The following is a 111,381-nucleotide window of genomic DNA, read 5'->3' as shown; positions in this document are numbered from 1 at the left end:
GGTTCGCCGCCGTTATTGAATGGGCCTTGAGCACGCCTGGTGAGGCGGCTCGTAGCCTTGCCGCTGATCTCGCCGCCGCTTACCAGGGCAAATATTATTTTTTGCTCGACGATCTAGAACATTTGGACGCGGAGACGCTGGGATATCGAATCGACCTGGTGTTTCACAATGACGATATTCAAGGGCTTTCAGCAAAGGTGGTAATGGCCTTGCGAGCGCGGGCGATACGCTGAAAATGCGCCCGGGAAAATACGAATCAACTGGCTGCGAGTAGCAGGGTTTATAAGGCGTGAATGCCGTAATGATCTTTTGGCTGTGAATGCGAGCCGCAGTTATCAAGGAGGCCTCATGCCCATCAACAGCTTCACCGCGATTAATCGAGTCAGGGTCAGTATCGGCGAGCTGCGCAGAGCGTTTAGTCTGAGCGACTGCGAGAAGCGGCACGCCAAGCTGATCGGCTATTGCCAAGCGCTGCTCGATTGCGGCGTGATCAGCCACGCCCAGTGGCAGCAGCTGACCCAACTGGCCGACGCCGAGCTGAGCGCGTGGATGCCGGCACCGGACTTCGGCACCCGGTTGCCAGGGTGGACGACCGGGGACTACGGATAACGCCCCCCATGTTCAATCGCCCCCCAGCAAAGCCCGCCCTAGCGGGCTTTTTTTGCGACCGCTGGAAACCAGAACCCCTATCCCTGGTCTACCATCCGCTTCGCTTATGGTTAAGTCAGGCAAATGTCCCGGAGGACGGCATGTCGCTACCCATCACAGCCCGGCAGATGAACGCTTTGCGCGCACTGCAGCGTAAGAAGCCCGATCTGGGCGAATTGGCCGCCGCAATCGCGTTATTGTTCGATGCCTCAATGCTCGAAAACCCTGAAATGGCCCGAACAATCTTAGAAGTTACGTGCAGGCGGATCGTGTCAGGCGACTCGATGGCTCGGACAGCGTTGATCGATCATCTAGAACGGTTCGGAGAACTGGGATGTCTATCGCACCAGCACGTCAACCGGTTTTCGGAGCAAGTCAGGAGGCTGGGCTAACCATACGTCTGAGTATCAGGAAGACACGCTCCGAGCCATGCTTGAAGCCAATGCAGTGCGCGAGGCGCTGCCTGCCTGGGCCAGCCTGAAGGTCGTTCGGCGCTTTGCTGAATCGACGGGATCCGGGCGTTTCAGGTGGAGGTCTGAGGCTGTTCGATTTTACGTCTGGGTCTACAGCACAGCGCCGGCCTCAGCGAAAATGGTGCTAGTGCCGAATACTCCCTGGGTTATCGCAATCTGCCTCTGGATGATGCCAATGCTGGAGCAAGCGCTACCCACACGGAAGCAGATCTTCAATCGCACCGTGCAACGCTGCAAGTGAGCATGGCTTCCGCAAAAACAGGGCATCCGCTGGAAGCATCCCACGCGGCATTGATGCGTCGCCTGACATGATTATCACGGGTAAGCCAGCCCATCTTGACCAAATTAGCTGAGCCAGTGCCAAGCCATCCATACTGCCCGGCATCCGTACGTCGGTAACGACTAAGACTACTGGGATCCTTTCCAAAGCTTCCAAGCCTTCATCTGCGTTGGAGCACTCGATGACGTCATGGCCCAAAAGCGATATCGCCTCGGCAACCAAAGGTCTAACGATTTCATCGTCTTCGACGAGTAACACGCGGGAAAACATGGCCAGCCTCCAAGGATCTATAAGATGTGGCTAGGCTGTTGGATGGTTTGTTTCGCCAGTCTGATGAAAGGCAGGAAATTATCGCGGCGCAAAGAACGTGTGGCTGAATGACCGGGCAAAGACAAAGAGCGAGGATAGATAAAAGCTTATTCATGAAAGGCAGTATTCAGTTTGGATCGCGCATTGTAGGCGCGAGCCTCGCGCAGTCATCCCTGCATACCGCCCCCGTCCTGAGAAGGGCGACGCTTATCTCAAAAAACTCGCTTCTGACAGCGCTCATAGAACACGAAGATGAGATATCCGGTCACCGGTCTGGACAGCCAGCGATTGTCTGCACCTACCTTGAAAACCATCTGTGATCCGTCTTGAATCGAAGGACTGATTCAATCAGCTGAGCCGCCAAGGGGCGGAGGCTCGGGCATTAGCACAGGGAAGCAGTCATGCAGACAAGTACAGAAGGTATCTATTGCAACAGCTTGGTCGCGGTTTTCGAAGCGGCCTTCCGACTCGGTTACGACCCTTATGCTTTGGCAGCTCAAGCCAAGCTCGATGTGGCGAGATTTTTGGAGATGTCGCCGTTGATGCTACGGCAGGGCCCGGAACGAGTTATTGATGAGTCGCTGCTCGTAGCCAAAATCATTAATGAGCGATGGCCGATTCATGAGATCAGCGGCCCATGCATTCAAGATGCTCAACACGCCACGTGCCTGGAAGACGACAGTTGATGCGCCAGCCGCGTTAAGCAGTAGGCGTCGTAGCCGCCTCACGACATCAGTTCTGCAAGGAGTGTGCGCATGGCAGACAGAGAGCGCAGGTTTTCTATACACGACCTTCTGGTCGCGTTACTACGCGACCAGAATATTCACGACGGCTTCTGGGGGCTGACGGTGCAGTTTGAAGCCAAAGGGGCGACTGTGCCGATAGCCGGTAAGCCGGGAGAAAACCTGCCTGGTCTTGCCGTCGCAGTGTCGGGTGTAACGCTCGTTCCTGCGGTGGAGGGTGAAAACGGTGCCGTCGACGCCTCATTGGTAAACCCTCTGCGGCAAGTTTCTGGTAAGAAGCGGGCAGGGCCCAAGACTCTTCAGTAACCGGCTTCAGGGGCTGCCGAGTGCTGTGCGACAAGAGCCTGGTCAGAAGAACTACCTGACCAACGCGCCTAGGATCGTGGACGGTTGCGGAACGATCACCAGCCCGGTGCTTATGCCATAGGCTACTTCAGTGCCATAGCGGTGAGGTTGGAAAGCTGAACCAAGTGGCCGCGCTGATCGACCTAGGCCTAATTCGAACACCGCTGACCAGGCGCTCAGCCTAATCTCTGCCGCTCCCATGCGCGAGGCGTACCGGTTGATGGAGCAAGCAGAGCTTGACCGCTAAGGTCGTTGTGACACAAGGGTACTTCTGCATAGGAGACCTTTTGGCCTGAAACTCAGGCGCGATCATCAACGGCATACTCACCACACAAGGCGCTTGTGTGCAGCTCCCAACCAATAAGTTTGATAGGCAAGCCTGTCGCAACGCGGGGGTAGACGTAGGACGCCTATGCGTAGCAGGCAGGGCGATATTCTATCGACCTGCCCCTAGCGATGAGAGCGGGTCGGATCTGCGTTTGGAGCCATGCTCAATGCATTTGCAGCACGTGTTGCGTCGCAGGAGGTCAGAGCTTTGCTCGGCTCAGAATTCTCAGCGAGCGCCTTACCCCACCTGTAACGTGGGCCCCCATGACGTTTAAAGGATTGGCAACATGGCAGACCAACGCACGCATATCGTGAGTTCAGCACCTGGACAGGTTTCACTAGACCCCTCAGATCTCCGAGATACGGCCAACAGTGTCGCTATACAGCCGGACGGTAAGATACTTGTTGCGGGCTTTAGTAGTTACGTCCTAGGCCGTCTAGGAGGCCCTGAGGAGGAATACGAAACACGCGATAATTATTCAATGATCCGCCTTAATGCGGACGGAACGCTAGACACTAGCTTCGGTGACGATGGCGTGTTGATGGTTCAGGCAAGGGTAGATCAGGATCAAGGTATCTACATGACCGTACAACCTGACGGACACATTCTGTCAGCCGTCGCGGGGCCGCTTGGCGTACGTGTTCAGCGCTTCGACACGGAAGGCAAAGCTGACACCACTTTCGGTGGTACAGGTGTTGTTGATCTTAATGTTCTGCCCGCCTACAACGGAGCCCACCTTACGATAAACCCGGACGGCACCCTCTACGTCACCGGTATGTACGGTGACTATCTGGATGTGGTCAAACTTAACGCCGATGGCACCGTGGCTGGTGAGTTTGGCGATAATGGCAAATTCACCTTTACAGGCGCGGGTGAGTTCATCGGAACGTACAACACAACGACGGTGCAACCGGACGGCAGCTTCTTGTTTGCGGGGAACTACTCCGCAATGAGTGACTATAGCTACAGCATTGTAAGAGTGTCTGCTGACGGCAAACTGGACACCACCTTTGCTGAAAACGGTACCTTGGTATTGGCCGAATCATATGGGCTTGGGGGGCGATCTGCGGTCACAGTGCAGGCCGATGGCAAAATTATCGTTGCAGGTACCAGCAACACTTTAGACGCCGCCACCGTATTGCGTCTCAACGCTGATGGTAGTTTTGATACCAGCTTTGGCGACAACGGCATCGCACATCCAGCATTAGGTACTGATGAAGGCTACTCTGCTCGTGGTGTGGCCGTCCAAGAGGACGGAAAAATCGTAGTTGTAGGCCAAGGTGGTTACGCGATCACCCGGCTTAATGCTGACGGCTCGCTGGATACTACGTTCGGTAGCCAGGACGGCAATCGCCACATCGATGGGTGGATGGGAGCGGATAACTTGCAGGGTACCGATCAGGCCGAAATCATACGTGGTTTGGGCGGAGACGATGTATTGCAGGGTAACGGCGGAAGGGACGTCCTGAAAGGTGGCACTGGCGCTGACATCTTCCGCTACGACACGGTGAGTGACAGCTTCCGTACCAGCACTTCCACCAGCAGCGACCGCGTTATCGATTTTGATGCTGGCCAAGATCGTATTGATCTGATCGGCTTGGGACTTACTGGCTTGGGCAACGGCCTGGACGGAACGCTTTCACTTCAACTGAACGCTGAAGGCACGCGTACCTACCTGAAAAGCTTTGAAACCGATACTCAGGGGCAACGCTTTGAACTGGTGCTTGAGGGCAATTTCCTCGATCAATTGAACACCAGCAACCTGGTGTTTAAACCTGTGAACGTCAACGGCACCGCAGGAGCGGACGTGATCGAAGGCTCGGCGGTAGCCGAGATAATTCAAGGAATGGGCGGTAACGACCGTATCAATGGCGGCGGAGGAGATGACGTTATCCAAGGCGGCGCCGGTCGCGACATTCTGGACGGCGGTGACGGCGCAGATACCTTTCTCTACACGTCCATCGGCGATAGCTATCGTACGGCAACGGAGAGTTTTTCCGATGTAATCGAAAACTTCGACAAGAGGGTAGATCACATCGATGTATCAGGCCTAGGCTTTACCGGCTTTGGGGATGGTCGCGGCGATACGCTCAGTCTGAGCTACAACCAAGAGCTGGGCCGCACCTTTCTGAAGAACTACGAAACCAACGAGATGGGCCAGCGCTTTGAACTGACATTAGACGAGCACTGGCCCTTGATGGAGCTGCAGGATACGTTGATATTTGCAACGCAGAACCTCGCAGCTGCTCCTGCAGATGTGGAGTTGATAGGTGCTCCACCTTTGCCTACTCAGGACTGGGCGTTTTCCTAAATTGAGCAGGGAGTTCCGGTAGTTTTTACTGACTGCCGGGACTCGTTACCGATGAACGTACGCACAGGATCTGTGTTTACGACGGTGACGGTGGTTGCATCAGATGAGGCAAACAAGTCGCCATTGATTGCGGACGATAAATTAGAACCAAATGGCTCCAGCCACACGTTGAGATGGTCTAGATCGCTAAGACCCAGTTCAGCGATCTCGGCAAACGTACAGTTGATTGATGCGGCATAGGCTTCGAGGCTGCGTTTGGGCATCAGTAAAAAGAACAGCCCTCCTAGCGCCGCGTAGCGATACCCACAGGTTAATCCTCCGATGCGATCAGCGCTCTTGCCGCCATAGCGACCCAGACCAGAAACAATACTCTCAGAACCGCTGCTATGGACAACAGTCGAAGTTGACGTCGATCACCGCGTAACTCGGCACCTTGATGGTATTGGTATTGGCATTGTCACCGTAACGGCTGTCCACATAGCGCGCACCGGCTCCGGCGCTGAAGCGCTCGGCAAAGCCCTTATTAAGCCAAAGGTTGGCGGAGCGACGTGGCACGTTGAGAGGCTGATGGCTGGCAGGCCGCAGGCGGTGAAGCCCAATCCAACGCTGGGCTATTTATGGAGTAGGTTCTGGGTAACCGCGAAACGATCCTGGCTCTCAATACGCGGCTTCCCCAAGTATCAATGCACCTTCTGATGCGAAGCCTTTCCAGCTTTCGGGTCAATCGAATTGAGTATCAGTGTTGCCCGAAGCCATGATCGCTGTGCTTCTGCTCGAATTCTCTGAGATGCGCGTTTTACAGACGCAAACTCTGCCCAGACATCAGGGCCAGCCATGGTTGTCCTCAGTAGGAGTGCAGCTCGTTCGTCCAGCTTGTCTGCTTCGACAAATAGGTGATTACTTAGAGTGGCAGCCTCTTCCCACGTCATACCAGCGAGAAGTCGGAATTTGTCGTTCAGCATCGTGAGCTCCGTCTTGCGATCCTGGTGCCTTCCGAGGTCACCGATATCATGGTTTTCCATGAATGGATCAGTTTTAGTCTAAAGACGACAGCTCGCGCATGGCGACATCTCGGGGGAGGGGGATTTTGCACTGAATGGGAACGGTTTGAACCGCCTTGGCGATAGGCGGTTGTTAACCACTGCGAAGGGCTGCGTTGATCGACGGGCGGGCGTATCGAACGTGGTTGGCGCGTGATTGTGGGCTGTTTCAGGAGGTACGCAGGCGGCAGGGCTGGCTGACGTCTGCCAAAGCACGTAAATGGAGAAGGAGCAGCCAAACCCATGACAAGAAATTCCGTAATTTACACGGTGGGCCATTCGACTAGAACGTTAGAGGAGTTCGTGCAGCTGATCCGGAGCTTTGGGGTAGAGTCAGTCATAGACATCCGTACCGTTCCCCGATCTAAAAGAAACCCTCTGTACAACCTGGATGTGCTTCCAGATCTATTAGCCCAACAAGGTATCTCGCATCATCAGCTGTCTAAACTGGGCGGTCTGCGTAAAAAATCCAAGACGGTTTCAGAGGAGGCGAACTCTTTCTGGGAGAATCGCAGCTTCCATAACTATGCTGACTACGCGCTTTCGCCGGCCTTCGATGACGGTCTCGCTGAACTTATTGATTTAAGCCGAGCGCAACCATGCGCGATTATGTGCGCAGAGGCGGTTTGGTGGCGGTGTCACCGCAGGATCGTTGCGGATTACCTACTGATCCGGAATGTAGAAGTCGTTCATATAATGGGCGTCGGTAAATCGAGCGAGGCGACGCTTACTCCATCGGCTCAGCCACACGGGCTGAAGCTCTTTTATCCTGCATCAACGCCAGCCTCCTGAGACGGCCCGAGACCTTCGTTCCTATATGTACACAGGGACGCCACGACGTGTGGCCAGACCGGTTAGGCACCTCGTCGTTACTTGGCGAAGCGCGCTGGACATGTTTGGTTATTCACCCTCGTCGTGGTTCTTGGGCATTGGCGGAGCTACAGATGATTCAAGGCCTCCGCTTAAGGCATCCGATTCAATCGGAGACAATTCCTGAGCCTCCAGCTGCTGCCTGGCTTCGTTCCAGAAGTCGTCCGCCGATCCCTCGGGACTCCCGTTTTGCTCCCAAAGAGCGTAGGCACGCTCACGGATCGCGTCTTCGTCAACCATGATGCTTCTCCTGGTGGGCTCTGCATGTTCAGTGTAGTTCGATTGGAGCTGCTCGAGGCTTGGCTGCACGGCACCTACAGACGCTTGATGACCACAGTTCACTCGGATTTCAATGGGGTTGGGATGCACCGTTTACGATACTGGTGAACCGGGGCAAAACAGCTCGCTACCCGCGAGACAGACCCTGCCGCCGGAGGATATCTTTACCCCGGGCTCAGCGCCGCCACTTTGAGCGCCCATAATCACGCTTCGGGAACGGTACTGCCGGCGCTACGGAAGATCTCAAGTCCTCTGGGCGTGGAGGCGCGGATGGTGGTGTCTGACAGCATGATGGGTGAGGGGTCGTCCGCCGAAACTGAACATGTGCCCTATACATGGCGAAGGTCTGGACGCTCTCCTCAAGGCTGTTGACTTGGCGATGTACAGGGCCAAGGAGTTGGGGCGAAACGGGTGGTGATCACGACCTGATGAATCTGCACTTCCTTAAGAGTATTCAGTTAGGCCTGCGCTTCAATCATCCTTCTTGGTCGTCGAGCTTTTTGTGCCAATACGCCAAAAGCGGCGCCTTGTGTTTTTCGTCCATGATTCGACTCGACTGAACTGTGTATAGATACAGTATTTGACAGGTGGTCGTGATATCAAGGATGCGCCGACAGCTGCAGGTGCGGGTGCAATGTCGTCGGTGACAGCGAATACCGTGATGTGCCAGATACCCCCGAAGTCTGCGCTTTAGTGGCGTGTCGCTCATGTTCTATACCGGAAAAGTCTGGAGAAGCAGCCTGCGGCGAGTGAGGCTATGCGATAGTCGAGAAGGCAAAGCACGGTAGGGCCTGCATACCCTATCTAGAGCGGTTCAGAAGCCTGAGAAACATTTCGCAATATTCTTAAACTCTTCATGGGCTCCTGTTTACAGCGCATACAGCCTTTGCCGACGAACGGTGCTTAAGCCCTTAGACGCGACGGCGACACATGGACATCTATTGAGAGGTGTTTCATTTATGTTGCTGCGAAAACTTAACCTAGCCCCGCGCTCCGCGCTGTGCTTTGGATTCTTTTGCCTAATGATCATTGCGCTGGGGCTGATCGCTCTCAAGCAGACGTCAAGTTTGAAAGACTCTGAAAAATTCGTCGAAACTAACGTGGTGCCGAGCATATCGCTGTTGGGCGCTATCGACAGAGACTTCGTGAGCATTCGTGGCAGCAACGCGAGGCTGCGCAATCCTGTTGAGCCAGCAGAACGCAAGGCTCAAGCTCTCCGCGACGCACAAAACGCTAGAGCGAGCGTCCAGGCATCGATGGCGAAACTGGAGCCCCTGATGGTTACACCAATGGGTATCAAGCAGTTTGGTGAGCTGTCGCAGACCTACGCTAGCTATCAGCGAGTGCAGGATGAGTACCTGGCGCTAATAGCATCCGGCGATGTGGATCAAGCTGTAAAACTTTCTAACGAGGCCATGAAACAGTCCGCTGACGAGATGGAAAGCGACATAAAAAACCTGATTGAGGTAAATAATAACAAAGCTAAGAAGGCGGGCGAAGACGCATCCCTCACCTACGAGCAGGCCAAGTTGACCATCGGTGGTTTTATCGTGTTCAGCACGTTAGCTGCGATTGTTTGTGCGCTGATGTACACCCGCAGCATCACCCGCCCTGTCAGTCAGTCGCTAGCCATAGCTGAACGCATCGCTAAAAACGACCTTACTGAGGTGATTGAAGTGCAAGGGCACGACGAGGTCGCGAGACTCATGCAGGCCATGAAAGTCATGCAAGAAGGTCTGCGCAGCACCCTGTCCTTGATATCGGATTCATCCACCCAGCTCGCAGCCACCTCCGAAGAAATGCACGCTGTAACCGAAGATGCGAACAAGGGGATGCAGCAGCAGAATAACGAAGTAGAAATGGCTGCCACAGCGGTTACTGAGATGAGCGCTGCTGTAGAAGAGGTAGCTAGAAACGCCGCCGCAGCATCCGAAGCTGCGACCCGATCTAATTCAGCTGCAGTGGCGGGCCGCGCACGAGTAGATGAGACCGTGCGGGCGATCAACTTGATGGTCACGAAGGTGGAAGGCGCGTCACAGGAGGTTCAAGGACTTGCTGTGATGGCGAACGACATCAGCAAAGTCCTGGACGTGATCCGCGCCATCGCCGAGCAGACCAACCTACTCGCGTTGAACGCCGCCATCGAAGCTGCTCGTGCTGGCGAAGCGGGTCGTGGTTTCGCAGTCGTAGCGGACGAGGTCAGGGCTTTGGCTCATCGTACGCAGCAGTCGACAAGCGAGATTGAGCAGATGATCAGTTCAATCCAGAAAGGCACCGACGCGGCGGTCTCGGCAATGGTTCACACCAATGCCCAAGCTCAGACGACGCTCGATACCGCTCAAGGGGCAGGTACTGCGTTGGTGGAAATCACAGAGTCCATCGACAATATCACTGAGCGTAACGTGCTGATCGCGACTGCTTCGGAAGAGCAGGCTCAAGTCGCCAGGGAAGTCGACCGCAGCCTGGTGAGCATTCGTGATCTGTCAAACCAAGCCTCTGAAGGCGCAAGCCAGACGGCCATCGCAACGTCCGAGCTGACTCAGCTCGCTGTCGAACTGAATCGGTTGGTCAAGCGGTTCGCCATGTAACGCTGGAAGCTGCATCCAGTAGAGGAGCGCAGGCATCATGCTGCGCTCGCGTATCAGGTAATCGTGTGCACTCGTCACGGGCTGCATCCAACATTGAGAGTGAACGATGAAACAGGTAAATGGAGGAAGCTCTGTCCTGATTAAAGTTTTGGGAGCGATCATTGCCGGGCTCGCCCTTGCGTCGTTCAACAAGGCCATCTTGGTTCTCAATGGCGACCTTGTAGAACGTACCTATAGAGCTCGTGCTCTCGCAGATTTTCAGGAAAGGTTTGGCTCGGTGCCCACGGCAGTGGTATGCGTTTTGGTAGGAGCATCGCTTATGTTCTTTGCCGTCAAAGTCTGGAGAAGCAGCCGACGCTGACACTCTGGTTGTGTCAATTCTTTGAGTTAAGCTGGTACAGCAAAGCGTTGCCATTCCCCTCGGAGGAACTCCAAGTGATGCGTCTCGTATAGGCCGGCAAGGGCTGCAAGGGGATGGAGGTTGCTCCTTCGGGCCAATGGCCCCGGATAGCCTACAAGCCCGAGACCTACTCATTCAGGCGCCACGAGCACCGATAACGTCATGTTAATGAACTCTTCATTCTTACTGATCGTGTCCAGCGCGCCTCGCACATTGTCTCCAACCTCAGCTGAACCCCGGCGCTCAACCCAGAGCGTCAACTCCATAATCGCGGCTTCGAGAGCAAGCTGGTTTTCATTCATTTTGAAGAGTAGGGAGGGGAGTAGGTCTGTGTTGGACATTGTGATCCTCCTTGGAAGTGGACAGCCTAGCAGGTGAGCGCTATTCCCGTTCAAGCTGTCTCGCGTCGCAGGTTACGGCCTCCATGATAGAGATCAGCTCCTCAAGCAATTCTGCATAGTAGCGAGTGAGGTAGGCGGCAATTGGGTCATTGCGAAGCATACGTACGAGGTAGCCCTTCGCAACGACCAAAACGAGCATCGTCTCACCCAGAGTGTCCTCCACCTGTCTGTAATCATGCTGAAGGTTTTCCATTTCTCGCTCCATGCGCGCGATATCCACGGCACTGACCTCACCGGTCATTTTTTTCTTCTGCTCGACCAGCATTTCGGGCCGAGACGCAGCAAGAACCATTCGCGCATAATTTCTGGTGAAACAGTTGGCTGAAATCATCATTTCAACCGTTTCGATTTGCCGAATCGGTTTCATCTGCCGCAGCGAGTGAAACACATCTTGGGCCACCATTCGAACCTTAAGCATCTCCGCGACCTCCGGAGCGATACCTTTCAGCAGGTTTTCCCGTTCATGAACTTTGGCCGGGTTGATTCCGAGCACCGCAGCGATACGAGAGGCGTCAATACCTTTCTTCAGTGCGGAAATAATCATTTTATGTTCTTGGATAGGCGTCAGACGGTTAATTTGCCGATTGTAGGTGAAGCCCTCGTCGTCAGTAGAAATCAAGCACAGCGCCTCAATTGCTCCCAGCGCTTTGAGCGCCTCTAAGCGGAAGTGCCCGTCCAAAAGCATAAACGAAGATACGCCGCCTTCGATGATCGGTTTAGGGTGAACCACCAAGGGTTCAACAACCCCAAGCTCTTTTATTGAGCTCAAAATGCTGGCGTATTTTTTACTTCCAGGAATCAGTTGCTCGACCCTGCGCGAAGGAAGAATCCGCTCAAGGGGAACCGCAATCACACGCTGTTCAAATGCCTGCTTGACCTCTGTCATCACGGCGTCTCCCCAAAGATCCGGTCTGCCAATGGTTTGGGCATGTCCGATATTTCTTCGTTACGAAGCAGTGTTCTGAAGTAGTCATCGGCTAGAAGCTTGCGCATTGTCGTGACGATAATCAGCAGTCGTTGTTCGTTGATATCCGACTTTTTTATCATCACTTTCTGGCGTCGTACCTCCAGCTGATAAGCGTGCAAAAGCTTTTGAGGCGTGGGTTTTTCGGTGCGTGGCGCTTGCTGTCCGTAGCGTTTTCCGAACGTTTTCCTTCTATCAATAAGTCGACGCACCCTCATTAATTGCTCGCCTTTGAGCACGCCGCTTTCGTAGGCTTCCATCATGGCCTTTTGGAGATCAACGTCCTTTGAGCGTGCAATCTCCATCGCCAGTTTTATGGACAACCAGCCTTTCTCAACCGCTGCAATCAGCCGTTCTTCTCCTTGACGCAATAGCACAAGAATTCCGTATATATAGCCTGAGTCCAAGCACGTCTTGTCAGCTATCTGCTGGCAGGTATACCCACGATCCGACAGGATCTGGATTGCTGTCAGCAGTTCGCGATTCGTGTGTTTCCGGCGTGCGAGGTTTTCAACCAAGCCGATCAGGTATCGATCCGCTTCGCTGGCAGTCACCACGATGCAGGGGATTTTTTTCTCCCCCAGGGCTTGCAGTGCTTCGAAGCGGCCTTGGCCACAAACAATTTCGTATGACTCCGTACCGCCAGCTGTGGGAGCGACAGTGATGGGACGTTTAAGACCCAACGCCGATATGTTTTCAACAAGCCTGGCAAACACTTGCTTGTTACGAGCCCTTGGATTGAGCACCCGAATCTCTTCAATCGGAATGAGCTGAATGGTCGTTTCTTCGGCGACATGCATCAGCGCCCTTCGGTAGGATTGGATCGCTGTCATGCAACCCTCCTGCCATCACTGCGGCGCGATAGCTCGGACAGGATATCTAGATTTTCGAACCGGTAGATTTCGAGGCTGGCCTGGTTGTGTTCCGCAAGGCGAAGCCGAGGGCTTTCAATGTCGATAGATGGCAGCACGTAATAATCCAGTGCTGCTTCCTCTTGTTCCTTCATACGGACAGCTACGGTGATGTCGGGGCTCAAGCCGAAATCAAAGCGTATGTTCCACCGTTTGGCGCCCCTTGAAGAAATTTGGCATCGGCTAAGCACAAGGGAGATTGTGACTTCCTCGTTGACGAGCATCAGATCGGTCTGAGGGTCAACCCAAACCTTGCCACCGACCTCCGCTATTTCTGATGTGGTTCGCTCAAGAAGCAGGGGATGCATTTTCCGGAGCCGCCTGTTGGCTTCGATATATTGGTAGTCCCGGGCGGGGGTATAACCAATGAGTGAGTAGCAGCGCAGCAAGCTTCCAAACCGATGCTGGTAGGCACTGCTAGAGGGGCAGCCTTCGGCCTCGTCAATCACAAGCCCAGATAGATAGCCGCTGCGTTGGTAAATTGTCCTGAGCACTTGCAGCATTTCATCATCAGGCATGCGATAGGAGCGGGTTTCAATGATCGACTGAGCGGCCCTGAAATGGATTGCGCTGACGATTGGGCGGAAGGCGTCGTTTGCCCTGATCCATTCTTCAGGCGGGTTCTCTATCCGCGCCTGTTTTAGCTTGAAGGAGCTGTGATTCCATACGTTGTTGCCGACATATTTCTCATTGATCAGCACTTGGTGCACTGCGCCCCGCGACCATAATCTTCCCAAATCGGTCGGTATCCCCTGCGCATTTAGCCAACCGGCGATTTCACGCTCACTTCGGCCTTCCTCGACGAATAATCGGTAGATTTTTTGCACCATTTCTACCTCGCCCGAAGGGCCCGGAACCAGAATCACGCGGTCTGTCTGTATGCTTTTATGTTCGCCCATTTGTAGCTGGTTTTTTGGTGCTCCATGGCTATCTACTAACTGCCGACGAAGCCCAAACCCTGCTGCGCCACCTTGACGGTATCCCAATTCGATAAGTCGAGACTGTCCTGCGAAGACCTTCACTGACAGCTCACGGCTGTACTCACCGGCCATCATCCGCTTCACGCTTTTAACGATGTTCGAGACCGGGGATCCGTCATTGGTGAATTGCTCCGCACAGTATTGAACGGATACCCCGGCTTGCCGGCAGCGAACCTCGTAGCTGGCGCTGACATCAGGATCCTGGAAGCGCCCCCAACGGCTGACGTCGTACACCAAGACTGTCGAGTAATCGGCTATTCCTTTTTCTACGTCGGAGAAGAGTTGTTTGAGGGCATCACGACCTTCCAGGCGCAGGCCACTTTTACCGGCGTCGGTATAGACCTTCGTGATGTCTAAGGCATGGGTCGCTGCGTAAAGCCGGATCGTATCGAGCTGGTTTTCTGTCGAATACTGCTGATGCTCGGTGGACATCCGAACGTAGGCCGCCGCTAAGGCTGTGTTCGAACCATTGCTGTAGGTGCTCGCGCCAATGAAAGTCTGCATCGGCAAGTCCTCAACCTGATTGGGCAGCCGCTACGGTGGTGCTGGAAGCCTTGATCAGTCACTTCGTTTTTGAATGTAGCCCTAAAGAAGGTAGAAGACCGGGGAGGGAAAAATGTTCTCAAAAACGGGCAGTTCTTTTCTAGCTCAGCAACAGTACGCAGTAGGCATTGCTAGGGCCCTGCATACGGAGCTCGGAGGAACTCACCAAGCGACGAAGACATTGATGCGTTGGACAAATGCAAACGAGAAAACGGTGAAGAACTGGATGGCGGGAAGCAGCGGCCCCAGTGGCAAGCACTTGGTGGCGTTGGTGAAGCATTCAGACTTGGCGCTGGCAGCGTTTCTGGGCATGGCGGGTAGGCCGCAGGCGCTGACGGCTTCGGAGCTACCTGTACTTAGGCAGAAACTTCAGACGGTGATCGAGGGGATCGACTCTTACCTTTGTACTGCGGATACGGTGTTGGAGTAGACCAGAAGCGACCATTCCCGCTTACCCTGATATCAAGGTCGAAATCACCGTCGATTACGCCCTCTCCGACATAGTCGCACAGCGCTACGACGCCGGCGTGCGGCTAGGGGATCAGGTGGCCAAGGACATGATCGCAGTGCCAATCGGCCCCTCGTTGCGCATCGCGGTCGTAGGCTCTCCCGAGTATTTCAAGCAGAGACCAATTCCCGATGAACCAGGAGATCTGGCTGCTCACAATTGCATCAATTTGCGCCTGCCTACCCATGGGAGCCTGATGCAGTGGGATTTTGAGAAGGACGGACACGAACTCAAGGCGCGCGTCGAGGGGCAATGGACGTTCAACAGCAGCGTGCCGATCCTGCGTGCGGCTGTAGCAGGATGCGGTTTAGGGTTTCTGCCAGAAGATATGGTCGCCAAGGAGCTGGCTGACGGCAGCCTCGTGCGGGTTATGGAAGATTGGTGCCAACCTTTCGCGGGCTACCATCTTTACTATCCGAATCGACGTGAGCATTCATCCGCATTTGGCGTTGTGGTGGAGGCATTGGCCTATAAACAATGAGCTATGGGCCGACATTGCCTATTTATGACGTGTCCCTACAGCGCAAGCGGAGCGCGCCGGCCCACGATGGGCCAAAGGCTTGAGGATGAAAGCCCGTAGGGCCAAAACCTGGCGCAGTCAGGGTTTGGTTCACGCCAGCCGAACCCCGAAGGGGGCAAGCCCAAAGCAGAAGCAATGTAAACTGCCACGAACTACGAGGCAGGAAAGTCTCCGAAGGTCTCACGAAGCAGGCTTTGCATCTTGTCCGAGGCAGCGCCTTCGAGAAAGTGCTCCCGACTGCTGATATCAAAGCACGCAGGAGTGATGTTAATGACAGTTGCCCCATGGCTGGATCGTACCTCTGGAGAGAGAGTTTGAAGCAGCACCTGTGCTCTTAATAATCAGTGACGACGAGCGATCCGCAGCAATCCCCATGTCATGGCTATGCCTACTGCCACCCACGCCGCGATCATGCTGAAAACAGCTACTGCAAAACTCATACACGCTCCGTTTTCTAACTGGTTTCATCCCGCCGTAGATCCTCCGGCCTGCAGCCGAGCCGAACTCAAAGCTAGCTCGCGTTTCGTCCATCTGGATCGCCAGCATCTGACTCTAGTATGCTCAAGCCTGTATGTCTATACAGTTAATGGTAGAGCGCGGTGCATCATGTCTGCGCGAGATCACGGCGTGCGACACCGAGCTCCAGTCTCATACAACTCCAGTTTGCTTCAGGCCAATGACCGCTTCATACCAAGGCGCAACCATGAATATTTTGGGATGGGCTGGTGACGAAAGCGACATCAACGTGACCATGTTGCCTGCCGATATGTTGCCGCCCCGACCTGCTCATCACCCGAAAAGCCGCTCGAGCAAACCCGCAATTTGAGTGCCTGCGTGTCGCGCTTTCAATTCATCGAGCTTCGCTTGTCGCCGCTCCCCGGCCATCAAGCTCAGTCCGTGCAATGCATTCGTAAACTGCTGTGCTTCTAAGGCCTCATGCTGAACTGTCGACCAACCTGTGCTTGCACGCTTCGCCAAGGCTTCCGCTTCCACGCTCAGGTTCTGGGATTCGAGAAGCTTGTTCACGCTTAATAAGGTCTTCAGGCTGTCTAACTTCAGCTCAAGCTCAGCCAGCTGGTCTGACAACACCTCAGCCTGATCCAGAGAGACCGAACGCCCCTCAACATAAATCCTATCGTCCTGCACACAGTAAATCCCGAGTGGGCCGTCACCGCCGCCTGTGCAATCCAAAGCCAGTACGTTTCCTAGGCGGAGCGGCGCGGGTATCCATGTATGCCCGGTGCAGACTCGCCAAGCTCCAGGTACACCGTCGCGAAAGTGTTTTTTGATCCTGCTCCGTCCCCAGAGCGCAATTTCTTCAATCTGAGGGTTATCGAGGCTATCAACGAAGGTTTGCCAGGACATTCCGGGAGGAACGTCCGCGTGCACCACACCAATGACTCCTCGCGGCGACTCGATTTCGATCACGGTGGAGAGGCTTTCCAGCTTTCGAATGATCATTTCTTTCGATTCGTCGGCAATGGTGGGCCACCAGCCGGCGCCGTGAGCACTGTACCGAGCGTGAGGGTCTTGCCGGTATGCATCGATCAGCATCTGCTCGTGATTGCCCATGACCGTAAAGAACCACGGCTCGCCCAGCAGCTTGAGACCGTCAAGGACGCCCGGGCCTCGGTCGATCAGATCGCCTACGGCGATCACGCGATCCACTGTGCTATCGAAGCCAAGCGCCGTCAGCCCCTTGTGCAGGTCAATAGTCTTGAAGTGAATGTCACCGACGACGAAGTCACGCCCTTGCTCGTTCTGAGACAGTCTCAATACCTTGCGACTTGTTCGCACGTGACCTCCATCTGGGAAGCGATCCGTTGATGCCAAGGCGTTATTGTCTGACGGGCAACGGCTAAACGCCAACGATACTAGCCCTCAACGTAGCAGGTAACGGTGATCAGAAGCCCTGTAGAATCTGCGAGCTAAATACCGCCTCTGAGATGTTCTATGACCCCTGAATTAACTGAAGAAGAAATGCGCCGTGCCCTGTTCGGTGCAGCTCAGCCCGAAGAACAGTTTTCCGCTCCTCCAGCGCAGGAGCCCGTGCCAGAGGTTGTGTTCACGAAGCCGACTGTCGTTCCTGCAGCCAAGAAGAAAGCGGCGAAAGCGTTTACGCCAAGACTGAGGGTCACGCTCAAGGTCGGGAATGAATTTGAGGGAAAAGCGTATGAGTTGATCCATGAGGCCGACACGCTGAGCTCGTTGCTTGCTGAGCAGGAGGCTGTGAAGGCTGCCAGAAAGAAGTACAAGTACGTAGAGGTCGTGTCGGTGAAGTCGATGTAATTGCGTCGGCTAGCCTGGTAAGGGGCCCGTCAGCACTCGCTAGAGCGACATTGGCGCTCAATAACTTCTGCGCAGGTCATGGCGCAGGAGAGCCCGCAGTTTGGTCTCACTCAACTTATTGCTCCAAGCCTTGGCCTTTTATAGCCGCCCAACTTTGTGCGAAGTGCTCCGTTGCATCCCGGTAGCTTTTCCGGGCGTTCTTAATGGTTCCCGCCTTAGGGTAGGGGTTTAGTTGATCAGGATCTCCATGTGTCGACCAAAATCTGAGTAGCTTCCGCAATTGTCTTATTCGGATATTGAGCATCAGGGTGCGAGGAGGATGTGTAGATGGCAACTATCCAAGGGGCCCTATTAGCGGGCCAAATGACTGCTACGTCACTGGCTGCGCCATAATGACCTGAGCCAGTTTTATCAGCCACATCCCAGCCCGAAGGAATTGCTGCTCGTATACGTGCAGCTCCAGTTGTGTTGTGTTTCATCCAATCCTGGAACATCGCCCTTTCATCCGCGTGCAACGCGTCACCTAGAAGAAGGCGCTGAAGGCTCATGCCCATAGCCTGAGCAGTAGTCGTGTCACGCACGTCGTTGGGTAGGGCCGTATTGAGCTCAGGCTCTATACGATCCAGACGGAACGTGGCGTCGCCGATTTCCCTCGCGTAATCCGTGACTTTCTTGGGGCCGCCCACGAGGCCCAGCAGCAAATTAGCTGCAGTGTTGTCGCTGTATTGCAGGGCTGCGGTACAAAGTTGTGCTACGGACATGCCCGATTCGACGTGGGCCTTAGTGACCGGTGAATACTCAACCAGATCAGAATCTATGTAGGTTACGTTACGACTCAGCAAATCAGGATTAGCTTGGCATTTTTTGAGCACAGCCCCGACCACGACCACCTTGAAGGTGCTGCACATTGGGAAGCGCTCACTGCTGCGATATTCAATGATCTTGTTGGTGCCAGTATCCAAAGCCCAGAGTCCAAGCCGAGCGCCACTTGCTTGTTCGAGTTCGCGCAATTTGAGTGAGCCTGACTCGGCCAAAGCAGATCCGAAGCTGGACAAAATACAGGCACCACCAATGGCGCCAATCAGGAATTGGCGGCGATGTAGAAAGGGAATCATTACACGTCCTTGAGTCGCTAGAGTTTGAATTCACGATGATACTTCGGCAATTGGAACATGGTATTGGCGTTTAGCCCTTCCGCTTGGCCCAACCGTATCCCATCAAGACGAGCCCAGGAATCAATAACCCCGGCGCCGTATAGCTAAACGTACTGTTGCCGACTGCGCCTATCAGCCCAAACGTCAATCCGCAAATTACGAGTGGAAATCCGGCGACAAAGAACGGGTTTTTGAAAGCTCTGATCATGGATGAAACTCCTTACTGATTTCCCTCGGGCTTCCTGCGAGGCATTGCGATACGAGCGTGAGTGTCAGCTCACTTCGGTGAACTCTTCATCATACTGCGTTCTCATGCTCGACGTTGATTGCCAGCTGCTCAATCGCCTGGCTTCCCATCTGATACGGAACCCATTTGCTGTCAGGACGACCTCCAAGCTTTTGATAAAAGGCTTCTGCGTCTCGATTTCCAGCCAGAACATCCCACTTGATGCGACCAGCACCACTTTCTAAAGCCATGATAGCGACGCGCTGCAGTAGCGCATGACCCAATCCTCGGCCTCTGCAGGCTTCGGCAACGTAAAGCTCTTTGAGGATCATTGTGGGTTGCAGGTCGAAAGTGAAAGGGATCTTCAGCACTACGCCGTAGCCTGCGATGTGACCGGCCCACTCAGCCACAAAAATGTGGCATTGCGCCTCTGGCCCAAAAGCACGATCTAACAGAGTCTGCTCATCAACCCTGAAATCATCGATGTAGTCCTCAAACTCTGCCAACGCGCGCATCAAGATGATTACGTCTGGCACATCCTCAGGTTCAGCTGGACGCACCATGTCAGGTATTGTCAGCATGCGCAGGAGATCCCTGAAGCGACAGTGACGTGGGGTGCACCTTCACCTACCAGTGTAAGCCCTTCGTCTAGCCAACCTGTCACACCGCCTAGCATCTCCTTCACGGCATAATTCAGGCTAGCTATTCGAGCCGCCGCTTTGTGAACACCGTTGCAATGGGGCCCGGCGCAATACACAACAAAAAGAGTGTCACTGCCAAACTCCGTCATACGCTCAGCGGTGATCAGCTTCGTCGGGATATTGATGGCTCCCGGAACATGTGCCTGAGCAAAGGCGTCCGGGCTACGTACATCCACCAGGATATAGTCGACCTCACCAGTCTGTTGGGTATGAAAAACGTCAGAGCAATCCGTCTCAAAGCGCAGACGGCTATTGAAGTGTGCATAGGCCTCGGCTGGAGCTGCCGCAGGAATCTGGCTAATCAGGGTGGACATCGTGTTTGCCTCAGTGAAAGAGCGAGAGCCCACTTTAGCCAAGGGGCACAAGACGCTACAGTGGCGAAATCGACATCGACTGGTATTTTTTCGCCAATGCAAAATGTATCTAACCTGGTTGCGGTCTTGGCTTACGACGGGCTTTGCCTTTTTGAGTTTGGCATCGCGGTCGAGATTTTTGGCTTGCCACGGCCAGAGTTCGATTTCCCCTGGTATCGCCACGCTGTAGTTGCCGTTGATCAGGGGTCTATGCGGGCCTTTGAAGGATTTGAGGTCAAGGCCGATGCGGATTTGAGAGTGCTGCCAGACGCCGGAACGATTGTCATCCCTGGTTGGCGCAATCGGAGTGAGCCTCCACCTGAGGAGTTGTTAAAAGCGCTTCGCGATGCGCATGAGCGCGGGGCTCGGCTGATTTCCATCTGTTCAGGCGTGTTCGTACTCGCCGCCGCCGGGCTGCTCGATGGAAAACGAGCCACTACCCACTGGCGTTACACGGATGAACTAGCCAGTAGATTTCCCGCTGTTGAAGTTGATCCGGGGGTGCTCTATGTCGACGAGGGCCAGGTGATCACATCTGCCGGCAGCGCAGCGGGAATCGACGCGTGCTTACACCTGGTCGAGCGTGACTTTGGTGCCAACATAGCCAATAGCGTAGCGCGACGACTTGTGATGACGCCGCAACGCTCTGGAGGACAGGCGCAGTTTATTCCAGCTCCGGTCGCGCAAACGCCTCGCCATGATTTATCTGGAGTTTTGGAGTGGGCTCGCCAGCATCTGAGCGAACCATTGACGATCACCCAGTTGGCGGCGAAAGCGCTTATGAGTGACCGCACCTTTTTAAGACGGTTTACCGAGGCCACTGGCACCACGCCTAAACGCTGGTTACAGCACGAACGTATAGCTCAGGCGCGCTTGATGTTAGAAAGCTCGGGGTTGAACAGCGAGCAGATCGCCCTGCGTTGCGGCTTCGCGTCAGTGGAGAGTTTTCGGGTGGCGTTCCGGAACGTAGTGGGCCTTGCCCCTTCGTATTACCGGGAAGGATTCGGGCATCGACAGATCTGACATCTGGGCAGCTTAAGGATTCTGCTGTCGTACCGCTGTGACACTGGAGCGTTTGCCCCTGATTTTCGAATGCAAGCGGAGCGCGCCGGCCAATATGGGCCAAATGCGGACGTCATCATCACAAGTGCGGCGAAGGGCTACAAAATTCCCCAGACACGTGCGGACATCAACGACTTCCTGGAGCGGGCATCAGGAATCGTTGTGCCTCTTCTGGAGCGCGTTAAAAAAGCGCGCGATGTGTATCGGTTGAGCAGTCGGGGAGAATACGACATTGTCACTGCTGGCAACCTGAATGAGCTGACCAAGCTGCTCGTCGCGCTTGAGGCATTTGCGGACGACTGAGCCCGATCATTGCAATGAGCCCCTGCCGAGTAAGCGTCTGGCGAAGTCACCTACGACATTTAGAGCCATTAGATAAAGCACAATATGAATCGCCGGCAAGCAGTATTCGGGCAGAACCTGTGATTTTCGACGGGAGTTTCGAGCTATAGCGGCTATTGGGAGGCTTTCAGAAACCGCGACATCGATTGCGCCAAGGCATCGAACACCAATGTGATACGTTTTACTCGCCTGAGGTCTTTGTGCATTGCAATCCACACACCTAGGTTAAAATCGACAAGTTTCGGTAGCACTCGCACCAACCCATGCCGACTCGCCAACTGGCTAGAGCACATCCCAATTCCTAGTCCTGCCCTTAGCGCTGCAAATTGGGCCAGATGATCGTCAGTACGAATGACCGCGCGTTCCGCAGTGCACAAATAGCCCTGCTGCCCCAAGAATGCTAGCTCCGTCAGATTGCGATCCGGGCCAATCAGCGGATAGTTGTCTAATTCGCTTTCATGGCGAGGAGTGCCATTCAGCGCTACCAACTCTTCGGTTGCGTAAAGCCCTAACCGAAGATCCCCGACGTGGCGGGTCACCACCGCAGACTCGGTTGGGCGATGAATACGTACCGCTACATCGGCCTCTTGCACTGCCAGATCCTCATGGCGATTGCAGACGCTCAGTTCCAGCTTCAACTCCGGATGCGCGCTACGAATATCTCGCAACAGAAGAGGCAGCACTTCAACACCCATTAAATGACTACTTGTTAAGCGCACGGTGCCTCCTGGCACGCTGGCTTCGGCGGAAGCGGCACGGGTGAATGCCTCGGCGGCCAAAGCCATGGTCTCGGCATGGCCAACCAGCTCTCTCGCAGTGTCAGTGGGCATCAACCCCTTTGGCGAGCGAACAAACAGGCTCATCCCGACGCTTCGCTCCAGTTCGTCTATACGGCGTCGTGCTGTGGCTTGCGCCACACCCAGTGCTCTTGCAGCGGCGGAAAGGCTGCCAGTCCTCAGGACTGCCAGGAAAACGCGCTGAGTTTCCCAATGAAGCTGCGGTGTATTCATACATTTCCTATGAGCAGCTAGGTAAGTTTGATTAGTTTCAATCATACCCAGACTCGCGCATGCTTTCCCTGACTCAACTTTGCCCATCCAGCGCCCATCCGCGCACCACGAGATAAAGCTCATGACATTTTCGGGAACCTGCCGTTGCGGATACGTCACTTTTGAGAGCGATTGCCGACCTGTCATGACTACTGCTTGTCATTGCGTCGGATGTCAAAAGATGTCCGCTAGCGCATTTTCTCTGACAGCACTTTTTCCTGCAGCCGCCTTCGCAGTAACCCAAGGTGAAACTGTCCTCGGTGGTCTACATGGCCCGACTCGCCACTATTTCTGCGCACACTGCCTGACTTGGCTATTCACACGACCCGCCGGAGTCGACGAGTACGTAGGTGTGCGCAGTAACCTGTTGGAAAACCCGCAGCACTACCTACCGTTCATGGAAACCTGGACGAGAGAGAAATTACCTTGGGTGGCGACCGGGGCATCGGTCAGTTATGAAGCACTCCCGGATCCGCAGGATTATCCAGCGCTGATGTCTCAATTTCGAGCCGGGGATAAGTAAGCGCAGCTGCGTTGCCTTTTAGAAACCCTATAGATCCTGACCGCAAGCGGAGCGCGCCGGCCCATGACGGGCCAAAGGCTTGAGGATGGACGCCCGTAGGGCCAAAACCCGGCGCAGCTGGGGTTTGGTTCACGACAGCCGTACCCCGAAGGGGGCAAGCCCAAAGCGGATACCGTGAACCGCCATCAAACTAGAAGGTAGGGGTTAGCCGAAGGCATCACGAAGCAGTGTCTGCATCATCAACGAGGCAGGGCCCTGAAGAAAATGCTCCTGACTGCTGATATCGAACCGCACAGGATTGATATGAGCGACAGTGGCGCCATGGCCCAAAGCACTCAGCGGAAGCTCAGCAGCTGGGTAAACAATCCCGGACGTACCAATCGAAAGGAAGACATCGCATTCCTCTGCAGCTGCGAGACCCGCGCTCCATGCATCCTCGGGCAACATCTCACCGAACCAAACAACGCCTGGCCGAACATACCCGTTACATACGGTGCATCGCGGCGGCTCAATCCGACTTCCATCCTCAGGCAGGATGCCAGTCGTGAGGGGCAAGGTATACGCCAAGCCACAATCAATGCACCCAGGAGAATGCAGGCTGCCATGCAGATGGATCACATCTTGGCTGCCAGCTCGTTCGTGTAGGTCATCAACATTTTGGGTCATCACGGTCAGCTTGGGCACATGGTTGGCAAGCTCAGCGATAGCGAGATGGGCACCGTTTGGCTGAGCCTGGAAAATCTTTAGCCGGCGCCATTCATACCACCCCCAGCAGAGGCTCGGGTCATCACGATATGCTTCAGGAGTCGCGAGTTGTGCAGGATCGAAGCGCTCCCAAAGCCCCGTCAGCGTATCTCTGAACGTCGGAATGCCGCTTTCCGCTGATGCACCCGCACCAGTGAAGACAACGACGTGCTGAGCAATCCTCAATTGCTGAGCCAGGGTATTTGCGGTCATGAGCAGTCCTTGGGCCGGATTTCAGTTGATGTCCCGACATTATGGCGATGCATTATCAGCCGGTTGGTCAGCGGGACGGGTTCCTGCACAAAATGCTGTGGTTAGGTCACTGCGAGCTGAGCCAAGCTTCCGCTTTTTCAAGCCTGCCCACCTCAAGAAGCTTTGGCTTCGCCAATTCTAGGAGATGGAAAAGTCCTTGTTTATCCGTAGGGGAGGGAAACCAGTCACCTGCCGTCCTCACTTGGGTGGACTGAGGACTTCTCGCGAACCGAAAAGCTACTCCAAGTATGAGGGCGGCTGAGATCGCGTACGTACTTCTCTCTTCGTTTCATTCCATGAGTGCAGAAGGTCAGGAAACTGATCCGTTACTCCCCATCTGTGGCCGAATGGGGGAAGTTTGTACTTGGCTCGCAATTTATTCGCTAACAGATAGACCTCGTACCCAAAATACCCGACGACGTCTGCCTCATGAGCATAAACCTCGGTAGGGTCAAAGGACGCGTCATGAATCGCATGGAGGTGCTGATTTGCTAGTGCTTTCTCGGTTGCTATAGAAACTAGGGCGCTTGCGTGCTTCGAATCCAGGTACTTGAGCGCATCACGAGAGATAGCCAGATCAGGGTAAGCGCAACTCGGCCAACTTTGATAGTCGGTGTGCGGATCTAGAGAGGCCGCGTATTCGTGGTAGTCCCGAATATTCCTGCGTGACTGTAATGCGTAAAGGTCGAGCACTGCGATCAACTCAATGGCTGCAAACCTCGCATCAAGCCTCCGATCACGAATTTTGAAAAGCCAATCCTTCAACCATCCGATCAAGGCTGCGACGACACCACTCGCTAAGACTATTTTGGCAATGTCGCCCCATCCAAGGCCTGTACTGGCGGCTGCAGCCGCCGATCCCTGTATTGCATCCACTTGGCACCGTCCAAAGCACATTCGATATCGAGGCTCATTTGAGCTTCGTTGTGAGATCTTTTGCAAGCGGAGCGCGCAGGCGACAGCCGAAGGCGTGAGGTTGGAAGCCCGACGGGCCATGACCCCGGCGTCAGCCAGGGCATGGTTCACGACAGCCGTCCCCGTCAGGGGCGCGCCATGAATGCGTTGAGTCAGATTTCCTTCAAAAGCCTCTCAAGTGTCTGATGCTCCCAGACGGAGAGCAGGGCAACAGGATCAGTCCCATATCGATCACCTGCGTCAAACGACCAGCACCGTCCATCTGGGCTCACGCAGTTTTCGCAGTAGTCGAGCTCATCGCAGTCGTTGTAAATCGATAGCCGCCAACCGTCGACGTCCACCAGAAAATGGCCGGCATAGATCTCATCCCAAGACTGGCGGCCCACCCTTTTCATCGTATGGCGCTCGAAAATGACGTCTCGCAGTACCTGGCAGATGTCCCGTGCTGAGAGGTGCGCTGCAGCGTCAGCGGGCATTTGACCGTCTGAAAAGTATGCGCGGCTTTCTCCAGCGTCTTCCAGTCTCTGCTCAGCGTATATAGCCGAATCATCATCTAGCAGCGGATATCCTACTTCTGAGAGAGCCTCTACCTTTTCCTGAGGTATCGAGATACTCACTCTCCAAGCGGCCTCATCTGCGAGCATCGTGAGCGTGTAGCCACCGCCGTTCGGGACATGGTTAGCGATTTCATACTCGCGCCAGTCAGCCATTGCCCGACTATCAATGTCTTGCGGCTTGCGCTCGATTAGCCAGGCGACGGCATTGATGAGCTGGCCATGAGCAAACACTGCGATGTTTTGGGCAGGATGCGCTGCAACTCGAATCAGAAAGGACTGGGCCCTAGATATAAAGTCCAAGAACGACTCGGCCCCGGAACCATCCCTAAACACGGGGTCTGCCTTCGTCCAATATGCTCCGACCCAATCTCGCCTCTGGGCAACAGTCGTGCCGGCACAGCGTGCTGGTTCAAGATACGTGAACTCTTGAACCAGCCAGGTTTCATGCGGAGTGCCAGGAAAGGCTGCTGCTGTTGCTTGCGCGGTTGCCTGCGCTCGCAAGAACGGTGAGGTAATGATCAGATCCGGAGCAGAGGTAAACGACCTAGAAACCAAATGCGCTTGTTCGACTCCCTTTGGTGTAAGCGGAATGGTCACGTGATCCATGCTGGCCTCACCCGCGTTGGCGGCACTCTCTCCATGGCGGATCAACCTCACAAGTTTCATTGACCAGATCCCAGCACTGCCTGAACCATTCGCCTCTCCTGACTGCCGTAGAGCCCTCAGAGCCACCGTCGCTCCGTAACCAAGGATAGCGTCGGAAGGCTGAATGGCGCTGAAATCGCTAATCCTTCTGACCAAATGGTTTTTTGTTTGGCTACAAGAAAGGCCCATAAGGGCCTTTTTTGTTAGCGTAGTTGGTGGCTACTTCTCAAGATCCTTAAAGCGCCGCCTCCGGATTACGCCCAAACACACGGCTATATTCGGCCTTGGCCGTTTGCTCAGTAAATTCCCCTGACCACTTTGACACCACCACAGTCGCCACGCTATTACCGATGGTGTTGCAGGTGGCGATGGCCATGGACATGAACCGGTATACCCCGAACAGCAGTGCCAGGCCTTCCACTGGCAGCACGCCAATCGCTGTGACCGTGGCAGCGAACACCACAAAGCTGCCACCGGAAACCGCCGCTGCACCCTTTGAAGTCACCAACATGATTGCGATGGTGCCCAGTTGTTGCTCCCAACTCATCGGCACGCCGTAGGCATTGGCGATGAACAGCACGCAGAGCGACATGTAGATGGACGTGCCATCCAGGTTGAAGGCATAGCCGGTTGGCAAGACCAGGCCGACGCTCTGCTTTGAGCAACCGAATTTCTCCAGTTTCTGAAGCAGGCGCGGCAGGGCGCTTTCCGAAGACGCGGTGCCCAACACAATGAAGATCTCGTCCTTGATGTACTTGAGGAATCGCCACAGGCTGAAGCCTGATATGCGGCAGACGGCGCCGAGCACTACGAAGATGAAAAACGCGACGCAGACGTAGAACATCAGCACCAGGTTGGCCAGCGACATCAGCACCGCGCTGCCATTGCTGCCTACTGCATAGGCGACTGAGCCGAAGGCGCCGAGCGGGGCGAACTTCATGATCAGGTTGATGAATTCGAAGAAGCATTCGGAGACACGGCTCAAACCGTCCTCAATAACGCTGCGGCGCTCAGGCTTAAGGGCCAGCAAGGCAAAACCAAATAGCACCGAGATCACCAGCACTTGCAGCAATTGCCCACCGGCGAAGGCACCGACGAAGTTGTCTGGGAAAATCCCGTAGATAAAGTCCATCGTCGAGGCCGGGGCGTGGCCCTTGGCGACCGCTGCACTAGCCGCTGCCGCTGTCGCACTGCTCGGATGGGCGTCATGCATGCCCGAACCGATGTTCAGCAAATTGCCCCACAGCAGGCCGATGGCCAAGGCAATCGTTGAGACGATTTCGAAGTAGATCAGAGCACGCAATCCGACCTTGCCGACCCGCTTGATATCGCCTGCCGAAGCGATGCCATGGACGACGGTGAAGAACACCAAAGGTGCAACGGCGGTCTTGATCAGCTTAAGAAAGATATCGCCGAGAATCTTAAATTTGGCAGCCAGTTCCGGGGCCAGGAAGCCAAAGGCAATGCCCAGCACCATGGCAGCGATGACCTGGAAGGTCAGGTCTTTGTAGAACGGCTTTTTATTGATAGTGGTCATGTCTGCGATCTCGTTGTTTTTATTGGCGAGCAAAATGCAGAAAGGGGCCCGGCTTTGGACGAGCCCCGTGAAATTAGCGCTTAACGGAACCCTCACGAGACAGCGCGATATCCACCATTTGGGGAGCAAGACCCAAATAGTTAGACGGATCGGTGAGGCGCTTGAGTTCCTCGATATCCAGTTGCGCAGTGGCTTCGCCCTGAGCGAGTAAGGCGTCGAGCAGACTCGTGCCTTCATCGTTTGCCATGCGGCAAGCGGCATACACCACGTCATGCGCTACCTGACGACCAAGCGCCGGAGCCAAGCCCATCATCACCGCTTCAGCCACGATCAGGCCTTGGGTCATGTCGAGATTTTTGCGCATACGCTCAGTGCGGACTTCGAGGCCCGCGAGCATGAATTTCGCCTGACCGAGAGAGGCGGCGCTCAAGGCAAAGGCCTCAGGGATGGCGATCCATTCGGCCTGCCAGGGGCCAGTGGAGCGCTCGAAGTCCTGAATCATTGCATCAAGCATCAGGCCTGCATGCTGACGTACACCTTTGGCAGCGGCATACATCAATTCACAGGAAATCGGGTTACGTTTTTGCGGCATGGTGCTGCTCGCACCGCGACCTTTGACGAAGGGCTCGTACACTTCGCCCAGCTCGCTGGTCATCATCATCATGACGTCCAGGGCCACTTTGCCAAGAGAGCCGGTGACCAGTCCGAGGAAGTTCAGGGTTTCAGCGAGGCCGTCTCGGGCAACGTGCCAAGTGGCTTGCGGCACACCCAGACCCAGTTCAGCCATGAGGGCTTCCTGGACTTCCAAGCCCTTATCGCCCAGTGACGCCAGGGTGCCTGCCGCGCCAGCGAACTGACCGATTTCCACCCGTGGGCGCAGTTCTACCAAGCGTTCTGCGTGCCTGTCGAACATGCTCAGCCACACCGCACATTTGTAGCCAAAGGTGATCGGCAGTGCGTGTTGCAAGTGAGTGCGGCCTGCCATTGGTGTGTCGCGATAACGCTTGGCCAGATCGGCCAGCAAACCACGAACAGCCTGAATGTCTCGCTCGACCAAGGCCAGTGCCGCACGCACCTGTAGCACCACGGCGGTGTCCATGATGTCCTGGGTGGTGGCACCCCAGTGAACGTAGCGACCGGCTCCGCCACAGGTTTTTGAGAGCTGCTCAACCAACGGCAGGATCGGGTACCCGACGATCTCGGTTTCGTGCTGCATCAGTGCCAGATCGAGCGAATCATAGGTCGCTAGCTCGGCAATCTGTTCAGCGGCCTCACTCGGGATTACGCCGCAGCGTGCTTCGGCGCGGGCCAGCGCCACTTCCACTTCGATATAGCGTTCGATCAAGGCTTTGTCGGAGAACACACCGCGCATCTCGGCGGTGCCGAACATGTCGCGAAAGAGGGCGGAGTCGAAGACAGTGCTGGACATTGGGTTGATCCTGATATGTTTTTTATTGATAGGACATATTTAATATGTCCGTACATAATTCTTACGTCCTCACTGATACACTGTCAACTCTGTGAACGTTCGGGACTGATGAAAGGTATGAACCAGACGCGCTATGCGGTCGTTGCAAAAGACCTGATGGAAGGGATCTCCAGCGGAAAATTCCCGGTCGGAACGTTGCTACCAACAGAATTCGAACTGTGCGAGCTGTATGGCGTAAGTCGACATACGGTGCGCGCCGCTATCACCCAACTGCAGAATCAAGGACTGGTGTCACGGCGCAAACGGGTGGGCACTCGCGTCGAGTCCGCCACATCCAAGGGCGGTTATTCGCAGTCGCTGGCCTCGGTATCCGACCTTGTGCATCTTGCCGAAACCCAAGTGCGCAGCATCCAGAGCGTGCAGCATTTCGTAGCCGACATCGCGCTGGCCAAACGATTAGGGCTAGAACCCGGTGAGCACTATTTTTGTGTGTCGAGCATCCGGGTAGATCAAGAGAATCTGCGTGCTCCACTGTGCTGGACTGACGTGTATGCTCAGGACATTTATTCAGACGTGATCGAGCTTGCCGAGAAGCGCCCTGATGAGTTGATTGCCGCTTTGATTGAGCAACACTTTGGTCGGCACATCGATGTGGTCGATCAACAAGTCCGTGCGGTATTGCTGTCGCCCGAAATTTCGAAGAGCCTCAATGCAGAGGCTGGCTCACCGGGGTTGAATATTCTTCGGCAGTATCGTGATGAAGAGGGAGCTGTGATGGTGGTGTCGGAAACCACCCATCCTCAGGATAGATTCACCTTGGTTTCTCAAATGAGAAGGGAGAGAAATCCTTCCTAAAACATAGATTTTGCCCGCGAAACTCCTTCTACTGGCAGCAAGCCTATCGACGTCCCAGTGTTAGTAAACACTGGAAACCTGAGAAAAGGGGCTATTGCACATATTCGTACCATCTGCGAAAACCTCAAGGAAACTGATAGCGGAGGGCACCGTTTCGTTCGTGCCGATGCGACTTGAGGGATGTGGATAATGCAGCACCTGGATCATTTATCCTTGCACTTGTTCATTTTGGTCTGCGAGGAGGGCACCATCGCGCGGGCCAGCGAAAGGGCATTCATGGCACCGTCTGCCATCAGCAAAAGAATCTCTGACATCGAGGCGCGATTCGGCACACCCCTTCTCAAGCGTAGTAAGCGTGGAGTTGAACCAACACCAGCGGGCGTGGCGTTGCTTCGGCATGCTCGATCTATGACGCGGGCAGTGGAAAGGCTCGACAGCGAACTCAGCGAATACGCTGAAGGCGCTCGCGGTCATGTCCGGTTGATGGCCAACATTTCGTCAATCATGGAGTTCCTTCCAGAGGAACTGTCCGACTTCATGCTGGAGCATCCAAGAATCCAAGTCGACATTGAGGAGCGCTTCAGTCCAGATGTGGTGCGAGGGGTTACTGAGGGCAATGCCGACCTGGGCATCTGCCGACGCTCGATGGCTGTGGGAGATTTAGATTTTTTGCCTTATCGGCAAGATCATTTGGCCGTCGTCGTGGGCGGACATCATCCTTTGGCCAATCGCAGTAGTATCGCTTTCGCAGAGACGCTCGACTTCGATCATCTAGGACTCTCGGCTTTCGCCACGCTGAATACCTTTATGCGTAGTGAGGCGGGGCGGCATAACCGTGAATTGCGGTTTCGTTCCTACGTGTCGTCTTTCGACGCAGCATTTCGACTTGCGCAGTTCGGCTTGGGCCTCGCGATTTTTCCCCTGGAAGCAGTGGCGCGATACGCGTCCTTGTTCGAGTTGAAGATAATTCCTCTCACCGACGATTGGGCATTAGGAGAGTTTGTGATCTGTGTGCGTGATCGGGAGGGCTTATCATTGTCGGCGCGTAAACTTCTGGATCACCTGCTTTTGCGCACTCCGCCGCGTCAAACTGCATCGTGATTGAGTCCATCGTGCATCGCGATGGATCAACGCGTGAATTACGTCTTTTCGGTGCGCAGGTCGCTCTCTAATCTGAGCTCAAGCTTCAGCTGTGAGAGCCTTAACATGACAATAATAACAATCAATGAAGTCGGCCTGCGCGATGGCTTGCAAAGCCTTCAAGCTATCATGTCGACCTCAGCCAAATGCCACTGGATCGATGCCGCCTATGCCGCTGGCGTGCGCTTCATGGAGGTTGCCTCCTTCGTCCCCGCCAAACTGCTTCCACAGATGGCTGATGCCAAAGAAGTAGTGGCTCATGCCTTGAATTACCCTGATCTGGTTGTATCGGTGCTGGCACCTAACCTGCGTGGCTGTCGCGATGCGCTTGAGTCCGGAGCCCACCGCATAATTGCGCCAGTTTCCGTTAGCCATGCCCACAGCCTAGCCAATGTGCGTCGCACGCCGATGGAGATGGTTGAAGAGCTAGCCAGAATGTGCCAATTGCGCAACGAGTTGGGCTTGTACAAAGTCGAAATCATTGCAGGATTGTCGGTTGCCTTCGGTTGTACCCGGCAGGGTGATGTGCCATTGAGCGACCTATGCGATTTGACTGGCCATGTATTGGAGGCCGGTTGCGATCTGGTTTCGCTCGGCGACACTACCGGGTACGCCAATCCTGGCCAAGTCGCCACCACCTTGCAGGCTGTACGCGCCATCGCTGGCGACAAACTCAGGGCTGCGCATTTTCATGACACGCGAGGCTTGGCACTCGCCAATAGCCTCGTGGCAGTTCAGCAAGGCATTACCGAGCTCGATTCCTCGCTGGCCGGGTTGGGTGGCTGCCCGTTTGCACCGGGTGCGTCAGGGAACACCGTAACCGAAGACTTGGTGTTCATGCTGCAAAGTATGGGTTACGCCACTGGCATCGACCTCCCTGCATTGATCGCGTCAAGGGACATACTTCGTGATGCGTTGCCCGACGAAACCCTCTACGGCTGCATTGCCCGCGCTGGCTTGCCACTCAATTACACGCCAGTTGCCAATCGCACCTGAGCTCGTCCTAGCGAGGAAACAACAATGTCCAGACTTCCATTGGACGGTATTCGTGTCGTCGAAATTTCTCATATGGTCATGGGGCCGACTTGCGGGATGATCCTTGGTGATCTCGGTGCAGAGGTGATTAAGATCGAGCCAACACGCGGTGACGGCACACGCCGTTTGCTAGGCGCCGGAGCCGGATTTTTTCGCACCTTCAACCGCAACAAGCAATGCATCGCAATCGACGTCAATACCCCGCAAGGTCGTGACGCCGTTTTGGAGCTTATCGACACGGCTGACGTCTTTATCGAAAACTTCAAACCCGGTCGTATGCAGGAGCTAGGTTTTGATTACGCAGCGGTTTGTGCGCGTAACCCGCGCATCATTTATGCCTCTCATAAAGGCTTTCTCAGCGGCCCCTATGACAATCGGCTGGCGCTGGATGAAGTCGTGCAAATGATGGCGGGACTGGCTTACATGACAGGCCCGGTTGGGAGACCTTTGCGTGCGGGTAGTTCGGTAAACGACATAATGGGTGGCATGTTCGGAGCAATCGGCGTGCTTGCCGCCCTAAATGATCGCCATATCACTGGCGTCGGACGAGAAGTGCAAAGCGCTCTTTATGAAAATTGCGTACTGCTGGCTGCTCAGCATATGCAGCAGTACGCCGTCACAGGCCAGGCTGCGGCGCCCATGCCGAATCGCATCAGCGCCTGGGCGATCTATGACGTGTTCGAGTTTGCCAACGGTGAGCAGATGTTCGTGGCGGCTACCGGTGAAGGTCAATGGAACGCGTTATGTCAGCTGCTGGGTCAGACCGCCTTGCTCGATGATCAGAGCCTTGCCACCAATAACGACCGCGTCCTACAGCGACCACGGTTGCTGGCGCACTTAGCTGAGGTCTTTGCCACTATGGACGCTCAGGCACTAGCACTCGAGTTAGAGGCTCACAGCATTCCATTTGCCCCGATTCGTCGCCCAGAGGAGCTGTTTGAAGATCCTCACTTGCTGCAAAGCGGTGGCCTGGCGAACCTTGAGCTGGAAGACGGATCGATCACTGCGATGCCATTACTACCACTGTCCCTAGATGGCGAGCGCCTGCAGCCGCGCCGGTCGATCCCACGCATCGGTGAACACACACAAAAGGTGATGCGGGAACTAGGTTATAGCGACGCACACATCGCTGAATTGTGTGCAGCCGGTGTTCTCAAAACTGACGTTCAAGCCTGAGGGGCTGCCATGGCTATTTATCAAATAGACACATTCACGCCGCTCATTCATTCCGAAACATTTGTTGCAGAAGACGCGACTGTTATCGGCAATGTCACTCTTGAGCAAGGCGTCAGCGTCTGGCCTCAGGCCGTGCTGCGCGGCGACAACGAGCCTATTCGCATCGGTCAGCATAGCAATGTGCAAGAGGGCGCTGTGCTGCATGCCGATCCTGGGTTTGCCCTAACGGTAGGCGAGGGCGTGACCATTGGTCATCAAGCTATGTTGCACGGATGCACAGTCGGCGATGGCGCATTGATAGGGATCCAGGCGGTCGTTCTCAATGGTGCTGTGATCGGCAAGAACTGCCTTGTTGGCGCTGGGGCAATTGTGACCGAAGGCAAAGTGTTTCCGGACAACTCGCTCATTCTCGGTGCGCCGGCAAAGGTTGTGCGTGAACTCACGCCCGAGGCGATTGCTGGTATGCATAGTAACGCTCAGGATTACGTCACCAAGGGTCAGGTTTACAAAGATAAGTTGATTCGAATCGGTTAAACCCGTTGATCAGCGTCCTTGAAGGCGTTGCTTCTCTCCAATAATTACAACAATGGAGAATCACTCATGGTTGCCATGACTGGCGATATCGCACTTGCGCGCAACGACGAAATAATTAACGAACTGCTCCTCTATCGGCGTGTCGCTTGGCGCATCATGCCACTTGCCATCATCTGCTTTCTATTTTCATATTTTGACCGGATCAATATTAGCTTCGCCAAAACCCAAATGCAGCACGAGTTGGGTCTGAGCGACGCAGCCTACGGCCTAGCCGCAAGTATGTTTTTTTTGGGCTACGTGTTGTTCGAGGTGCCGAGCAGCCTGGGTCTCAAACGCTATGGCGCGCCTGCATGGATCTGCCGAATCATGGTGTCCTGGGGGCTGGCCACGGCGGCGTTGATGTTCGCATACACTCAGTACACGCTTTATTTCCTACGCTTTTTAATTGGGGTGATGGAGGCCGGTTTCGGCCCGGCGATCCTGTTTTATTTGGCGTGCTGGTTCCCAAAAAAACACCTGGCTAAGATGAACGGCCTGTGGTTTTTGGCGGTGCCTCTGGCAGGCGCGATGGGCGGGCCGGCGGCGGGAATCCTGCTTGGGACGATGGATGGCGTGCTCGGTCTTGCCGGTTGGCACTGGCTTTTTCTGATGTCGGGTTTGCCCTGCGTGGTGCTCGGCGTACTGGTGTTGTGGAAGCTCGACCGCGATATCGAGTCGGCCAAATGGTTGACCCGAGGTGAGAAAGACCTGTTAGCCGCCAACCTCGAAAGCGATAAAGCCAAACAAAAGCCCATACTGGGCTCCCTATGGCGCGTGTTGCTGACCCGAGAAGTGGCTATCTTGGCGTTTATTTACTTCGTGATCAAAACCGCTTCCTACGGTCTTAATTTTTGGATGCCCCACCTTATCAAGTCCTCAGGCGTTGAAAGCCTACTCTGGGTCGGCATGCTGTCGGCGCTGCCTTATATCTTGGCGTGTATTGGGATGATCTGGATCACCCGTCGTTCTGACCGTAGCGGCGAGCGCAAGATCTACCTTGTTTGGTGTTTGATGGCGGCTGCCATTGGCTATTTGCTGGCCTGTCTGTTCTCCGATTCGTCTTGGGCCATGATGGCCGCATTGATGTTGGCAACCGCTGGTACATTCATCGCCATCCCGATTTTCTGGACAATTCCGCAATCAACTTTTTCGGGACTTGCAATCGCTACAGGCACGGCAGCGATCAACTCAATTGGCCAACTGAGCGGGATGGTTGCTCCGGTGATGGTTGGTAAAATCAATGACGTAACAGGGAGCACCTATATGGGCATGCTCTCTATCGCACCGGTGATTCTAATTGCCTGCTTTGTAGTCATGCGCTGCGTGAAGAACCCCTCATCCTAACGTAATTGACGGTACGAAAATCGATGCGCAGGCGCTAGCACACGACCGTCTCAAGCTGAGCAATGCATACACGCCAATGCGACCTGAGCTGTGTCCCCATGTTTTGGCCGCTGTTACGTGGAGCATCTCGGCTGCAGGGGTTGGCCTGCTGAGCTGCTAAGTAAATCTTGGACGATTCTTAGCTTGAAGCCACCATCCAGCGTTTTGATGCTGTGGCCGGTCGTGGTGCTGAGGATGCTCAGTTGCGAGCAGACGGAAGGATAGGTTTACGAAACCTGAATGTAGCAAAGCCAAGACAACCAAGCGCTCGAGGTAAGAAGGTAAAGATAATCCAGGCTCCCCAACCTAGAGACCACGCCTTGGGCTTCCATCGGTCACAAAGCGATGAGGCTGCCACCTATCGTCCCTGCTGCCCGGGGTGGCCTAAGCTAACCATGACCCAAAACTCTGGTCACTTCCTAAGCCCGCAAGCGTGAACCATCGCCCACAACCAATGCCCCGCAGAGCAGTAATGCAGCTCCGCCGGTAAATGTTGCAGCAATGGAGACATGGTCTAGAAGAACCCCACCAAATGCCCCGCCTATCATGATGGCAAGCTGGATGGCAGCGACGAGCAGACCACCGCCACTTTCAGGATCGTCAGCGATGCCTTTGCTCAACCAGGTTGACCAGCCGACGGGAATAGCCGCATTTAGGCCACCCCAAAAAATCATCAGTAACGCGACACCGAACTTGTCGTGGCCCACGCCAAGTATAGCCACAGTCGCCGCTGCCAAAAGTAATGGTAAGCATCTAATCAGTGGGTACAGGCGCGTTGTCGCTAGAGCCGTAGCTGCATAGGTGCCTACAAATCCTGCGAGCCCAAGCCCGAGCAAAAATAGTGACAGCTGCGTAACTGTGACTTGAGTGTAGGTTTCCAGGAATGGTCGCAGATACGTAAATGTGCAAAAAGCGCCAGAGAAGATACACATGATTGCGATCATCGCGAACGCTACGTTAGATCTCTTCAGAAGGCTGAATATCTGTCCTGCTGAGGTGCGACCTTTAGGAGGGATCTTCGGCATGCTTACCCACTGCCAAATCAAATTGATCATTACCAGCGGCACCAACCCCCAGAAGACTCCGCGCCAACCTATCATTCCTCCCATGTAGCTGCCGATAGGTGCAGCAAACGCGGTGGCCATCGCATTGCCGGTGTAAATGAGCCCCAGGGCTTTGGGAACTTGATCCTCAGGCACCAGCTTCATCACCGTGGCAGTCGCCAGAGCCCAGAACCCTCCTACGGCCATACCGAGGAAAGCTCTGGCGATCATCAGGAAGGAAAAGCTGGGCGCTGCGGCGATCAGAATCAATGAAAGCAGCATCAGCCCAGTCATTCCGAGCAAGACGAACTTTCGGTCAAACCTACCAGCAATGACCGGTGTCAGTAGGCTGGTGATGACGGCGAACAGTCCTGATACAGAGATCGCCTGCCCTGCCATACCTTGGGTTGCTCCAAGGTCAGACGCAATCGGGGTGAGCAAGCTGACCGGCATAAATTCAGAGGCGATGAGCATCGCCACGCACATAGCCATTGAGCCAACAGCGCTCCATACACCTGTGTGAGGGGCGACGCTATTTACTTCGACACGTTGCATTTTGCTCTCGAATTCTGGAAGCGTTAGAGCCCCCGTGGATGGTCATCCCTAGAGGCTCTGAAAAGTTAAATGCGCAGAGGCGAATGCTTAGTTTGATCACTGCATGCGCGTGTTGAAATACGAAAAGGAACGGGGGGCGAGTCACATCGCGCAGACGGCGCCTACAACCTTATTTTTCCACCACAACACTAGAGGTGCCGATTGAAGAACGGGGCCAGCTCATTCATTGCCAAATCCGAACCATGACCGTCATAGAGATCCATGTGAGTCATACCCGGAAGTATGGTCAGCTTTTTTTCGCCTGGTGCCATTGAGTACAAAGCTTTGCTGTGCCACAGGGAACCGGCTTCGCTACCGGCGACAATCATCAGCGGTTGCGTCAGCAACGTGTCGGCTCGGTCAAAACCGGTAAACGAAACCATCGCGGTTAAGCTGGTGAACAGAAGTTTATTTGGCGCGTTTGGATGCTGACCTCGAGGCGTCAGGTAGTAGTCAGCTGCCTGCTGGAGATCATGGGGTGCCGTTTTGTCGCCCACCTGAGGCACGTAGGGGACATAAATCGGCGCTGCGCCCTTAGACTCGGCGGTACGCTGCTTAGCAACGTTTTCAAGCAGGCTTAGTTGATCCGCTACCGGTGTTTTTCCGTCCCAGCCCAAACGAGTAGCGGCGCCGACATCAACCGCGCTAACGGTGCCTAATGCCTTGATCCTGCGCTCGGTGCAGACCGCTTTTACCGCTGTCCCGCTGCCAGCGCAGACTCCTAGTGCCCCAATTCGGTCGGCATCTACAAAGGGCAGGGAAACCATGTAGTCAACCGCATGGTAAATGTCATCCACTCGATTCATCGGGTCATCAAGGAAGCGGGGCAGCCCACCGCTTGCGCCTTGATGAGATGCATCGAACGCCATAGTGACAAAACCTTGTTCAGCGAGCTTCTGTGCATAGAGGCCGGCGGTCTGCTCCTTCACTCCGCCGCCTGGATGAACACAAATGATCGCGGCGTATTTTTTCCCCTTATTAAAATGCTCGGGCAGATACAGATTCCCTGCCATGGGGATATCGTTCTTCATGAATTGAATAGACTGGCATTGGATCTTGCCTACCTGCGTCGTTGCCGATGCCGCAGCAAAGACTACTTTTGGAAGCAGCAAACCAGCGGTCAGTGCAGATCCGCCGATCAAAATTTTCCGCCGCGACTGGTCGATTAGCGGGTTCAAGCTAGCGTTCTCGCTCATGGCTCAATGTCCTGATGAATTGAGGGACTTTCCGGTCAAGCGGCATCTGTAATGAGAAAGGAGACCACGACCGAGATTAGGCTCATATCGTCGTCCCGTTTGGTTAACCGTGTTTGCCAAGTTCGCTGCAATGATTGCCTGTTCTGATGATTTAGCACTGGATAGCATTCGTCCCGGCATCGACTACCGGTTCATGTCTCTTATGTAGCGACCTTGCCCCGGTGAATCGTGCAAACACTGGCGCGAATCAGGCATTTTTGCTGAGTCTCAGGCTGCTAGCATTCAGGGCCGTGCGGCGCGTTTTTTGGATTGTTGTTAGGGTTTGAGAGCTGTTGTTCCGGCGATGGTGGGGTAGTTCTAGTATTCCTTTAGCAACGTTCTTTTTGGCGGTACCGAGTCGGTTTCGCTATGGAGAAAGATACTGCCCCTATTTATTGCTCACGACCTCTTGAAGCACGGTGCGCAAGAACCTCGAATACAACCATCCCAAGCACTCGTAAAATTGACCGTCGAACACGATGCGAGCGATGTCGATCTGTCCCCTCTCGGTCTTGCATAAATGCTTGGAAAAATCTCGGCAATACCACATCACGGCGAGCGGATTTTTGAAGGCACGCGAAGCAAATCGACGCCAACCCGATACAGGCTCCACTGCCTCGTCACTCGGCTAAGTTGGTGCTCATACCTAATCCAAACCCGAATCATTCCAGCGAGGAAACCAAACGATGACTGAGGTTGAAACCGTTTTTTCCACGATAGTTCGCTCACGCCGTTCTACCAGACAGTTCCTTGCCGAACCGGTTAGCGACGAGCTAATTGAAAAGGTACTCGCAGATGCTCAGAGTGCCCCCTCCAACTGCAACACTCAGCCATGGTTGGTACATATTGTTTCGGGTTCCGCTCGAGCAGAGCTGTCCCAAGCATTACTTCTGGCTGAAGAGAATGGTCAGCAGAATCCTGATTTCTCCTTCGACGTCGCTGATTTTCACGATGTTTATTCTGAGCGCCACCATGGCATGGCGAGTACGAGAAATGTTGCTGCGGGGATTTCGCGAGAGGATACCGAAGCTCGCAGGCAGGACATGTTGCGCAACCTGAGTTTCTATGGGGCCCCGCACGTCGCGTTTTTGTTCATGCCTACCTTCGGCGATAGCGTTCGTACTGCGGGTGATATAGGGATGTACGCGCAGACATTGCTGCTATCACTGACAGCCCATGGTCTGGCTGGAGTCCCGCAAACCATCCTTGGGTTTTATGCGCCAACGATTCGGCAGAAGCTCGGCATCCCGGAAGAGCTCAAATTATTGTTCGGGGTTTCTTTCGGCTATGGCGATCCATCCGCCCCAGCTCAACAGGTGGATGTAGGAAGAGCCCCGTTGAGCGATAGCGTCGTTTTTCATCGCTGAGGTGAGTAAGGTGCCGGCGCCCCTTGCGGCGCCGCACTCATCCTTTGGAATTTACTCGTGAGCTAACGACACTGATAGCTCTCTCCATTGAGCTAGGCCATCGTGACGTTTCTGAAGCTCGGCCTCAAAATATTCCACTGCATCACTTCCAGCCGTGAACCGGAGAGGAGGCTTCTGTTCGTTAGCCAAAAGAACAAGGGCCTGGGCCAGCTTTCGTGGATCGTTAGCCTGTTGTCCATGCACCTCTGTCGCAGCGCTACGCATACTACCTGCCGTGTCCGCATAGTCATCTATGACCTTCGACGCGAAACGCATGGATTTATCGCTCAAAAATTCAGTTCTGAAGTAGCCTGGCTCTACAACCGTGGCATGAAGTCCCAGCGGTGCGATCTCGACCGCAAGGCATTCGGTAATGCCCTCAACTGCGAACTTGGTTGCGCAATACGCTGAGGCTCCAGCATCTCCGTGAAATCCGGCCAGCGATGAAATATTGATAATGTGACCGCTACCTTGGCTGCGTAGCACAGGTAAAGCTGCGCGGGTGACGTTGAGGAGCCCGAACACGTTGGTGTCGAAGAGTTGACGTACCTCGGTATCGCTTAACTCCTCCAATGCCCCTAAAAGCCCGAATCCCGCGTTGTTGACGATCACATCGATACGCCCAAAATGGCTAACAGCGGACGCAATCGCGGTAGCCGCTTGGGTTTCGTCGTTCACGTCCAGGGTCAGAGGAAGCAAGCGCTCATTTTGGCCCAAGGCTTTTGTGACCGCTTCTGCCTGACGCCCGGTAGCGACAACCTGAGCGCCGGCGGCAAGTGCCGCTCGAGCGATCTCTGTTCCTAGGCCACGGGTGGCTCCGGTGATAAACCATACTTTGCTCATTAGGGATTGCCTCGCTGAAGGAAAAGCTGATGTTCTTACTTCTTCGCTGGATGACCCATCTCGACCAGATGAGCATCAACTGCTTGCAACAACTCTTCTCGGCTCAACTGCCAATAGATGCGTCCACGGCGAAGAAAAATCTGATGAATTAGCCGACCACCACGAGAGTTGATCCGATGTGAAAATTCACTGATCTGCTCCTGTTTAATCCGGCTATTGCCAGTCATTATCAGGATGATTTCTTTGCCATCTAGATCACTTTGGCTGATGAATGACCAGAGTGGCGGTGCTGGACGGAACATCCAGGTCGGTGAAATCAAATACACACGCTTGGCTGAGAGAAGGTCGACGGGCTCGATGGTGATGGGTGGTAAAACCTCGGACGTTGCATCCGAAATCGCCTTGCTTTGGCCTTGAAAATCCAACGCATAATCTGCGCTGATCTTGGCGATATGGGAGTTTGTTTTCCGCGCAACTTCGCGCGCTACTGCTTCCGAATGACCCGAACGGGAGTAGTAAATCACTACGGACTCATTTGATGCATCGACCGTTGGCTTGAATTCAGGGCTTCCCACGTAGGTACGGTCTTTCACGGCCATGGCCAAGAAAGCGCTTAGGCCAACAAAAACGCTCAATGCTACAAAGATGATGATGGCTTTTTTCCACTTCACTTTGAATGCAGTCAGTCGTTGGCCCATTTTCTAATTACTCTTCGTCGTGCGCCAGCGAGGAGGACAAGGCTCTGTGTGCGTCGGCTTGCGCGAGTAGAAGCTTCGCCTTGGTCTCGAACACTTCGACTGCATCGGCGCCTCCTGCAAAGCGAGCCGGAGGCGCGTCGCTATTGGCGAGCTGGACAATAGCCACGGCCAGTTTTGCAGGGTCACCGCCTTGTTTGCCGCTCATTCCGCTCCATGCCTTCACTGTCTCGCGCGTCTTCTCTGCGTAGTCTTCAATGACTGGTTCGGCGAAGGTAGTTGAGTTTGTTGAGAGCAGTTCGGTACGGAAGAAGCCTGGATTAACAATCATCGTTTTGATGCCGAATTGATCGACTTCCAATGCTAGAGACTCCATCCAGCCCTCAACGCCAAATTTACCGGCGGCGTAGGCGCTGCAGAACGTACCGCCAACAATGCCTGCTGTGGAGGACACTGTGATCACCAGACCGGAGCCTTGCTTGCGCAGAGTCGGAAGCACCGCCCGGGTCACGTTCATTGGGCCGAAGAGAAGGGTCTCTACCTGGCTGCGAACCTGTTCCGGAGTTAGCTCTTCGAAAAAACCTGCGTAGAAATCACCAGCGTTGTTGACCAGTACGTCGATCTTTCCAAATTTGCTGGTTGCCGCTGCAATTGCGGTTTCTGCATCTTCGGGTTTAGTGACGTCAAGCTTTACCGCTAGGAGGTCATCATGGGCACCCACGGCAGCTTCTACCTTTTTGGGGTCTCGCCCGGTAGCAACGACTGCGTGACCTGCGGCAAGTGCAACCTGAGCCAGATGAACGCCTAAACCTCGGCTCGCACCGGTGATTAGCCAAACCTGTTTGTCAGTCATGGGTATGCCCTCGTAGAGTAAATGATCGTTTCCGCGAAGCTGTGAATGCCTCTTCGGTAATGTCTCATTCTCCCAATACACAATTCTGATTGCTTGCTGGGTTCGGGTGAATGATTGCCTAAAATGACGAGTTAAGAATGTTCAGGGGGCTCCGGCAAGGTGGGCTTTGCCGAAAAAATATTAACCTTGGAATAGGCAAAGATCTGGCTGAAATCAGCACATTTTACCGTGCTTCCCAGCCCATAATTTTGAGAGAGTTCTCCATCCGCGCGTTAGGCATGCCTGTGGCGTCTGCGTGGGTCGCAAAATTATTTTGGGTGTGACATGGAAAATCCGGCGGTACGTTTTGCCTGCAATGGTTGTGGCGTTTGTTGCAAAGGACGATTGATTCCGTTGACCTTGGAGGAGTCCAAGCAATGGTTACATCGCGGCCATGACGTGGCAGTGATCCTTGAGGCATTCGATGACTCCTGCTGGCCTGATGAACCTCAAAAGCGCAGTCACAATATTCGACGATCTGCACAGGTCAAGAGCGGTAATGCAAGCGTCAACGTTGTCGCAATTTTTGCTGCGAATGCGCTTACGCAGTGTCCTAATCTGGACGATCAGGATCGGTGTGGTATCTATCATGACCGGCCTTTGGTATGCCGTATTTATCCTATGGAAATCTCACCCTTCATCGCACTGGATCCCCTGAACAAGGTCTGCCCACCCGAAACCTGGAGTGGAGGGGACATTATTGTTTCTGATGGTGGAGTTGCCCCAGAACTGGCCGCACAAATTGAGCAGTCCAAGAAAGCGGATTGGCTAGATGCACATGCGAAAGTAGCCATCTGCGAGGCCATGGACATGACAGTGGCCGCTTGGAAAGAGGATGCGCTTGCTGTGTATCTTCCAGATCGGAATGATCTTATCGAAGCCATTCACCGATACGACTCTGGCTTTCATCATCAAGACCCGGGGTCATGGAGCATTCGTGTGGAAAGCCCAACACTTCGAAAATCTTTAGCTGAAGCGGGAAAACAGTTCGATGACTCTGAGAGTCATAATTATATTTTCCATAAGCTTTAGGTGTTTCATTTCAGGCCATTTAGGCGTTTGAAACATACGTAACATGTTGTAAATATTGGGATGATCTTGGTGCTACATGCACCAAGGTCGTTGATTCAGGCAATTTCTTGCTTCTATCAGGCAACAAAAATAGCGTCCTCCGTCCTCATACTTGACTCATCATTTTGCTGACGGTGGACTGCCCATGACTTCGCTTTTCTCACCTTACCGCTTGAAGGATGTCACGTTGCGTAACCGCATCGTCGCGTCACCGATGTGTCAGTATCAAGCTGTCGACGGAACGCTGAACAGTTGGCATCAAACCCATTATGAAACCTTGGCGAAGGGTGGGGCTGGTTTAGTCGTGGTCGAGGCGACAGCCGTGTCGCCAGAAGGTCGTATTACTCCAGGCGATGCTGGCCTGTGGAGTGATTCACAAATCTCTGGCCTCGCCGCTGTAGCGTCGGCCATAAAGGAAGCTGGTGCAGTTCCTGGCATTCAGTTGGGTCACGCAGGCCGAAAGGCTGGGTGTACGCCGCCCTGGCTCGGGGGTCGTCCGCTTCTCAATGCGGATCCTCAAGCTTGGCAGCCCCTAGGGCCTAGTGCTTTGCCCTACATCCCGGCAGCGCCACACGTTCCGGCTGAGATGACTGTTGAGGACATTAGGCGCACACAAACTGATTTTATGTACGCTGCAGCCCGTGCTTTCAAAGCCGGATTCGACTGGCTTGAACTCCATTTTGCTCATGGCTTTCTAGGTCAAAGTTTTTTGTCTGCAAAGTCTAATACTCGTATTGACTCCTACGGTGGCTCGCTCGTCAATCGCGCCCGCTTCCTTGTTGAGACTGTCTCGGCAGTCAAGGAAGTATGGCCCGATAACTTACCGCTGACCGTGCGCTTTGGAGTGGTGGAGTTCGGTGAAAGTCAGGAAGAGTCCCTGGCGGAGTCAGTCCAGATTTTAGGATGGCTCAAGGAGGCGGGAGTGGACTTCGTAGACTGTTCTCTTTCGCTGGCGGCCTCAGGGGAACCCGTGCCTTGGGGAGCCAACTTGATGGTGCCTTATGCTGAGCGAATTCGTGCCGAGACCACTTTACCTGTAGGCACGAGTTGGATGATTACAGATGCTCACGACGCAGACAGGTTCATCCGAACAGGTCAGCTAGACCTAGTGTGTTTTGCTCGAACACTGCTAGCAAACCCACACTGGCCTTTCCAGGCTGCTCGCACCTTAGGCGTCTCCGATCCGGCCTCATTGCTGCCCACCCCATATGCTTACTGGCTACAGAATTGGGAAGGCTGATGCGCAGCATGATTGCGCCTTTGGCCTTCTCGTTTAAGGCCTATCGGCAACCGTCAGATATCCGTTACCTATTCCGTTGAACGACTTGCGTGGAGGCATGGTATGGGCGACTTTTTTCCACTGGAGTTTGTGCAATCGGTCGAAATCGTAGCCAGTCCGGTGCATGTACAGGAGCTCATAATCGTCCTCGCTCAATGCTTAGACCATCAGTTGGAAGGCGTTACTACTCGCTAAACGCCATCAAATTTCTTTTAGGATATTTTGCAGAAGGGTTTCTATATGAGCTTCATGGCATCGAAGAAGGTGTTACCGGCAGCGTTTCTGGCAGCGATAGCGTTCACGTCTCCAAATCTGTTAGCTGCCCAGCAAGGAAATGTGGAATCTCCGATCCCAGCACAGGCCGCTGATGTTGGAATTTCTAAATGGTCTCAGGGCGAGCTTGAGCGAATTATCAAAGCGGATGATCTTAAAATTTCACCTTTTCGCGAGGATGGTGTGACTTATGGCACGCCAACCTGGATCTGGTGCGTGGAGGTTGATGGCGATCTCTACGTCCGCGCTTACAACGGGAAAGCGTCGTCTTGGTACAAGGCTGCGGTTCGTGAAAAGGCGGGGCGTATCATCGCCGCTGGAATGACTCGGGAGGTGCGCTTCAGTGCCGTCGAGGGATCGATCAATGATCGGATTGATGAAGCCTACAGCGCCAAGTACAGCAGCAGCCCCTATCTCAAAGACATGATCAGGGAGCAAGCCAGAGGTGCGACAGTGAAGATTCTGCCAAAGGGTAAGTGATGCATCTGGAAGACATCTATGCCGTTCGCAAGATGTGAGCGGCGGACGATCTCGTCATTTCGAGCAATCCAGTCTTCGTAATATCCTGTTACGGATAGGTAACTAAAAAATATTCAATCGGATTAGGCAATAAAACCCCTCGATCAGGCAAGTCTCTCCAAATCCTGCAACGCATACTTTAACGTCACAATCGGCTCTGGTACGCATGATCCTCGGCTCGATGAGCTGACCCCTTTCGAAGCCCTGCTGACCCCTGCTTCTAATAGGCTCCAAGGGTTCGCCGGACTAGGATGGATGTCTGGGGAGCGTGTCAGGGCTATCGGGAGGCTGAACGAACACCTTGTAAACCGAATCCATGTTCCAATCGGGTAGAGCTGGGAAGCCAAATACTGCTGAGATCGCACTGGCGGTGATGTCCGACATCGTTAGCGTGAGCAACGGTATCGTTCGCGGCGCGCTTCAGCGTCAGTATGCTCTAGGAGATGATTATGAATGCGGCTTCTAAAAGCAGCCATAACTACAGTGACACGGGCCGGTTGGCAGAGCGCGTGAGCCAGATAGTCAAAACTAACTGCGATCATGTCACCGCTATACCAGGCCTGAGCTTTCACCGCCGCAACGCAGTTACGGTGCCGTTGCACTGCATTTACGGACTGGGTATTGGTTTGACCCTACAGGGCTGCAAGCAGGTAATGGTAGGTGAAGAAGTGCTCACTTACGCGCCTGGCCAATCAATGGTCACTAGCGTCGATCTACCTGTGATTTCGAACGTCACTCATGCAAGCGTGGCGCAGCCTTTTCTTGGCATGATGCTGGTGTTCAATAGCACAATGGTTATGCAGGTAGCTGAGCGGATGCAGCTATCACAACGCATGAAGGACGATAGCTTTCGCCCAGTCACCGTCCAAGCGTTGGACGTGAAGGTGCTGAATGCCCTAGAGCGCCTGGTGGAGTTGTTGGACGAGCCGTGCCTGATCCCCACAGTCGCACCCCTCATCATCGAAGAGCTTGTCGTACGGCTGCTTAGTGGGGCTCATGGCGCACAGTTGCTTCACGTGGTTAGCGCAGGGTCACCAAGTCAGCACATCGCAAAATCGGTTGCTTGGTTGAAACTGAATTTCCGTGAGACCTTGCGCATGGATGATCTTGCAGCAACCGCGCACATGAGTCCTTCTACATTTCGGCAACACTTTCGTAGCGTGACTGGTATGAGCCCGCTTCAGTATCAAAAGCAGCTTAGGCTCCAGGCTGCTAGGCAGATGATGCTTACCCAGAACGTCGATGCGAGCAGTGCAGGCGGCTTGGTCGGTTATGAAAGCTCATCCCAGTTTAGTCGGGAGTACAGTCGACTATTTGGAGAGCCACCGCAAAGAGATATCAAGCGTATGCGGATGCAATAACGCTAGGAGGATCGCGCGTGCGGGTTTCTATTGCGGACGATCAAGGAGTGCATTTCGAAAAACTCATATCGAGATATGTAAGGTTGTCCGTCTAACCGCCAATCCCCGCATTTTTGACAGCCGCCTCCTGCTTGGCCCAATGTTGCTAGGGTTCACTCAACTGAGCTGATATCTCTATGCACGCGTTTGAGGTGGCCTTCCACATAAAAAGCAGCCGCCTCTTCATCTCCTGACACGATTGCTTCGTAGATCAAGCGATGTTCAGCGACGTACAACTGAATCCGCTCAGCGTCGTAGATCCCGTCATCCCTTAACCGATTCCAGAGTGGTTGGGCCATCGTCCGATCAATTTCGTCGGCAATTTTAGCGATCAAGACATCTCCAGTCATGAGCGCGAGTTGGTGGTGGAACTTCCTGTCGCATTCACTCCAGAGAGCTTGCTGCCTGACGTCGCTGATGTCTTTTACGTCAGCCATCTGTGAGAGATATCGCTCTGCCAATTCATTCTTTTTGGCTTTCCTAGCAGCAAGTCGAGCGATTGCCGGCTCAAGCAACATTCTGACCTCAAGCGTGCTGATGGGGCTGTAGTCCGCTTCAGTCAGCGAGTCGTGTAGGGCAGGGTGCTCGCGGTCACGGTCGACTACGTAAGTTCCAGATCCGTGTCGGGTGATCACAATCCCTTCGTTTTGAAGTGCGCCTATCGCTTCACGGACTGCCGGCCTACTCACCTTGAATCTGTTGGCTAGATCGCGCTCAGACGGAAGCCTGGAGCCTGCTATGAAGGCACCTGTACTAATGCCCTGGCGAATTTGGTCGGCGACCTGCTCATAGATCTGTTTCGGGCGGAACTCAACCTGTATCGCGTTTTGGTCTCTTGTCATGACCACTTACCAAGAAATGGTTTTTCTTGAGTATATCCCCTCGCGCTAAGAAATGTGACCAATTTTGGTGCATTACAGCGACGAGTGGTCATTTTCTGGGCCTCTTTTTAAAGTTTATGACCAAGTGGTCGTTGCATGACCCAAAAGGCGGGCATATTATTGACCAGTAACTGGGTTGATTCACGACCAGTCCTGACGTTTTGGCACGGTTGTGGCTTGTTCATATCACAGGTGAGCCATCAGTGGTTCAGTCAATTGACCAGTTAAGCCCGCAGGGGCAGGCAGGAGAGTAGAGATGAATAACAAGAAGAAGCTGTACACCAATGTGCTCAATGCGATACGGCGTTTAGCCACCGAAATTGATACTGAAGCTCATGGAATGGGCTGGGCAGGCTACCCATGCCCTTACTTAAGGATAGAAGCGTATCCCGATTGCGATCAGCCTAAAGGCCGTCGCACTGGGGGGCGACCATGTCATTCCTAAGTGAATACGGGGGAGTGCTCCTCGACGGTTTGGCGATCACCCTAATCTTGTCGGTTTGTAGTTGGATCCTATCGTTTGCTGTTGGTTTGTTTCTAACGCTCGTGAGGATGACGAAGGTCAAAGTCATCGAATGGTGCGTGCTTGCTTTTGTCGAATACCAGAGAAATGTCCCGCCCCTGGTGCATATTTTTCTATGGTATTTCGGTGTGAGCAGCATTCTTCCTGAGAGTCTTCAGGAGGTCGTGAATGAGTACCACGGTGAGTTTGTCTTTGCGGCAATCGCTATTGGCCTCTATTACGGTGCCTACTTCGCGGAAGACATCCGAAGTGGCTTGCGAAGCATTCCGAAGGGGCAGCAAGAGGCCGCACGTGCTATTGGATTGAGCTACGCCGGCACAATGCGTCGAGTGATCCTGCCTCAAGCTTTGCGGGTCGCGATTCCGCCGCTACTAAGCAACACGGTAATGCTCGTGAAGACCACCAGCCTGGCCATGGTTATCGGTGTAATGGAGCTGACTTACGCCACGAAAGAGGTGGCTAGTGGCACATTCAGAATTTTCGAAACTTACGGCATCAGTACAGCAATGTATGTCGTGGTGGCGCTCACCTTGCTGTTCATCGGCGGCTGGATGGGGCAGCGAGTACGGATTAAGGGGCGCTAATCATGATCGACATTATTCATGAGTATTGGTTACTGTTTCTCATCGGCTCTTACCCTAACGGCCCTCTCGGCGGTATCGCGGCAACCGTACTGCTGTCAATCATCGGTATTGGACTCGCCTTTCCTCTGAGTGTGCTACTAGCCCTGGCTCAGTTGAGTCCATTTAAGTGCATTCGTTATCCAGCAACGGCGATCCGCTATCTGCTGCGCAGCATCCCACTGGTGATGCTGATCTTCGGCGCCTACTTCATTGTGCCGCTTATCGTGGGACGTCCTGTGGCGGGATTTACCACCATGGCTGTCACATTAGTGATTTTTCAATCTGTATATCTTGCTGAGATCGTCAGGGCTGGGATCGAGTCTCTGCCGAAGGGACAGACTGAGGCAGCTGCTGCGTTGGGTATGGGTTACTGGACACGGACTCGAAAGATCGTCCTCCCTCAAGCACTCATCAATATGCTCCCAAGCATGGTTGGCCAATTCGTGACAACTATCAAGGACACATCACTTGGCTACGTAATTGGTGTGAACGAGCTGACCTACGCGGCCAACCAGGTGAACAGTTCTGTCATCACTGAACCGTTCAGTGTTTTCCTGGTGCTATCGCTAGCCTACTTTGTCATCTGCTTTGCCCTGACTCAGGCGGCACGCTTGCTCGAAGCCCGCTTAGAGCGTCGCTATACGCGCACCGTCGCCCAGATTCCCCAAAACGCACAAAATGCACCAGTTACGGGACATTGATCACCATGACTATTAAAGGTAATAGCGCTGTGGCGCCGAAGTCCGACTCCATCATCTCGTTGCGTGATGTAAACAAATGGTATGGAGAGCATCACGTTCTAACCGACGTGAGTGCAGAGGTGAAAAAGGGCGAGGTGGTTGTCCTGTGTGGGCCCTCTGGATCTGGGAAGTCGACGTTGATTCGCACGATGAACCGCCTTGAGGAAATAGGCTCGGGGACGATTCATGTGAACGGCCAGGATGTTCAAGGTAAGCACGTCGATGTAAATAAGATGCGCAGCCATATTGGCTTTGTGTTTCAGCAGTTTAACTTATTCCCTCATCTGTCAGTGCTTGAAAACGTAACGTGCGGCCCTCTATGGGTCAGCAAATCTAAGCAGGCCGAGACTCGTGATTTGGCCATGAGCCTCCTCGAAAAGGTTGGTCTTAGCCACAAAGCGCAAGCCTATCCAAACCAACTCTCCGGTGGTCAACAGCAACGAGTTGCGATTGCTCGTGCCTTGGCAATGAATCCACCTGTGATGCTGTTTGATGAGCCGACTAGCGCACTAGATCCCGAGATGGTGGGGGAGGTGCTGTCTGTGATGAAGGCGCTTGCTGCCGAGGGCATGACTATGGTGTGCGTGACCCACGAGATGAATTTTGCTCGCGAAGTTTCGGACATCGTCTGGTTCATGGATCAGGGATGCCTACTCGAAGTAGCTCCACCTGAAGAGTTCTTCGCTTCTCCAAAGCATCCACGTGCCCAGCAATTTCTCTCCGACATCCGTCGCCACTGATTTTTACCAAGGAGTCAACAAATGAGTAATACATCAACCACCAATGTGGCTGAACCCAATGCTCCGATCATCGTTTGTGATCAGGCCCAGACTGCGGAGCTGCTGGATTTCAGCAAGCTTGTTGATGCAATCGCGGCTGCAGCTAAAGAGTTGGATGAGGGGACGATTCTAAGTCCTGAGCGTATGGTTGTTCCGCTGGGCGATGGCGGCGTTCTGCTCAGCATGCCCGCAACTGCTAATGACATTGGCATTCATAAGCTGGTTAACGTCCAGCCAGGCAACGTCCAGCGCAAACTACCGACCATCAACGGTACTGTGACTGTCTGCGATGCCGTGACTGGCAAGATAACCTGTCTGCTGGATGGCCCAGAAGTAACAGGCCGCCGTACTGCTGCGGTAACCCTCCTTGCGATTCGCACCTTCCAGAAAGAGTCTCCAAAACAGATCTTGCTGTTCGGTACCGGCGCTCAATCGCGCTATCACGTCCAGGCCATTAATGCTCTTTATCCTGATGCGAAGATTTACGTTCGCGGTTTGGATCTGCAGATGGCAACAGAGTTCTGTGAACGAAACAGTGAACTCCATGCCCATCTCGAGCCGCTGGGTAGCAGCGTGCCAGATGTCGATGTAGTGATCACTGTAACCACCAGTACCGAACCTGTTTATGACGAGTTGGCCAAGGCTGGCCGCCTCGTGATCGGTGTTGGTGCTTTCAAGCCGGAAATGGCTGAGATCGGGAAGGTGACCTTGGACAGCAGCACTATCTATGCCGATGAGCCTGCAGGGGCTCAACATGAGGCGGGTGATCTTCTGCGTGCAGGTGTGGATTGGAATCAGGTTCGCTCGCTCGCTGACGCTCTGAAAAACGGTATCGACGTTTCGAGGCCTGTTGTGTTCAAAAGCGTCGGTACAGCTGCATGGGATTTGGCTGCGTCGCGAGTGGCGCTGGCGGCCCTTTCAGGAAAGTGATTTTCAAACTCACGAAATCATTTTTCCAAAACACTGAAGATGTCCGGCTGGTAGCAAACCATTCTGCATTGTGACTTAAGGTTTGCCACGTATACCTGGTAAAGCCATGGTTGAGTGTCGTACATGGTAACTGGGGGAATGTTGTTGATATTCGCCACCCGCTGATATTCGGACACTGTACTTATGCCTGGGAGATCATCATTTGTGATATCCCGGGCATGATCTGTATTAGCCGGTTTGAGCGCTGATCACGATCTGTTGAAACCGGATTTGTGACTCGAGAAAAGAGCTCGAGCGCTAAAGCAGCTTGGCTCACCTAATCTGCGTCAGTAATGTCCCGATGAACACGCTTAAGGTGACCTTCGACGTAGAAAGCTGCTGCCTCTTCGTCACCTGTCACGATTGCCTCGTAGATTAATCGATGTTCCGCCGCGTACAGTTGAATTCGCTCTGGGTGGTAGATTCCATCGTCCCGAAGACGATTCCACAATGGCTGGGCCATAGTTTTGTTGACCTCTTCCGCAATCTTTGAGATCAGGATGTCACCAGTCATTTTTGCCAGTTGGCGGTGAAATAGCCGGTCACACTCGCTCCACATGGCTTGCTGGGCGGGGTCAGTAATGTCCTTAACATTTGTCATCTGATCGAGGTAACGCTCGGCAAGCTCATCTCGTTGGGCTCGTCGTGCGGCTAGTCGAGCAATCACAGGTTCAATGAGCATGCGGACTTCTAGCGTGCTGACTGGGCTGAAGTCAGCCTCCGCCATAGCATCCTCGGGGCTTAATACTGTATCTCGCGATGCAGGGACGATTGTCTCGGCAACGTAGGTTCCTGAGCCGTGCTTGGTGAGAACCATACCGTCGTTCTGTAATGAACCTATAGCTTCGCGCACTGCAGGTCTACTAACTCTGAGTATCTGAGCGAGATCTCGCTCGGAGGGGAGGCGAGAGCCGCGAGCATAAAGGCCGCCTTCAATGCCGGCCCTAATTTGGTCGGCAACCTGTTCGTAGATCTGCTTCGGGCGAAAATCTGCTTGCATCGACGTTATCTCGTAGCCTCGGCGGCCTTTAATTGTGCTCGACACCGCCCAGTGTTCAAGTCCGGCGCTTCTGGAGCGGGAAGTTAAAACAGGCGTTTGTCCGAAATATTACCACTTTCAATTCTTTTCGCTGATATCCGGTTTTTCTACGCACGCGCACTGCCGGCCAGTTTGTAACCAATCTCAGCCATTCTCTAGATGAGTGGTGCTTTTTTCTATCCAAATGGCATCAAATATCAGGTTGTACCTGTTGCAACCCCCTGAAAGTCGGCTTAGCATAACCACCATCTGGGCGATTTCATGACCAGTTGCACTTTTTACGTGTGGTCGTCCCAACAGCGACCGAGTAAATTTTTTGGTTCTACAGATTACCAGGTGCTTTTCCTGGTGCTTGGTGGGTATCCAAATGACTCAAAACAAGATCGGCCATCGACGTTCTCTGCTTCAACCCTGGATCTCTTCAGTCCAGCACGTCGAACGCTTAGGTTCCAGTGAAGCTGGTTCCATAGGCGTCCTCCATAGACAGTTTGTATCGCCCGTAATTTGCCTCCAACGCTTCTCCTTCAGGTACCAACCGCCGCAGCTCGTTCGATGCTCTGAGTATTGGAGGCTTCAATGCCAATCGTCCGCGTAGAAATGCTTCCTGGTCGTACGCAGCAGCAGAAAGCCCAATTCGCCGAAGAAGTCACTCGCCTTGCTGCGGATGTACTCGGCTGTCCTCAGGAATTGGTTGATGTGCTGTTCATCGAAGTGAGCGGCCAAGACTGGGCGCGCGCTGGGCAGCTCTATGAGCCTGCTGCCGAGAAGCTTTGCTAACGATCATTTCATTGTCGTAACTTCCACTTCAGCGTTCGCTAGAGCGCAGGTAATCAGATATGAGCACAACAACCGTTGGAGTCAAACTGAACTCCGATCACCGTGACCGCCTGAAAAATGCTGCTCAAATGATCGAGCGGACGCCTCACTGGGTCATTAAGCAGCTTGTCCTAGGTTTCACCGAGCGCTCTGAGCAGGGTGCAGGTATTGGGCACCTGGTTGATCTCGCGGATCAGGCCCTGAGCGAACAACAGATCCTCGAGGCGATTCCAGAAGTTGCAGAGCATGTCTTTCTGGAATTCGCAGAAAGCATTCTGCCCCAAACCGTCATGAGTGCAGCCATAACCTCAGCGTATCGTCGCCCTGAAAATGAAGCGGTTCCGATGATGTTGGAGCAAGCTCGGTTGAGTGAACCTCAGGCCGCAGCTGCGAAAAAAATGGCCTTAGGCGGGCTGAACTCTCTGCGCTTTTGCAGCAAATCAACGCTTCTCGGTGCGGTTGTTCACACCTCCTTGTAGGCCCTACTGGGGAACGGAATACTTACACCCTACTACCGCGAGAGCGTGTACTTGGCTTGGCCGAGAACAAGGATGATCTACTGGTTCAGATCGGGGCTGTATTAATTGTCGGCAGCCTGGTCGTACTTCCGATCTGGTCTGAAGGACTTATTTCAAACCTGCCCAAGCCTGTACGAAATCGAATAAAAATTGTTAAAGATTGGCTTAATGCCGAAGCCAAGTTCGACGCGATTTTGCATCACGGCGACTCGGATCAGTTGGCAGAAGTTAGTCGTCAAGCTTCTCGTCGTGAGGGGGCCATTATTGGGGTTAATGGCTTGAGCAGTGGTGAGACGGACATTCCGTTGGAGCGACTTTTGGTGGAGCACGCTTTGAGTGTCAACACGGCTGCTGCGGGTGGTAACGCTAATTTGATGACCCTTGGGTGAGCCCGGTCGGCAAAAAGCCCGCCTCTTTCAGGATTCTCTAGACGGCTAGGGCGCGGGGCCTCGCCGTGAATTTGTGTCCATCCCAGATGCTGACAAGGTAAGGCCGACCCATGGATTGGTCAGTAGTGACGCATGTACCGAGCGGATCAGAGTATTATTGGTCTTATATCCGGACAGATTTACCTAAAACCCTAGGAAATTGGTTGATTTTACAGCGTCCCTGAGCTTAGGATGAGTTTGAGTGGATTGATTTGCAACCAGTCATGATGACTCTGGTCGTAAACCGGTTGCAAGCTACGGACAATATGCGTTGCCAGAGTCATGTCCACGTTCGGTGTGTCCGCTGCTCAGATGGCAGCGACCGGCGTCGTATTCGGCGCCACGCAAGGGATTTGCCGAAGTTGCCTCAAATGGCGAGCGAGAAGTTCAGGCTGATCCCGAATGTACTCGACTCGCCCAGGGGATGTTTTCTAAACAACCAACACACGCAACCGGGTAACGACATGAAATTAACGAAGAAAAGTTTTGTAACTGCTGCAGCATCGTGCGCTTTCTTTGCAGCCTCACTCGTTCATGCTGATCAGCTGGCAGACATTAAGACCAAGGATACTTTGGTCTGTGGCGTGTTGGATATCTTCGAGCCATTCGGCTACACCGACATGGCAACCAGAAAAATTTCAGGCTATGACGTTGATGTCTGCAATGGAATTGGTAAGCGGCTAGGTGTGAAAGTCGAGATCAAGCCCGTCGCTGATTCCGCTCGAGTTCCAGAGCTGCAACAAGGTCATATGGATATCTTGGCCGCAGGCTTGGCGTACACTCCGCAACGTGCCGCCCAAATTGACTATTCAGACTCCTATTACACCAGCAACAACGTCCTTGCGGTGAAGGCCTCGCGCGGTTATTCGAAAGCTGAAGATCTTGGTGACAAACGTGTGAGTTTTGTAAAAGGCACAATCAGCGAACCGTTCATCCGTGAAAAGCTGCCTACAGCCAAACCTGTAGGTTATGACGATATTTCCACCGCCTTCACTGTTCTTGTCCAAGGTAAGGTAGAAGCCTTCAGTACCTCTGAGGAAGCGACTCAGAAGCTCATCAGCCGACTGGGCGCTGACGCTAGCAAATACGCTGTGTTGAGCCCGCCTATCGGTAACGAGTTCTGGAGTATCGGTGTTAAAAAGGGCGAGCCAGCCTTGCTTAATTCGGTCAACCAAGCGCTTCGAGATATGGAGAGCTCCGGTGAAATGCAGGCAATTTTTGATAAGTGGCTAGGCGAGGGTACGCTCTACAAAATGAAGCGCTCCTTCACTGTGCAGCCGGTCAACGCTAAAAACAGCTAAATGACGGCCTTCGGCGTCCTATTGGGCGCCGAAGATAACGTTGAGTGCCGAGGTTACTGATGACGAACGCGGATAAAATTCTCCCAGGCCGCAGCCTGGTTGGCGGCTCTGCGCAGGGCGAACTGCTTTTCGCTGATGTAGGACTCAGCTTCTGGGGAGGAGTGAATTCACTCACAGGTGACGTGATCGACCAGCATCATCCGCTAGCCGGGAAGAACTTAGCAGGTCGTGTCTTGGCGATTCCTTCTGGCCGGGGCTCTTGCACTGGAAGCAGTGTGATGATGGAGCTCATCAGTTCTGGCCATGCGCCTGCAGCGCTTATCCTAGCGGAAGTGGATGAGATCCTTACACTCGGAGTGTTGCTGGCGGAGATGATCTACGAGCGCTCAATACCTGTCATCAGCATCGGTAAGGAGGCGTTTGAATCCCTTCGTAGTAGCTCCTATGCACGTGTCAGCGACGAGTTTGTAAGGACACTGAGTAGCCTTCCCCAAGATGATTTTGCACCGAGCAAGCCCAACGGCACGCTCGACTTTTCTGCGTACCCAATCGTTCTCTCGGATGAAGATCGAAAAATGTTAGCAGGTGATCAAGGCAAAGCTGCCCAGGTTGCTATGCAAGTCGTTTTGAAAATGGCCGATTTACAAGGTGCCGGTGAGCTTATTAATGTCACCCAGGCACATATTGATGGATGCATTTACACCGGGCCAGCGAGCCTTAAATTCGCTGAGCAGTTTGTCGAGTGGGGTGCCAAGGTTGTTGTTCCTACGACGCTCAACTCAATTTCCGTTGATCAGCGCCGGTGGAAGACTCTTGGTGTAGATCCATCATTCGGCGAGCCTGCCAGCGCTGTGGGAAGTGCCTATATGGCAATGGGAGCACGGATGAGTTACACGTGCGCGCCCTACCTGCTGGAATCGGCGCCTAAGGCAGGTGAGCAAATCGTCTGGGCAGAGTCTAACGCGGTCGTGTATGCCAACAGTGTTCTTGCGGCCCGAACATTGAAGTACCCCGATTACCTAGATATCTGCATCGCGATCACTGGGCGAGCGCCCCTTTCCGGATGTCACCTAGACGAACACCGGAAGCCTCAGTTGAAAATCCAGGTGGCATTGCCTGATGTGCTAGACGATGCGTTTTATCCTCTGCTCGGATATCACGTCGGATTGCTGGCCGGGAAGCGTATTCCGCTTGTGTTCGGGCTAGAGGGCGCTGCTCCAACCCTAGACAACCTGAAGGCTTTCTCGGCAGCATTCGGAACCACATCAGGGGCCCCGTTATTTCACATCGCGGGTGTTACGCCAGAAGCACTGGATGTTGATAAATCCGGGTTTCTGGATTCCGGCTTAGAAGAGCTGACCATTTCCCCAGTTGATTTGCTTCAAAGTTGGAACAGTCTGAACAGTGCCAGTGAAGCGCGCGTCGATATCGTAACGCTGGGTAATCCACATTTTTCGCTGACGGAATTCAAGACACTGGCGGAGCTCTGCAAAGGTTTAGTCAAAGCTCCTGATACAGCAATGGTCATCACATGTGGGCGTGCTATTTACGAGCAGGCGATACAAAACGGCTATATAGCGGAGATCGAGCGGTTCGGCGCCCAAATCGTGAATGATACTTGCTGGTGCATGCTCGGCGAGCCAGTTATCCCCCCGGCTGCCAAAAACGTCATGACCAACTCGGCGAAATTTGCGCATTATGCCCCCGGTCTTGTCGGTCGCCCCGTCCACTTCGCTAGCCTAGCAGGTTGCGTTGAGGCAGCTTCCAAAGGACGTACTGAGGGAGCTTATCCTGCTTGGCTAAAATCTCTGGATGCATAATGGGCTGAAGCACCAAGCGTGGGTTCGGACAACCCACGCCGGATGCTCTAGTTTGAGTTTGTTATTTTGGGTTTATCGGTTGGCATCTTTCTTTAAACGGCGCTAACACCGCATGTCAGCTTATCCAGGGATAGAACTCTTCTCTAAGTCTCCATGCTTGGATAAATGGGTATGAGCGGATAATGAACGCTGTTTTTGATGAAAAGCTTGACGGTTAACCATTAAACAATTCGTTGATTTCCGTATCTGAACGGCTAAGCGACTTCATCGAAATACTTCCGGCGTCATTCTCGCCGACGTGCCAAAGCGCGAACCTCGGCAGGTTGAGCCAGGCCGGAGGCTGCGCCACGACGGGATACGCGGAGCGAGTTTCGTAGGTAGCTGCCCCCTCAATTATCGACACCAACGCAATACCATGCGCTTTGGCATATTTTATTGCGCCAGATTGAAACCCTGTCGTGGTGAACAGCATCCCTTTATGAGCGCCGACGGATCTCACCTTGTCGTGCAGCACCTGAACCAATTCTCGCTCGACTGCGTTCCGGTATTTTTTGCACTCAATCAGCACGATAAATTCGGCCCCTGCAAGGGCTTGAAATTTCGCCAGCACGTCGATCTGGTAGGTTGAGTCGTAGGCCTCGACCTTCACGTCGTGCTTGACCTCCAGAGATGTCAGTTCACCTCCCTGTTTAAGGATCCAGTCTTTGACCAAAAACTCGAATTCAGTGGGGGTAATTTCGAGGTTGGGATTCGCCATTGGTGGGAACATTCTTTTCCTTATCGTTCAGTCGAATTGGCGGTGCGCGATAGGTGCGCAGGACTCGGGGTAGCAGCACCTAAGACTGTCGAATCCTCAAAATGGAATCGGTGATAGCTTGAGCATTTGCGTCCAGCGCTTCCATGGCCGACATCGCATGAGCGCCGACGCTTCCCACGCCACTTTCTGAAAGCCACTTGGTTATTTCTTCTATTGCTGCACCCAGCGCGTACTGGTTGTGCAGGAGCAGTGTCAACGCGTCCGCCGTGGCGATCTTGTAGTCCGAGGTATCTGGCATGACAGTCTTCCTTGAGAATGAGGCAGAGAGCCTAGTTCACCTCACCGCTGGCTCAAACGGTGCGGGTGGTCGCATAGGTTTGCTCGATGTTTTGGCAGAGCACGACCTGGGCTGACGGGGTGGCGAGAAGGCTGCACTCACCGTCTGTGATTGCGCGCCGTGCTTGGTCTGTGGAACACGCGGTGGGTAATACTTATCTACCCGAGCTTCAGGTTTGCGTACGGAGCCAAGCTTCCACCTTTTGCAATCTACCAACATCGGAAAGCTTTGACCTTCCTGTATCTAGAGTCTCAAGCAGTCGCTGTCTCTCCGCACTAGAAGGAAACCAATCATCAATCTCGACGCTGCAGTGGTTGGACTCGCTCAATGCCCATCTCACGATCATGTCAGCTGCGGCTCTGTAGTGATCTGCCATGAACAGACGATAGCCATCCACAGGCCAGCCGCGCTCCGCCAGCTCATCGGTCACGTCGATGATGCCAAGGTCACCAAAGTAGGCTGTGGTGTCAGGATAATGGATACCTGCCAACGACACCTTAGCCACCCCCGATTCCCGATCAAAATAGGAAAGGAAATGCCATCCCCCTGTGCTGCTCCCAAGATAGGGGAAATTGATGGCAGCTTTCCCTGTTATGTAGTGCTGGTGAGAGACACGTTTGAGGTCAAAGTCGAAAAGCGGCTTAGTCATGTGAGTGCTCCTCAGTGCTTAGGGCTCTGCCGGTGTCGCTACGAGGAATCGACTTTGCGTCGAGTAATCGTGGCGATGCGAGTCTAGCAGCCTTCACATCCGAGAGCTCCATAGTCCGAGGACGCCTTAGGCACAGCATGTAGTGCTTGAAAGTTTTTTAAATACTACATATGGTAGAGGCTACTTGGAATCACAGCAGGGCGATCCATGTCAGGTTTCATTCAATGGGCTATTACGCTCATCAGTACCTACGCTGCTTGGCACATGCGGAAGCGAAATCTGGGGCTGGCGTTAGCAACCCTTTGCGTAGGTGGGCTCGTCAGCATGTCTTTCGGCGATTTCACAGTCGAAGGTCGACAGATAGGCGGTTTCATCGAGTTCTTGAAAGTTTCCGTTACCGGTGGATTGCCGACGGCGGTTACCACCTTGATCGCATGGGCTCTGATGCTTGGCTTCCTTGTAGGGGTCGTGCTCACCCTCGTGATCTATAGGAGGGAGGCGAAGGAGGCTGATACCAAGCGGGTTGTGGTCGTTGAACTGCGAGGCTTGGTTGATACTTCTGATGCCCCACTGATTTCCGCTATTCCTGCGAGGTTCATTGGGCGCAGAGAAGACTGCCGAGTAGAACTGCGCAGCGTGGTTTCGCCAAGCGAACTAAATGTTCCAGCTGCGCTCGCAGAATTGGCACACATACCTCGCAACCTCAGGCTTCGGCGCGGTGACACTTCGAGATCCGATGTACAGGTTTTCGCTGGCGGCGTGATGCAGGTTCCGCTCTTGTTTTACGCGGGGGTGCTGCTTGATGACGAAGGTCGCGTGACGCTTATGGATTGGGATCGTACAAAGGAACAATGGCGGGAGTTGACGGACATTGATTCTGGCAATCGCTTCGAGGTCGACGGACTGGATGACGCAAAGCGCAGTGCCCCGGTCGTAATGGCAGTTTCCGCTTCTTACACTGCAGAACTTGCTGATATTGCAGAAACGTTTCCGGGTATGCCCCTGATACATCTCTTTCGCCCTAACCCACGTGTTAACGCCTTGTGGTCAGAGAAAGAACAAGTCGCTCTTACTGATCAGTTCCTCGGCGTTCTGTCCGAGCTCCAGAATCGTGGGGTATCGTGTATACATCTAGTTCTCGCCGCCTCAGCCAGCTTGTCCATTCGATTCGGTAAAGCCTATGACGCTCGCAATATGCCAGCGCTGCAGTGTTACCAGTGGGAGAAAGGACAAACACCTGCTTACCCATGGAGTGTCCGGATGCCCTTGACGCTAGGCGCTTCTGCTACCTACGTTCCCACAGAAATTCAAACTGCTAACGCCTGAGGTGTCCATGCTGCCCATGTTTGAGCCGAAAACCCGCCTCTTGGCGAAAACCATTCAGGTGGCGAATGAGGAGACTCAGTGGGAGTCTTTTATTGTCAAGCTGCTGAAAAAACTTGAACTGCCAGAAGAGAAAAGAAGGGCCGCTGAGGCTCGCTACTACGAGCTCGCCCGACATGTGGCGCATAAGCTCAATATGCGTGAAGAAAACGTGCATGTCGTCGTACAGGGTTCGATGCGTACCCAAACCACCGTTGCGGGCTACGGGCCGGAAAAGTTCGACCTCGATATAGTGATTAAGGTACGCGGTGGGCCTTTATCAGTTATGCCACCCGACATGTTCTTCAATACCTTCGGGGAGGCACTCCGGGGGATCCCTGGGGCTGGTGAACCTGAGGCGAAGAACCGTTGTTGGCGACTGCGATACCCCGGGGAGTCGTTCTACTTCGACGTTACTCCTGCCGTTCCCGTTTCGTACGCCATTACGGGTGCGGACTTGCGGGTACGCGATCAGGAGAAAGGTTGGAGCCCTTCAAACCCTGAAGAGTTCGCTAGCTGGTTCTGTTCAATTGCTCAGCTCAGATTTGCTTTTGAACAGCGCCGGTGGTTGATCAAAGCCGAAGACGCTGCTGTTAAGGTAGATCCACTACCCAGTGAGCCTGTGCGGATCGATGACATTTTGCGTCGGCTGGTACAGTTAATGAAGCTGCACCGTGATAGCTATTTCCGAAAGCTACCCGATGAGCGCCGCATGGCAATGCCGATTTCTGTGATCTTAGTTACGCTTGCGACCAAGGCGTACCAGGATATGGCAACTCAAGAGCCCAATGCTTTTGTATCGGCAATTGACGTGGTTTTGGAAGTTGTCGAGCGCATGCCTGGCTATATCAAGCGTGACCGCCAATTCGAGGTTAACAACCCTGCTTTAGAAGGCCCTTATCCAGAAAACTTCGCTGATAAGTGGAATCATGACGGTGGGCTTCGTGCCCGAGAGTTCAACACTTGGCACCGTCAACTGAGCGATGATCTCTTCGCGCTCTTCGTGGCCGGTTACAGTAAGCGCTCGGAAGAAAAAATTCGTGCCGTTTTCGGGGAGGTCGGTGTGTCTGGGTGGAAGGAAATTCAGCCCCAGCCAACAGGTATTTTAGGTGGCCTCCTGGCAACTGCGCCAGGTAACTCGGCAACTCAGCCTCAACGGCCTCGCTCTACAGGGGAGCGCGACACGCTTGCTTGATCCGGGATTTGGAAGGACGCCGTATGAGCTTGCGGCACAGGCCATACAAGATTGGCTTGATGGGCCAGGCTCGACATTCGCGGTACCCTCTCGCCGCGCGCACAACAGGGGAAAGATGCATGTCTGGGATCTTGAGTTGGTACATCCCAGCCAAGGTTCCCATCGTGCCGAGATTTGTATCTCTATAGATTTTCCGGCTGTGCCCCCAGCCGTATATTTATCCAAGCGACTTTGCCTAGTATGGCCGCATGTGGAAGAGACAGGCTTGTTCTGCCACGGTGTGCAACCCTCGCCGGATGACTACGACAACCCTGTGGGTGCCGTGAAAGCAGTGCTGACAAAGCTAGAGGACTTCTGGCAAAACACTCAGGATCCAGCTTGGATTCAGGCAGAGTTCCAGAGAGAAAGCTTGTCGTACTGGGCGCGTTTTTGTCTGAGGCAAAGAGCTTTAAATGGAGGACTGGCGCCAATCTGTGCTCGAGTAAATTATTCGCAGGTAGATGATCCAGTGGAAGGTCGGGTCGCAGCATATTTTTCAGGGCAGAGAGAGAAACGAATTACGAGCCTGCTCGCCAACCTAGGTGATACAGACCCGCATTCCCTTGCCACCCGTCACGGCTGGTCGCACGGCACTTTGAAAAGGGGGGGCTCGTTATTTCTTCCTTTACCGGATTCGTTTCTTTGGACTCCCGACGCCTGGCCGACTTCAATCGATGAACTCAATGCGCTAGTAAGCCATTTGACCGGCGATACTCACAGGCTTAAAGCTTGGCTAATAGAAAAGAGCCAAAAAATTGAACAAATTCTGATGGTTGTTTTCGTTCAGTCCAATGTCTGTTATGGCTACCTACTTGAGGCTCCAACGATTCCGGGTATGAGCAGGCCGCGTATCACTCCGATTTACTTTGACCGTGTGGATGCTAATTGGGCCCTAGCGCGGGATCAAAACCTGGGGGCGGTGGATCGGCGCCGAAGCGTTAAGGCTTTGGTTCTAGGTTGTGGCTCGCTCGGCTCGATGGTCATTGAACACTTGGCGAGAGCAGGAGTGGGCAGCATTGACATCGTCGACAAGGAGAGTTTCGACGCTGCGAACTGCGCCAGACATGTGCTCGGTGCTGATAGTATCGATTTGGGCAAGGCGAATGAAATGGCTTCCCGTCTGCTGCGACTCGTCCCTTCAGTACAGGTGAATGCACATCGCGTTAAGGCAGAGCGCTGGGTTCCTTCACAGTGTAGGCCAGGACAGTACGAGGTTGTGGTTGATCTGACGGGTGAAGCTGCCGTGCGCAGCATGCTCGTTCGGTATCGCAATCTGTGTTTCGATGGCTCAGCAATTTTCCACGCTTGGATGGAACCGTTTTGCGCAGCAGCCCACTTAGTCCACCTGGCTCCGGCGGATGAATACCCCGTTGAAGAGCCAGCGGTTGGTGTGAACGTCGCCCAGTGGCCATCCGGCACCCTCATCCAGCTACCTGCTTGCGGAACAGGGTTTCATCCCTATGGATCATCTGATGTCGCTCAGGTCGCAGGATTTGTATCAGAGCGTACGCTCGCTGTAATAGACGGTGTGGCTAAAGACTCCCAAGTGTGGAGTTGGGTTAGATCTGAAGGGTTTTTCAGCACTCTCAGCGTTGCAGCAGTATGTGGCCCGTATGTCCCAAAGACGAAAAGCATATTTGACTCTGTTCAGTTGACTCGATCATTCCATGATATTTATGGGGGGTAGATATCCTTTGCGCTTCCAAATACCAGATGCAGCCTGGTGTCTGGAGTTTCCTAAGGAAGCGGTGCTTCAGCTACAGGCGTTTGCCCAGAAGGGTGGGCAGTCACGCGAGTTGGTTGGACAGCTATACACCCGTGACCTTCAGGCTCTTTCAGTGCAGGTAGACCACGTAACGCTAATTGCGCCACTCTGGGCCAGGTTCACTTCTGTCCGTCTAGATATGAAGGCTGTACGTCGTGAGCGAGATCGCTTATTTGTTCAGGGGCTTCACTGCATCGGCTTCTGGCATTCGCATCCCGAGCTTGAGCCACATATTTCGCCGACTGACGTTGCCATGGCTGAGGAACAGGCACGAGCTGGAAAATCAGATTACCAGGGGCTGGTATTCATGATCCTTGGCACCGCACCTGCACCAATGGGATTTGGAGTGTGGGTACATGATGGAGCAACGCTCTGGCGTGCTGAAAGCCTCATTCGGTAACCGTCATTGAGTTGAGCTATCTAGAAGTTGCAGAACCAGCGAGGCCACATTTTTTGCATCATCAATTCCTCGATGATAAGTCCCGTCCCATACGATCCCCAGCTTTTCTATACAAGGCTTTAGGCCAGAGGGCCGCTGACCAGAATCGTATTCCACCCAATTTTTTACATTGAAGTGGGGGATGCTTTCCAGGATGGCGCTGCACTGATTGATTGCCCCATCGCGTTGAATCTGGACGGCGTCGTAACTACCCCATGAGGCCCAAGCAACATCATCATAGGTACTAATGAAGTCCTCGAGTCGCTGCATTGCGTCATTAAAGCTGGGCGCCGAATCAATATCGCGTTGCGCGATGGTCGTCAGCTTCTTACAGAAAGGAGTGAGCACCGGGTGCAGGTGGGGACGTACAAAACTCTGAAAGCTTTTCGTCTTTTGCTTCCTATGAAGATCTATCACGACAAGGCCGATCTCAATAGTCTCCATTTCACTGGGCTTCACAACCAAGGCCCGCGAATGATTACCCGCCTGTATCTCATCACAGGTAGCCTCAAGGTCAACACACAAGAGGTACCTGAACGGCTCGAGGTCTTGGTAGATGCTCTGTATTTCTTGGTTATGCATTGGTCAGCACACCGTTAGATTGGGGTTGACTGCGACTTTACGGCTTTTTTCACCAATCGTGGCGATCTTGAAAGCCCATCCGACAACAGAGACTTAACTTCACCGCCTCCACGGAACAGTCATCCCTCTTCAGGGGGAATTCTCTCCAAGGCGGCTTTGAGCTCGTCGATGATCTGCCGATGCCCAGCCAAGTCTGGCATGGCATTCTCAAGTATGAAAGACTCTGATTTACCTAAGCGCTGTTGCAGGTTTGAAGACCAGATTTCCACCGACGCATTACAGTACAAGGCGAATTTAAACTCCTGTAGAGAGAGCTCCGACTGGATGTCACTTCTGCTATCACGCCGTTCATTTAGTAAGCCGCAACCCGCTAGAGGATCAATTAGTAAACGCTCGTTTCTGAAGTCCATCCAAAAAATAAACGCCACTCGACCGTTGGCCGACTCCAGACGAACACCTATCTTCCCATCATCCATTCCAGCGGATATAAGGCGCATGTTTCCAAGGGGAGCGTATGACTTTCCTTTGCGTGCGAGTACGTAAAACTCATCAGGAATTTCGTATTGCCGATTAGGGACGAGCTCACCCCGCATTAGCCCGTCCAACTGCTCTTGGTCAAACAGGGCACGAAATCCTTCGAGCTCATACAGGTGCTCCCGTTCATATGCCCACCGTGCTGGCACCCCAAGACGCTCCTCCATAGCGAGCTCAGCAAGATGTCTCATCAGTGGCTTGTCCATGTGAATCCGCTGGTGATCATCCGGGTCATCCGGATCTACGATATCGTCGCGTTCGGCATGGGCGATAGCATGGCGGCCTTGTGTTGCTAGGTAGTCGGAAATGTCGGTGCCAAGAGCCTGCAACTCATCACGACGGGCAATTGAGTCTCTGTCCGTTAATACCGGGAGGGCCTGCTGGATCCACGGCCCTCGTTCTCGGCCAACAGGCAAGGAGCGGGCAAACGCTTTGTAGAATCCGAGAAACGAGTAGAAGGGATTGCTGAGTGACAGCCCTTCACGATAGTAGGCCATTGCTTTGCGGGCTTCATCGCTTTGAGGGAAGTGGAGGTTCTCGTCAGAAAAAAACTCGGTAAAGGCATTGTTGCGGAGCATGCCTACTCGATGTGGATGGCTACCACCACCCCACATGACGATCTCTACTTTCGCACCCTCACGCCAGGCAATTGCAGTTGCCAGGCGCATCACCGCAGCTCGTCCTTCATTGGCAGTCATGCCTTGACCATTAGCTCGAAGCGCAATTGCAGGAAGGCTCCGATGCTCCCCTTCGGATATGGCCGGTTGCAGCAAAAACTCTAGCCCCTCAAAGGTTATCAGCTGAGCCCTATTCGGCCAGAAAACCTGGGTTTCCAGCCCGCCAACCACCCATTCGCCTCGCTGGGCCTGATATTGCTCTGCGCGTTCGAATGGATCATCGGTTGCAAGCATCGTGAAGCTCCTAGGGGTTGGCGGTTACAGGGTTCAACCTCAGTTTATAGTGCTTGCCGATGCAAGCGTGACCGGAAGCCTAGCTATGTAAGACCGGCACCTGCAGAACACTGGATCATGTCGGCCCATGGGAAGATGGAAGTCTCTTAGCCAAGACGCATCCAAGGGCGAGCGGCTTGGTTTACGGCGCAGGCTCGTAAGGCGTGCCCCATTCCGGTTTAACCGGCCACTTGGGGGGCCATCGGAGCGAACGTAAGCGCCAGATCGCCCGTCCAGGCTGACATCGCAACCATTACCTCGTTACCATCTACAAGAGCGATGTCACACGTGCTCGAGACTGTTTCGCTGTTGGCCGAAACTTCGCTAATCAACGTAAGCATGTAGGTGACCACCACCTCTCTCAGCTGATCAGTAGAAAGCGATTTGATTGATGCAGTTACCACATCCTGTAGCTTGGCCTGCAGCTCTTGCGCTTGCTCCAAGGAAAAACCGCCGGGGAAGCACATCACTCGGCCCACATCTAAGCGCCTCAGCGAATCAGCTCCGTGCTGCTGGTGGTAATAGGCGAACCGAGTAACCGATTGATCGTTCACCACAGTTGGATAGGTGAACATCCAGGAGGTCTCGGCTAGATCGGCCTGAAGGCGAGGACTTTCGGCATGGAGCTTGGAGAACGAGTCGCGGGTACGTAGGATCAAGTCCAAGACATCATCAGGACTCTTGAAACCATGGTCTCTGACGAAGGACTTGACTGGATCTAGCATCGCCAATGAGCCCGCACCAGTGATGACGCCAACTTTAGTCCTAACGATCTTTTCCTCGTTGTCACCGCAGGGGATTTTCACTCCGTCCTGGGTGATTTCGGTGACACGTTTGTCCGCAGCGATGATGACCTCATCACCTAGATGAGCAACCAAAATACAAGTCATGACTTCTCTCTCTGAACATGAGGCAGGCAGGCTGAAGGCGCGATTATGAAAGCGCATCGACTGAGGACATGGCATGGTTCACTGTAGCCGACCCATCAAGGCGCCCACTATTGAATATGGTTTTAGAGCGCCTTCAGCAGGCTCTCAAGTGTCTGATGCTCCCATGTACTAAGCAGAGCTATAGGGTCAGTCCCGTATCGATCTCCCGAGTCGAACGACCAACGCCGTCCATCGGTGCTGACGCATGCTTCGCAGTAATCGAGCTCATCACAGTCGTTGAAGATCGTCATGCTCCATCCCTCGACGTCGACCATGAACATCCCGGCATAGAGCTCATCCCAAGTCTGAGCACATCCTCTGATCATTGTGCGTCGCCCAAAGATCGCATCGCGCAGTACCTGGCAAACCTCTCTTGCTGTGAGCGCAGGCGTAGGTTCGTCAGGGCAATAGGTTAAAGTCATAAAAGAAACCAGTCGGCTTTGGTCGTTTTGCCAAAGGTACACCGGCATGCATGAACCAGGTACTCACAGGGAGGAGCAGATGAAGCTATTTTTGGACTGTGAGTTCACACAGCTGAACCGAGATACGAAGCTGATTTCCTTGGCACTCGTGTCCGAAGCCGGGCACGAATTCTACGTCGAGCTCACAGATACATATCTAGTGGGAGACTGCAGCGACTTCGTGATCCAGAACGTCCTGCCTCAGCTCAACCTACCTGAACATGGGCAACCCCTGGTCGAAGCTCAAACCTCACTGCTCGCTTTCCTAAGCAACCTTGAAGGCCCGCTCGAGATTTGCTCGGACGCTCCGGATTGGGACTGGGATCTCTTCTGCCAATTGGCCTACGTAAATCATCGTTGGCCTGCTAACGTTGCCAATAGTCCGACCAACCTCATCCTGCTATTCAGGCATCTCGAAGCGGATGATATCGGCGACGTGACGCTCCCGGAACTTCCCCATCACGCGCTGCTGGATGCTCGCGTCTTAGCCGACCTTTATCGTCGACTGACAGCCGGTTCCAATCGAGGCATTGAACATGGCTGATGATCTTCGTACGCGTGAGTCTGTCAGGCGCAAAGCCCTCTGGACACTTTCGCACCTGATGCCGGGCGACCCACAAGCTGCCGCGATTCTGGATGTCCTAGACGACATTGAAGATCAGGAACGCTTCGAGTTAAAACGGAGTCATCCAGGCCTCGATATCGATGCTGTCCGCAAAGCAGTTCTGATTGAGCGCCACAGTTCCGGTATCAGCATTGTGCGAGAGGCAGGTATTCCCCAGCCATGGCGTGAGCGCTTTCTGCAAGCGAGCATCGGATCGACGCGCCTGGCCGATGGCCCGTACGCGCATGACTGGGACAAATTTCTGACTCAATGGCAGGCTGAAATGCGGCACTTGGATGCTCACATGTTTGCAAGACGAGCGCGGCAGGGTTAAGCGTCGGGGGCACCTTCGATTGTCTACTTTGGATAGTGCTGACTATACTGCCAACACCAATATCTGAGGTGTTACATGTCCCGTCTCGCTGAATTCCGCGCTCTTGAGCAACAGCTTGCTGCCCAATTGGCAGAGCTTGAAACACGAAAAATGATGATGGCCTGAAGCGTGAGATAGAGTTCGAAAAGAAGCTCCGTGATCTGCTGGGCGAGTATGGCTACAGCCTGCGCAACATTGTCGCGATTCTCGACCCGCAGTCCTCTAGCCGCCGCGCTCCTGCAGCCGCTGAGACCAAGGGCACCCGCAAGGCTCGCGCCGTGAAGGTTTACAAGAATCCTCACTCGGGCGAAGTCGTCGAGACTAAGGGCGGCAACTACAAGGTTCTGAAGGAGTGGAAAGCTGAATACGGTTCCGACACCGTCGAGAGCTGGCTGGCTCAGTAAAATCGTTTGAGTACAAATCGAGGGCCCTGCGGGGCCCTTTTTATGGGAAACGGGAAGTGCTTCGTTCGTCCTTGATCAGCTTGGAAAAGGGCTTCAGGGTCGAAGGCATGGCCATGCTCTTCATCTACATTACCCAGCCCAACGTTAGCGCTGTCAGCACCATGTAACGGGAGGCTTTGGCGAGCGTTACGATGAGCAGAAAACTCCACAGCGGTTCACGCATTACACCGGCGATCATAGTGATAGGGTCACCCACAATTGGCAGCCAACTGAAGAAAAGCGTCACACGTCCGTATTGCTGATAGGTGTTCTGCGCTTTGTCGAGTTGACGTGTGCTGACTGGAAACCAGCGGCGATGTCGAAAGCGCTCGATTGAACGACCTAGGTACCAGTTAACGACCGAGCCCAAAACGTTACCCAGTGTGGCGATGAGCAAGAGCACTAACGCTGTGTAGTGCTCCGAAACAAGCATACTCACCAATACAGCTTCGGATTGTAGGGGGAGGAGGGTGGCGGCACCGAATGCCACAGCAAAAAGGCCTAAGTAACTGCTTAAATCAAACAACGTGTTGTCTCTCTAGGGCAGGCTTATACAGCGGTAATCAGATCCCATTGAGCCGTCGTTAGCGAGTCTCAAGAAACCCCTGAATTGTGGAAAAATTAGTGACTGTTCGTCATTCTAAGGCAAGCGGAGCGCACAAGCGTGAGGACGAGAGCCTGGAGGGCCGTGACGAGGGCTGGGGTCACGATAGGCGCTCTCGAAGAGCGTGCAGCAACCATATCTACGCGGAGAATCAGATGGGTATGACGGACGATGATGACACCGTCTATTGTGACGTTCAAATGCCTTTGGCGCAGGGCAGAGAGCTGCTGCAGTTGGTGAGCTCACTCAGGGAGTCGAAAGCCTACCCTACACTGGATAGAGTCTTTGAGCGCATGCAGGATGAGCTCAGCACCTCAATCGATATCATTGAGAACCCACCGACCTGGGGCCCATGGTGTCAGTAAACAGACCTCCAATGAACACCATTTTTTACATTTCTGAACGCATGCGAATGGGCTGTGGCTGCAAGCAGGTTGCCTGCTCACTACCGTTATTTTTGAACCAGGTCTTTATATAACTCCCGCGCTGCAAGGATCTGATCCCTGAGTTCCTCTGGGTCTATGCGCATGCCACCGCGAGGCGTTACCTGAAGCGTCTTGAGGCGGTTCGCAGCCTTAATGAATTCCCGTTCTTCCGCCTGAATCCATTCAGGGCGCCTGTCTTTCCAAAAAAGCCAACCCATCTGCCCGGCCCCATCTTTGTTCGTATGCTCAGCAGTATGTGGGAGCGGTAGCCAATGTCCAAGCAAGAAGGTGAGTCGGATCGCTCCGCAAGCGGAGCGCGCAGACCATGATGGTTGGAGAGCGGAAGGATGGTCGCCCGCAGGGCCGAGACCCGTCGTAGCGGGGCTCGGTTCACGACAGCCGCCCCCGAAGGGGCCGCCCGACTCCTCGCAACGCAAATGTTACCGAACAGCCCGTTGAGCAAATGACCGAGCCATTACGCCCTGAGCGCAAAGATCATACGTTTTGCGCAATGCAACTTCGTCGCCGGAAGATACCCTTGCATGGGGAAAGATCGTGGAAAAAAAACGCTTCCGCTCGCCATTGCTGAGTTCAGACCAAACCCTTGGCTGACCTTGTGCATCTGGCACCGCAAGACGATCAAGGAAATACTCTTCAAGGCTGTGCAGACGTTGCTGACCATCGACCAGAATCTCGCTGTTCTCCGCCAATGCCCTGCCAGTGCTCGCCGGCTCGCACCAATCGTTTGTAAGGTAGCTTCCCAAGTCTGCCCCTGACCACACAGCGCTAATAAAACGAGCCTGCTGGCCTACGTTCCACTCCAATCCGCGCGCCCAAGTCGGTACGGGGATACCCATGACAAATCGTCCAGCCCATGGAAACCTATCGTGAGCGGAGGAGGGGTCAACCAGATACTTTTCCCAGTGGCCTACCAGAACATCAATTGGGTAATGACTGACGGTTGTAGCCAGAACCCGCTGCGGCATCTGGATGCGTAATTCAGACGGTTCTTCGTCGGCATAGCTTTGAAAAATAGAAGTCATGGTACTCACTGGTGGCTACAAATAAGTGGAGGTGCTGGAGTCAACACGGGCGCATCGCCAAGCGTCGACAGTCTCGATGATCAACACATCTCGTTCGATGGAAATGTCGATCTGGTCGCTGTCGACCAGCGCATGTGCGTAGCCCTCTACATAGGCTGCTGCTTTATCAAATGCAGGAAGGGTTTCTGAAGACTTAATGACGCTGATCAGGCGTTTCCAGGCACCGTGCTGGCGGTTGCCCAGGATCGTCTTCGGAAACGAAATCGCGGCACTCAATCGCTGTGCGTATTCATCGGTTGGTGGGATCAAAGCAATTCGCTCATAGGGGTACATACCTATGACAAACGGTTGGTTTCGGAAAACCTTGAGCATGATGCGAAGATTTGTGGAGAAATAAATAACGTTGGTCTAAACCAGCATCGTTGTTGGTCGCGCGCGGGACGGCGCGGAGACGTGAGCTGGATGACTACCGGTAGTCGAAAGTAAGGAATCAGGGATGGGGAGGCCTACTTGACCCACCTGTACCACCTTCAGGCCTATTGTCGATGTCAGCTGCTCGACAGACCTTCAGGACAGGTGGGCGAAATAGGGTCTTCTGGCCTGGTGCGCATTGGCTATGCAAGCTGACCGCAGGAGTCCAGGTTACTCCAAAGAAACAATAGTTCAAGACCGCCCTATCGTAAAATTCCTACGCTCACAATCCTAAGTCTTGCTCGAGTTTCTTACCCTTCAAGCGATTAGAGACAACCTTCTTTTTAATCAGAAGCATCAGTAGCGAATCACTGAACTCGTGCCATTGGCAGTCAGCGCGCGGTGAGTCCATTAACGGCCAGTTCTCTTTGATAAGGCGTCGCGCTTTTTCGCTGAGGATATGAATCGGATTGCACGCGTATCCAGGAGGCAGTTTGATGCGGAGCACGTCACATCCGGTAACCTTGTAATGACGTCTACGGAAAAGCGCTGCGGAGCCTGACCGGGAAAGAACTTCATCGAATAAGGCCCCGGTTACCTCTTCTGTGAGGTGGATAGAGGCCAACGTCCATATCTCTATAACCTGGAATGCTGACCAGTCACTTTCTTCACCAGACCGAAGCACAGCCTCACTGATTGCTTTGGAAATAATGAATGGTTTGCGCTTTGATCCCATGCCAATCGCTCTCAAGTGTGGCGATGCTTCGACCAGTCCTATGGCCGTTCGACGAAACTTCTAAGGCATCTTCCATTTTTGAGGCGGGCAGACGTAACACTCCAACATCGAAGAACTGGAGTGGCCAACTATAGAATCTACATGCTCCAGTACGTGCGGGCAGAATCCGGTGGGCATTACTGCTTCAGAGGAGAAAGGCTGACGGATATCAAGATGATGCTGATGAGATGACGGGTCATCGCCGCTAGATATTTCCTCCGTGCAGTCATGGAGAACTGGTGTTTCATACCGCTCAATCCCCAGGCTATTCGACTCAAGCACTTCCTTGACTGCAGACCAGAACAAGTATTCGGAACGGCCAGAATAGACTTCATGTTCACACGAAAAATCAACCTCCAGCCGTTGATTGAGATCCAGTTCTTTGATCGGTTCCCACAAGGCCTCGATGGCAGGGAAGGTGGCGCCCGCCACTTCGTCACTCAAGACGATAGGAAGTACGTCTTTGTGGACGGAAACCAGCTTCACCCCGGACATTGCGCCTTGGATGTGTGCCTGCTCTAGAGTCTCAAATTTCATAGCGACTTATCTCCCAGGTAGTAGCGGAACTGAAGACCAAGGGGGTGAAGTGGTCAAGAAATAACAGAAGTTTCTACAAGTTTTGCGACGGATGAACAGTATCGTGAAAGTATACCCATGCCCTTCATTGCACTATTTGATAGCGATATAAACTTATGGAGAATGTTTGATACATACCTTTCGCTTGTCGTTGTGAGTCGTGCTGTTTAGCTTGTCGGTCGGTGAAAATGGAAAATTAATGTAAGTATGGAAGGGCTGCACGAGGACGTCTTGGATGAATAAGCACCGCCCCACAAAGTGGGGGTGGCAGCTACCAAGCCATTGATATAGATAGAAAAGCTAGGCGAGCTATTGGCGCGGAAATATGGGCTTGTAATTGTGAGTGCGTATTGTTATTTAGGCGTATTGTTGGTTTGGTGGAAGGATCGTTGAGAAGGTTTTCTACGCGTTGTTGATTTATTTATGATTGTGATTTGTTTGATTTTATTTTGTTATTATATGTATAAGTCAATAAATGCTTAATTATTTTTTGGTGTGGGAAGTTTATGTTTTTTTGCGCATGGGTACTTGCCTGAAGTGCTTGGTTGGTCTATTTTTTTATGCACTACAAGGATACAAAAGAACTCTCATCGAAACCCTCTAATTAAGAGGCGAAGGCCGCTTGTCCTAAAAAGGAGGCCCTTATGGCGCAGAGAACTGATGTCGAACAGCCCAATCGAATCGTACATTATTTTCGAGATGTCGATCTCACTAGCGGCTCACGGCCAAATTTCATACCAGAGAGTTTTGCTCTCAACTGTTGGGCTGAAGATTGCTGGCCTGGACGGTTCCTATTGAGGGTTGCTATTCGCTTCCATCACATCTGGGCCACCTTCGGCGTCAGGAATGGGAATGCGACGATTCAAGGACGCCATCCTGCTGTTTGTTTTTCAGGTTTTAGCATCGCTGATTTAATCGCTGTTCGAGATGGTATGGCTGCAGCCACTGGCGCAGTTACTCAATACGCGGTTACGTTCCCAGCATCTTCAGCGGAACGTGCTGGTGCAAGGCAGGTAGTGCAGGGCGGAAACCTCCGAGCGACCCTTCAAGCAAACCATCCTTCAGAGCCTGTGACCCAGGACGAGCTGTGGCAAAACGAGTACCGATATGTGGATGGTCAGCTTGATATCTTCGGTAATCAGACGGCGGAATTGGAATGGCGCTGGCCTTATACCCGGAATTATCGCCGCGCCATCGAGAAAATTGAGCGAGAAGGGCACCTTGGAGACAAGCTGCCGGGGCTAGATCTGACCCAAAAGAAGTGGTCACAAATCGGGGTGGTAGTAGCCACCGAGGCTGATGCCTTGAGGCTTCAGTACGACATCTTGTCCCTTATCGACCAGCGGCTCGTATCGGTAGATCACTTTGACCATCTCCTGGTATGTGAGCGATTGCCGGCGGAACTGGACGGGCTCACTGCGGCACAGCAGGAGGCTTCGATGAGAGCGGCGTGCTTTGACTTCAAATCCTGCATGACGGTTTCCGATGAAGCTGCTGCCGTCGCTGTGGCAGATTTCACGGAGCGCGTTTCTGCTCTGGAGGCTTCATCCTTGAAAAAGGAGACACAAGAACGTGGTGGCTGCTGGGTTTACTTCGAGGATAACTCCCACCCCTATGTGCGGGCGCTTTTGAAGGGTGGCCGGGTGGTTGTGAACAAGTCTGGTCGGTATCTGGGTACGTTGAACGAACTTGGCCGTGGGCGCGATCTGCGCGAGCGGCGACTGATCGTCAAAACGCTATGCAAGCAACTAGAGCAAGAGCACGGCGTGGCTTGCTCTTATTTCAGCGTGCGCGACTCCTGGCTCCCCGATGATCTTCCAAGCTATTGCGGTCATCCATGGAGTGGGTTTTACCGGGTCACGGACGAATCGGATGGGTTAGATGAGGAACTGGGATTAACTGACTAAGTTTATTCCTTGTAAGACCGCTACCTACCCAAAGTAAATCATCAGTATCTGGGTAGTGTCGCTTAAGCATCGGCAAATTTTTATTTATTTCTGCCCTCCTCCGAGTAGTAGTCAGGTACTTGGGTTGGTAAGCTCCTGAGATCATCGAGTCATACGTATGACTAGCCGCGCTTTCACATGTCACCTCACTTAAGCGCGCCAGGTTGTCTTATTAAATGTAAGTTTATGCCTGGATCAACCTTTGATTCGATGTTGTGTGCATAAGCCAAGAGGAGTTTATGTGTCTTTAGAGTCGCAGGGGAATTCTGCCCACGAAATAATTTGTCTCGATATATCTAAATTACTTTGCTGTTAAAGCTAGAAGGGTATGCTGCTATGTCGAACGTAAAATATGAAGTGAAGAAAGATGTTTACCTTGGTCGCAATAGTTTCAAGTGCGTATGGAAAATTAGTACGGGGGCGTGGGTGAGGTCTCAGGCATTCGATGTTTTTATGTGGTATGTGGTGTTGTTAGGAAGGAAATTCAATTCTCTGCGGTCATACTCGTATAAGGTGGCCAGTTTTCTGGATTACTTGTACGTGGGGCTGCAGTTATGTGATGTAGTGGATAGGCATAGCTACATTCTGTTGGCTCGGTATTATCATGCGTATCTGACCCAGGGTCTTAACTCATTGTCTCCTATGGTTCAAGCGATTGCGCGCCGAAGACCTTCTCCGATGCTCAGTGTAAAAACTTCTAAGGTGCATCATGCTGCTGTGCAACAATTGATTAAAGCCTGTAATGAATATGGTGCGGATTCGAGTGCGCTGCCCGGAAACAATGCGCCAGATGAAGAGGTAAGGCATCTTGGGGAATTGAGGCTTGTCGGTTTGCCTCGATCTGAGCAAGAGCTAAAAGTGCTGGATAAAGTGTATGGCAGGCAAGCTAATAAACCTAGCCAAAGTGAAAGGATGCGCATCTTTGCGCATCTGCCAAAGACACCTAGGAACGATGATCCCTATGAAATTGAAAAAGCATTCCCTCTTGATAGAATTGGCGAGTTAATAAATTCCGCGACGTCGCATCGTGATGCGGCGTTATGGGCCTTGATCGCGGCTACGTCATTAAGAGCATCTGAGGCATTGCAGGTGTTATGGTGTGACATAAACTTTAGAAAAAGGCAGATATACGCTGTAAACCCAACTGAGCGCCAAGATGCTGATCGCGCTTATCAGGGGATTAGCGTTAGCCAAAGGGATAAGTTGGCATGGAAGGGTAGAACCACAAAATATACCCTGCTTTTAGAGCCCTATGGGGATATGTTCTTTGAACAGCTGGAGCTATACCTAAAGTATGAATATCAGGGTGGCTCATTGCATGAGTTTGTATTCCAATCCCAAGATGGATACCCGCTCTGCTTCTGTGATTATGGGAGTGTAGTTGTCGAACCATTTGCACGCGCCGCAGAAAAGGTTTTAGGGGTTCGGTCGGATCCCTATCAACTTAAATTGCACAGTCTCAGGCATAGCTATTGCTTTTACATGAAGAACTTTGTGGAACATACGGATGGAATCGGGTTAACGGATTACGAGATTATGGCGCTGACCGGGCACGCCGACGTGGCGAGTGTTGCTCGTTATGCCATAGTAAGCTTGAAATTGCTAAATGAAAAGCTCGCCGTGGCGTTTCGAGATTTCAAATCGAATAAGAACAGAAGTTTGAACGAAATGCTTTTGGGGTTCCATGAGAGAAGGATTGTAGCACTCAAGCGAGAAATCGCTAAGGAACAAGAAACGGTCGCCTAGTGACTATGTCGGAGTATTTATGATAAATCTCACGGATACATTGATGTTTTTGACTCCTGCAGGGCAGGTACTCGAATGTTACAGTGAAGCGCTTGTTCGGTTAAAAAAAATCACGGATGGAAAAAAGGGTAGTAATTATTCGTTGTTCAAGTGCTTTCTAAGTTTTCGTCCATCTGAACATTTTGTAAATAGTTTCCTTATTAATTTAGTGCATGCGGTAATGGTGCGTGGCAGCGCGTCACCTAGCACGTCTGAAATGCGGATAATAGATTGTGTTGGCCACATTGGTGGGGTGGGAACCCAAGCGCGCAATGTTTTCTGGGTTTTTATGAAAATCTTTCTGGTACTGCTTTATGATATGGGATGTATACTTTTACCCTACAAGTTTACACGACCGTTGCTTCCATGGCTCGACGATCTCAATGGGGAGAGGGCAGTTTATACAGAAGTAATCTTGGCATTTCGTGCGTTAGATATCTCCAAGTCTACTGGCGCGAAAAGTAATTTGATATATGATCCCGTGGAAAGGAAAATCAGGACAGCTTTTCAAATGGGCGTCAAGCTATCGCTGTCCTCTACTTGGCACAAGCCTGAAGATGTCACCTTAGAAGATCTCCTGCAGTGGAGGAGCTTTAGTTTGTATGGAACAATTGATAGCTCTCCGCTTCCATTGCAGGCAATTGCAAAGATCTTAAAAGAACACTTCGGTGATCGGCTTCCTCTTAGCTTCGATGACATCGGGGATCTCGGTACCCCGTTGAAATCAGGGGATTCCATTTCTAGATTAGCCCGGAGAAAGGGCGTGGGGGTTCTAGAGTCAGTGATAAGCTGTGTTACGGATCCCATAGCTCTCGTTGAATATATATTGGACGAGTTGAAGCTTGCTGCTGTTAGTTTTTCCGGGCCCGGCCTCGAAAGATTGCACGTGGTAAAATGCTGGGCTGGGGCTGGGGTTAATATTGGTGAGGCTGTAAAATTATGGAGTAAACTGGAGGCAGAGTATTTAGACTCCGAGTCATATGAAAAAGACAAAGGGTGGAATACAGCTTTCGGTCGTATGAATTGTTATCTGTTTGTTTACTTGCCTGCGTGGTTTCAGCAGAACCCTGAAAGTGAGTATGTCTATCCAAGCACTCCCAATAAATTCGTCGGGCGAATCTACTACAAACCTAAACTTGATGTTGCAGGTGCTCGACCTCTTTCCTTTTCGGAATTTTCGGATGTCTTGGGTTTCGAGTTTTATTATTCCCTTGCCAATAACTTAAGACTATTCTTCATATATCTCATGGATTTTTGCTCTGATATTAAAGGTTGCGAAAATCTGACGCAACCGATCTGGTGGCTTCCCCCTGCGAAAAAGAGCGATAGAACCCCAAAGCATGCTTTCACTGCTGACCATGAAGACTGTTACATGAAATATCTTGATGCTATTGAAACTGCCGCGAGTTTTCTGGATGAACATGTCAGTGGTTTCGCCGTCAGGTATAGCTCTAAAGAATCGGGTTTAATTGATTTTAATGAAGTTGGCTACATTCCTATTGTCTATCTCAGTGATGGTCTTTACCCTATTTTGTCTATTAGTCGTAAAGCGCTAGTTTTGACAAAGATTAAAGGTAGATTTTACTACAATCCTGCTACGACGGTATTTCCTTATTGTTTGGTTAGAGCTGGTGTCAGGGGACAAAATCTACAGTGGTTATCAGCTTTGAGCTATGGAAATCATGTGGATCGCCAAATAGATCCTCAGGTCGGCTTGTCTTATTTATATATCAATACTGACAAGATTCGAAATTCGCCATTTACGGTTCATTGCAGATTTTCAGTAATAGAAAAGTTAGATTCCCAAGCGGAGTGGCGTCACGCGATTTTTCATAATACTTCAGCAGTTGGGTTTGATAAGGTCTTTCCTTATGATGGTCTGCGTCACTCGAAATGGGGGTCTATAAGTTGTCTATTTTGTAATGATGAGATGACCGGCGAGCCGATTAGGGATGAAGTGTACACTCAGGTAATTACGTATTCACAATTAGATTTTCAAAGTTGGGCTAGGAAATTTTTTGATCGCAGTGTGGAATGTGCCGTTTACATGGGGACTCCACGCGAAATGAAATCTCGAAAGTCAACCTACTACACTTGGGAACAGTGGCAGGTAGCGAGGGAAAAAAGCTCAATTGTCAAGGTTTCAAAAGGTATAGATCCTGATTTTGGAAACTTGGAATATTGCCCTATTAACCTTAGGTCTAAGGTTACTGCGCATGGTGGGCGGGTTACCCATATAACCCAGTTGTTGTCACGGCTTAGTCCTGAGGATGTCGCGAAAACTACAGGGCAAACGGTAAAGACTGTCCTGCATTACGATACGGGTGCTGACGATTTTAGGCGTCGTTTTGCCGGAGTCGTTAACAATAAAGAACCTCTCAAGAGGCCTGTAAATTCAAGGCCGCAAGTAGATCAGCAGTTTGATGCTCTCCTATCCAGTCGCGGTAGTGGAAATATTAGTGAGCTGATCAGTAGTCACGGGCTGTTGAACTTTTCTGATGACGCAACTCCCGATGTAAAAGAGCCTGGTGCATTTGAAATCATCGCACAAGAAAAATCTGCCAATTTGGTTCAGTGTTCTACTCATATCTGTGTCCGGGGGTTCGTATGTCCCGGTCATATTTTGTTGAAGTTCAAAGGGCGTAAGTTATGCCCCTGGTGTCCACTAGCGGTATTCTCACTTAATTCCATATTTGCAGTGGCGGCTAAGCGTCATCAGTTGGCTGAAGACTTTGAACGCATTCAGATTAAAATCGCTGCACAAAAAGTTAGTTTGTCCTCCCAAGAGTCAGTCTTGCTGGAGAGTGAACTTCAGGCGCTAAGCGAAGAACTCATAGCGTGGTATTTTTTAGAGAGAACTCTTGACTCTTTGATTTTTCAGCGGAGTGAGGGGGTGGGTTGTTTTACTCATGTAGTGGGTGACAGGGAAGTCGTTAAAACAGTCGTTACCCGCCATGTAACTGAAAGAGGATCATCAGAGGATTTTTTGCGTAGATTGGATGAGATTGTTGAATATCCGTCGACAATGTCTATCGACTTCAGGGATAAAGTGAATCGCGCCATTAGGCTAGTTTTAGCACAGAAGGGCAGAGTGTATGAGGCTTTGTTTGAATCGGTGTCGATCAATCCTGAGGTTCGACTTGCCGCTTTGATTCGTGACGATGTGTCACTGCTTGATCTCGACACAGATAAGCTAATTAGGCTGCTCAATATTTCGGACGAAGAGTGGTTTAAATCTATCTCCGAAGCAAAAGGGTTAAATGGTAGGGGGTACAATGAAGATACATAAAGGAGCCCGTGAAAAAAGGCAGTCGGACATTCTAAAGGTAGAGAGTCGTGCCAAACTCGTTAAGCTGGCACTGCAGGTGGTGAAGGAACAAAAGCGGATATTCAAGTACAAAAAGCACCTGCTGCAAGATATTGCTAGGTTCGTTGAAGAAGCTGAGGAATTGTCGTTGCGCGAAGCCTTGCTTGGTAGTGGTTTGGAGCTTGAAGAAAAAACTGTGCGTGTTGTTGTTAGCGGTTTTTACAAATCTAAAACGTATTCGGCCATTGTTGATGAATGGATTTTAGATAATCCTGATAGTATTATTAATAAGGGGCGGCAGAAGCATGGGTCGGATGCTAAGTTGAGATTAGAATGCTCTGAGTTGTCTAACGAATGTGCACGTTTATCATCTGAGTTAATTGAGGTGCAGGATCGCCTGCTAAGTTTTGAGCATTGTCAAGGGAAAGCTCCTTCGAACTATGCTAAATATGACCTGTACAACGCGTATTTTGCAATCGACGCCTTGATTGGTGAATTTGGCGTTTTTTTGAAAATTGATGCTGGTGGCGTAATTCTTGATAATGTGCTGCAGCGAAATCTAATACCGATGAGCGTAATTAAAGGCTACTTGGAGTGGAAAAAGCGGGAGATAAAGGAGTGACATCAGTAATTAACCAATCTACATCATCGTGACGCCGACGCCGACGCCGACGCCGACGCCGACGCCGACGCCTTCAACGCCAATGCGGTTCTTTGGTCTCATTCTTAACACTTCTCTCCTACTGCGTAGTGCCCTGTGGCATAGATCCGTTGATCTCGACCTCCCAGCAGACTCACGCAGAACCGGTTATGCGTACTGTCTGGCTGCTCGTAGGCGGTTTCCATGGGAGACCGGTTCCTCTTGAGAAACTCAGAAGCACCTCTTATTTTTGTTTGGAAAACAGAGGCTTGCCTTCGTTTGACTGGGGGGGCGATTCTGGTGGCCCCAGATAATGGTTCGAACCTGCCCTGGGACGCCATCTCATGCAGCCTCCCGCACTGGTTTGGCCAGAATCTCTCTGTGAGCTGTCCTGTTCGATAACCCTCGGCCACCCGCGGCGTCAGCTGGCTGCTGCCGACGCGCGGGTGTCGCTTGAATGGGTCAGGTTCTCGAAAGCTCTTCAGAGCGACGGTTCGCGGCGGACGTAGCGTCGGCAACCAGATTGCGCAGTTTCCTGTCTGCCTCGAATACTTCGATAGCAGCGGCGGTCGTTCCGTTTGGCGAGGTGACCGATTCGCGGAGTGCCGCGAAATCCGCCTTTGGCTGTTGTTGCAGGGTAGCCGCACCCAGCGCTGTCTGAGCTGCGAGTCTTCGAGCAAGGTCGGGCGCCAGACCGAGTTCAACCCCGGCCTGCGCCAGTGCTTCGCTGAACAGATGGTAATAAGCCGGTCCGCTGCCGCTGATCGCCGTAATCGCATCCAGCTGGCTTTGCGCGTCTACCCAGCAAGCCATCCCGACCGCCTCAAATAGCTGGCTGACCCGTCTGCGCTGGTCGTCGTTAAGTTCGTCTCCGGCATACATGCCCGTACAACCGGCGCCAACGAACACAGGTGTGTTAGGCATGGCTCGGACAACCGGGCATCGTTTTCGTACACCAGCGCTCAATGTGGCTTGCGTAACGCCGGCGGCCACGGAAATCAAAGTTGCCCGCTTGCACTGGCGGTCGCTCAGCGCCGCCAAGGCTTCAACGGCGTAGCCCGGCTTTACGGCCAGGACAATCAGATCGAAGGGCTCATCCGGCGCGTCACTCAGCCGCTCATAGCGACCTTCCTTGTGATCCGGGGGTATTCCCGGATCGACAATACATAAGTGTTCGATAAGCCCGGCGTTCATCCATGCACTCCCCAACGCGCCGCCCATGCGACCGTATCCCAAGAACAGAGCATTCATTGTCATTTCCCCAGTGGATTTGTCTTTGTTATTGATGTGACAGCGCCTGACTGCGAGGTGCAACCAAGTGCAACCGTATTGCAGAGTAGCTGAAAGGTTGAAGAAAAACTGCGTACTGTTCTGATTTTCTTGCACTATTTCGGGGAAAAGCGCTGATTCTATGAGCCAAAACGATGCGTTTTGCCAAGACACTGAAATAATTATTTGCTTAAACGATTAATCCGGTTGCACCTCTTGGTGGCTCTTAAATAAGATCGACCGGCAACGGTGCAACCCGGTTGCTCTGCGCAGTGCCACACAAATCCGAAGAAATAAAATTAATAACGGAGTTATCAATGACGCTATCCAGTGCAACGCCTCCTGCGTCTCAAGGACGCGGTCGAGCGCTTATCGCAAGCCTTACCGGCAGCTCGATCGAGTGGTTTGACTACTTTCTCTACGGCACCGCAGCCGCCCTGGTTTTCAACAAGCTGTTTTTTCCCAACTTCGATCCGGTGGTCGGGCTGCTCCTGGCCTACCTGTCCTTTTCCCTGACGTTTTTCGTGCGACCGATCGGTGGGGTAATTTTCGCGCACATCGGGGACCGCATAGGCCGCAAGAAAACGCTGGTAATCACCCTGTCATTGATGGGAGGGGCGACAGTGCTGATTGGCTGTCTCCCAACCTATGAGCACATTGGCGTATGGGCACCTGTGCTGCTGATTCTGCTGCGGGTAGTGCAAGGGCTGGGTATCGGAGGCGAGTGGGGCGGAGCATTGTTGTTGGCTTACGAATATGCCCCGGCAAAACGCAAAGGTCTGTTCGGCAGCGTGCCGCAGGTGGGCGTAACCGTCGGAATGCTCTTGGCAACGATGGCGGTCAGCCTGATGGCCATGTTGCCGGAGGAGCAATTCCTGAGCTGGGGCTGGCGTGTACCTTTCGTGCTCAGCGCAGGCCTCGTGTTTCTCGGGCTATGGATTCGTCACGGGCTGGATGAAACTCCCGATTTCAAAAAGGCAAAGGAAACAGGCAACGTGGCGAAAATGCCGTTAGTGGAGACGCTGCGCGATCATTGGCGGGAAGTGCTGATTGCGGCTGGACTGAAGGTCGTCGAGACCGCACCGTTCTATATATTCTCCACGTTCGTGGTCAGCTATGCAGTGACGACCCTGGGCTATAACAAGGTCAGCACCTTGAATGCGGTGATGATCGGCGCGGCCGTGGCTTCGCTGATGATCCCGATCATGGGCTGGCTTTCGGATAAAATAGGCCGCAGGACCGTGTACATTGGCGGCATTCTGCTGATCGCCGCTTTCATCGTTCCTTATTTCATGTTGCTCGACACGCGCACCACATGGGGGCTCATGCTCGCCACCGTAGTCGCTTTCGGCATTCTGTGGGCGCCGGTAACGGCGGTGCTCGGCACGATGAGTTCGGAGATATTTTCCACACGCGTGCGCTATACGGGCATCACATTGGGCTACCAGCTGGGCGCAGCACTCGCAGGCGGCACGGCGCCATTGATCGCAACGTTCCTGCTCAGCCGCTATAACGGGAGCTGGCAGCCGGTAGCCCTTTATCTGCTTTGCACCGTGCTGATCTCTTTGGTGGCCGTATTGGCCGTGCGGTCGCCTGGACATGACGACCCCGGCAAAACCTCGTCCAGCGCGGTCAAATCTTCCTGACCCTCTCAGCGGGACCTGCAGCCGGTCCCGCGTCAAGCCAGTTGTCGGTTCCGAAACTTTCTTCCACAACTTCCATTTCAGGCCTCGGTCACCATAGAAATCACTTTATGGGAGTCACCGCATGATGATCCGGGCCTGGTCACTGCTTCTGCTTATACCGGCCGCGCTGTTGGTGCTGTCCGGCTGCGCTACCCGTGAGCTGCGAACCGAAGAGCGCGCCCGGCTGGCGGGCAAGATATTCATCGTCACCGGCGCTTCCAGCGGTATCGGCCGGGGCGTCGCGCTGGAGTTGGGGCGTGGAGGAGCGACCGTGGTCGTGGTTGCGCGCCGCACCGGGGCGCTGGAAAGTCTGGCCCGGGAAATCCGGGCCTCGGGCGGGCAGGCGCTTGTGGTCACCGCTGACGTTACTCAGGTCGATCAGATGAAGAACCTGGCGCAGACCACGGTGGCGCGCTTCGGCAAGATCGACGGCTGGATCAACAGCGCGGGCGTTATCGCCATTGGACGTTTCGAGGACATTCCCCTTGAAGACCACTACCGCATGCTCGACGTCAACCTCAAGGGCGTCGTGACCAACAGCCACTTGGCGTTACGCCAATTCCGCTCCCAAGGCAGCGGCGTGCTGATCAACGTAGCTTCTGTGGACGGCGAGATTCCACACACTTATCACGCGACTTATTCGGCCTCCAAGGCCGGGGTCATCATGCTGGGCAAGGTGCTGAACGAGGAATTGCGTCTCGATGAGCAGGACGCGATTCATGTCGTGACCGTGCTTCCCTGGGCCGTCGATACGCCGCTCTGGGACCATGCGGGTAATTACACGGGGCACGTTGCTCAGTTGCCGACGATGGACGGTCCGGAAAAGGTGGTGAATGCCATTGTCCGGGCTACGCTGGAGCCGGAGGACGAAATCAAGGTTGGCTACAAGGCCGGGCTGGCGTACTGGTCGCACCGGCTGTTTCCAGGCGTGACGGCACGGTTGACCGCCCATGCCATCGATGAGGCGGAGGTCAAGATGAATCCTCCCGCCGCGCGCACTTCCGGCAACCTGCACCAGCCTGTCGAGCAGGGCCAGGGTGTTTCCGGAGGGATCCGCGAACGGATGGAACACCAGACACAACCGGCGCGCTGACCCTCAATCCCGTAAATCACAGGAGAGCCGTAATGACCGATGAATCGAAAATTCGTGAAAAAGCTTACGAACTCTGGGAGCAGGCCGGCAGTCCGGAGGATGGCCCCGCGGAAACCTACTGGCATCGCGCCCGCTCGTTGCTCGAAGCGCAGGAAGGGCCGACAGGTGCCGACACCGGCGGCGATTCCGGCCAGGATGACTTGCAGAGTGGGGCCGATCAGCCGGCCATGGAGCCGGCCTCGCAGGAAAAGCCGGCCGTCTGACGTCTGATGCAAGTGGCTCGGACAGACCGTCGCCGATGTCCGTTTGTCGGCCGTTTTCCGTTCGTCTCGGGTTAGCGTCCGATACCTGAATTTCCGGCGTCGAGTGGGTCATATGCGTTACTCACATTCGTGAGTAACGCGAGCAAACTACTTAGAGGAAGAGAATCATGGCTAGCACCGGAAACTCCAATCCTGGAAACTTTGCCAATGACCGCAAGAAAGCGTCCGAAGCAGGCAAGAAGGGCGGTCAGGCGTCAGGAGGCAATTTTGCGAACGACCGGGAAAAAGCTTCAGAAGCAGGCAAGAAAGGCGGGCAGAGCAGCCACGGCAAGCGTAGCTGAGTGTCCCCATAACCTGTAATGCAAGACGCCATCCTTCCGGCGCTCGCCGGTTGTCCAGGCCGTTCCCGACAGGACCGGCCTGGTTTGGCAAGCGCTCTACCCCTATCGCTTTCTCCTTTGAGTCTGGTCCGGCGCGCGGTCGAGGCGGCCGGTCAGCTGCGCTCGAAGCGCCTGTGAACTTTCCGCGACGGTTTCATTCCCATTGTTCATCGAACTCGATCAATACAGCGACGCGAGCAGCGTAGGGCTGGCGTGTCATGAACAGGGAACACGCAGATGAATGCCTCGACTGAAAAGCCCGACCGGACGCTGCGCCGCGCAGTGACCGGACCCATGTTGTTCCTGTTTATTCTTGGCGACGTGCTGGGCGCGGGCGTTTACGCGCTGGCGGGCACGATCGCCGATGAAGTCGGTGGAGCGATCTGGGTGCCGTTGCTGATTGCGCTGTTTTTCGCGTTGCTCACGGCAGGTTCCTATGCCGAACTGGTGACCAAGTATCCTCATGCGGGTGCCGCCGCGGTGTTCGCCGGTAAGGCCTACAAATCCCCGTTGATTTCCTTTCTGGTGGGTTTCTGCATGCTGGCGGCGGGCGTTACCAGCGCCGCGGGACTGTCACTGGCGTTCGCCGGCGATTACCTGGCGGCGTTCGTCGACGTATCGCCGCATCTCGCGGCCCTGGCGTTCCTGATCGTCATTGGCCTGCTCAATGCGCGGGGCATCAAGGAATCGTTGGGCGCCAATCTGGTCATGACCTGCATCGAACTGACCGGCCTGATTCTGGTAGTGGTCGCCGCTCTGTGGTTTTTCAGCTCGGGCGAGGCCAACCCTGCCCGGGCGCTGGAATTCAAGCCGGGAGTCAGTCCGACCGTGGCGGTACTGGGCGCGGCGCTGATAGCGTTCTACTCGTTCGTCGGTTTCGAAACTTCCGCGAACCTGGCCGAGGAAATTCGCGATGTGCGCAGAACCTACCCCCGCGCCCTGTTTGGCGCCTTGCTGGTAGCAGGGATCATTTACATGGCGGTCGGGGGAGCAGCTGCGATGGTGCTTCCGGTGGATCGGCTGATCGCTTCAAGCGCGCCGCTGCTGGAAGTGGTACGCGCGTCGGGGCTGGGTATACCGCCTCAATTGTTCGCCTTTATTGCGCTGATCGCGGTGGCCAACGGCGCGTTGTTGACCATGATCATGGCCAGCCGTCTGACTTACGGCATGGCGCATCACGGCCTGCTGCCCGGTGTGCTGGGCAACGTACTGCCCCAGCGTCGTACGCCATGGGTCGCGATTGTCGGTACCACGCTGGTAGCGATCGCCCTGACATTGACCGGCACGCTGGCGGTGTTGGCCGAGACCGTCGTGCTATTGCTGTTGTTCGTGTTCATCAGCACCAATCTTGCGGTCCTGGTGTTACGTCGTGACAAGGTCGAGGAGCAGCATTTCCGGGTGCCAACTTGGGTGCCGGTGCTGGCGATTCTGTCCTGCCTGGTATTGCTCAGTCAGCAGAGTCTCGAAACCTGGCTGCGGGCCGGTGCATTGATCGCGGTGGGAGTTGTGTTGTACGGCCTGACCCGAATGGGCAAGCCGGCTGCCGCGTTGAATCACTGAGAGATACTGGAAAGGGCGCAGGCTGCGGCTTGCGCAGGGGAAAAACTACGGGGGCGACGAGCGCCCCCGTGTCACGTCTGTCAGCCTTTGCTGTGGTCCGGGGACGTGGGCGCCTCGGCGACACCACGCGGTCCGCCGACACCCCAGATCGCAGCGCCGACGATTGGCAGTGCCAGGATCAGAATCGTCCAGGCCATCTTGGTGCCACCGCTTTTCGTCGAACGCCAGACACTGTTGATCAGCCACGCATCCAGTGCAAGGACAATGACCGCCGCAGCGATCCAGAACCAGTTTGACGCGTCCATCGTACACCTCCGTCTATGTCATACCGCTGGAATGCCGCCTACCGGATCGGTGACCGGCAACGGAATCGAGCTGCTGCCGGGCGTCAGGATGACTTTGCGGCAGTCTTCTTCCTTCTTGTCGAAGATCTTGTATCCGGCCACCGCGTCCTCCAGGGACATGCGGTGCGTGATGATCGCTTCTGGCTCCAGACGACCGGTCTCGATATGTTCGAGCAGTTCGGGCAGGAAACGTTGCACGTGGGTCTGGCCCATCTTGAAGGTTAGGCCCTTGTCGAATGCATCACCGAACATGAAGCCGTGAATGAAGCCGGCATACACGCCTGGCACGCTCACCACGCCGCCGCGACGTACGGCCGCGATGCACTGACGCAGCGCCTTGCCGCTGCTGCCTTCGAGTTTGAGGGTGGCAAGGATGGTTTCGGTGGTGCTGCCTTTCGCTTCGAAACCTACCGCGTCCACCACACCGTCCACGCCGCGCATGCCCGGCGTCTGACGGATGATGGTGTCGGCCGGATCGTCGTCTTCATCGAAGTTGATCGGAATCACGCCGTAGGTGCGCTGGGCATAGGCGAGCCGGTACGGATGGTGATCGACCATGAAGATCCGCTCCGCTCCCAGCATTCTTGCGCAGGCGGCACTGAGCAGACCGACCGGCCCGGCGCCGTAGATGGCGATGCTCGAACCCTTGCCGATACCGGCGTTGGTCACTGCCTGCCAAGCGGTGGGCAGAATGTCCGAAAGGAACAGGACCTTATCGTCAGACAGGGTGCCCGGCACCTTGAACGGACCGACATTGGCTTTCGGAACCCGCACATACTCGGCCTGGCCGCCCGGAACGCCGCCATACAGATGGCTGAAGCCGAACAGGGCGGCCCCTGGCGGAATCGACTTCTTGTTCATGATGGCGCCGCGGCCGGTGTTGGTGGTTTCGCAGGCGGCGAACAGATCGGACTGACAGAAAAAGCAGCTGCCGCAGGCGATCACGAACGGAATAACGACCCGGTCGCCCGGTTTGACGGCGGTCACCGCCGAGCCCGCTTCCTCGACGATGCCCATGAACTCATGGCCGAAGATGTCGCCGTGCTCGACAGTGGGAATCTTGCCCCGGTAGAGGTGGAGGTCCGAACCGCAGATGGCCGTTGCGGTGACTCGCAGGATAATGTCATCCGCTTCCTGAATCTCGGGGTCCGGCACGGTGTCGACTTTGACGTTATGCGCGCCGTGGTAGGTCAGTGCTCTCATGATCACTCCTCAGTCCTGCCAGATATTCTGGCGTGTCTACTTAGATGAACGACGACGAAGCCGTAGGTTCAGCGGTTTTGCGCACCCTTTGACTAACGGTCGGGTACTAAGCCCATTCTCATGGCAGGTCGCTGTTCGTCGGCTGCCGGGCGACGAATCGGAACGGCGATACACGCCCCCAGTCGATCCTTGTGGGTGCGGAGTCAGCGGCGCCTGTTTCTGAATTGAATCCACCTTGAGTGAGGTTTCCCATGAGCAAGAAATCGGGCAGAACGACGATAGACGACCTGTTTATTCACGAGCTTTCGGACATCTACAGTGCCGAGAAACAGCTGACCAAGGCGTTGCCGAGGATGGCGCGGGCGGCCACCAATCCCGCGCTGGCGGAGGCTTTCGAAGCTCACGCCGAAGAAACCCGCGGTCAGATCGAGCGGATTGACCAACTGGTCGAGGAATCCGAGCTAAAACTCAAGCGAATGAAATGCATCGCGATGGAGGGATTGATCGAGGAGTTCAAGGAGCTTCTGGATGAAATCGAGAAAGGGCCGGTGCTGGACGCCGGCCTGATTGCCGCATGCCAGAAGGTCGAGCACTACGAGATCGCGGGCTACGGAACGCTGGTCGCCATGGCAAAGCATTTGAGAATGGAGGACGCGGCGCAGTTGCTCGGCGAGACGCTGGCCGAGGAAAAGGCCGCCGATGAAAAGCTCACTGTCATCGCTGAGCAGGGCGGCAATCAGGCCGCGACAATGATTGACGAAGACGAGCAGTAAACCACTGGCAGGCGGCCAGCCGCGTTCGGACAGTCGCCTGCCTGCTTTCAGCTCCGAAAAGCCGTCATGTCCTGCAAGAGCATACCCATCAGACGATTCGCACCCACGCTCAATTGACGTCCCACGCGGCTGATCAAATGGGTCTGAGGACTGCTGAACACATCAGTCTGCAATGGCAAGGCCACCAGCTGTCCTGCCCTGATTTCTTCTTCGGCCACAAAAGTCGGCAGCAGCGTCACGCCGCCCTGCATGGCGAAATGCTTGAGCATCGCGAAGGTGCTGCAGGTCAGGGTCGGCCTGACGGTGACGCCCAGCTCGTGCTCGGCTTGCAGCAGGATCTGGCGAATACCATAGGAAACCGCCGGCAAGGCGAGCTGGTAGCTGTCCAGCGTCTCCAGCCGCACAGGGCTTTTCTCTTTCGCCAAGGGGTGTTCCGGTGCGGTGATGACGCAGACCGGCTGTCGCTGGCGCGCATGAGAGCGGATCTTGGGGTCGGGTGCCGGGTTGAACACCAGTCCGATATGCGCCTCGTCTTCCACCACCTGGCGGATGACCTCGTTGCTGCCGCAGACATTCACCGTCAGCTCGATTTTCGAATACAGCCTGGAAAAACGCGCCAGAGGTTGCGCAAGACTTTCCAGAAATCCCTCGCCCGACACCAACGTTACTGAACCGCTGTGCAGACCGCGTAGCGATTGAATCGAGTCGAGCAGGACTTCCTGTTGCGTCAGGCGCTGACGGTAATAAACCAGCACCTTGTCACCCGCTTCGGTCGGCTTGACGCCGCGCCGATGCCGCTCCAGCAACGGGGAGCCCAACTCCTGTTCGAGCTGCGCAATCTGGCGGCTGACCGCCGACGGCGCAACGTTCAGGAAATCGGCCGCGGCGCGCACGCTGCCCAGCCGCACGGCTTCGTAGAAATAAAGAATTCGACGATCCTGAACCACAGTCATAAGTTCTCTGTGTTGCGATTTAAGCAACGGAAATTCAATTTCGGGATTATTGCTGAGGGGGAAGAGCGCTGTCCATACTCGGTCCACAACCATTGGCAGGCGTGCCAGACCTCTGACCGGGATAAACGACATGAACGTGAAAGTAGGTGTGATCGGGCTGGGCAATATGGGAGGCGGCATGGCCGCGACCCTGGCAGGCAAAGGATTCGACGTCAGCGGCTTCGACCTGTCGCCGGCCGCGCTGGAACAGGCGCAAAGCAAAGGCGTCAAGCCGGTGGCCGATCGGGGCCAGTTGATCCAGAGCGTCGACATTCTGATCCTGTCGCTGCCCAAGGCCGAACATGTCGAGGCGGTCTGCCTGGATGAAGGCGGTATCAGCGACCTGGGGCGCAAGGGGCTGGTCGTGGTCGATACCACGACCTCGACGCCTGAAATGAGCCGTCATGTTGCCGCGCAATTGCTCAAGACCGGCGTTGCCTTTATCGACGCTCCTGTGTCCGGCGGCCCCAAGGGCGCGGCGACCGGCACCATGTCCATGGTCATCGGTGCCGAGGATGCGGACCTTGCCCGCGCCATGCCGGTACTCGAAGGCATGAGCGGCACCCGCGTGCACGTCGGGCGTTGCGGCGCTGGCAACGTTGCCAAGATCGCCAACAACATGCTTGCCGCCTGCCATTTGATCAGCACCGCCGAAGCGGTCGCGATGGCGGCCAGGGCCGGCGTCGACCCGGCCAAGCTGCTGGAAGGTTTGAACGCCGGTTCCGGTCGCAGCGGCGCCACTCAGGTGATGTTTCCCACCTGGGTTCTGAACAAAGCCTACGACTCGGGCTTCACCATGGGCCTGATGCGCAAGGACGTCGGCCTGGCCAGCGACCTGGCCGACAGCCTGGACATGGACCTGCCGCTGTCGCAGCTGGTGGCGAAGCTCTGGAAGGCCAGCGCCGAAACCCTGGCCGATAACGAAGATTTCTGCGCAATCGTGCAGCGTACCGATGCCAAACTTTACGGCGTGGAGAACAAGTGATGAGCACTGCAAGAATCGTTGAATTGATGCGTCCGTATTGGGGCGACCGCAGCTTGGTTGCCAGTTTTGTCGGCGGCGAATTCGTCGAAGGCCACGGCGCGCCCGTCGAAGTCCGCAACGCACATGACGACAGCGTGCTGTTCAGCTTTCCCGACGCCGACGAGGCGCTGGTCGATTTGGCCGACAAGGCTGCCAAAGCGGCTCAGCGCCAATGGTGGGCACTGACCGCTCAGGCCCGTGGCCGCGCCATGTATCAGGTCGGCGCGCTGGTTCGCGAAGAGCTGGAAAACCTGGCGCAGATCGAATCCCTGACCGCCAACAAGCCGATCCGCGACGCGCGGGTGGAAGTGCTCAAAGTCGCCGAGATGTTCGAGTACTACGCCGGCTGGGCCGACAAGCTGCATGGCGAAGTGATTCCGGTGCCGACGTCCCACCTCAACTACGTGACCTACGAACCGCTGGGCACCGTGTTGCAGATCACCCCCTGGAACGCGCCGATCTTCACCGCCGGCTGGCAGATCGCCCCGGCCATCGCCGCCGGGAACGCAGTGATCCTCAAACCTTCGGAGCTGACCCCGCTCAGCTCGTTGGTCCTTGGCGTGCTGGTGGAGCGTGCCGGCGCGCCGAAAGGGCTGGTCAACATTGTGGCCGGGTTCGGGCACAGCATTGGCCAGGCCTTCATCGCCAAAGCCGATATCCGCAAAGTGGTGTTCGTGGGCTCGCCGGCAACCGGCCGCCATATCGCGGTGGCTGCTGCTCAACGCTGCATTCCGGCAGTGCTGGAATTGGGTGGCAAGTCGGCCAACATTGTGTTCGAAGACGCCGATCTGGAAGTCGCCCTGCGTGGCGCTCAAGCGGCGATCTTTTCCGGCGCGGGGCAGAGCTGCGTATCGGGTTCGCGTCTGCTGGTACAGGAATCGGTGTTCGAGAAATTCACCAAGGCGCTGGCTGAAGCGGCGACGCAGTTCAAGGTCGGCGATCCGAGCGATCCGGAAACCCAGATCGGCCCGATCAACAATGCCAAGCAGTACAAGCATGTGAAAACCATGGTCGAAGGCGCGCTGAAAGAGGGCGCTCGTCTGGTGGGCGACAATGCAGATCCGGTTCCGGAGAAGCCCGGCTACTACGTCAATCCAACCGTCCTCGCCGGTCACAACGCTCTGTACTGCGCCCAGGAAGAAATCTTCGGCCCGGTGGTGGTGGCGATTCCGTTCAAGGACGAAGAGGACGCGATCCGTATTGCCAACGACAGCCGTTTCGGCCTGGCCGGCGCGGTCTGGACCCGTGACGTCGGGCGCGCCCATCGCGTTGCCGCGCAAGTGCGCGCTGGGACCTTCTGGGTCAACGGCTACAAGACCATTCACGTCAGCTCGCCGTTTGGCGGATATGGCGAGAGCGGCTATGGTCGTTCCTCGGGCCTGGACGCATTGCGCGAATACAGCGAAGTGAAGAGCGTCTGGGTGGAAACCGCTGCCAAGCCGGCAGCCAGCTTTGGCTACGGCGCGAGCCTGGAGTAAGCACATGACGATTTCCCGAACGCTGATCGAAGAAGCCACCGTCTGGCGCCGCACGATCCATGCCGCGCCTGAGCTGGGCTTCAAGGAGCAGCAGACCTCCGACAAAGTGGCGAGCCTGCTGGCGAGCTTCGGCATCGAGGTCCATCGCGGCCTCGGTGGCACCGGTGTCGTCGGCACCTTGCGCACAGGCGAGGGGCCGACCATCGGCATCCGTGCCGACATGGACGCCTTGCCCATCCAGGAACTGGGCGACAGCCCGCACAAGTCCGCGCATCAGGGCTGCATGCATGCCTGCGGGCATGACGGACACACAGCGATCCTGCTGGCGACCGCCCGGCATCTGGCCGAAACGCGGCGCTTTCGCGGCACCGTTCATTTCGTGTTCCAGCCTGCCGAGGAGAACCTGGGGGGCGCACAGCGGATGATCGAAGACGGCCTGTTCGAGCGTTTTCCGATGGAGGCGATCTACGGGCTGCACAACTGGCCGGGCGTTCCCGCCGGCAAAGTGGTGATCAATCCGGGGCCGATGATGGCCTCGCTGGATACCTTTGAAATCGTCCTGACCGGCAAGGGCAGCCATGCCGCCATGCCGGACCGGGGATTCGACCCGATCGTGGCCGGTGCCGAACTGGTGCTGGGTTTGCAGACCATCGTCTCCCGGCGCCTATCGCCACTGGACTCGGCGGTGGTCAGCGTGACCCAGTTCAATGCCGGGGAAGCCATCAACGTGCTGCCGGAAACCGCGGTCCTGCGCGGCACCGTGCGCTGTCTGCAGACCCCGGTGCGGGCCAAGGTCCAGCAGTTGCTGGGCGAGTTCGTCGAGCGCCTGCCGACAGCCTTCGGCGTGAGTGGCGAGCTGGTCTACAACGTGGGTTATCCGGTCACCGAAAACAACGTCGAGGCTGCGGCGACCGTTCGCCGCGCGGCCGAGGCGGCAGTGGGCGAGGCCAACGTGCAGTGGGGCTGCAACCCGTCCATGGCTTCCGAGGACTTCGCCTTCATGCTGCACGCCTGTCCGGGCGCTTACATCTGGATGGGCGTCGACGGCCAGAACCCTTCAGCGCCGCTGCATAACCCGTACTACGACTTCAACGACCAGGTCATCGAGCCGGGCGTCGCGGTGTGGACATCGTTGGTGGAGCAGTGTTTGCCGGTGAGTTGACGCCTCATCGCCACCAATCTGGCTCCCACATCAATCTGTAGGAGCCAGCTTGCTGGCGATAGCGATAGCGATAGCGATAGCGATGTGGCGCTGGCGATCAGCACTCCACCAGATTCACCGCCAGCCCGCCACGCGAGGTTTCCTTGTATTTGTCATGCATGTCCGCGCCGGTATCGCGCATGGTGCGGATGGCGTGGTCGAGGGAAATGAAGTGCTCGCCGTCGCCGCGCAGGGCCATTTGCGCTGCGTTGATGGCTTTCACTGCGGCAATCGCGTTGCGTTCGATGCACGGCACCTGAACCAGCCCGCCGACGGGGTCGCAGGTCAGGCCCAGGTTATGTTCCAGACCGATCTCCGCCGCGTTTTCCACCTGCTCCGGCGTCGCGCCGATAATCTCGGCCAGCCCCGCGGCCGCCATGGCGCAGGCCGAGCCGACTTCACCCTGACAGCCCACCTCGGCCCCGGATATCGACGCATTCTTCTTGCACAGAATGCCGACCGCCGCCGCGCTCAGGAAAAACCGCACCACGTCATCGTCGTTCGCGGCCGGGTTGAATTTCATGAAGTAATGCAGCACCGCCGGCACAATGCCTGCGGCACCGTTGGTAGGCGCGGTCACCATGCGTCCGCCGGCGGCATTTTCTTCGTTGACGGCAAGGGCGAACAGGTTGACCCATTCCATTGCGCTCAGGGTTGAGCCGATCACGTTGGGGTTGTCGAGGTTCTGCAAGTTCTGATGCAGGCGGAACGCGCGGCGGCGTACGTTCAGTCCACCGGGCAAGGTTCCGGTTTCGGTCAGGCCCTTGGCGACGCAAGCGCGCATGGCGTCCCAGATCACCAGAATCTTCTCGCGGATTTCTTCTTCGGTGCGCCAGGCCTTTTCATTGGCCATCATCAGCCCCGAGATGCTCAGGCCGTGGGTTTTGCACAGCCTGAGCAACTGGGCGCCGCTGGAGAAGTCGTAGGGCAGGACCGTCTCGTCATTGTCCAGAACGCCGCTGGCCGCCTGGGCTGCGTCGACCACGAAGCCGCCGCCGACCGAATAGTAGGTCTGTTCATACAGCTCGCCGGATTGGCCATAGGCGCACAGGGTCATGCCGTTGGGATGATAAGGCAGGCTTTCGTCCAGCAGACACATGTCGCGGTCCCAGACAAAATTCACTCCGTGCTCACCGGCCAGTGCCAGTTTGCCGTCCGCCCGCAGCGCGTCGATGCGCGGATTGACCTGCGCCGGGTCGATGCGATCCGGCCATTCGCCCATCAGGCCCATGACGGTCGCGCGGTCGCTGCCGTGGCCGATGCCGGTGGCGGAGAGAGAGCCGTACAATCGAACCTCGATCCGTTCTACGCTATGCAACCTGCCTTGATCGCGCAGGTCGGTCACGAACAGCACACCGGCCCGCATCGGTCCCACGGTGTGGGAGCTGGACGGGCCGATGCCGATTTTGAACATGTCGAAGACGCTGATGGCCATCACGGAGGTCCTTCAAGTGAGATGATGCACAGGGGTTCGGTAACGCCCTTTTTCTGGTCCTCATGTTTGGCTTGCGCCGATCAAACGACAAACGATTGTTCCTATGCAACGCTTTAGCGGAACTCCTCAATGAGTAGAATCTTCAACGCGCAGATGCATGCCTGGCTTCAGGTGTTCGCCTGCGCGGCCCGACATTTGTCCTTCACTCGCTGCGCCGAAGAGCTGCACGTCACACCTGGCGCCATCAGCCAGCAGATGCGTCAGCTTGAAGAGCGCCTGGGGTTCGCGCTGTTTCACCGGGTAGGACGCGGGCTGGAGCTGACCGCCGAAGGCCAGCGGCTGGCACTGGTGGCCAATGAAGTGCAGAGCCGGATCAGCGACGAGTTGCGGTTGCTGTATTCAGGGCGTATCGGCGGGGTGTTCAAGCTGCGCTGCATTCCATCCTTCCTCAGCAAATGGCTGATGCCCCGGCTGCCGCGTCTGCAACAGGCTTTCCCCGATATTCAGTTGCGGATCATCGCCGAGGACAGCAGCGGCTCGTTGCGCGACGACGATTTCGACCTGGCCATCGATCTCAACGATGGCAGCTATCCGGGCCTGATGACCACTTCGTTGCTGGAAGAGCAATTGTTTCCGGTCTGCTCCCCACGCCTGCTCGAAGGCCGGCCGCCGCTGGATACGCCCAGCCAGCTGGTGCATTTTCCGCTGCTGCACGACATCACCGCCTGGCGAGGCAGCTACGAATATGCCGAGTGGGAGTTCTACCTGACCGCCATCGGCGCCGACGGCATCGACGTGCGTCGCGGCCACACCTTCAACCGCAACCACTTGACTATCGAAGCGGCGCGCATGGGCATGGGCGTGGCGATCGCGCGCAAGGCGCTGATCACCGACGAACTGGAGCAGGGCTCGCTGATCGTGCCGTTCGGCTACCCGATCAAGGCCAAGAAGAAATATGTGCTGGCGTACCGCGAAGGTGCACTGAGCACGCCCTCGCGGCGTGCCGTGCATGATTGGCTGGTGATGATGGCGCAGGAAGGGGCTTGATCATGTAGGAGCCACCGGGGCGGCGTTCCGCCTTGCTGGCGATTCGCTGCAAAATCATTTATCGCCAGCAAGCTGGCTCCTACAGTTACAGATGCGGCGCCTGTCAGTGAAACGCCTCGGCAATCAGCACCGCGCCGATGAAGGTCCCCAGGTTCGCCAGGAACGACACCAGCACGATCCTCCAGCCCAGGCGGCGGAACGCGGCCAGGTCCTTGGCGATCGACAGACCGGCGAACGCCAGCATCGGCGTGATGACCGCAAGCATGTTGATCGAGTTGGTCATGCGGGTGATTTCAGCGGCCCACGGGCAGGCGGGCGAGGTGAGGAACATCGCCACCAGCGACACCATGCACACCGCCGGGATCTTGCGACGCATGGCAATGCACAGTGCTTCACCGATGAACGCGCAGAACACCATGATGCCCATCGCCGCGAACGCATCGGCGGACAGCGTCTTGTAGCCCACGTAATTGGCGATCAGCGCCAGGGCGCCGGCGGCCAGCCAGGCACTGAGCTTGCCGCCCCAGCCCAGCTCGGGCACTTCGAGGGAGACGTCTTTGTGGCTGATGCTTTCGGTGCTGATGGATGCCTTGGTGGTGCGGCCGATCAGCGGTTCCAGTACCCGGTATCCCCAAACCGCCAGCGGCAGCGAGATGAACAGTGTGAAGTAAGTGCCAATGGTGGTGGTGATCAGGTTCGACGCAGCGGCCAGGGTCATCACGTCCTTGGCGACTTCCGGCGTCTGCTGAGCGGCAATGGCGCCTGCGGCGGCGGCCATCATGCTGCCCGAGCCGATGCCCGAACCCATTGCCAGCGAGTTGGGATGAAAGATCCCCAGGCTGGTGATGAAGCCGGCCACAACTGCAATGAACAATGCGCCGAACAGGGTGCCGGTCAGGTACTCGGCCAGCACACCGCGACCTTCGGGGGAATCCATGCCATAGCGTTCGCCGATGATCGCCAGGCTCGGCTCACGGCCGACCGAGAAGGTCGCGCCGACCGCTTCGCGCTTGATGCCCAGCATCAGGGCGACCGGCAGACCGAGGATCACGGTGCCGACGAAGTGGCCGAACTCTTGGAACATCAGTGCCCAGCCGGAGGCGAACACCACCGGCAGCGAGCCGCCCACCACCAGGCCGAGTTTGGCGATGAAAACGAGCAGGGCGGGTTGCAGGATCGACGCCGAGCGCAACTGGGCGCGATGGTCGATTCCGATGCTGGAGGGGAGACGACTGCTGGCAATGCCGATCATGGCGCCCAGCAGCAAGGCCCAGACCATGGGCAACAGGACGACCTTGCCGGGACCCAGCGGAATGCTGATGCCGCCGATCATTTCAGCGACGATAAGGATGATCGCCGCCCAGATGTAGAGTTTCACGGTCGCCGAGACCGCCTGTTTATCCCCTGCCACGGTAGCGGGTGAGTAGTGCATGATGATCCCCTTGCCTGCTGAATGACCTGGTGGTCTTTTCTGTCGTTATCTTTGTTCAGGTGAACGCGGTGACGCGTTCATGGCAGCCTGGAAGTTTGTTGCGTGTGTTGTTCTTATGGCGTGGGGAATGTCCTGACCCAGGCTGCTTCGAGCCTTTGGGGCGACCGTTTGTGCCTGATTTCACGGGACGAACCCGTCGAAAATGGCCGGTCCGGGATTCTCGCACCGTCGCAGTATGCATAGCCCCAGGCTGCACACCAATACGCGGAATTTTGTTTAACGTTGCGTTTTTGTGAACGCTGGAGAGGGGTAAAGCGGCGGGATTTGTTGGATGTACTGGCGCTTCGCGGCTAAAGCCGCTCCTACAAAGCGTATGCAAACTGTAGGAGCGGCTTCAGCCGCGATCTGCCGCAAAGCGGCAGTAAAACCGGGCAACGCGGTATCTCAGATGTACTGCGCTATCGTTTGATCCCCAACGCCCTGAAGCACTCATCCAGCGAGCGCCGCTCCGTTTCGGCATACAGGGCCAGCTCGTTCAGGGTCGTACGCCCCAAGGCCTGTTCGAACACCTGGCGGCTGGAGCCGACTCCATACTGCGACTGCGCATCGTCGCCCAGGTTGGACTGGAAGATGCCTGCGGCGCTGACCGGCAGGAAGTCTTCGTAAACCAGCGGCTCGAAACGCACGTGGCCTTGTTCGATCAACTGTTCCAGACCCGCGCCGGGCTGTCCGCCAGCGGCCAGGCCCTGCTCGGTGGGGAAGTAGCGGAAGAATGCCAAGCCTTCTTCGCGCATCCGCGCGGAGTCGTCGGGGAACGCCGTGAAGGCCTGTTTGAGGAGTTCGGCATAACGGACCGCATTCGCCTCGCTGGGAAACTCGCCCAGTGCATCTCGGGCGGTGTCGAGCAACTGGTCATACAAAGCGCGCCCTTTGGGCGTAAGGGCGGCGCCGCGCTGTTCGATCTCGCCAAAGCGCGCCGAGTGGCTGCCCGAGCGTGCGCCGGAATCGCCCACGAAGCTGATGGGTTCCTGCAAGGCCTTGAAACTGGTCTGGCGCAGCAGAATCGGGTACTTGCGCCGCGGCGGGCCTTCCACGACCGCTTTGGGCGTGATGCCCTTGCCGGGCATTTCCGCCTGTACGCGGTCGATGTCCAGGGTGCGTGGCGTCAGGTGATTGATGTGCGGGCCGCGAAACGCCACGACGTCCGCGATCAGGCGGTGCTGGGCGCTGAGCTGCTGGTATTCGTCCAGAGAAACGGTCGCCGTGCTGTGCCAGCGAAAGGTTTCCAGCGCCTGCTCGACGAAGTCTGCTGCGTCGGTTGCGTCGAGGCCGCCGTCGGCTTCATGCTTCTCTATGAGTTCGATGGCTCGGGGTGTGAAAATGTTGCGTCTGCCCAGCACCTGCTGGGCGAAGGTCCGCAGAGCCGGGTCTTCGATCAGCTCCAGACGCAGCAGCGACGTGAACACCCGAAACGGGCTGACCTGTAACGCCTGTTCATGCACCGCGCGAAATGCGGTCGAATGCACCGGCACGCCGGCGGGCGTCAGATCGTAATAGCCCACCGGCTCCATGCCCATGACTGCGAACAGGCGGGCGAGGGTCGCCAGTTCCAGCGCCGTACCCACGCGGATCGCGCCGTGGCGTTCCATGTCCAGGCGCTGAATCTCGCCGGTGCGGGTCAGACTGTCCCGGGCCTGAGGATCGTGGGTCATGACGCTGTCATTCACCTCGGCGACCAGCTCCATCAGGGTGCCGTAGAGCGGGACCTCCTGCTTGTACATGTGCGACATCGCGCGGGAAAAGTTCGCGCGGATCTCGTCACGATTGGCGAATCGGGCTGCGTTCATCCGGATCGTTTCTCCAGTCATGTGAATCAGGTCGGGGTCAGTCGAGCGCACTCAGGCAACGCTCGAAAATGTCCAGGCCTTCCTCCAGTGTTTCGGGTTCGATGGTCAGGGGAATCAGCAGGCGCACGATATGCCTCGACTTGCCGCTGGGCATCAACAGCAATCCCGCGTCACGCGCCAGCCCCAGCAGCTGCGCCAGCGCTTGCGGGGCGGGCTTGCCCTGCGCGTCGGCGAACTCGATGCCGCGCATGCAGCCAACGCCGGTCAGCCGGCCTAGCCATGGCGAGAGTTTCTGCTCCTGCCATTTGCGGTGGCGCGACAGGATGGCCTGCTCCTGCATTTCGCCCCAGCGCGAGAGGTTTTCATCGGTCATCTGCGCCAGCGAGGCGAGCCCCGCCGCACAGGCGATCGGGTTTCCCGAATAAGTACCGCCCAACCCGCCCTTGGGCAAGGTGTCGAGCAGCGTCTTGCGTCCGACCACGGCCCCCAGCGGGATGCCGCCGGCGATGCTTTTGCCCAGCAGAATCAGGTCCGGCTCCACGCCCAGGCGACTGAAGGCAAAGCGCTGGCCGCTGCGACCGAATCCGGACTGAATCTCGTCGGCGATCAGCACGATGCCATGCTGGTCGCAGAAAGCGCGCAGGGCCTTGGCGAATTCAGGATCCATCGCCAGAAAGCCGCCTTCGCCCTGGATCGGCTCGAAGATGATGCAGGCGACATCGTTGACATCCAGTTCGACGCTGAACAACCGATCGAGAGCCTTGAGCGCTTCGGCGCAAGAGACACCTGTGTCGGGGCTTGGGTAGGGAACGTGATACACCGGGCCGGGCAAGACACCGACCTTCTGTTTATAGGGTGCGACCTTGCCGTTGAGGTTCAGCGTCGCCAGCGTCCGGCCATGGAAGCCGCCATCGAAGGCAATGACCGCCGTGCGCCCGGTGGCGCCGCGTACGATCTTCAGGGCATTTTCCGCCGCTTCCGCGCCGCTGTTGGTGAGCATGCCGCTGACCGGATAGCTGACCGGGATGAAATCCGTCAGCTGCTGCATGAAGTCGATGTAGGGCGCATGGGGCGTCGCGTTGAAGCAGTAATGGGTCAGTTTGCCGGCCTGCTCGCGGATGGCTTCGACGATTCGTGGATTACAGTGCCCCAGGTTGAGCACGCCGATGCCCCCCACAAAATCGATATAACGCTTGCCGTCGGTATCCCAGACTTCAGCGTTGCGACCGTGGGCCAAGGTAATGGGATGCACACAGGAGATGGATTCACTCACCGAGGCGTGGTTCATCGGCAAACCTCCGGTGGGCAGTGGCGGAGCGGAGGGGTTCGGGGCACGGCGGGCGAAGGCATGGGGCGTCCTGCTCGGTTGGGCGATGCCTTTATCTAAGCGAACAAGCTCCACCGGCCGCAAACGAAATAAAATCGCCGTGTCATTCCATTAATTCAGGATGTGCGTCAGCCTGGCGCTTGGACCCTGCGGGTGATCCATTCCACGAATGCCCGGACTTTCGGTACCTGTGCGGCATGTTCGGCATGGGCCAGGAAATGCGACCCATCGCTCTGCATCGGGTGGTCCCAGGGCACGATCAGTTTGCCCTCGGCCAGTTCATCGCTGACCAGATAGCGCGGGACCAGCGCGATACCGCAGCCGGCCTGCGCCGCGCGGATGCACATGTAGAAGGTGTCGAAACGCGGGCCGTGATACGCGTTCTGCGATTGCAGATCCTGCTCCTGAAACCATTCGTGCCAGGCTTCCGGTCGTGAGGTGCATTGCAGCAGGGTATGACCGGTCAAGGCTTCGGCACTGTCTGCCTGTTCCACCAGTAAATCCGGCGCGCACACCGGCACCACTTCCTCCTTGAACAGTTCGATGCAGGTCGCGCCGGGCCAGGTGCCCTGGCCGAAGAAGAACGCGACATCGGCCTTGGCGCGCACCAGGTCGAAGGGTTCCAGCTCGCTGCGGATGTCCAGATGAATGCCCGGATTGCGACTGCCGAAGCCCTTGAGATTGGGTACCAGCCAACGGTCGCCGAAGGTCGGTTGCGTGGCGATCTTGAGCACTTCGGTCTCGCCGCCGTAGGTCAGGATGTAACGGCTGGACATGTCCACCTGAGTCAGAATCTTGTTGACCTCGGCCATGTACAGCTCGCCGGCGGGCGTCAGGTGCAGACGGCGACGGATGCGCTGAAACAGCGGGTGGCAGAGCATTTCTTCCAGTTGGGCGACCTGCTTGCTCACCGCGCTCTGGGTCAGGTGCAGTTCCTGGGCTGCGCGGGTAAAGCTCAGATGCCGGGCCGCCGCTTCGAAACATTGCAGGGCGGTGGTCGAGGGCATCAAACGCTTGGACATCGGAAACGTACCTGTCGGGAGAAGAGGGGAGAGAGTTCATTCCATTAAGGAATCATATTTTTCTAAATGGTCGTTTGTGGCAAGACCCGGCGTGGATCAATACTGACCGACATCAATGATTTCAACCAGTGGCATACGCAGGAGAATCAACATGGTTGCCGAGTTGCTCGCAAGCCTGGGCGTGGCGCAAAGCGCATACGCCGAAGGGACTCACCCGGTTCATACGCCCATCGACGGTAGCCGCATCGCCTCCGTCGCTCTGCTGGACAAGGTGCAGGTAACGGCCACTGTCGACCGCGCCCATGCCGCTTTCCAGGCATGGCGCAGCGTACCGGCGCCGCGTCGTGGCGAACTGGTGCGGATCTTCGGCGAAGTCTTGCGTGAACATAAGGCGGCGCTGGGTGAACTGGTGTCTATCGAAGCCGGCAAGATCACCCAGGAAGGCCTGGGTGAAGTGCAGGAAATGATCGACATCTGCGATTTCGCCGTCGGTCTGTCGCGGCAGCTGTACGGCCTGACCATCGCGTCCGAGCGTCCGGGCCATCACATGCGTGAAACCTGGCATCCGCTGGGCGTAGTGGGCGTCGTCAGCGCCTTCAACTTTCCGGTGGCGGTCTGGGCGTGGAACACCACGCTGGCGCTGGTCTGCGGCAACCCGGTGATCTGGAAACCGTCGGAGAAGACTCCGCTCACCGCCCTCGCCAGCCAGGCGCTGTTCGAAAAAGCCCTGAAGATCTTCGGCGACGCGCCCCAGGGACTGGCCCAGTTGATCATCGGCGACCGCGACGCCGGCGAGGCGCTGGTGGACGATCCGCGCGTGGCGCTGGTCAGCGCGACTGGCAGCACGCGTATGGGTCGTGAGGTCGGGCCTCGGGTGGCGGCGCGCTTCGGTCGCAGCATTCTGGAGCTGGGCGGCAACAACGCGATGATTCTGGCCCCGAGCGCCGACCTGGATCTGGCGGTGCGTGGCATTCTGTTCAGCGCCGTAGGGACCGCTGGCCAGCGTTGCACCACCTTGCGTCGCCTGATCGTGCATCGCTCGATCAAGGACGAGGTGGTCGCGCGGGTCAAGGCGGCTTATGCCAAGGTACGGGTGGGCGACCCTCGCGAAGGCAACCTGATCGGCCCGTTGATCGACAAGCAGGCGTTCTCCGCCATGCAAGACGCTCTGGCCCGCGCCCGGGACGAAGGCGGCCAGGTGTTCGGCGGCGAGCGTCAACTGCAAAGCCAGTACCCGGACGCCTGGTACGTCACGCCGGCCATTGTCGAAATGCCCGCGCAGAGCGACGTGGTGCGTCATGAAACCTTTGCGCCGATTCTCTACGTGCTGACCTACGACGACTTCGACGAGGCGCTGCGTCTCAACAATGAAGTGCCGCAAGGGCTCTCGTCCTGCATCTTCACCCTGGATATCCGTGAAGCCGAGGCTTTCCAGAGCGCAGCGGGCAGCGACTGCGGCATTGCCAACGTCAACATCGGCACCAGCGGCGCGGAAATCGGCGGTGCGTTCGGCGGCGAGAAGGAAACGGGCGGTGGCCGTGAGTCGGGCTCCGATGCCTGGAAAGCCTACATGCGGCGCCAGACCAACACCGTCAATTATTCGCGCGAGCTGCCGTTGGCGCAGGGTATCGTGTTTGACTGATCACGCCTTGCGGTGCGGCTTCGGGCTGCACCGCACGGTGGATGGATATTTCTGACAGACGTGGTGCTGGAGTCATTGGATGGCGCAATTCGCTCAAGGTTGTCTCTGGGAACAGCTCACACCGCAGCGTCCGCTCAGCCCGCGGTTGATGGGTGAGCATACGGCGGACGTCTGCATCATCGGCGGCGGGTTCACGGGACTCAGCGCGGCGCTTCGCCTGCTCGAAGGGGGCAAGAACGTTTGCGTGGTGGAGGCTCATCAGGTCGGACACGGCGGTTCCGGGCGTAATGTCGGACTGGTCAACGCCGGCACCTGGGTCGCGCCCGACGATCTCGAGGCGGTGGTAGGGCGCTCCGAAGCGCATCGGCTCAATACGGCGCTGGGCGGCGCGCCCGCGCTGGTCTTCGCGACTATCGACAAATACGGTATCGAGTGCCAGGCGACACGCACCGGCACTCTGCACATGGCGCACAACGCCAAGGGGGCTGCGGATCTGCGCAGCCGCGCCGAGCAGTGGCAGCGGCGCGGAGCCAACCTCGACCTGCTGACCGGCAAGGCCTGCGAAGACGCGTGCGGCACTGACAAGGTCGCCGCAGCGCTGCTCGACCATCGCGCCGGCACGCTGAACCCGATGGCCTATGTGTCCGGCCTGGCGCTCAACGTGGTCAAGCACGGTGGCGCGCTGTTCGGCGATTCGCCGGTCACCGGTCTGCAACGCGCCGAAGACGGCTGGAGAGTCGTCACCGACCACGGCAGCGTGCGCGCGGCGAAAGTCATCATCGCCTCCAACGCCTACACCGAAGGCGAGTGGACCGACGTCAAGGATCACATCTTTGCCGGTTATTACTACCAGGTCGCGTCGACGCCTTTGAGCGGTGCGGCGCAGAAGGCGATATTGCCGGGCGGTCAGGGGTCGTGGGATACACGAACGGTGCTCAGCAGCATTCGCCGCGATGCTCATGGACGACTGCTGCTGGGCAGTCTCGGCAACGCCGGCAACTATCCGCTGTGGTTCGTGCGCCGATGGGCCGACCGCATTCAGCAGCACTACTTTCCGGAACTGGGCCAAGTGGAGTGGGAGACGACCTGGACCGGCCGGATCGGGTTCACGCCGGATCATCTGTTGCGTCTGTTCGAACCGGCGCCGGGGCTGCTCGCCGCGACCGGCTTCAACGGGCGGGGCGTGACCACCGGAACGCTGGTCGGCAAGTGCTTCGCCGACTACCTGCTTACCGACGACAGTGACGCGCTGCCGGTCAACTTCAGTTCCGCCGGCAAAGTGATTGGCGCCGGGCTGCGCACTCTGGCCTATGACACCGGCTTCACCTTGTACCACGCCGGCCAGTGCCTGCGTGTGGTGCTGTAAGGAGCCACGCCAGACAGGACCCCAAACGCTCTGTAAAACCTCCGACAAGAAAAGCCATACAACAAAAAACTCCTGTTCATTTCAGCTGCCGTTCGAAATCAATACAAGGAACTCCAAATGGCAAGTTTTTCACTCGCCCGGCCTTGCCGTGCTTCTCGCCTCACCGACTGCCCACTGTCCGTGGCGGACTCCACACCGGAATAACTCCGCCAGCGGTACAGGCTGCACCCATCCCAGGTCGCCCGTTCCGGCGCGTTTGCGCGCACCGGTCGCAGGCCCCGTTTTGTGCAACGCGGACGTTGAGGTATCGAACATGACATCGAAAAAGACTCATCAGCAGCGCTCCCTGAAACACGGCCTGACCTCGCGTCAGGTCTCGATGATTTCCATCGCCGGCATCATCGGTGCCGGTCTGTTCATCGGCTCTTCCAACGCCATCGCCACTGCGGGACCGGCGATTCTGATTTCCTACGGTATCACCGGCCTGCTGGTACTGCTGGTGATGCGGATGCTGGGGGAAATGGCGATCGCCAACCCCAATAGTGGATCGTTCTCGACCTACGCCGGTCAGGCCATCGGCCCTTGGGCGGGGTTCACCATCGGCTGGTTGTACTGGTGGTTCTGGGTGCTGATCATCCCTGTCGAAGCCATCGCCGGCGCCGACATTCTGCACGCCTGGATGCCCGGAGTGCCGTCCTGGCTGTTTGCCTTCCTGATCATGATCGTCCTGTCCGGCACCAACCTGGTAAGCGTGAGCAACTTCGGCGAGTTCGAATACTGGTTCGCCTTGGTCAAGGTGATTGCCATCGTGGCATTCATTCTGATCTGCGGCTCGGCGTTGCTGGGCTTCTGGCCGCTGGCGCCGGTCTCCGGCGTAGAGCGACTCTGGTCCAGCGGTGGCTTCATGCCCAATGGCTTCGGTGCGGTGCTGGGAGGCGTGCTGATCACCATTTTTTCGTTCTTCGGAGCGGAAATCGTCACCATCGCCGCCGATGAAACCGCCAACCCCAAGGAAAAAATCCGCAAGGCGACCAATCTGGTGGTGTACCGCATCGCGATTTTCTATGTGCTGTCGATCTTCTGCATCGTTTCGCTGGTCGCCTGGAACGACCCGCGTCTGCTGCAAGTGGGTTCGTTCCAGCGGGCGCTGGAAATTCTCGACGTGCCGGGGGCCAAGCTGATCGTGGACATGGTGGTATTGGTTGCCGTTACCAGCTGCATGAACTCGGGTTTGTACACCGCTTCGCGCATGCTGTACTCGCTGGGCGCCCGGGGCGAGGCGCCATCCGCCATCAAGCGAATCTCCGGCAGTGGCGTGCCGACTGTGGCGGTGGTGGTGTCCACGCTGGCCGGTTTCGCGGGCTGCTTCGTCAACTACGCCTTTCCCGGCAAAGTGTTCGGTTTCCTGTTGTCGACGACCGGTGCCATCGCGCTGTTGGTGTATCTGGTCATTGCGGTCTCGCAGTTGCGCATGCGTACGCATCTGCAAAAGAACGGCACCGAACTGGCGTTCAAGATGTGGCTGTTTCCGTGGCTGACCTGGCTGGTGATTGCAGTCATTGCCGTCGTGCTCGGCTATATGCTGGTCAGCGAACGCTACCGCTACGAAACGTTGATGACCGCGGGAGTGACGGGATTCATACTGTTGATCGCGCTGGTGCGACGCGGAAAGGCTGCTGGAGCCTATCCCGTTGCGCGTTACGAATAAGCTGTTCGCCATACGAAGGACAAGTCCGCATGCCGCCAAGGCGGACTTGTCCCGAGCCGAGATCTGTCTGAACCCGTGGCGAGGTCTGATCGCATAAATTCACACCCAAGGTTTTCAATACACGAGCTTTGTGTATGATCGAGCGCTTTGGAACTGTCTGTCGGCTACCGCTTTCCAAGTTTCCTGAGTATGCCCGTCGCTTGGATGCGCCTCCCATAGACCTTCCCGAGAGCCTTACCGGATGTCGGCAACGTTTACCCCCGATTCCGCGCCTGTATTATTGCAAGCGCTGCGCACCAGCACCGGCCAGTCACATGTCCGGCTTGAAAAGCGCATGCCGTTTTTCACTCCGAGTCTGGATGCAGCGCTCTATCGTCGCTTGCTTGAAGCCTACTACGGCTTCTATCGACCGCTGGAAACGGCGCTCGTCGCCAGCGGACTGATGCCCGCCAGTCTGATGCCTGAGGAACGGATGAAAACGCCCGCGCTGGTCGCGGACCTCGAAGCGCTGGGCCTGAGCGACGTCGACATCCTTCAGCTTCCTCACTGCGAACAGTTGCCTGTGATCGATTCGCCGGGCGCCTGTCTCGGAGTAATGTACGTGCTTGAAGGCGCCACCCTCGGCGGGCAGTTGCTGCGTCGGGAAGTGCACGCGCGTATCGGCCTGGACGAGCACAGCGGCGCACGATTTCTCGACGTCTACGGCGCGACCACCGGCAAGCGCTGGAAAGCCTTTCTCAACCATTTGCAAGTCGCGCCGCGCGACCCGCGTGCCATCGAGGCCGCGGCATTGGCGGCCCAGTCCACATTCACCAGGTTCGAGCACTGGCTCGACGCTCGCAAGGTGCTGTCATGAGCCAACTCGACCAGGAGTCATTCGAAGTCCTGCTTGCCAATTGCGCGGATGAGCCTATCCAGTATCCGGGCGCCATTCAGCCCCATGGTTTGCTGTTCACGCTCTCCGAGCCGGACTGGCGGATATGGCAGGTGAGCGCCAACGTCGAGGCGTTGCTTGGCGTCGCTCCCGAGACCGTCGTGGGACAGCCGCTTGAGGATGTGTTGGGCGAGGAGTGGACGTCGCGGATTCGCGAACTCGCGACCGCGCAATTGGCCGGCGATGTCCAGCAATTGCTGATGAGCGTCAACGGAGTGGAGTTCGAAGCCCTGTTGCACCGCAGTCAGGACGTGCTGGTCCTGGAACTCGAGGTTCAGGATCCGCACGCGCAGGCTCGCGATCGCGAGCGTTCTTCCAACATGGGACGGATGCTGCGCCAGTTGCATGCGGCACGGAGTCTTCCGGAGTTGTACGAAATCAGCGTGCGCGAGATTCAGCGCATGACGGGCTATGACCGGGTGCTGATCTACCGCTTCGAAGAGGAAGGTCACGGTCAGGTGATCGCCGAGGCCTCGTCGCCTTCGATGGAACTGTTCAACGGCCTGTTCTTTCCGGCGTCCGATATCCCGGAACAGGCACGCGAGCTGTACCGGCGCAACTGGTTGCGGATCATCCCCGACGCCGCCTACGAACCTGTCCCGCTGGTGCCCCGACTGCGTCCGGATAACGGGCAGCCTCTGGACCTGAGCTTTTCAACCTTGCGCAGCGTCTCCCCGATTCACTGCCAATACATGAAAAACATGGGCGTGCTGTCGTCCATGAGCGTATCGCTGCTGCAGGACGGCAAACTCTGGGGCCTGATCAGTTGCGGCCACCGCACGCCGCTGTACGTTTCCCATGAACTGCGCAGTAGCTGCCAGGCGCTTGGGCAGGTCCTGTCGCTGCAGATCAGTGCGCTGGAAGCTCTTGAGGTTGCCCGTCAGCGTGATGCCAAAACCCAGGCGCTCACCGAACTCAACGAGGCCATGTCAGCCGCTACCGACAACGTGTTCGATGGCCTCGCGGCGCAGCCGCAACTGTTGATGGAGCTGACCGACGCGCAGGGCGTGGCGATCATCGAAGGCCAGACGCTGCAACGCTTCGGACGCTGCCCGGAACCCGAAGAGATCCGGGCATTGCATCGGTGGCTGAACGGGCGTGGCGAGCAGGTGTTCTCCAGTCATCATCTGTCGAGCGTCTATCCGCCGGCCCAGGCTTTTCAGCCGGTCGCCAGCGGCGTGCTCGCCATGAGCCTGCCCAAACCGGTGGACAACGGAGTGTTGTGGTTCCGCCCCGAGGTCAAGGAGACCATTCAATGGAGCGGTAATCCGGACAAACCCCTCAACTTCGAAGAGTCCGAAGCGGGCCTGCGGCTGAGACCCAGGACTTCGTTCGAAATCTGGAAAGTGGAAATGGCTGGAATTGCCGCGAAATGGACTCACGGCGATCTCTTCGCGGCCAACGACCTGCGTCGCTCCGCGCTGGAAGACGATCTGGCGCGTCAGGTGCGCCGCGAGCAACAAGCGGTCCGCGCCAGGGATGAGCTGGTTGCGGTGGTTTCCCACGACCTGCGCAACCCAATGACCGTGATCTCCATGCTGTGCGGCATGATGCAGAAGACGTTCAGCTCCGACGGCCCGCACACATCACGGCGCATCTCCTCTGCCATCGACACCATGCAACAGGCCGCCAGCCGCATGAACGTGCTGCTCGAGGACCTGCTGGACACCTCCAAGATCGAGGCCGGCCGCTACGTCATCAACCCGCAACCGCTGGAAGTGAGCCAGATCTTCGAAGAAGCCTATTCGTTGCTGGCGCCATTGGCGCTGGACAAGTCCATCGACCTTTCCTTCAACGCCGAACCGGACCTCAAAGTCCAGGCCGATCCCGAGCGCCTGTTCCAGGTGCTGTCCAACCTGATCGGCAACGCCATCAAGTTCACGCCCAAGCAGGGCCGCATCGGCGTCGCCGCGATGGCTAGCGGCAGTGAGATCCTGTTCACCGTGCGTGACTCCGGCGAGGGCATAGCGCCCGAGCAACTGCCCCATATCTTCGAGCGCTACTGGACTGTGAAAGAAGGCAACCCCACCGGCACAGGCCTTGGGCTGTACATCTCCCAAGGCATCATCAAGGCCCACGGCGGCGTACTGGCGGCCGAAAGCACGATCGGGCAGGGGAGCGAATTCCGCTTCACTGTGCCTATGGTGTGCTGACAGCCGGATGACGTTCTGGATCAGATCAGGGAAAGATTCCACTTCTTCTCCGTGAACTGTGCAGAGGGGGGCAGTACGCTGCGCAGGAATGCCAGGTACTGCTCCAGCAGTTCGTCGTTTGGGAGTCGGGCTTCGAAGCCGAGGGTCGGGTCGGTTGTATGAGTCACGACGAAGCGGCGTTTACGGTCGACGGTGACGGAGTTGTACTCGTCCCAAGGCATACTCCATTCACGCTTTTTCGGAGACTTGGTGACCAGTAATCTTGACGCTGCAACAATTGCAATACCTCCGGACCCCACTAGTGCAAGGATGGAGCCGCTGATCAAAACGACTGCAAGTATGCAGCAGCTGCTGAACGCTGCAAAACTTTTTAGAGTTGTGCCTGTATATTTGGGAATGCTAAGGCAATAAGCGAGTCGGGCATGTGTTTTGTATACCCGATATCGGTAAATTACTTTTGTTTCTCTTGCGGCAACGGCAGACCCTGAAATCGTTCCCAAGAGCACTGCTATAACTATAACGAATTCGAGTTCCTCATCAATGCCAAGAAGATATATGACTATTGTCAAAAAATAAAGAGCGACGCCTGCGGCGAACCAGCGATAAAATAGCGCGTGCCGAGGCGACCCTGCAATGGCTTCGGCAGACCATTGCATGACAAGTTCTGGCTTCCTTGATCTTGAGTGGTAATCAGAAAACAATTGTTTGTAGTGATCCGGTAGATTGATATTTTCAACATCCGGGTAGTTAGTTTTTTTCATTGAGGAAGTTCCAGCTTCTCTGCATTTTTTCTTGTCAGAGATTTGACCTCCAGCTCGAGGGGTAATAGGCCCTCTGCCGCAGTTTCGCCTTGGCGATTCAGTTTGACCTGATACAGGTAACCCACATCCTGAGGGCTTGGAAAAACGATATGTTTTGGATACCAGATCTGCAATTCGATGAAGTCGGCTTCGTCAGACAGCGGCACCCAGGTTCGCCATACGATGTCTTCCCCTTGAGGAGGTACGGGTGGAAAGCGCAGACAGCTTTGGGGACTTTGATTGGTAACTGAACCGAAAGACGCTGCGCTTTCAAAATAGCCTGCGTTCACGAACGATTCCATGATGGACTGTTCACTTTTCCGCACCTCCATCATGTGCCATGAACGTTCGCTACTGATGACGAAGAAATCTATCGACTGACCGCGCAAATAGCCAGGGAATTGAATCTGTATCCAGGCACCGTTTTGTTTTTCAAACGGGTGGTAGCCGATTCGCCCTGCCCACTCCATGTTAGTAGTGGTTGTTTGTTTTACCAAGATTTTAGGGCTAAGCATTATTTCTGTAAGACGATTTCGTTCCTCGGCTATTCCCGCTGGGGTTTCAGAGTAAAGGCTGTGGTCGGAATGAGACCAGCAACACTTTCGCAACCATAGACCTATGCTGTCTTGTTTTAGTGCGTTTAATAGCATGGTCGCAAAAATATAAACTAATCCTACAGCTAGCAAAAAAATGTTCATAATCCAGCTCATGACAAATGCGGCCAAAATTTTAGGGGCTATAACTGCTCCGATCTGCAATAAGGCGCCGCTCCCCATTCCTGCGACTGCAGACAATTTTATTTTTAATAAAAATCTTTCTTCTGGGGTTTTGGCGTTTTTAAGATCTTCGTTAATATCAAACAGCTCCAGAGTCGCTCCCGCCAAGCCCAACGCACCCATCGCCAGCAGCCCGACTTTGAAGCTTCGCACCGCATCCGTCCAAACCTTTTTCCCCTGAGCGGCCCAGTGGGATGCCGAGCGCTCCAGAACGCTAACCACTTTAGAACCCACTCGTTCCGGCCCCGCCGCCTTGATCACCGCCCAAGGCGCTGCCACATAAATCCCCATCAACAAACTGCCCGTATATGCCAGTCCGTAGCTGACCTTGATCATGTCCTGAGCCCCGAAGTCGCCGTCGCGGGTCAGGTCGGCCATGAGAAAGGCGGTGCTGATGAAGTTGATCATGACCACGCCCCAGGTGATGCCTGTGGCGGCGCCGGTGAGCAGGCGTCCGGCCCAGGCTTCGGCGCGGGGTTGCCAGTGCTCCAGGGACAGGTTGGCGTCCAGGAAGGCGCGCATTTCGTTGTGGATCAGGCGGCTGTAGTGCTTGTCCTGAAAATCCAGCAGCTCGGGGATGCGCAGGTGGTGCTGACGTAGATCAGCCTGAAGTGTCTGCAGGTGGCGC

General features: G+C 55.3%; 105 protein-coding genes and 5 pseudogenes (1 of these 110 only partly in view). 63 read left to right on the top strand and 47 right to left on the bottom strand.

Annotated features, from left to right (window positions below):
• The 3 genes from TRP66_RS18740 to TRP66_RS18730 all read left to right on the top strand — a co-directional run.
• A protein-coding gene (locus TRP66_RS18740) for a hypothetical protein (protein ID WP_333405553.1) crosses the window boundary here: on the top strand, positions 1–233 show its 3' portion. Its footprint begins 190 nt before the window's first position; the window shows 233 of its 423 coding nt (coding positions 191–423); its start codon lies off the left edge, out of view; the stop codon is at positions 231–233.
• Between the two features lie 115 nt (positions 234–348).
• A complete protein-coding gene (locus tag TRP66_RS18735) occupies positions 349–609 on the top strand; it encodes a hypothetical protein (protein WP_333405551.1) in 261 nt (86 codons plus the stop codon).
• A gap of 140 nt (positions 610–749) precedes the next feature.
• Positions 750–1,040, top strand: coding sequence for a hypothetical protein (locus TRP66_RS18730; protein ID WP_333405549.1), 291 nt, complete (start codon positions 750–752; stop codon positions 1,038–1,040).
• 271 nt (positions 1,041–1,311) lie between these two features.
• On the opposite strand, the gene TRP66_RS18725 is transcribed toward TRP66_RS18730, so the two are convergent.
• Positions 1,312–1,671 (bottom strand): response regulator, encoded by a 360-nt coding sequence (locus TRP66_RS18725; protein WP_333405547.1) that lies wholly within the window; start codon positions 1,669–1,671, stop codon positions 1,312–1,314.
• Between the two features lie 440 nt (positions 1,672–2,111).
• Between TRP66_RS18725 and TRP66_RS18720 the strand changes: the two genes are divergently transcribed.
• From TRP66_RS18720 to TRP66_RS18710, 3 genes are all read left to right on the top strand, one after another.
• Positions 2,112–2,396, top strand: a complete 285-nt coding sequence (locus TRP66_RS18720; RefSeq protein WP_333405545.1) for a hypothetical protein — start codon at positions 2,112–2,114, stop codon at positions 2,394–2,396.
• Between the two features lie 69 nt (positions 2,397–2,465).
• Positions 2,466–2,759 carry a hypothetical protein gene (locus TRP66_RS18715; protein ID WP_333405543.1) on the top strand — a complete coding sequence of 98 codons (294 nt, stop codon included), beginning with the start codon at positions 2,466–2,468 and terminating at the stop codon, positions 2,757–2,759.
• Between the two features lie 653 nt (positions 2,760–3,412).
• Complete coding sequence (locus tag TRP66_RS18710) at positions 3,413–5,437, top strand: M10 family metallopeptidase C-terminal domain-containing protein (RefSeq protein ID WP_333405541.1); 2,025 nt, start codon at positions 3,413–3,415, stop codon at positions 5,435–5,437.
• 384 nt (positions 5,438–5,821) lie between these two features.
• Here the strand turns inward: TRP66_RS18710 and TRP66_RS18700 are convergent, their stop codons facing one another.
• Positions 5,822–5,992, bottom strand: a complete 171-nt coding sequence (locus TRP66_RS18700) for a TonB-dependent receptor domain-containing protein (RefSeq protein ID WP_333405539.1) — start codon at positions 5,990–5,992, stop codon at positions 5,822–5,824.
• 125 nt (positions 5,993–6,117) lie between these two features.
• Positions 6,118–6,399 (bottom strand): hypothetical protein, encoded by a 282-nt coding sequence (locus TRP66_RS18695; protein WP_333405537.1) that lies wholly within the window; start codon positions 6,397–6,399, stop codon positions 6,118–6,120.
• A 321-nt stretch (positions 6,400–6,720) separates the two neighbouring features.
• Between TRP66_RS18695 and TRP66_RS18690 the strand changes: the two genes are divergently transcribed.
• Positions 6,721–7,269 (top strand): DUF488 domain-containing protein, encoded by a 549-nt coding sequence (locus TRP66_RS18690; protein ID WP_333405534.1) that lies wholly within the window; start codon positions 6,721–6,723, stop codon positions 7,267–7,269.
• 108 nt (positions 7,270–7,377) lie between these two features.
• Here TRP66_RS18690 and TRP66_RS18685 read toward each other — a convergent pair whose 3' ends face one another.
• A complete protein-coding gene (locus TRP66_RS18685) occupies positions 7,378–7,587 on the bottom strand; it encodes a DUF2934 domain-containing protein (RefSeq protein ID WP_333405532.1) in 210 nt (69 codons plus the stop codon).
• A 998-nt stretch (positions 7,588–8,585) separates the two neighbouring features.
• Between TRP66_RS18685 and TRP66_RS23685 the strand changes: the two are divergent.
• The 3 genes and pseudogenes from TRP66_RS23685 to TRP66_RS18675 all read left to right on the top strand — a co-directional run.
• Positions 8,586–9,356 (top strand): annotated as a pseudogene (locus tag TRP66_RS23685) (MCP four helix bundle domain-containing protein); the annotation flags it as partial.
• Positions 9,333–10,214, top strand: a complete 882-nt coding sequence (locus tag TRP66_RS23680) for a methyl-accepting chemotaxis protein (protein ID WP_442965231.1) — start codon at positions 9,333–9,335, stop codon at positions 10,212–10,214. The pseudogene TRP66_RS23685 and the gene TRP66_RS23680, both read left to right, overlap by 24 nt.
• Positions 10,215–10,320: 106 nt before the next feature.
• A complete protein-coding gene (locus TRP66_RS18675; protein ID WP_333405527.1) occupies positions 10,321–10,575 on the top strand; it encodes a hypothetical protein in 255 nt (84 codons plus the stop codon).
• A gap of 170 nt (positions 10,576–10,745) precedes the next feature.
• On the opposite strand, the gene TRP66_RS18670 is transcribed toward TRP66_RS18675, so the two are convergent.
• The 4 genes from TRP66_RS18670 to TRP66_RS18655 are packed head-to-tail and all read right to left on the bottom strand — an operon-like array spanning position 10,746 to position 14,374.
• Positions 10,746–10,955: a hypothetical protein gene (locus TRP66_RS18670; RefSeq protein ID WP_333405525.1), complete on the bottom strand. Its 210-nt coding sequence runs from the start codon at positions 10,953–10,955 to the stop codon at positions 10,746–10,748.
• 40 nt (positions 10,956–10,995) lie between these two features.
• Positions 10,996–11,901: a plasmid partitioning protein RepB C-terminal domain-containing protein gene (locus TRP66_RS18665; RefSeq protein ID WP_333405523.1), complete on the bottom strand. Its 906-nt coding sequence runs from the start codon at positions 11,899–11,901 to the stop codon at positions 10,996–10,998.
• Complete coding sequence (locus tag TRP66_RS18660; protein ID WP_333405521.1) at positions 11,901–12,812, bottom strand: ParB/RepB/Spo0J family partition protein; 912 nt, start codon at positions 12,810–12,812, stop codon at positions 11,901–11,903. The genes TRP66_RS18665 and TRP66_RS18660 overlap by 1 nt, the downstream gene beginning before the upstream one ends.
• Positions 12,809–14,374, bottom strand: a complete 1,566-nt coding sequence (locus TRP66_RS18655; protein WP_333405519.1) for a recombinase family protein — start codon at positions 14,372–14,374, stop codon at positions 12,809–12,811. The genes TRP66_RS18660 and TRP66_RS18655 overlap by 4 nt, the downstream gene beginning before the upstream one ends.
• Before the next feature lie 112 nt (positions 14,375–14,486).
• Here TRP66_RS18655 and TRP66_RS18650 point away from each other — a divergent pair, with 112 nt between their 5' ends.
• Positions 14,487–14,843, top strand: a complete 357-nt coding sequence (locus TRP66_RS18650) for a hypothetical protein (protein WP_333405517.1) — start codon at positions 14,487–14,489, stop codon at positions 14,841–14,843.
• Positions 14,844–14,859: 16 nt separating this feature from the next.
• Positions 14,860–15,402, top strand: a pseudogene (locus TRP66_RS18645) (LysR substrate-binding domain-containing protein); the annotation flags it as partial.
• Positions 15,403–16,230: 828 nt separating this feature from the next.
• On the opposite strand, the gene TRP66_RS18640 reads toward TRP66_RS18645, so the two are convergent.
• Entirely contained in the window at positions 16,231–17,238 is a 1,008-nt protein-coding gene (locus tag TRP66_RS18640) for a metallophosphoesterase (RefSeq protein ID WP_333405515.1), read from the bottom strand.
• A gap of 156 nt (positions 17,239–17,394) precedes the next feature.
• On the opposite strand from TRP66_RS18640, the gene TRP66_RS18635 reads away from it, so the two are divergent.
• Positions 17,395–17,730 carry a hypothetical protein gene (locus TRP66_RS18635; protein ID WP_333405513.1) on the top strand — a complete coding sequence of 112 codons (336 nt, stop codon included), beginning with the start codon at positions 17,395–17,397 and terminating at the stop codon, positions 17,728–17,730.
• Positions 17,731–17,966: 236 nt separating this feature from the next.
• On the opposite strand, the gene bla is transcribed toward TRP66_RS18635, so the two are convergent.
• The 3 genes from bla to TRP66_RS18620 form a co-directional block, all read right to left on the bottom strand.
• On the bottom strand, positions 17,967–18,845 hold the full coding sequence (bla, locus tag TRP66_RS18630; protein ID WP_333405511.1) for a class A beta-lactamase: 879 nt from the start codon (positions 18,843–18,845) through the stop codon (positions 17,967–17,969).
• A gap of 336 nt (positions 18,846–19,181) precedes the next feature.
• A complete protein-coding gene (locus tag TRP66_RS18625) occupies positions 19,182–19,691 on the bottom strand; it encodes a GNAT family N-acetyltransferase (protein WP_333405509.1) in 510 nt (169 codons plus the stop codon).
• Positions 19,685–20,125, bottom strand: a complete 441-nt coding sequence (locus TRP66_RS18620) for a rhodanese-like domain-containing protein (protein ID WP_333405507.1) — start codon at positions 20,123–20,125, stop codon at positions 19,685–19,687. The genes TRP66_RS18625 and TRP66_RS18620 overlap by 7 nt, the downstream gene beginning before the upstream one ends.
• A 96-nt stretch (positions 20,126–20,221) precedes the next feature.
• On the opposite strand from TRP66_RS18620, the gene ftrA reads away from it, so the two are divergent.
• Entirely contained in the window at positions 20,222–21,187 is a 966-nt protein-coding gene (ftrA, locus tag TRP66_RS18615) for a transcriptional regulator FtrA (RefSeq protein ID WP_333405821.1), read from the top strand.
• A gap of 69 nt (positions 21,188–21,256) precedes the next feature.
• On the top strand, positions 21,257–21,529 hold the full coding sequence (locus TRP66_RS18610; protein ID WP_333405505.1) for a hypothetical protein: 273 nt from the start codon (positions 21,257–21,259) through the stop codon (positions 21,527–21,529).
• Positions 21,530–21,681: 152 nt separating this feature from the next.
• Here the strand turns inward: TRP66_RS18610 and TRP66_RS18605 are convergent, their stop codons facing one another.
• The gene (locus TRP66_RS18605; protein ID WP_333405503.1) at positions 21,682–22,578 is read right to left on the bottom strand and encodes a LysR family transcriptional regulator; all 897 of its coding nucleotides are present in this window, start codon (positions 22,576–22,578) and stop codon (positions 21,682–21,684) included.
• A gap of 121 nt (positions 22,579–22,699) precedes the next feature.
• On the opposite strand from TRP66_RS18605, the gene TRP66_RS18600 reads away from it, so the two are divergent.
• Positions 22,700–23,140 carry a GFA family protein gene (locus TRP66_RS18600; protein WP_333405501.1) on the top strand — a complete coding sequence of 147 codons (441 nt, stop codon included), beginning with the start codon at positions 22,700–22,702 and terminating at the stop codon, positions 23,138–23,140.
• A 204-nt stretch (positions 23,141–23,344) separates the two neighbouring features.
• Here the strand turns inward: TRP66_RS18600 and TRP66_RS18595 are convergent, their stop codons facing one another.
• From TRP66_RS18595 to TRP66_RS18580, 5 genes and pseudogenes are all read right to left on the bottom strand, one after another.
• Complete coding sequence (locus TRP66_RS18595; protein WP_333405499.1) at positions 23,345–24,097, bottom strand: SIR2 family NAD-dependent protein deacylase; 753 nt, start codon at positions 24,095–24,097, stop codon at positions 23,345–23,347.
• A gap of 1,106 nt (positions 24,098–25,203) precedes the next feature.
• Positions 25,204–25,527, bottom strand: a complete 324-nt coding sequence (locus TRP66_RS23675) for a DUF7693 family protein (protein ID WP_442965230.1) — start codon at positions 25,525–25,527, stop codon at positions 25,204–25,206.
• A gap of 138 nt (positions 25,528–25,665) precedes the next feature.
• Positions 25,666–26,274, bottom strand: a pseudogene (locus tag TRP66_RS18590) (histidine phosphatase family protein); the annotation flags it as partial.
• Between the two features lie 214 nt (positions 26,275–26,488).
• Positions 26,489–27,790, bottom strand: coding sequence for a C4-dicarboxylate transporter DctA (dctA, locus tag TRP66_RS18585; protein ID WP_333405497.1), 1,302 nt, complete (start codon positions 27,788–27,790; stop codon positions 26,489–26,491).
• A gap of 73 nt (positions 27,791–27,863) precedes the next feature.
• Positions 27,864–29,219: a class-II fumarase/aspartase family protein gene (locus tag TRP66_RS18580; RefSeq protein WP_333405494.1), complete on the bottom strand. Its 1,356-nt coding sequence runs from the start codon at positions 29,217–29,219 to the stop codon at positions 27,864–27,866.
• A gap of 117 nt (positions 29,220–29,336) precedes the next feature.
• Between TRP66_RS18580 and TRP66_RS18575 the strand changes: the two genes are divergently transcribed.
• The 6 genes from TRP66_RS18575 (at position 29,337) to TRP66_RS18550 (ending at position 35,342) form a co-directional block, all read left to right on the top strand.
• Positions 29,337–30,074, top strand: coding sequence for a GntR family transcriptional regulator (locus TRP66_RS18575; protein WP_333405492.1), 738 nt, complete (start codon positions 29,337–29,339; stop codon positions 30,072–30,074).
• 189 nt (positions 30,075–30,263) lie between these two features.
• Positions 30,264–31,175, top strand: coding sequence for a LysR family transcriptional regulator (locus tag TRP66_RS18570; RefSeq protein ID WP_333405490.1), 912 nt, complete (start codon positions 30,264–30,266; stop codon positions 31,173–31,175).
• Between the two features lie 105 nt (positions 31,176–31,280).
• Positions 31,281–32,210 carry a hydroxymethylglutaryl-CoA lyase gene (locus tag TRP66_RS18565; RefSeq protein ID WP_333405819.1) on the top strand — a complete coding sequence of 310 codons (930 nt, stop codon included), beginning with the start codon at positions 31,281–31,283 and terminating at the stop codon, positions 32,208–32,210.
• 24 nt (positions 32,211–32,234) lie between these two features.
• Entirely contained in the window at positions 32,235–33,425 is a 1,191-nt protein-coding gene (locus TRP66_RS18560) for a CaiB/BaiF CoA transferase family protein (RefSeq protein ID WP_333405488.1), read from the top strand.
• 9 nt (positions 33,426–33,434) lie between these two features.
• Positions 33,435–33,959 carry a gamma carbonic anhydrase family protein gene (locus tag TRP66_RS18555; RefSeq protein ID WP_333405486.1) on the top strand — a complete coding sequence of 175 codons (525 nt, stop codon included), beginning with the start codon at positions 33,435–33,437 and terminating at the stop codon, positions 33,957–33,959.
• Positions 33,960–34,025: 66 nt separating this feature from the next.
• A complete protein-coding gene (locus TRP66_RS18550) occupies positions 34,026–35,342 on the top strand; it encodes an MFS transporter (RefSeq protein WP_333405484.1) in 1,317 nt (438 codons plus the stop codon).
• A 458-nt stretch (positions 35,343–35,800) separates the two neighbouring features.
• On the opposite strand, the gene TRP66_RS18545 is transcribed toward TRP66_RS18550, so the two are convergent.
• Positions 35,801–36,979, bottom strand: a complete 1,179-nt coding sequence (locus TRP66_RS18545) for an MFS transporter (protein WP_442965225.1) — start codon at positions 36,977–36,979, stop codon at positions 35,801–35,803.
• Positions 36,980–37,167: 188 nt separating this feature from the next.
• Positions 37,168–38,214: an alpha/beta hydrolase gene (locus TRP66_RS18540; RefSeq protein ID WP_333405482.1), complete on the bottom strand. Its 1,047-nt coding sequence runs from the start codon at positions 38,212–38,214 to the stop codon at positions 37,168–37,170.
• A 725-nt stretch (positions 38,215–38,939) separates the two neighbouring features.
• On the opposite strand from TRP66_RS18540, the gene TRP66_RS18535 reads away from it, so the two are divergent.
• Positions 38,940–39,620, top strand: a complete 681-nt coding sequence (locus tag TRP66_RS18535; RefSeq protein WP_333405480.1) for a nitroreductase — start codon at positions 38,940–38,942, stop codon at positions 39,618–39,620.
• 51 nt (positions 39,621–39,671) lie between these two features.
• Here TRP66_RS18535 and TRP66_RS18530 read toward each other — a convergent pair whose 3' ends face one another.
• Genes TRP66_RS18530 through TRP66_RS18520 form a run of 3 tightly spaced genes read right to left on the bottom strand, consistent with a single transcriptional unit; the run spans position 39,672 to position 42,050 of the window.
• On the bottom strand, positions 39,672–40,502 hold the full coding sequence (locus tag TRP66_RS18530) for an oxidoreductase (protein WP_333405478.1): 831 nt from the start codon (positions 40,500–40,502) through the stop codon (positions 39,672–39,674).
• A gap of 35 nt (positions 40,503–40,537) precedes the next feature.
• On the bottom strand, positions 40,538–41,200 hold the full coding sequence (locus TRP66_RS18525) for a flavodoxin family protein (RefSeq protein WP_333405476.1): 663 nt from the start codon (positions 41,198–41,200) through the stop codon (positions 40,538–40,540).
• 7 nt (positions 41,201–41,207) lie between these two features.
• Entirely contained in the window at positions 41,208–42,050 is an 843-nt protein-coding gene (locus TRP66_RS18520; protein ID WP_333405473.1) for an SDR family oxidoreductase, read from the bottom strand.
• 324 nt (positions 42,051–42,374) lie between these two features.
• Between TRP66_RS18520 and TRP66_RS18515 the strand changes: the two genes are divergently transcribed.
• From TRP66_RS18515 to TRP66_RS18500, 4 genes are all read left to right on the top strand, one after another.
• On the top strand, positions 42,375–43,121 hold the full coding sequence (locus TRP66_RS18515) for a YkgJ family cysteine cluster protein (RefSeq protein ID WP_333405472.1): 747 nt from the start codon (positions 42,375–42,377) through the stop codon (positions 43,119–43,121).
• A 184-nt stretch (positions 43,122–43,305) separates the two neighbouring features.
• Complete coding sequence (locus tag TRP66_RS18510) at positions 43,306–44,400, top strand: NADH:flavin oxidoreductase/NADH oxidase (protein WP_333405470.1); 1,095 nt, start codon at positions 43,306–43,308, stop codon at positions 44,398–44,400.
• 279 nt (positions 44,401–44,679) lie between these two features.
• The gene (locus TRP66_RS18505) at positions 44,680–45,192 is read left to right on the top strand and encodes a DUF2255 family protein (RefSeq protein WP_333405468.1); all 513 of its coding nucleotides are present in this window, start codon (positions 44,680–44,682) and stop codon (positions 45,190–45,192) included.
• A gap of 488 nt (positions 45,193–45,680) precedes the next feature.
• Positions 45,681–46,592: an AraC family transcriptional regulator gene (locus TRP66_RS18500; protein ID WP_333405466.1), complete on the top strand. Its 912-nt coding sequence runs from the start codon at positions 45,681–45,683 to the stop codon at positions 46,590–46,592.
• 152 nt (positions 46,593–46,744) lie between these two features.
• Here TRP66_RS18500 and TRP66_RS18495 read toward each other — a convergent pair whose 3' ends face one another.
• Complete coding sequence (locus tag TRP66_RS18495; RefSeq protein WP_333405464.1) at positions 46,745–47,473, bottom strand: FadR/GntR family transcriptional regulator; 729 nt, start codon at positions 47,471–47,473, stop codon at positions 46,745–46,747.
• A 471-nt stretch (positions 47,474–47,944) separates the two neighbouring features.
• Here TRP66_RS18495 and TRP66_RS18490 point away from each other — a divergent pair, with 471 nt between their 5' ends.
• From TRP66_RS18490 to lhpI (TRP66_RS18475), 4 genes are read left to right on the top strand one after another with little or no spacing between them, the layout of a single operon-like run.
• The gene (locus TRP66_RS18490) at positions 47,945–48,619 is read left to right on the top strand and encodes an amino acid ABC transporter permease (RefSeq protein ID WP_333405462.1); all 675 of its coding nucleotides are present in this window, start codon (positions 47,945–47,947) and stop codon (positions 48,617–48,619) included.
• Between the two features lie 2 nt (positions 48,620–48,621).
• Positions 48,622–49,359, top strand: coding sequence for an amino acid ABC transporter permease (locus TRP66_RS18485; protein WP_333405460.1), 738 nt, complete (start codon positions 48,622–48,624; stop codon positions 49,357–49,359).
• A 50-nt stretch (positions 49,360–49,409) separates the two neighbouring features.
• A complete protein-coding gene (locus TRP66_RS18480; protein WP_442965229.1) occupies positions 49,410–50,138 on the top strand; it encodes an amino acid ABC transporter ATP-binding protein in 729 nt (242 codons plus the stop codon).
• A 21-nt stretch (positions 50,139–50,159) separates the two neighbouring features.
• Positions 50,160–51,107, top strand: a complete 948-nt coding sequence (lhpI, locus tag TRP66_RS18475) for a bifunctional Delta(1)-pyrroline-2-carboxylate/Delta(1)-piperideine-2-carboxylate reductase (protein WP_333405456.1) — start codon at positions 50,160–50,162, stop codon at positions 51,105–51,107.
• A gap of 316 nt (positions 51,108–51,423) precedes the next feature.
• Here lhpI (TRP66_RS18475) and TRP66_RS18470 read toward each other — a convergent pair whose 3' ends face one another.
• Positions 51,424–52,146, bottom strand: coding sequence for a FadR/GntR family transcriptional regulator (locus tag TRP66_RS18470; RefSeq protein ID WP_333405454.1), 723 nt, complete (start codon positions 52,144–52,146; stop codon positions 51,424–51,426).
• A 615-nt stretch (positions 52,147–52,761) separates the two neighbouring features.
• On the opposite strand from TRP66_RS18470, the gene TRP66_RS18465 reads away from it, so the two are divergent.
• From TRP66_RS18465 to lhpI (TRP66_RS18445), 5 genes are all read left to right on the top strand, one after another.
• Entirely contained in the window at positions 52,762–52,962 is a 201-nt protein-coding gene (locus tag TRP66_RS18465) for a tautomerase family protein (protein ID WP_333405452.1), read from the top strand.
• 59 nt (positions 52,963–53,021) lie between these two features.
• On the top strand, positions 53,022–53,480 hold the full coding sequence (locus tag TRP66_RS18460; protein ID WP_333405450.1) for a hypothetical protein: 459 nt from the start codon (positions 53,022–53,024) through the stop codon (positions 53,478–53,480).
• Positions 53,481–53,536: 56 nt separating this feature from the next.
• Complete coding sequence (locus TRP66_RS18455; RefSeq protein ID WP_333405449.1) at positions 53,537–53,908, top strand: hypothetical protein; 372 nt, start codon at positions 53,537–53,539, stop codon at positions 53,906–53,908.
• A 503-nt stretch (positions 53,909–54,411) separates the two neighbouring features.
• Positions 54,412–55,248 (top strand): transporter substrate-binding domain-containing protein, encoded by an 837-nt coding sequence (locus tag TRP66_RS18450; protein WP_333405447.1) that lies wholly within the window; start codon positions 54,412–54,414, stop codon positions 55,246–55,248.
• Between the two features lie 59 nt (positions 55,249–55,307).
• Complete coding sequence (gene lhpI, locus TRP66_RS18445; protein WP_333405445.1) at positions 55,308–57,068, top strand: cis-3-hydroxy-L-proline dehydratase; 1,761 nt, start codon at positions 55,308–55,310, stop codon at positions 57,066–57,068.
• A gap of 214 nt (positions 57,069–57,282) precedes the next feature.
• On the opposite strand, the gene TRP66_RS18440 is transcribed toward lhpI (TRP66_RS18445), so the two are convergent.
• The 3 genes from TRP66_RS18440 to TRP66_RS18430 all read right to left on the bottom strand — a co-directional run bounded on the left by TRP66_RS18440 (position 57,283) and on the right by TRP66_RS18430 (position 58,811).
• On the bottom strand, positions 57,283–57,837 hold the full coding sequence (locus TRP66_RS18440) for a restriction endonuclease (protein WP_333405442.1): 555 nt from the start codon (positions 57,835–57,837) through the stop codon (positions 57,283–57,285).
• 67 nt (positions 57,838–57,904) lie between these two features.
• Positions 57,905–58,123, bottom strand: coding sequence for a hypothetical protein (locus tag TRP66_RS18435; RefSeq protein ID WP_333405441.1), 219 nt, complete (start codon positions 58,121–58,123; stop codon positions 57,905–57,907).
• Positions 58,124–58,331: 208 nt separating this feature from the next.
• Positions 58,332–58,811, bottom strand: coding sequence for a hypothetical protein (locus TRP66_RS18430; RefSeq protein WP_333405439.1), 480 nt, complete (start codon positions 58,809–58,811; stop codon positions 58,332–58,334).
• Positions 58,812–59,018: 207 nt separating this feature from the next.
• On the opposite strand from TRP66_RS18430, the gene TRP66_RS18425 reads away from it, so the two are divergent.
• The 4 genes from TRP66_RS18425 to TRP66_RS23670 all read left to right on the top strand — a co-directional run bounded on the left by TRP66_RS18425 (position 59,019) and on the right by TRP66_RS23670 (position 63,572).
• Positions 59,019–60,137, top strand: coding sequence for an SAVED domain-containing protein (locus TRP66_RS18425; protein ID WP_333405436.1), 1,119 nt, complete (start codon positions 59,019–59,021; stop codon positions 60,135–60,137).
• A gap of 7 nt (positions 60,138–60,144) precedes the next feature.
• Positions 60,145–61,368 (top strand): nucleotidyltransferase domain-containing protein, encoded by a 1,224-nt coding sequence (locus tag TRP66_RS18420; RefSeq protein WP_333405434.1) that lies wholly within the window; start codon positions 60,145–60,147, stop codon positions 61,366–61,368.
• A gap of 115 nt (positions 61,369–61,483) precedes the next feature.
• Complete coding sequence (locus tag TRP66_RS18415; RefSeq protein ID WP_333405432.1) at positions 61,484–63,094, top strand: ThiF family adenylyltransferase; 1,611 nt, start codon at positions 61,484–61,486, stop codon at positions 63,092–63,094.
• A complete protein-coding gene (locus tag TRP66_RS23670; protein ID WP_442965224.1) occupies positions 63,075–63,572 on the top strand; it encodes a Mov34/MPN/PAD-1 family protein in 498 nt (165 codons plus the stop codon). The genes TRP66_RS18415 and TRP66_RS23670 overlap by 20 nt, the downstream gene beginning before the upstream one ends.
• Positions 63,573–63,575: 3 nt before the next feature.
• Here TRP66_RS23670 and TRP66_RS18410 read toward each other — a convergent pair whose 3' ends face one another.
• The 4 genes from TRP66_RS18410 to TRP66_RS23665 form a co-directional block, all read right to left on the bottom strand.
• Entirely contained in the window at positions 63,576–64,193 is a 618-nt protein-coding gene (locus TRP66_RS18410; protein WP_333405430.1) for a 3'-5' exonuclease, read from the bottom strand.
• Between the two features lie 119 nt (positions 64,194–64,312).
• Positions 64,313–65,638 (bottom strand): methylamine utilization protein MauJ, encoded by a 1,326-nt coding sequence (gene mauJ, locus TRP66_RS18405; protein ID WP_333405428.1) that lies wholly within the window; start codon positions 65,636–65,638, stop codon positions 64,313–64,315.
• A 218-nt stretch (positions 65,639–65,856) separates the two neighbouring features.
• Complete coding sequence (locus TRP66_RS18400) at positions 65,857–66,567, bottom strand: hypothetical protein (protein ID WP_333405426.1); 711 nt, start codon at positions 66,565–66,567, stop codon at positions 65,857–65,859.
• A 122-nt stretch (positions 66,568–66,689) separates the two neighbouring features.
• Positions 66,690–67,028 (bottom strand): DUF7693 family protein, encoded by a 339-nt coding sequence (locus TRP66_RS23665; RefSeq protein ID WP_442965223.1) that lies wholly within the window; start codon positions 67,026–67,028, stop codon positions 66,690–66,692.
• A gap of 79 nt (positions 67,029–67,107) precedes the next feature.
• On the opposite strand from TRP66_RS23665, the gene TRP66_RS18395 reads away from it, so the two are divergent.
• The 3 genes and pseudogenes from TRP66_RS18395 to TRP66_RS18385 all read left to right on the top strand — a co-directional run bounded on the left by TRP66_RS18395 (position 67,108) and on the right by TRP66_RS18385 (position 68,448).
• The gene (locus TRP66_RS18395) at positions 67,108–67,611 is read left to right on the top strand and encodes a hypothetical protein (protein ID WP_333405424.1); all 504 of its coding nucleotides are present in this window, start codon (positions 67,108–67,110) and stop codon (positions 67,609–67,611) included.
• Entirely contained in the window at positions 67,604–68,005 is a 402-nt protein-coding gene (locus tag TRP66_RS18390; RefSeq protein WP_333405422.1) for a hypothetical protein, read from the top strand. The genes TRP66_RS18395 and TRP66_RS18390 overlap by 8 nt, the downstream gene beginning before the upstream one ends.
• Positions 68,006–68,080: 75 nt before the next feature.
• Positions 68,081–68,448: pseudogene (locus TRP66_RS18385) on the top strand (histone-like nucleoid-structuring protein, MvaT/MvaU family).
• 124 nt (positions 68,449–68,572) lie between these two features.
• Here the strand turns inward: TRP66_RS18385 and TRP66_RS18380 are convergent.
• Entirely contained in the window at positions 68,573–69,013 is a 441-nt protein-coding gene (locus TRP66_RS18380; protein WP_333405420.1) for a YqaA family protein, read from the bottom strand.
• A gap of 233 nt (positions 69,014–69,246) precedes the next feature.
• Between TRP66_RS18380 and TRP66_RS18375 the strand changes: the two genes are divergently transcribed.
• Positions 69,247–69,456 carry a hypothetical protein gene (locus TRP66_RS18375; protein WP_333405418.1) on the top strand — a complete coding sequence of 70 codons (210 nt, stop codon included), beginning with the start codon at positions 69,247–69,249 and terminating at the stop codon, positions 69,454–69,456.
• Positions 69,457–69,956: 500 nt separating this feature from the next.
• Here TRP66_RS18375 and TRP66_RS18370 read toward each other — a convergent pair whose 3' ends face one another.
• The 3 genes from TRP66_RS18370 to TRP66_RS18360 form a co-directional block, all read right to left on the bottom strand.
• The gene (locus tag TRP66_RS18370; protein ID WP_333405416.1) at positions 69,957–70,559 is read right to left on the bottom strand and encodes a hypothetical protein; all 603 of its coding nucleotides are present in this window, start codon (positions 70,557–70,559) and stop codon (positions 69,957–69,959) included.
• Positions 70,560–70,574: 15 nt separating this feature from the next.
• Positions 70,575–70,931, bottom strand: a complete 357-nt coding sequence (locus tag TRP66_RS18365; protein ID WP_333405414.1) for a hypothetical protein — start codon at positions 70,929–70,931, stop codon at positions 70,575–70,577.
• Positions 70,932–71,766: 835 nt separating this feature from the next.
• Positions 71,767–72,282 carry a hypothetical protein gene (locus TRP66_RS18360; RefSeq protein WP_333405412.1) on the bottom strand — a complete coding sequence of 172 codons (516 nt, stop codon included), beginning with the start codon at positions 72,280–72,282 and terminating at the stop codon, positions 71,767–71,769.
• Positions 72,283–72,965: 683 nt separating this feature from the next.
• On the opposite strand from TRP66_RS18360, the gene TRP66_RS18355 reads away from it, so the two are divergent.
• From TRP66_RS18355 to TRP66_RS18340, 4 genes are all read left to right on the top strand, one after another.
• A complete protein-coding gene (locus tag TRP66_RS18355; protein ID WP_333405410.1) occupies positions 72,966–74,228 on the top strand; it encodes a DUF4427 domain-containing protein in 1,263 nt (420 codons plus the stop codon).
• Between the two features lie 375 nt (positions 74,229–74,603).
• Positions 74,604–76,013, top strand: coding sequence for a tyrosine-type recombinase/integrase (locus TRP66_RS18350; RefSeq protein ID WP_333405408.1), 1,410 nt, complete (start codon positions 74,604–74,606; stop codon positions 76,011–76,013).
• Between the two features lie 19 nt (positions 76,014–76,032).
• On the top strand, positions 76,033–79,341 hold the full coding sequence (locus TRP66_RS18345) for a hypothetical protein (protein WP_333405406.1): 3,309 nt from the start codon (positions 76,033–76,035) through the stop codon (positions 79,339–79,341).
• The gene (locus tag TRP66_RS18340) at positions 79,328–79,981 is read left to right on the top strand and encodes a hypothetical protein (protein WP_333405404.1); all 654 of its coding nucleotides are present in this window, start codon (positions 79,328–79,330) and stop codon (positions 79,979–79,981) included. Before TRP66_RS18345 ends, TRP66_RS18340 begins: the two co-directional genes overlap by 14 nt.
• Before the next feature lie 480 nt (positions 79,982–80,461).
• On the opposite strand, the gene proC is transcribed toward TRP66_RS18340, so the two are convergent.
• Complete coding sequence (proC, locus tag TRP66_RS18335) at positions 80,462–81,250, bottom strand: pyrroline-5-carboxylate reductase (protein ID WP_333405402.1); 789 nt, start codon at positions 81,248–81,250, stop codon at positions 80,462–80,464.
• A 335-nt stretch (positions 81,251–81,585) separates the two neighbouring features.
• Here proC and TRP66_RS18330 point away from each other — a divergent pair, with 335 nt between their 5' ends.
• The 5 genes from TRP66_RS18330 to TRP66_RS18310 all read left to right on the top strand — a co-directional run bounded on the left by TRP66_RS18330 (position 81,586) and on the right by TRP66_RS18310 (position 86,249).
• Entirely contained in the window at positions 81,586–82,914 is a 1,329-nt protein-coding gene (locus TRP66_RS18330) for an MFS transporter (RefSeq protein ID WP_333405400.1), read from the top strand.
• 121 nt (positions 82,915–83,035) lie between these two features.
• Positions 83,036–84,046 carry an SDR family NAD(P)-dependent oxidoreductase gene (locus tag TRP66_RS18325; RefSeq protein ID WP_333405399.1) on the top strand — a complete coding sequence of 337 codons (1,011 nt, stop codon included), beginning with the start codon at positions 83,036–83,038 and terminating at the stop codon, positions 84,044–84,046.
• A 32-nt stretch (positions 84,047–84,078) separates the two neighbouring features.
• Positions 84,079–84,309: a DUF2934 domain-containing protein gene (locus TRP66_RS18320; protein WP_333405396.1), complete on the top strand. Its 231-nt coding sequence runs from the start codon at positions 84,079–84,081 to the stop codon at positions 84,307–84,309.
• A gap of 167 nt (positions 84,310–84,476) precedes the next feature.
• The gene (locus TRP66_RS18315; protein ID WP_333405394.1) at positions 84,477–84,650 is read left to right on the top strand and encodes a general stress protein; all 174 of its coding nucleotides are present in this window, start codon (positions 84,477–84,479) and stop codon (positions 84,648–84,650) included.
• A gap of 276 nt (positions 84,651–84,926) precedes the next feature.
• On the top strand, positions 84,927–86,249 hold the full coding sequence (locus tag TRP66_RS18310; RefSeq protein ID WP_333405392.1) for an APC family permease: 1,323 nt from the start codon (positions 84,927–84,929) through the stop codon (positions 86,247–86,249).
• 80 nt (positions 86,250–86,329) lie between these two features.
• Here TRP66_RS18310 and TRP66_RS18305 read toward each other — a convergent pair whose 3' ends face one another.
• Both TRP66_RS18305 and TRP66_RS18300 read right to left on the bottom strand, forming a co-directional pair.
• On the bottom strand, positions 86,330–86,554 hold the full coding sequence (locus TRP66_RS18305; protein WP_333405390.1) for a PLD nuclease N-terminal domain-containing protein: 225 nt from the start codon (positions 86,552–86,554) through the stop codon (positions 86,330–86,332).
• A gap of 18 nt (positions 86,555–86,572) precedes the next feature.
• Complete coding sequence (locus tag TRP66_RS18300; RefSeq protein ID WP_333405388.1) at positions 86,573–87,796, bottom strand: zinc-dependent alcohol dehydrogenase; 1,224 nt, start codon at positions 87,794–87,796, stop codon at positions 86,573–86,575.
• A gap of 251 nt (positions 87,797–88,047) precedes the next feature.
• On the opposite strand from TRP66_RS18300, the gene TRP66_RS18295 reads away from it, so the two are divergent.
• Complete coding sequence (locus TRP66_RS18295) at positions 88,048–88,569, top strand: YciE/YciF ferroxidase family protein (RefSeq protein ID WP_333405385.1); 522 nt, start codon at positions 88,048–88,050, stop codon at positions 88,567–88,569.
• A 47-nt stretch (positions 88,570–88,616) separates the two neighbouring features.
• On the opposite strand, the gene TRP66_RS18290 is transcribed toward TRP66_RS18295, so the two are convergent.
• On the bottom strand, positions 88,617–89,522 hold the full coding sequence (locus TRP66_RS18290; protein ID WP_333405383.1) for a LysR family transcriptional regulator: 906 nt from the start codon (positions 89,520–89,522) through the stop codon (positions 88,617–88,619).
• Between TRP66_RS18290 and TRP66_RS18285 the strand changes: the two genes are divergently transcribed.
• From TRP66_RS18285 to TRP66_RS18275, 3 genes are read left to right on the top strand one after another with little or no spacing between them, the layout of a single operon-like run.
• Positions 89,521–90,546, top strand: coding sequence for an NAD(P)-dependent oxidoreductase (locus tag TRP66_RS18285; protein WP_442965228.1), 1,026 nt, complete (start codon positions 89,521–89,523; stop codon positions 90,544–90,546). The genes TRP66_RS18290 and TRP66_RS18285 overlap by 2 nt on opposite strands.
• Positions 90,546–92,063, top strand: coding sequence for an aldehyde dehydrogenase family protein (locus tag TRP66_RS18280; RefSeq protein ID WP_333405380.1), 1,518 nt, complete (start codon positions 90,546–90,548; stop codon positions 92,061–92,063). Before TRP66_RS18285 ends, TRP66_RS18280 begins: the two co-directional genes overlap by 1 nt.
• Positions 92,064–92,067: 4 nt before the next feature.
• Positions 92,068–93,225 carry a M20 aminoacylase family protein gene (locus TRP66_RS18275; protein ID WP_333405378.1) on the top strand — a complete coding sequence of 386 codons (1,158 nt, stop codon included), beginning with the start codon at positions 92,068–92,070 and terminating at the stop codon, positions 93,223–93,225.
• 97 nt (positions 93,226–93,322) lie between these two features.
• On the opposite strand, the gene TRP66_RS18270 is transcribed toward TRP66_RS18275, so the two are convergent.
• Positions 93,323–94,699, bottom strand: a complete 1,377-nt coding sequence (locus tag TRP66_RS18270; protein WP_333405376.1) for an L-serine ammonia-lyase — start codon at positions 94,697–94,699, stop codon at positions 93,323–93,325.
• 129 nt (positions 94,700–94,828) lie between these two features.
• Between TRP66_RS18270 and TRP66_RS18265 the strand changes: the two genes are divergently transcribed.
• On the top strand, positions 94,829–95,746 hold the full coding sequence (locus TRP66_RS18265; protein ID WP_333405374.1) for a LysR substrate-binding domain-containing protein: 918 nt from the start codon (positions 94,829–94,831) through the stop codon (positions 95,744–95,746).
• Between the two features lie 103 nt (positions 95,747–95,849).
• Here the strand turns inward: TRP66_RS18265 and TRP66_RS18260 are convergent, their stop codons facing one another.
• The 4 genes from TRP66_RS18260 to TRP66_RS18245 all read right to left on the bottom strand — a co-directional run bounded on the left by TRP66_RS18260 (position 95,850) and on the right by TRP66_RS18245 (position 101,374).
• Positions 95,850–97,178 carry a DUF3100 domain-containing protein gene (locus TRP66_RS18260; RefSeq protein WP_333405372.1) on the bottom strand — a complete coding sequence of 443 codons (1,329 nt, stop codon included), beginning with the start codon at positions 97,176–97,178 and terminating at the stop codon, positions 95,850–95,852.
• Positions 97,179–97,636: 458 nt separating this feature from the next.
• Positions 97,637–99,025, bottom strand: a complete 1,389-nt coding sequence (hglS, locus tag TRP66_RS18255) for a 2-oxoadipate dioxygenase/decarboxylase HglS (RefSeq protein ID WP_333405370.1) — start codon at positions 99,023–99,025, stop codon at positions 97,637–97,639.
• A 37-nt stretch (positions 99,026–99,062) separates the two neighbouring features.
• On the bottom strand, positions 99,063–100,313 hold the full coding sequence (locus tag TRP66_RS18250) for a 2-aminoadipate transaminase (RefSeq protein ID WP_333405368.1): 1,251 nt from the start codon (positions 100,311–100,313) through the stop codon (positions 99,063–99,065).
• Positions 100,314–100,480: 167 nt separating this feature from the next.
• Positions 100,481–101,374: a LysR family transcriptional regulator gene (locus tag TRP66_RS18245; protein WP_333405367.1), complete on the bottom strand. Its 894-nt coding sequence runs from the start codon at positions 101,372–101,374 to the stop codon at positions 100,481–100,483.
• A gap of 151 nt (positions 101,375–101,525) precedes the next feature.
• Here TRP66_RS18245 and amaB point away from each other — a divergent pair, with 151 nt between their 5' ends.
• From amaB to TRP66_RS18220, 5 genes are all read left to right on the top strand, one after another.
• Positions 101,526–103,016, top strand: a complete 1,491-nt coding sequence (amaB, locus tag TRP66_RS18240; RefSeq protein ID WP_333405365.1) for an L-piperidine-6-carboxylate dehydrogenase — start codon at positions 101,526–101,528, stop codon at positions 103,014–103,016.
• A 79-nt stretch (positions 103,017–103,095) separates the two neighbouring features.
• The gene (amaA, locus tag TRP66_RS18235) at positions 103,096–104,382 is read left to right on the top strand and encodes an L-pipecolate oxidase (RefSeq protein ID WP_333405363.1); all 1,287 of its coding nucleotides are present in this window, start codon (positions 103,096–103,098) and stop codon (positions 104,380–104,382) included.
• 313 nt (positions 104,383–104,695) lie between these two features.
• Positions 104,696–106,090, top strand: coding sequence for an amino acid permease (locus TRP66_RS18230; RefSeq protein ID WP_333405361.1), 1,395 nt, complete (start codon positions 104,696–104,698; stop codon positions 106,088–106,090).
• Between the two features lie 241 nt (positions 106,091–106,331).
• A complete protein-coding gene (locus tag TRP66_RS18225) occupies positions 106,332–106,946 on the top strand; it encodes a biliverdin-producing heme oxygenase (RefSeq protein WP_333405359.1) in 615 nt (204 codons plus the stop codon).
• The gene (locus TRP66_RS18220) at positions 106,943–109,177 is read left to right on the top strand and encodes an ATP-binding protein (RefSeq protein WP_333405357.1); all 2,235 of its coding nucleotides are present in this window, start codon (positions 106,943–106,945) and stop codon (positions 109,175–109,177) included. Before TRP66_RS18225 ends, TRP66_RS18220 begins: the two co-directional genes overlap by 4 nt.
• A 20-nt stretch (positions 109,178–109,197) precedes the next feature.
• Here TRP66_RS18220 and TRP66_RS18215 read toward each other — a convergent pair whose 3' ends face one another.
• The gene (locus TRP66_RS18215) at positions 109,198–109,938 is read right to left on the bottom strand and encodes a hypothetical protein (RefSeq protein ID WP_333405355.1); all 741 of its coding nucleotides are present in this window, start codon (positions 109,936–109,938) and stop codon (positions 109,198–109,200) included.
• Positions 109,935–111,381: pseudogene (locus tag TRP66_RS18210) on the bottom strand (hypothetical protein); the annotation flags it as partial. The pseudogene TRP66_RS18210 and the gene TRP66_RS18215, both read right to left, overlap by 4 nt.

Source organism: Pseudomonas sp. JDS28PS106 (genome assembly GCF_036706555.1).
GTDB lineage: Bacteria > Pseudomonadota > Gammaproteobacteria > Pseudomonadales > Pseudomonadaceae > Aquipseudomonas.
The sequence above is the reverse complement of the archived record's forward strand: the minus strand, read 5'-3'. Positions and strand labels throughout refer to the sequence as shown.

Excerpts from the sequence above, each read along its gene's own strand:
- TRP66_RS18465 (WP_333405452.1), top strand. The coding sequence starts at position 52,762 with ATGCCAATCGTCCGCGTAGAAATGCTTCCTGGTCGTACGCAGCAGCAG.
- TRP66_RS18650 (WP_333405517.1), top strand. The coding sequence starts at position 14,487 with ATGTTCTCAAAAACGGGCAGTTCTTTTCTAGCTCAGCAACAGTACGCA.
- TRP66_RS23670 (WP_442965224.1), top strand. The coding sequence starts at position 63,075 with ATGATATTTATGGGGGGTAGATATCCTTTGCGCTTCCAAATACCAGAT.
- TRP66_RS18390 (WP_333405422.1), top strand. The coding sequence starts at position 67,604 with ATGGCTGATGATCTTCGTACGCGTGAGTCTGTCAGGCGCAAAGCCCTC.
- TRP66_RS18695 (WP_333405537.1), bottom strand. The coding sequence starts at position 6,399 with ATGCTGAACGACAAATTCCGACTTCTCGCTGGTATGACGTGGGAAGAG.
- TRP66_RS18365 (WP_333405414.1), bottom strand. The coding sequence starts at position 70,931 with ATGCTCAAGGTTTTCCGAAACCAACCGTTTGTCATAGGTATGTACCCC.
- TRP66_RS18280 (WP_333405380.1), top strand. The coding sequence starts at position 90,546 with ATGAGCACTGCAAGAATCGTTGAATTGATGCGTCCGTATTGGGGCGAC.
- TRP66_RS18305 (WP_333405390.1), bottom strand. The coding sequence starts at position 86,554 with ATGGACGCGTCAAACTGGTTCTGGATCGCTGCGGCGGTCATTGTCCTT.
- TRP66_RS18520 (WP_333405473.1), bottom strand. The coding sequence starts at position 42,050 with ATGACTGACAAACAGGTTTGGCTAATCACCGGTGCGAGCCGAGGTTTA.
- TRP66_RS18490 (WP_333405462.1), top strand. The coding sequence starts at position 47,945 with ATGTCATTCCTAAGTGAATACGGGGGAGTGCTCCTCGACGGTTTGGCG.
- TRP66_RS18505 (WP_333405468.1), top strand. The coding sequence starts at position 44,680 with ATGAGCTTCATGGCATCGAAGAAGGTGTTACCGGCAGCGTTTCTGGCA.
- TRP66_RS18580 (WP_333405494.1), bottom strand. The coding sequence starts at position 29,219 with ATGTCCAGCACTGTCTTCGACTCCGCCCTCTTTCGCGACATGTTCGGC.
- TRP66_RS23665 (WP_442965223.1), bottom strand. The coding sequence starts at position 67,028 with ATGACTTTAACCTATTGCCCTGACGAACCTACGCCTGCGCTCACAGCA.
- proC (WP_333405402.1), bottom strand. The coding sequence starts at position 81,250 with ATGAATGCTCTGTTCTTGGGATACGGTCGCATGGGCGGCGCGTTGGGG.
- TRP66_RS18370 (WP_333405416.1), bottom strand. The coding sequence starts at position 70,559 with ATGACTTCTATTTTTCAAAGCTATGCCGACGAAGAACCGTCTGAATTA.
- TRP66_RS18675 (WP_333405527.1), top strand. The coding sequence starts at position 10,321 with ATGAAACAGGTAAATGGAGGAAGCTCTGTCCTGATTAAAGTTTTGGGA.
- TRP66_RS18495 (WP_333405464.1), bottom strand. The coding sequence starts at position 47,473 with ATGACAAGAGACCAAAACGCGATACAGGTTGAGTTCCGCCCGAAACAG.
- TRP66_RS18310 (WP_333405392.1), top strand. The coding sequence starts at position 84,927 with ATGAATGCCTCGACTGAAAAGCCCGACCGGACGCTGCGCCGCGCAGTG.
- TRP66_RS18575 (WP_333405492.1), top strand. The coding sequence starts at position 29,337 with ATGAACCAGACGCGCTATGCGGTCGTTGCAAAAGACCTGATGGAAGGG.
- lhpI (WP_333405456.1), top strand. The coding sequence starts at position 50,160 with ATGAGTAATACATCAACCACCAATGTGGCTGAACCCAATGCTCCGATC.
- TRP66_RS18460 (WP_333405450.1), top strand. The coding sequence starts at position 53,022 with ATGAGCACAACAACCGTTGGAGTCAAACTGAACTCCGATCACCGTGAC.
- TRP66_RS18260 (WP_333405372.1), bottom strand. The coding sequence starts at position 97,178 with ATGCACTACTCACCCGCTACCGTGGCAGGGGATAAACAGGCGGTCTCG.
- TRP66_RS18245 (WP_333405367.1), bottom strand. The coding sequence starts at position 101,374 with ATGTCCAAGCGTTTGATGCCCTCGACCACCGCCCTGCAATGTTTCGAA.
- TRP66_RS18295 (WP_333405385.1), top strand. The coding sequence starts at position 88,048 with ATGAGCAAGAAATCGGGCAGAACGACGATAGACGACCTGTTTATTCAC.
- TRP66_RS18635 (WP_333405513.1), top strand. The coding sequence starts at position 17,395 with ATGACCCCTGAATTAACTGAAGAAGAAATGCGCCGTGCCCTGTTCGGT.
- TRP66_RS18320 (WP_333405396.1), top strand. The coding sequence starts at position 84,079 with ATGACCGATGAATCGAAAATTCGTGAAAAAGCTTACGAACTCTGGGAG.
- TRP66_RS18555 (WP_333405486.1), top strand. The coding sequence starts at position 33,435 with ATGGCTATTTATCAAATAGACACATTCACGCCGCTCATTCATTCCGAA.
- TRP66_RS18430 (WP_333405439.1), bottom strand. The coding sequence starts at position 58,811 with ATGACTAAGCCGCTTTTCGACTTTGACCTCAAACGTGTCTCTCACCAG.
- TRP66_RS18605 (WP_333405503.1), bottom strand. The coding sequence starts at position 22,578 with ATGAATACACCGCAGCTTCATTGGGAAACTCAGCGCGTTTTCCTGGCA.
- TRP66_RS18620 (WP_333405507.1), bottom strand. The coding sequence starts at position 20,125 with ATGTCCACCCTGATTAGCCAGATTCCTGCGGCAGCTCCAGCCGAGGCC.
- TRP66_RS18250 (WP_333405368.1), bottom strand. The coding sequence starts at position 100,313 with ATGAACCACGCCTCGGTGAGTGAATCCATCTCCTGTGTGCATCCCATT.
- TRP66_RS18595 (WP_333405499.1), bottom strand. The coding sequence starts at position 24,097 with ATGACCGCAAATACCCTGGCTCAGCAATTGAGGATTGCTCAGCACGTC.
- TRP66_RS18215 (WP_333405355.1), bottom strand. The coding sequence starts at position 109,938 with ATGAAAAAAACTAACTACCCGGATGTTGAAAATATCAATCTACCGGAT.
- TRP66_RS18655 (WP_333405519.1), bottom strand. The coding sequence starts at position 14,374 with ATGCAGACTTTCATTGGCGCGAGCACCTACAGCAATGGTTCGAACACA.
- TRP66_RS18355 (WP_333405410.1), top strand. The coding sequence starts at position 72,966 with ATGGCGCAGAGAACTGATGTCGAACAGCCCAATCGAATCGTACATTAT.
- TRP66_RS18330 (WP_333405400.1), top strand. The coding sequence starts at position 81,586 with ATGACGCTATCCAGTGCAACGCCTCCTGCGTCTCAAGGACGCGGTCGA.
- TRP66_RS18545 (WP_442965225.1), bottom strand. The coding sequence starts at position 36,979 with ATGCAACGTGTCGAAGTAAATAGCGTCGCCCCTCACACAGGTGTATGG.
- TRP66_RS18710 (WP_333405541.1), top strand. The coding sequence starts at position 3,413 with ATGGCAGACCAACGCACGCATATCGTGAGTTCAGCACCTGGACAGGTT.
- TRP66_RS18735 (WP_333405551.1), top strand. The coding sequence starts at position 349 with ATGCCCATCAACAGCTTCACCGCGATTAATCGAGTCAGGGTCAGTATC.
- TRP66_RS18290 (WP_333405383.1), bottom strand. The coding sequence starts at position 89,522 with ATGACTGTGGTTCAGGATCGTCGAATTCTTTATTTCTACGAAGCCGTG.
- TRP66_RS18625 (WP_333405509.1), bottom strand. The coding sequence starts at position 19,691 with ATGCTGACAATACCTGACATGGTGCGTCCAGCTGAACCTGAGGATGTG.
- hglS (WP_333405370.1), bottom strand. The coding sequence starts at position 99,025 with ATGAACGCAGCCCGATTCGCCAATCGTGACGAGATCCGCGCGAACTTT.
- TRP66_RS18270 (WP_333405376.1), bottom strand. The coding sequence starts at position 94,699 with ATGGCCATCAGCGTCTTCGACATGTTCAAAATCGGCATCGGCCCGTCC.
- TRP66_RS18525 (WP_333405476.1), bottom strand. The coding sequence starts at position 41,200 with ATGGGCCAACGACTGACTGCATTCAAAGTGAAGTGGAAAAAAGCCATC.
- TRP66_RS18345 (WP_333405406.1), top strand. The coding sequence starts at position 76,033 with ATGATAAATCTCACGGATACATTGATGTTTTTGACTCCTGCAGGGCAG.
- TRP66_RS18400 (WP_333405426.1), bottom strand. The coding sequence starts at position 66,567 with ATGACTTGTATTTTGGTTGCTCATCTAGGTGATGAGGTCATCATCGCT.
- TRP66_RS23675 (WP_442965230.1), bottom strand. The coding sequence starts at position 25,527 with ATGCCCGCTGACGCTGCAGCGCACCTCTCAGCACGGGACATCTGCCAG.
- TRP66_RS18685 (WP_333405532.1), bottom strand. The coding sequence starts at position 7,587 with ATGGTTGACGAAGACGCGATCCGTGAGCGTGCCTACGCTCTTTGGGAG.
- TRP66_RS18535 (WP_333405480.1), top strand. The coding sequence starts at position 38,940 with ATGACTGAGGTTGAAACCGTTTTTTCCACGATAGTTCGCTCACGCCGT.
- TRP66_RS18350 (WP_333405408.1), top strand. The coding sequence starts at position 74,604 with ATGTCGAACGTAAAATATGAAGTGAAGAAAGATGTTTACCTTGGTCGC.
- TRP66_RS18610 (WP_333405505.1), top strand. The coding sequence starts at position 21,257 with ATGCAAGCGGAGCGCGCCGGCCAATATGGGCCAAATGCGGACGTCATC.
- TRP66_RS18415 (WP_333405432.1), top strand. The coding sequence starts at position 61,484 with ATGCATGTCTGGGATCTTGAGTTGGTACATCCCAGCCAAGGTTCCCAT.
- TRP66_RS18225 (WP_333405359.1), top strand. The coding sequence starts at position 106,332 with ATGTCGGCAACGTTTACCCCCGATTCCGCGCCTGTATTATTGCAAGCG.
- TRP66_RS23680 (WP_442965231.1), top strand. The coding sequence starts at position 9,333 with ATGCAGGCCATGAAAGTCATGCAAGAAGGTCTGCGCAGCACCCTGTCC.
- amaB (WP_333405365.1), top strand. The coding sequence starts at position 101,526 with ATGGTTGCCGAGTTGCTCGCAAGCCTGGGCGTGGCGCAAAGCGCATAC.
- TRP66_RS18435 (WP_333405441.1), bottom strand. The coding sequence starts at position 58,123 with ATGCCAGATACCTCGGACTACAAGATCGCCACGGCGGACGCGTTGACA.
- TRP66_RS18690 (WP_333405534.1), top strand. The coding sequence starts at position 6,721 with ATGACAAGAAATTCCGTAATTTACACGGTGGGCCATTCGACTAGAACG.
- TRP66_RS18565 (WP_333405819.1), top strand. The coding sequence starts at position 31,281 with ATGACAATAATAACAATCAATGAAGTCGGCCTGCGCGATGGCTTGCAA.
- TRP66_RS18315 (WP_333405394.1), top strand. The coding sequence starts at position 84,477 with ATGGCTAGCACCGGAAACTCCAATCCTGGAAACTTTGCCAATGACCGC.
- TRP66_RS18470 (WP_333405454.1), bottom strand. The coding sequence starts at position 52,146 with ATGCAAGCAGATTTTCGCCCGAAGCAGATCTACGAACAGGTTGCCGAC.
- bla (WP_333405511.1), bottom strand. The coding sequence starts at position 18,845 with ATGATTCCCTTTCTACATCGCCGCCAATTCCTGATTGGCGCCATTGGT.
- TRP66_RS18395 (WP_333405424.1), top strand. The coding sequence starts at position 67,108 with ATGAAGCTATTTTTGGACTGTGAGTTCACACAGCTGAACCGAGATACG.
- TRP66_RS18375 (WP_333405418.1), top strand. The coding sequence starts at position 69,247 with ATGGGTATGACGGACGATGATGACACCGTCTATTGTGACGTTCAAATG.
- TRP66_RS18485 (WP_333405460.1), top strand. The coding sequence starts at position 48,622 with ATGATCGACATTATTCATGAGTATTGGTTACTGTTTCTCATCGGCTCT.
- TRP66_RS18230 (WP_333405361.1), top strand. The coding sequence starts at position 104,696 with ATGACATCGAAAAAGACTCATCAGCAGCGCTCCCTGAAACACGGCCTG.
- TRP66_RS18725 (WP_333405547.1), bottom strand. The coding sequence starts at position 1,671 with ATGTTTTCCCGCGTGTTACTCGTCGAAGACGATGAAATCGTTAGACCT.
- TRP66_RS18425 (WP_333405436.1), top strand. The coding sequence starts at position 59,019 with ATGTCAGGTTTCATTCAATGGGCTATTACGCTCATCAGTACCTACGCT.
- amaA (WP_333405363.1), top strand. The coding sequence starts at position 103,096 with ATGGCGCAATTCGCTCAAGGTTGTCTCTGGGAACAGCTCACACCGCAG.
- TRP66_RS18275 (WP_333405378.1), top strand. The coding sequence starts at position 92,068 with ATGACGATTTCCCGAACGCTGATCGAAGAAGCCACCGTCTGGCGCCGC.
- TRP66_RS18530 (WP_333405478.1), bottom strand. The coding sequence starts at position 40,502 with ATGAGCAAAGTATGGTTTATCACCGGAGCCACCCGTGGCCTAGGAACA.
- TRP66_RS18720 (WP_333405545.1), top strand. The coding sequence starts at position 2,112 with ATGCAGACAAGTACAGAAGGTATCTATTGCAACAGCTTGGTCGCGGTT.
- TRP66_RS18670 (WP_333405525.1), bottom strand. The coding sequence starts at position 10,955 with ATGTCCAACACAGACCTACTCCCCTCCCTACTCTTCAAAATGAATGAA.
- TRP66_RS18660 (WP_333405521.1), bottom strand. The coding sequence starts at position 12,812 with ATGACAGCGATCCAATCCTACCGAAGGGCGCTGATGCATGTCGCCGAA.
- TRP66_RS18730 (WP_333405549.1), top strand. The coding sequence starts at position 750 with ATGTCGCTACCCATCACAGCCCGGCAGATGAACGCTTTGCGCGCACTG.
- TRP66_RS18600 (WP_333405501.1), top strand. The coding sequence starts at position 22,700 with ATGACATTTTCGGGAACCTGCCGTTGCGGATACGTCACTTTTGAGAGC.
- mauJ (WP_333405428.1), bottom strand. The coding sequence starts at position 65,638 with ATGCTTGCAACCGATGATCCATTCGAACGCGCAGAGCAATATCAGGCC.
- TRP66_RS18515 (WP_333405472.1), top strand. The coding sequence starts at position 42,375 with ATGGAAAATCCGGCGGTACGTTTTGCCTGCAATGGTTGTGGCGTTTGT.
- TRP66_RS18340 (WP_333405404.1), top strand. The coding sequence starts at position 79,328 with ATGAAGATACATAAAGGAGCCCGTGAAAAAAGGCAGTCGGACATTCTA.
- TRP66_RS18325 (WP_333405399.1), top strand. The coding sequence starts at position 83,036 with ATGATGATCCGGGCCTGGTCACTGCTTCTGCTTATACCGGCCGCGCTG.
- TRP66_RS18440 (WP_333405442.1), bottom strand. The coding sequence starts at position 57,837 with ATGTTCCCACCAATGGCGAATCCCAACCTCGAAATTACCCCCACTGAA.
- TRP66_RS18550 (WP_333405484.1), top strand. The coding sequence starts at position 34,026 with ATGGTTGCCATGACTGGCGATATCGCACTTGCGCGCAACGACGAAATA.
- TRP66_RS18665 (WP_333405523.1), bottom strand. The coding sequence starts at position 11,901 with ATGACAGAGGTCAAGCAGGCATTTGAACAGCGTGTGATTGCGGTTCCC.
- TRP66_RS18360 (WP_333405412.1), bottom strand. The coding sequence starts at position 72,282 with ATGAAATTTGAGACTCTAGAGCAGGCACACATCCAAGGCGCAATGTCC.
- ftrA (WP_333405821.1), top strand. The coding sequence starts at position 20,222 with ATGCAAAATGTATCTAACCTGGTTGCGGTCTTGGCTTACGACGGGCTT.
- TRP66_RS18500 (WP_333405466.1), top strand. The coding sequence starts at position 45,681 with ATGAATGCGGCTTCTAAAAGCAGCCATAACTACAGTGACACGGGCCGG.
- TRP66_RS18300 (WP_333405388.1), bottom strand. The coding sequence starts at position 87,796 with ATGAGAGCACTGACCTACCACGGCGCGCATAACGTCAAAGTCGACACC.
- TRP66_RS18420 (WP_333405434.1), top strand. The coding sequence starts at position 60,145 with ATGCTGCCCATGTTTGAGCCGAAAACCCGCCTCTTGGCGAAAACCATT.
- TRP66_RS18450 (WP_333405447.1), top strand. The coding sequence starts at position 54,412 with ATGAAATTAACGAAGAAAAGTTTTGTAACTGCTGCAGCATCGTGCGCT.
- TRP66_RS18410 (WP_333405430.1), bottom strand. The coding sequence starts at position 64,193 with ATGCATAACCAAGAAATACAGAGCATCTACCAAGACCTCGAGCCGTTC.
- dctA (WP_333405497.1), bottom strand. The coding sequence starts at position 27,790 with ATGACCACTATCAATAAAAAGCCGTTCTACAAAGACCTGACCTTCCAG.
- TRP66_RS18540 (WP_333405482.1), bottom strand. The coding sequence starts at position 38,214 with ATGAGCGAGAACGCTAGCTTGAACCCGCTAATCGACCAGTCGCGGCGG.
- lhpI (WP_333405445.1), top strand. The coding sequence starts at position 55,308 with ATGACGAACGCGGATAAAATTCTCCCAGGCCGCAGCCTGGTTGGCGGC.
- TRP66_RS18570 (WP_333405490.1), top strand. The coding sequence starts at position 30,264 with ATGCAGCACCTGGATCATTTATCCTTGCACTTGTTCATTTTGGTCTGC.
- TRP66_RS18510 (WP_333405470.1), top strand. The coding sequence starts at position 43,306 with ATGACTTCGCTTTTCTCACCTTACCGCTTGAAGGATGTCACGTTGCGT.
- TRP66_RS18265 (WP_333405374.1), top strand. The coding sequence starts at position 94,829 with ATGAGTAGAATCTTCAACGCGCAGATGCATGCCTGGCTTCAGGTGTTC.
- TRP66_RS18560 (WP_333405488.1), top strand. The coding sequence starts at position 32,235 with ATGTCCAGACTTCCATTGGACGGTATTCGTGTCGTCGAAATTTCTCAT.
- TRP66_RS18220 (WP_333405357.1), top strand. The coding sequence starts at position 106,943 with ATGAGCCAACTCGACCAGGAGTCATTCGAAGTCCTGCTTGCCAATTGC.
- TRP66_RS18715 (WP_333405543.1), top strand. The coding sequence starts at position 2,466 with ATGGCAGACAGAGAGCGCAGGTTTTCTATACACGACCTTCTGGTCGCG.